This is a genomic window from Arenibacter echinorum (assembly GCF_003259375.1).
Lineage (GTDB): Bacteria > Bacteroidota > Bacteroidia > Flavobacteriales > Flavobacteriaceae > Arenibacter > Arenibacter echinorum.
The window spans coordinates 605181-689701 of the sequence record NZ_QLLN01000004.1; the positions used below are offsets into that span (position 1 = coordinate 605181).

The 84521-nt window shown below is 37.4% G+C and carries 60 protein-coding genes and 1 tRNA gene; 23 read left to right on the plus strand and 38 right to left on the minus strand.

Annotated elements, in window-relative coordinates; all coding sequences use genetic code 11:
• The first annotated feature begins 62 nt into the window (after window positions 1-62).
• The 3 genes from LV92_RS12950 (at window position 63) to rhaM (ending at window position 3159) form a co-directional block, all read left to right on the plus strand.
• A complete protein-coding gene (locus LV92_RS12950; RefSeq protein ID WP_111624048.1) occupies window positions 63-1346 on the plus strand; it encodes a DUF4861 domain-containing protein in 1284 nt (427 codons plus the stop codon).
• 18 nt (window positions 1347-1364) lie between these two features.
• Window positions 1365-2732, plus strand: coding sequence for a glycoside hydrolase family 88/105 protein (locus tag LV92_RS12955; RefSeq protein WP_111624049.1), 1368 nt, complete (start codon window positions 1365-1367; stop codon window positions 2730-2732).
• Window positions 2733-2844: 112 nt separating this feature from the next.
• Complete coding sequence (rhaM, locus tag LV92_RS12960) at window positions 2845-3159, plus strand: L-rhamnose mutarotase (protein WP_111624050.1); 315 nt, start codon at window positions 2845-2847, stop codon at window positions 3157-3159.
• A gap of 211 nt (window positions 3160-3370) precedes the next feature.
• On the opposite strand, the gene LV92_RS12965 is transcribed toward rhaM, so the two are convergent.
• The 5 genes from LV92_RS12965 to LV92_RS12985 form a co-directional block, all read right to left on the minus strand.
• Window positions 3371-4618, minus strand: coding sequence for a glycoside hydrolase family 88/105 protein (locus LV92_RS12965; protein WP_111624051.1), 1248 nt, complete (start codon window positions 4616-4618; stop codon window positions 3371-3373).
• 3 nt (window positions 4619-4621) lie between these two features.
• Window positions 4622-5635 (minus strand): DUF4861 family protein, encoded by a 1014-nt coding sequence (locus LV92_RS12970; protein ID WP_111624052.1) that lies wholly within the window; start codon window positions 5633-5635, stop codon window positions 4622-4624.
• A 27-nt stretch (window positions 5636-5662) separates the two neighbouring features.
• Window positions 5663-7093 carry a glycoside hydrolase family 28 protein gene (locus tag LV92_RS12975; protein WP_111624053.1) on the minus strand — a complete coding sequence of 477 codons (1431 nt, stop codon included), beginning with the start codon at window positions 7091-7093 and terminating at the stop codon, window positions 5663-5665.
• A gap of 317 nt (window positions 7094-7410) precedes the next feature.
• A complete protein-coding gene (locus LV92_RS12980) occupies window positions 7411-8118 on the minus strand; it encodes a LytR/AlgR family response regulator transcription factor (protein WP_111624054.1) in 708 nt (235 codons plus the stop codon).
• Window positions 8115-9131, minus strand: coding sequence for a sensor histidine kinase (locus tag LV92_RS12985; protein WP_111624055.1), 1017 nt, complete (start codon window positions 9129-9131; stop codon window positions 8115-8117). Before LV92_RS12985 ends, LV92_RS12980 begins: the two co-directional genes overlap by 4 nt.
• A gap of 212 nt (window positions 9132-9343) precedes the next feature.
• Here LV92_RS12985 and LV92_RS12990 point away from each other — a divergent pair, with 212 nt between their 5' ends.
• Window positions 9344-11716, plus strand: coding sequence for an outer membrane beta-barrel family protein (locus LV92_RS12990; protein WP_111624056.1), 2373 nt, complete (start codon window positions 9344-9346; stop codon window positions 11714-11716).
• A 146-nt stretch (window positions 11717-11862) separates the two neighbouring features.
• Here LV92_RS12990 and LV92_RS12995 read toward each other — a convergent pair whose 3' ends face one another.
• The 10 genes from LV92_RS12995 to LV92_RS13040 all read right to left on the minus strand — a co-directional run bounded on the left by LV92_RS12995 (window position 11863) and on the right by LV92_RS13040 (window position 25279).
• Complete coding sequence (locus tag LV92_RS12995; RefSeq protein ID WP_111624057.1) at window positions 11863-12903, minus strand: family 43 glycosylhydrolase; 1041 nt, start codon at window positions 12901-12903, stop codon at window positions 11863-11865.
• Between the two features lie 24 nt (window positions 12904-12927).
• On the minus strand, window positions 12928-14454 hold the full coding sequence (locus LV92_RS13000; RefSeq protein WP_111624058.1) for a sulfatase: 1527 nt from the start codon (window positions 14452-14454) through the stop codon (window positions 12928-12930).
• Window positions 14455-14741: 287 nt separating this feature from the next.
• Window positions 14742-16691, minus strand: coding sequence for a glycoside hydrolase family 97 protein (locus LV92_RS13005; RefSeq protein ID WP_211322974.1), 1950 nt, complete (start codon window positions 16689-16691; stop codon window positions 14742-14744).
• 29 nt (window positions 16692-16720) lie between these two features.
• A complete protein-coding gene (locus LV92_RS13010) occupies window positions 16721-18310 on the minus strand; it encodes a sulfatase (RefSeq protein ID WP_111624060.1) in 1590 nt (529 codons plus the stop codon).
• Between the two features lie 133 nt (window positions 18311-18443).
• Complete coding sequence (locus tag LV92_RS13015; RefSeq protein ID WP_111624061.1) at window positions 18444-20024, minus strand: sulfatase family protein; 1581 nt, start codon at window positions 20022-20024, stop codon at window positions 18444-18446.
• 381 nt (window positions 20025-20405) lie between these two features.
• Window positions 20406-21116: a c-type cytochrome gene (locus tag LV92_RS13020; protein ID WP_111624062.1), complete on the minus strand. Its 711-nt coding sequence runs from the start codon at window positions 21114-21116 to the stop codon at window positions 20406-20408.
• A 9-nt stretch (window positions 21117-21125) separates the two neighbouring features.
• Window positions 21126-22592, minus strand: a complete 1467-nt coding sequence (locus LV92_RS13025; protein WP_111624063.1) for a flavin monoamine oxidase family protein — start codon at window positions 22590-22592, stop codon at window positions 21126-21128.
• A 161-nt stretch (window positions 22593-22753) separates the two neighbouring features.
• Window positions 22754-23467 carry a LytR/AlgR family response regulator transcription factor gene (locus LV92_RS13030; protein WP_111624064.1) on the minus strand — a complete coding sequence of 238 codons (714 nt, stop codon included), beginning with the start codon at window positions 23465-23467 and terminating at the stop codon, window positions 22754-22756.
• Complete coding sequence (locus LV92_RS13035) at window positions 23464-24504, minus strand: sensor histidine kinase (protein WP_111624065.1); 1041 nt, start codon at window positions 24502-24504, stop codon at window positions 23464-23466. Before LV92_RS13035 ends, LV92_RS13030 begins: the two co-directional genes overlap by 4 nt.
• 187 nt (window positions 24505-24691) lie before the next feature.
• Entirely contained in the window at window positions 24692-25279 is a 588-nt protein-coding gene (locus LV92_RS13040; protein ID WP_111624066.1) for a hypothetical protein, read from the minus strand.
• A gap of 762 nt (window positions 25280-26041) precedes the next feature.
• Here LV92_RS13040 and LV92_RS13045 point away from each other — a divergent pair.
• The 3 genes from LV92_RS13045 (at window position 26042) to LV92_RS13055 (ending at window position 30630) form a co-directional block, all read left to right on the plus strand.
• Window positions 26042-27259: a site-specific integrase gene (locus LV92_RS13045; RefSeq protein WP_111624067.1), complete on the plus strand. Its 1218-nt coding sequence runs from the start codon at window positions 26042-26044 to the stop codon at window positions 27257-27259.
• Between the two features lie 739 nt (window positions 27260-27998).
• A complete protein-coding gene (locus LV92_RS13050; RefSeq protein ID WP_111624068.1) occupies window positions 27999-29615 on the plus strand; it encodes a hypothetical protein in 1617 nt (538 codons plus the stop codon).
• 154 nt (window positions 29616-29769) lie between these two features.
• Window positions 29770-30630: a hypothetical protein gene (locus LV92_RS13055; protein ID WP_111624069.1), complete on the plus strand. Its 861-nt coding sequence runs from the start codon at window positions 29770-29772 to the stop codon at window positions 30628-30630.
• A 69-nt stretch (window positions 30631-30699) separates the two neighbouring features.
• On the opposite strand, the gene LV92_RS13060 is transcribed toward LV92_RS13055, so the two are convergent.
• The 9 genes from LV92_RS13060 to hsdR all read right to left on the minus strand — a co-directional run bounded on the left by LV92_RS13060 (window position 30700) and on the right by hsdR (window position 44509).
• Window positions 30700-31542 carry a GIY-YIG nuclease family protein gene (locus LV92_RS13060; protein ID WP_111624070.1) on the minus strand — a complete coding sequence of 281 codons (843 nt, stop codon included), beginning with the start codon at window positions 31540-31542 and terminating at the stop codon, window positions 30700-30702.
• A 1-nt stretch (window position 31543) separates the two neighbouring features.
• Entirely contained in the window at window positions 31544-32524 is a 981-nt protein-coding gene (locus tag LV92_RS13065; protein WP_111624071.1) for a hypothetical protein, read from the minus strand.
• Complete coding sequence (locus LV92_RS13070; RefSeq protein ID WP_111624072.1) at window positions 32524-34806, minus strand: ATP-binding cassette domain-containing protein; 2283 nt, start codon at window positions 34804-34806, stop codon at window positions 32524-32526. Before LV92_RS13070 ends, LV92_RS13065 begins: the two co-directional genes overlap by 1 nt.
• Window positions 34807-35095: 289 nt before the next feature.
• Complete coding sequence (locus tag LV92_RS13080; RefSeq protein ID WP_111624073.1) at window positions 35096-36259, minus strand: hypothetical protein; 1164 nt, start codon at window positions 36257-36259, stop codon at window positions 35096-35098.
• A gap of 25 nt (window positions 36260-36284) precedes the next feature.
• The gene (locus tag LV92_RS13085) at window positions 36285-38150 is read right to left on the minus strand and encodes an ATP-dependent nuclease (protein ID WP_111624074.1); all 1866 of its coding nucleotides are present in this window, start codon (window positions 38148-38150) and stop codon (window positions 36285-36287) included.
• 1 nt (window position 38151) lies between these two features.
• The gene (locus tag LV92_RS13090; protein ID WP_111624075.1) at window positions 38152-39471 is read right to left on the minus strand and encodes a restriction endonuclease subunit S; all 1320 of its coding nucleotides are present in this window, start codon (window positions 39469-39471) and stop codon (window positions 38152-38154) included.
• Window position 39472: 1 nt separating this feature from the next.
• Entirely contained in the window at window positions 39473-40894 is a 1422-nt protein-coding gene (locus LV92_RS13095) for a class I SAM-dependent DNA methyltransferase (RefSeq protein WP_111624076.1), read from the minus strand.
• 5 nt (window positions 40895-40899) lie between these two features.
• Window positions 40900-42243, minus strand: coding sequence for a hypothetical protein (locus LV92_RS13100; protein ID WP_146613545.1), 1344 nt, complete (start codon window positions 42241-42243; stop codon window positions 40900-40902).
• Complete coding sequence (gene hsdR, locus LV92_RS13105) at window positions 42137-44509, minus strand: EcoAI/FtnUII family type I restriction enzme subunit R (RefSeq protein WP_111624078.1); 2373 nt, start codon at window positions 44507-44509, stop codon at window positions 42137-42139. The genes LV92_RS13100 and hsdR overlap by 107 nt, the downstream gene beginning before the upstream one ends.
• 449 nt (window positions 44510-44958) lie before the next feature.
• Between hsdR and LV92_RS13110 the strand changes: the two genes are divergently transcribed.
• Window positions 44959-49833, plus strand: a complete 4875-nt coding sequence (locus LV92_RS13110) for a RecQ family ATP-dependent DNA helicase (RefSeq protein ID WP_245946378.1) — start codon at window positions 44959-44961, stop codon at window positions 49831-49833.
• 360 nt (window positions 49834-50193) lie between these two features.
• Here LV92_RS13110 and LV92_RS13115 read toward each other — a convergent pair whose 3' ends face one another.
• Window positions 50194-50904, minus strand: a complete 711-nt coding sequence (locus LV92_RS13115; RefSeq protein ID WP_111624079.1) for a DUF975 family protein — start codon at window positions 50902-50904, stop codon at window positions 50194-50196.
• 320 nt (window positions 50905-51224) lie between these two features.
• On the opposite strand from LV92_RS13115, the gene LV92_RS13120 reads away from it, so the two are divergent.
• Window positions 51225-51992 (plus strand): helix-turn-helix transcriptional regulator, encoded by a 768-nt coding sequence (locus tag LV92_RS13120; RefSeq protein ID WP_146613546.1) that lies wholly within the window; start codon window positions 51225-51227, stop codon window positions 51990-51992.
• Window positions 51993-52531: 539 nt separating this feature from the next.
• Here the strand turns inward: LV92_RS13120 and LV92_RS13130 are convergent.
• The 7 genes from LV92_RS13130 to rseP all read right to left on the minus strand — a co-directional run bounded on the left by LV92_RS13130 (window position 52532) and on the right by rseP (window position 59675).
• The gene (locus LV92_RS13130) at window positions 52532-53050 is read right to left on the minus strand and encodes a hypothetical protein (RefSeq protein WP_146613547.1); all 519 of its coding nucleotides are present in this window, start codon (window positions 53048-53050) and stop codon (window positions 52532-52534) included.
• Between the two features lie 193 nt (window positions 53051-53243).
• Window positions 53244-55178, minus strand: coding sequence for a helix-turn-helix domain-containing protein (locus LV92_RS13135; protein WP_111624083.1), 1935 nt, complete (start codon window positions 55176-55178; stop codon window positions 53244-53246).
• Window positions 55179-55819: 641 nt separating this feature from the next.
• Window positions 55820-56380 (minus strand): BfmA/BtgA family mobilization protein, encoded by a 561-nt coding sequence (locus tag LV92_RS22120; RefSeq protein ID WP_317046767.1) that lies wholly within the window; start codon window positions 56378-56380, stop codon window positions 55820-55822.
• An 829-nt stretch (window positions 56381-57209) separates the two neighbouring features.
• Window positions 57210-57539 (minus strand): helix-turn-helix domain-containing protein, encoded by a 330-nt coding sequence (locus tag LV92_RS13145; protein ID WP_111624084.1) that lies wholly within the window; start codon window positions 57537-57539, stop codon window positions 57210-57212.
• Window positions 57536-57832 carry a helix-turn-helix transcriptional regulator gene (locus LV92_RS13150; protein ID WP_111624085.1) on the minus strand — a complete coding sequence of 99 codons (297 nt, stop codon included), beginning with the start codon at window positions 57830-57832 and terminating at the stop codon, window positions 57536-57538. The genes LV92_RS13145 and LV92_RS13150 overlap by 4 nt, the downstream gene beginning before the upstream one ends.
• Window positions 57833-58180: 348 nt before the next feature.
• Window positions 58181-58254: transfer RNA gene (locus LV92_RS13155), tRNA-Asn, on the minus strand.
• A 104-nt stretch (window positions 58255-58358) separates the two neighbouring features.
• On the minus strand, window positions 58359-59675 hold the full coding sequence (gene rseP, locus LV92_RS13160; RefSeq protein ID WP_111624086.1) for an RIP metalloprotease RseP: 1317 nt from the start codon (window positions 59673-59675) through the stop codon (window positions 58359-58361).
• Window positions 59676-59837: 162 nt separating this feature from the next.
• Between rseP and LV92_RS13165 the strand changes: the two genes are divergently transcribed.
• The 5 genes from LV92_RS13165 (at window position 59838) to LV92_RS13180 (ending at window position 65850) form a co-directional block, all read left to right on the plus strand.
• Entirely contained in the window at window positions 59838-60512 is a 675-nt protein-coding gene (locus LV92_RS13165; RefSeq protein WP_111624087.1) for an SCO family protein, read from the plus strand.
• Between the two features lie 219 nt (window positions 60513-60731).
• Window positions 60732-60974: a FeoA family protein gene (locus LV92_RS13170; RefSeq protein WP_111624088.1), complete on the plus strand. Its 243-nt coding sequence runs from the start codon at window positions 60732-60734 to the stop codon at window positions 60972-60974.
• Window positions 60971-63208 (plus strand): ferrous iron transport protein B, encoded by a 2238-nt coding sequence (feoB, locus tag LV92_RS13175; RefSeq protein ID WP_111624089.1) that lies wholly within the window; start codon window positions 60971-60973, stop codon window positions 63206-63208. The genes LV92_RS13170 and feoB overlap by 4 nt, the downstream gene beginning before the upstream one ends.
• 113 nt (window positions 63209-63321) lie before the next feature.
• A complete protein-coding gene (locus LV92_RS21795) occupies window positions 63322-63471 on the plus strand; it encodes a hypothetical protein (protein WP_170126321.1) in 150 nt (49 codons plus the stop codon).
• A gap of 846 nt (window positions 63472-64317) precedes the next feature.
• A complete protein-coding gene (locus tag LV92_RS13180; RefSeq protein WP_111624090.1) occupies window positions 64318-65850 on the plus strand; it encodes a carboxypeptidase-like regulatory domain-containing protein in 1533 nt (510 codons plus the stop codon).
• Window positions 65851-65853: 3 nt separating this feature from the next.
• On the opposite strand, the gene LV92_RS13185 is transcribed toward LV92_RS13180, so the two are convergent.
• From LV92_RS13185 to LV92_RS13205, 5 genes are read right to left on the minus strand one after another with little or no spacing between them, the layout of a single operon-like run.
• Window positions 65854-66240 carry a DUF423 domain-containing protein gene (locus tag LV92_RS13185; RefSeq protein WP_111624091.1) on the minus strand — a complete coding sequence of 129 codons (387 nt, stop codon included), beginning with the start codon at window positions 66238-66240 and terminating at the stop codon, window positions 65854-65856.
• A 36-nt stretch (window positions 66241-66276) separates the two neighbouring features.
• Window positions 66277-66690 carry a DUF2141 domain-containing protein gene (locus LV92_RS13190; protein ID WP_111624092.1) on the minus strand — a complete coding sequence of 138 codons (414 nt, stop codon included), beginning with the start codon at window positions 66688-66690 and terminating at the stop codon, window positions 66277-66279.
• A gap of 33 nt (window positions 66691-66723) precedes the next feature.
• Entirely contained in the window at window positions 66724-67155 is a 432-nt protein-coding gene (locus LV92_RS13195; RefSeq protein ID WP_111624093.1) for a PH domain-containing protein, read from the minus strand.
• 45 nt (window positions 67156-67200) lie between these two features.
• Window positions 67201-68022: a ZIP family metal transporter gene (locus tag LV92_RS13200; protein ID WP_111624094.1), complete on the minus strand. Its 822-nt coding sequence runs from the start codon at window positions 68020-68022 to the stop codon at window positions 67201-67203.
• Window positions 68019-68681 carry a metal-dependent transcriptional regulator gene (locus LV92_RS13205; RefSeq protein WP_111624095.1) on the minus strand — a complete coding sequence of 221 codons (663 nt, stop codon included), beginning with the start codon at window positions 68679-68681 and terminating at the stop codon, window positions 68019-68021. Before LV92_RS13205 ends, LV92_RS13200 begins: the two co-directional genes overlap by 4 nt.
• Window positions 68682-68760: 79 nt before the next feature.
• On the opposite strand from LV92_RS13205, the gene LV92_RS13210 reads away from it, so the two are divergent.
• The 4 genes from LV92_RS13210 (at window position 68761) to LV92_RS13225 (ending at window position 76318) form a co-directional block, all read left to right on the plus strand.
• Entirely contained in the window at window positions 68761-71064 is a 2304-nt protein-coding gene (locus LV92_RS13210) for a TonB-dependent receptor (RefSeq protein WP_111624096.1), read from the plus strand.
• Between the two features lie 5 nt (window positions 71065-71069).
• On the plus strand, window positions 71070-71558 hold the full coding sequence (locus tag LV92_RS13215; RefSeq protein ID WP_111624097.1) for a thioredoxin family protein: 489 nt from the start codon (window positions 71070-71072) through the stop codon (window positions 71556-71558).
• Between the two features lie 133 nt (window positions 71559-71691).
• On the plus strand, window positions 71692-72840 hold the full coding sequence (locus LV92_RS13220; protein WP_111624098.1) for a lycopene cyclase family protein: 1149 nt from the start codon (window positions 71692-71694) through the stop codon (window positions 72838-72840).
• Window positions 72841-72907: 67 nt separating this feature from the next.
• Window positions 72908-76318, plus strand: coding sequence for a HEAT repeat domain-containing protein (locus tag LV92_RS13225; RefSeq protein WP_111624099.1), 3411 nt, complete (start codon window positions 72908-72910; stop codon window positions 76316-76318).
• A gap of 40 nt (window positions 76319-76358) precedes the next feature.
• On the opposite strand, the gene LV92_RS13230 is transcribed toward LV92_RS13225, so the two are convergent.
• Window positions 76359-77333 carry a polyprenyl synthetase family protein gene (locus LV92_RS13230; RefSeq protein ID WP_111624100.1) on the minus strand — a complete coding sequence of 325 codons (975 nt, stop codon included), beginning with the start codon at window positions 77331-77333 and terminating at the stop codon, window positions 76359-76361.
• A gap of 159 nt (window positions 77334-77492) precedes the next feature.
• Between LV92_RS13230 and LV92_RS13235 the strand changes: the two genes are divergently transcribed.
• The 5 genes from LV92_RS13235 to LV92_RS13255 all read left to right on the plus strand — a co-directional run.
• Window positions 77493-78098, plus strand: a complete 606-nt coding sequence (locus tag LV92_RS13235) for a TetR/AcrR family transcriptional regulator (RefSeq protein WP_111624101.1) — start codon at window positions 77493-77495, stop codon at window positions 78096-78098.
• Between the two features lie 43 nt (window positions 78099-78141).
• Window positions 78142-79482 carry a TolC family protein gene (locus tag LV92_RS13240; RefSeq protein WP_111624144.1) on the plus strand — a complete coding sequence of 447 codons (1341 nt, stop codon included), beginning with the start codon at window positions 78142-78144 and terminating at the stop codon, window positions 79480-79482.
• Between the two features lie 22 nt (window positions 79483-79504).
• Window positions 79505-80674: an efflux RND transporter periplasmic adaptor subunit gene (locus tag LV92_RS13245; RefSeq protein ID WP_111624102.1), complete on the plus strand. Its 1170-nt coding sequence runs from the start codon at window positions 79505-79507 to the stop codon at window positions 80672-80674.
• Window positions 80675-80681: 7 nt separating this feature from the next.
• Window positions 80682-84170 (plus strand): efflux RND transporter permease subunit, encoded by a 3489-nt coding sequence (locus LV92_RS13250; protein ID WP_111624103.1) that lies wholly within the window; start codon window positions 80682-80684, stop codon window positions 84168-84170.
• A gap of 104 nt (window positions 84171-84274) precedes the next feature.
• Window positions 84275-84521: transposase (locus LV92_RS13255; protein ID WP_146613548.1), on the plus strand; the 247-nt coding region annotated here is incomplete at its 3' end.

Consider the following 84521-nt stretch of genomic DNA (forward strand, 5'->3'; position numbering starts at 1 on the left):
ATAAATGATGGAAACAACACCATAATAGCACTAATAAATCCAATTAACTAAAAAACAACCTTATGAAAGCAACACTATATTGCCTATCGTTTGTTTTGCTAATCGCCTTTCCATCCTGTAAAAAAGAAGTGGAAAAGGGCCAAATAATACAATTGACCAATACTTCGGAGGTGGATTTATTAGATAAGCCCATTTCTGTTGATAAAAAATTACTGAGTCAGAAAGACAGCCTTGCCAAATATCCTCTTGTAGTTTTTGATCTGGATACGCTTCCTTCACAACTAAATGATACGGATAATGATGGGCAGTGGGACGAGCTTTTTTTTGTTGCTGATTTTAACCCGAAAGAATCAAAGGCTATTGAGCTGAATTGGACAGACCAAAAACCAATTTATAGGGCAAGAACCAGTGTTAGGTTTGGTAAACGAAGCTCAGCGGATACCCCGGTACAGCCAACCACCAGTGAAACCATGATGGCCAATGAACTTCCCAAAAGTCTGGGCTACCAACAATACCAGACCGATGGGCCTTCCTGGGAAAATGACAAGGTGGGGTTTAGACATTATTTGGACGGTAGAAATGCAAAAGACCTTTTCGGAAAAAAGACTTCTGGCATCTCTCCTGAGGATGTTGGTCTTAACGCAAATGGTGCCGTAGAGGACAACTATCATGTAATGGAAGACTGGGGCAGGGATATTCTTGCCGTTGGCAATTCTGTTGGCTTGGGGGGCTATGCCCTTATTACCGAGACTGAATTTATGCGATTGGGGGTAACTGTAGAAGATTCTATAAACAATGTAGAAAAAACGTCTTTTCAAATTGTTGCAGAAGGACCTGTAAATTCTATATTATCTTATACATATGACCATTGGATGCCCAATGACAGGACTTATTCGGTCAACGAAATCACTACTATTTGGCCAGGGATGTATGGCTATAAAAATAAGGTTTCGGTATCTGGCTTAAAGGGAGACGAATATTTGGCCGTTGGTCTTGTAAACATTCATACGGATAAAGAATTGGGCATTTTTGATGATAACAGTAAATATGTGATTTTGTACACTCATGACATGCAGACCTATGACAAGGAATGGTGGCTGGGAATGGCACTAATTGTACCCAAGGATAAATATTTAGGGCATACGGAAGCTCCTAAAACCGGCAATCTTTCCAACAGTTATTTGGCCAAACTTAAAATCAGTAACAACGAGCCTATAAGCTACTATGCCATTGCTGGCTGGGAGCTAAGTGACGAAAAGTTTACGGACGAAACCTATTTTATAAATTATTTGAAAAGGCTTACCCGTCAACTTTCAGCTGAAATCGATATAGAAATAAAAAATTAATTGAAAAGCCCTAAAAAAATGGATATATCTAAATATATAAGTATCAAAAAATTATCAATATTGTCATTGGCCATAACTGTTCAAACAGAAATAATGGCACAAGAGCCCGCCAATGATGTAACAACCCCATTACATTTGTTGCAGCCCGACTATCCTACTCCCTACGGAGCCAAAACCGTAGAGGAAATCACAGCTACCCTAGACAGGGTATATAACTTTTTGGATGCTACTACCCCAGCCAAATTGGTAGACAGCAAATCCAATCAGGAAGTAACCAATCTAAAAAAGCTGGACGAAAACACCATTTTTGCACCTGGTGCATTCCGACTTACCAGTTACGAATGGGGAGTTACCTATGCTGGAATGCTATTGGCCACGGAAGCTACCGGCAACCCAAAATATGCCAATTATACCAATGATAGAATTAAACTCATAGCTGATATTGCCCCCGTTTACAAAGAACAACATAAGAAAAACAAAGATTTCCCTTCTCCCATATCATCCGTTCTTAATCCGCATGCCCTAGATGATGCAGGTGCAGTTTGTGCAGCAATGATAAAAGTGGAAAGATCAGGTCTTAAAGCCGACCTAAGACCGCTGATAGATAATTTTATAGATTATATAAGCAATAGGGAATTTAGGTTTTCAGACGGAACACTAGCCAGAAACAGACCTCAACCCAACACTTTATGGCTAGATGATCTTTTTATGAGCGTCCCGGCCTTGGCCCAAATGGGGAAATTAACAGGAGAGGTTGAATATTTTGATGATGCTGTAAAGCAGGTTGCCCAATTTTCCGAAAGAATGTTCAATAAAGGGAATGGGCTATACATGCACGGCTGGGTGATGGCTATGGACGATCACCCCCAATATCATTGGGCAAGAGCCAACGGTTGGGCTGTAATGACCATGGTTGAATTGTTGGAAGTATTGCCAAAGAACCACCCAGGCTATAATATGGTCTTAACACAATTACAGGATCATATCAATGGATTGGCCCGCTATCAAAACGGAACAGGATTTTGGCACCAGTTAATTGACCGCAATGATACCTATCTCGAAACTTCTGCAACGGCAATCTACACCTATGCCATAGCAAGGGCCATCAATAGGGGATATATTGATAAATTGGCCTATTCACCAATGGCATTGTTGGGATGGAATGCCGTTGCCACCAAGGTAAACGCCAAAGGGCAAGTTGAAGGTACCTGCGTAGGAACCGGAATGGGTTTTGACCCAGCCTTTTATTACTACAGGCCCATAAATGTGTTTGCGGCACACGGCTATGGTCCGGTAATGCTTGCAGGAGCTGAAATAATACTATTGCTTAAGAATAATGATTTTGAGATAAATGATAGCTCCCTGCAGTTGAAAGTAAATAAATAACAAGCATTTAACAGCAATGTACTATAACCATTCCTATTAACTAGAGGTTCAATCTGAAGCAAAATGCACGAAAAACAACCTCAAAAGTACCGTGGAAATTAAATAATCAACCATGTATAGAAATGCTTTTAAGATGAAATTAAAGTCCGGTTTCGAAGCCGAATATAAAAAGCGCCATGTTGAAATATGGCCAGAACTTTCCGATTTACTTTCCAAGGAAGGTATCTCGGAATATTCCATTTTTTTGGATGAAGAAACCCTAACCCTTTTCGCATTCCAGAAGTTGTCGGATAATTTTAATGACTTGGCAATTCAGAATCATCCCATGGTAAAAAAGTGGTGGACATATATGGCGGATATTATGGAAACCAACCCCGACAATTCTCCACAATCAAGTACGCTGAAAGAAGTATTCTTTATGGAGTAATAAGTTTTAGAAAATCTTATGTCACCGTTGCTCCAAAATAGAAGCATTTCCTAACGAACTCCTAAGCAATTTCCATGCCCTTCCCCTATTTAAAACAGTTTATGGTCATGGATGACAAGTGGTGCATGCCATAGGAGTCCTGATCACTATTTAAATTTTCTTTCCGTGTAAGGGAAAATCAAATTAAGGTTCGGACTCTTACCCGCAAAGACTACCTATTTAGTTCTATACTCGCCAATATAAACGGACCTGTTCCTTTTGGGTCGTTGGGGCGAATAATTTCATTTACATAATATTCATAGGATCCATCCCTGTATGGGTCGCCTCCCAAACCGGCAACTCCACATACTTGGTTAAGATTAACAATACCACTCTCTTCAATTGAAATTAAATTATCCAATATTCCAGCATAGGCCTTTTCTGCAATCTCCAAATATTTTTCGGGCAAATATCCATTATGGGCACCTTTGGCAAAAGTATAGGTAAACATTGCACTTCCGGATGCCTCCAAATAGTTACCTTCCCGATCACCCTGATCCAACACTTGGTACCATAGGCCTGTTTTATGCTGATATTTGGTAACTGCATCGGCAAATTGATTCAGGTACCTAATAATCCTCTCTCTTCCCGGGTGGCTTTCAGGCAAAAAATCCAAAACATCTACCATTGCCATACCGTACCATCCCATAGCCCTAGACCAAAAATGCGGGGAGGTCCCAGTTTTCTTATTTGCCCATTTTTGTTCCTTGCTTTCATCCCACCCGTGATAAAGCAGTCCCGTTTTATCATCAAGACTATGCTTTTGTATCAAATCAAATTGATGCACTATATCATCGTACACCTTTTTCACCTCAGCCTCATCCTTTTCAAAAATTTTGGTGTACTGTGCATGAAAGGGTTCTGCCATATACAATCCGTCCAACCACATTTGATAGGGATACCTCTTCTTGTGCCAAAAACCTCCATCCGATGTTCTTGGTTGGGAATCCATTTGGCTACTTAAGGTCTGCATGGCCTTTAAAAAACGTTCCTCCTTAGTTTTCTCATATAGGTATAACAAAACGTCCCCAGATTTGATCATATCCAAATTCTGGTCCTCCAAAGAGTATGTTTTTATGGTTCCTGTACTATCTATTAGATCATCGGCGTAGGCATAGATATAATCGTAGTATTTTTGCTTCTTGGTTTCTTCATATACCTTTATGGCGGCAGATAATACCAAGCCATTGGTATAGCTCCATCGAGGTTTATCTACAAAGTCAAGTTTGGTTGCGTCCGGAAAACGTTCAATTTCTGAAGTCAGCATTCTTTCGGACCATTTTAGATTTTCGGGAACAATTATGGCCGCTGTGGATTCCTCCTTTACCTCATCGGATTTCCCTTTGGCCTCCTTACATGAAGTTACAGATAAACCAATAATCAATACACAAAGAGAAATACAAGTTCTTAAATTATTCATGCTTTATAAGTTTAATGAATTAGTAGTGTTGAGCCTTTCCAATTTTTTATCCAAATCCAATATAAATGAAGCCTCATCCTTAATGCCATTGGGCTCTTGTTCCCATGCCCCAAGAAAATAGTATGTTATTTTATCTGTGGTTGGCTTAAATATAACGAGATGATCATTGACTCCTTCCTTCTGTTCGGCTACCTCATCGATCTCATAAAAAAGAGCCATCCCCAGTTTATCGGTTTCATTTACCAATGTCTGAGTACCATATGTTGCTATATAAGCCCACTTTGCTCCTTCTTTTTTTCTCAAAGGAATATCTTTGAATTTTACAACCCCAGCACATAAGCCTGAAATGGCTTTGGACGGCGTCAATGTTGCAAGTGTATATCTATCCTGCTTGAAGATAGTTAAAACTACATCCAAATCAATGCGCTGATCAACAGTTTCCCAACCGTCATATTCTATTTTTACGGAAGAGCTATTTTCTGAGTTTTCAATTTTAACAGAGGTGTTGGCCACCTTCCTAAAATGGGCCACAGTATCGTTAACAAGTCTGCCATAACCACCTATTCCCATAGATTTTCCGGCCTTTAAAATATCCTGTCCCCAGTCTGCTGGTTCATGGTAGGAATCAAATCCATCTTGCCCTACATAGGGCAAGATCAAAGAATCTACTTTCTTGCCATAGATGTCGATGGCGTTTCTCCAATCCAAATATATCCTGTAACCAATTTGATTATTTTCCCATCCCGGTCCCTCGTAGCGAATAAAAAAAGAATGGTCTGTATGATTTTTTGGAACTTGTAGTTCTTGTACATTTTTAAAGGTATCTCCGCCCTCATACTTTCTTCCGTTCCATTCCCCGCCCTCCTTTATGGATATTTCCGCGTAAGTTTTTTGTGGCGTAGTGACTTCAATCGCACTACTTTTCTCGCCATCTGTAGTAGCGTCTATTTTTGATGCTTTCTCTTTGCAGGCCAAAACACCTAAAAAAGCAAGACATATTATGGCGATTTTTTTCATAATTTCTCCTTAGTGGTTAGTTATAGATTAATATTCTACTCCGTTTATGGTGGTATTCTTAAATATTATAGGTTGCGAATTTTCAACAGACAATGGAGTTTTTGCTCCTTTAATATGAACGTTGGTAAAGCTTACGTTTTCAACTGGGCTTTCCGCCCTCCCTTTTATTAATATTCCATATTCCCCACCGTTTTCCACCTCAACATCCTCTAAATGGATATTTTTGATCGTAGGAATAAAATTTCCTTCCTGATTGGCATAAATTGCATAGTAGGTATTAATTTTTAACACCGCCTCTTTCACTTGTCCTACCTTAATATTCTTCACAAATACATTCTCAACAAAGCCTCCCCTTAGGGTATTGGTCTTTATGCGAATTGCTCTTTCCAAGTTAGGGCTATCCATATTACAGTTCCTAACATATACATTCCTAACCCCAGCTGAAATTTCACTGCCTATAACTACACCTCCATGACCGTCTTTCATTTCACAGTTCTCTACAACAATATTCTCACTTGGAATATTTACCCTTCTTCCTTCATCGTTTCTGCCCGATTTTATTGCAATACAATCATCACCCGTGTCAAAAACACAATTGGTAATGTGCACATTTTTAGAGTACTCGGGATCGCATCCATCATTGTTGGGACCGTGACTCTGTACCGTTACCCCATCAATGGTAATACTGTTGCATTTTATAGGATGTATAACCCAAAATGGAGCATTGGTGAAAGTGACGCCCTTGATCAGGATATTTTCACATTCGAAAGGTTCAAAAAAGCTAGGCCGTAATTGATAACCTTCCCCGAACAAGCGCTCTGAAACCGGCGTTGCTTCCTCATTCATTTTACGTAACCTTGGTAGGTTATGGTCGTCTTTTTGTTGCGGTTCCCCATCAACATAACCATATCTTTCCGCTCCACACCAAGGCCACCAATTAGTTTCACTTGCTTGTCCATCAAAAATTCCCTTCCCCGTAACAGCTATATTCTTTTGTTTATAGGCGTATATGAGCGGAGAGTAATTCATAAGCTCAACGCCTTCATAAGAGGTATGGACAACGGGTAGATAAGCTTTGGAATCCTTAGTGAACAGAACCACCGCACCTTCCTCCAAATGAAGGTTCACATTACTTCTTAAGTGAATTGGACCGGTTAAAAAATTTCCTGCTGGAACAATTACTTTGCCACCACCCTCGTTGTGACAACTTTCAATGGCCAATTTAATGGCTTGGGTATTATCGGAGACACCATCTGCCACTGCACCAAAGTCCATAATATTATAATTTTTATCGGGAAATTGAGGCACTATTATATCCTTGATGATCTTATCGGCAGTTGCGAACACGTCCACAACCTCCTTTTGATCTTTCGGTGTTTCCTTGCAGGCGTTGAGTGCAAGACCTGCTATTAGAAAAAACAGAAATGTATATATGCGAAAGCGAAGTCTGGTTTTCATGACGTTATGTTCAATGTAATCGATTACGCTAATGTAATAAAGTTGAGGCTGTCAACATAATTATATACGTTAAATTTAACTTGCCCAACTTCTTAGGCATTAAACAAAATAGAAATCTGCTATAGTAAATACATCCTATGTCCAGGACAATATACCCTATGGTTTTTTGATTGTAAATCCGAGGCTTTTCAACATCAATAAAAAGGAATAACCTATTTTTAAATCCTCTCCGCATTATGTGGAATGAATTGAATAAAATGACATTAACCGAAGTTTGCCAATAAAAACAGATTCCGGGAAAAATATGCAACTTATAATTACTTCAAGTACTTTTCCACAAACTCCTCCTTAAAGGCACGCCCGATAGGCACATAGGTTTCTTTGTCAAAGATGATACGCTTGCCAGACACCTTCACAATTTGCCGTGTGTTCACAATGAAGGATTTATGTACCTGCGCAAACTGGTCTAATGGTAGGGTCTGCAACCAATACCTTAAGGAATGGGAGGTAAGATGTTTTTTCTTGGCAGTGTAAATTTCGGTATAGTCCGCCTCGGATTGGATATAAAAAATATCTGCAACGGCAATTTTAAGATGCTCGTAACCCGACTTTATAAATATTACTTCAGACACTGTCTTCTTTTCCACATCATTTTCCCCAGACGATCTTTGTAGATTGGGCATCGGGATTTTGGAAACGGCCATTACAAATCGTTCAAAGGAAAATGGTTTTAAAAGGTAATCCATCACATGATACTCATAACTCTCAAGTGCGTATTCAGAAAAGGCTGTTGTCAATATTACATGAGGTTTCTTGTTCAATGCCCTTAAAAAGTCCATCCCTGAAATCTTAGGCAAATGGATATCCAAAAAAATCAGGTCTACCTCTTCGGTTTTTAAATAATCCATAGCCTTGAGGGCATCCGCAAAAGTAGCCTTGAGCTCCAAACTCTTCATTTCACCAATATACTTTTGAAGTACCCGCTGTGCCGGCGGTTGGTCCTCTATAATAATGCAGCGAATCATGAACTACCTTTTTTAAGATCAATGTCTAAAATAACGGAATAGGTGGTCTCAGATTCATCAATGGACAAACTATAAGCTCCTGGATAAATTAAACCTAAACGCTTTTTTACGTTTTGTAGACCAATTCCATGGGCAAGGTCATCCGTATTGGTTTCACGCCTAAAAGAATTGGTGCATTCAAATTTTAATAGGCCTTCTTCGGTTACCTTTATGTCGACACTAATAAATATATCTTCGGATTGGCTTGCAGTACTATGTTTGAAGGCATTTTCCACGAATACGGTCAATATTAGGGGTGCAATTCGGTATCCGGAACCTGTAATATCCGTTTTAAAATCTACTGTTCCCCTATTTTCAATTTGCAATTCACTTAATTGTGTATAGTTCTTCAAATGTTCTATTTCCTTGGATAGGGGCACATACTTTTCCTTACAGTCATACAACATATACCTCAATACCGAGGATAGTTCCAAAATAATGGTAGGGGTCTTAGGGGAATTATCAATGGCGTATGAATATAGATTGTTCAAATTATTGAACAAAAAATGGGGGTTGATCTGGGATTTTAAAAATTGCAGTTCATTTTCCTGCGCCGACATTTTCAACTTTTCCACTTCACTTTGGGAACTTATTGCATCCCAAGCAAATTTAAATCCCGACAATATTCCAATTACTGGCAAAACATCGAAGACAGCATAATATATCCCAGGAACGATTCTTGCCCTTTTAGTGCCTGGATAAAAAACCAGTTCCAAAAGTTCCTCGGCCCAAATAACACCAAACAACACCAACACTACCATGCCTAAAAACTTCCAATATTTCTTTCGATATAACAATCTTGGCATCAGAAAGTACGTAATAAAAGCGGCAAAAATGGTATAGACCAAAAAGAAAACCAGTTGGGCGAAGGTAATACCCGGATTGTACTTATCAAAGGAATAGAAAAGCAGCACCAGGATATGGAGCACGATTTGAAAGAACAGTTCCTTCCTGGAAATCAAGGCTATTTTCATTTTTCAAAACTAAGCTATTGCCGTGGTTTCATAAAATAGAGGCATCCCAACGGCATAATTAAGCCCCTAAACAGCGCAGGCTTTACTTAAAAACCACTGTCTGTCGTTCAATGGAATACTTTTGTCGTTCACAGAAAATACCCCACCCATCTGAATAAAAAAATGAATCTTTGTAATTCTTACAATTCCAATTTAAACTAATTAAAGAAGCCATGAAAAAAATATTGGTACAAATGTTAATCGCCAGCTCATTAATGCTCTATGGCCCTGATGCCTTTGCGCAGGTAACCATAAAGGGAACTGTGGTGGAGGAATCCAGCGGACAGCCCATTGCCTATGCAACGGTAATGGTCGGCGATAACGAAACCAAGAAACCCATAGATGGTACTACCACTATGGATGATGGCAGTTTTAGCTTGGAGACCGATGCTTCCGACTATTATATAGAAGTAAGTTTTCTAGGTTTCAGTACCAAAACATTTGGACCGCCACCAACACAAGGTAAAACTATAGATTTAGGAAAGGTTGCCCTTTCAGAGGATGCAGAACAATTACAAGAAGTAGTGGTACAGGGCGAAGTTTCACGTACCGAATTTAAATTGGATAAACGTGTATTCAACGTAGGCAAAGATCTTAGTACTACTGGGGCAAGTGCCTTGGAAGTTTTAAATAACGTTCCTTCCGTTAACGTTAACATAGAAGGACGCATTAGTCTTAGAGGGAGTCAGGGAGTGCAGATTCTCATCAATGGCAAACCCTCCATCATCGCCAGTGAGGAAGGAAATGCCTTGGGAACCATAACGGCAGATATGATAGAAAAGATCGAGGTAATGACCAATCCTTCAGCCAAATATGATGCCGAAGGTACTTCGGGCATTATCAATATTGTCTTAAAAAAGGAAGAACGAAAAGGCCTCAATGGTTCCATCTCGGTGAATACCGGGGCCCCCGATAGCCACAGTGTTGGGGTTAGTCTAAATAGAAGAACCGAAAATTTCAACCTGTTCACCCAACTAGGGGTAGGACTTAGAGATATGCCAAATGACCTTGAGACGAGAAACGTAGATTTGGTAAATAACACCACCATTCTTAGTAATGGTACCGAGTACCGCAATGAAACCTACTATAATTTTATCTTGGGAACTGACTATCATATTAATGATAATAACGTATTGACCCTATCCGGAAACTTTGCCATGGAAATAGAGGACCAACCTTCCAACACCAGTTTTGTGGCCTTAGACTCCAACAATGCCATTAGCTCGGAATGGGACCGCACCGAAGTTACAGAAGCAAAAAATCCAAAATTTCAGTACGAATTACAATACAAAAAGGATTTTGAAAACCATGAGGACCATACCCTGCTTTTTAGTGGGTTGGGGAATTTCTTTGGGAAGGACCAATCCTCCGAATTCTTTAACAGCACAATTTCCGGAGAGGACAATGATGCCCGACAGCAAACCAGAACCGATTTTAAAGAAGCTATATTCACCTTTAAACTGGATTATACCAATCCTATTACTGAAGAATTGACCTTGGAAACAGGGGCACAATATGTCATGAACGACGTAAGTAATGATTATGAAGTAAATAATTTCACGAACGGCGCCTTTGTAAACGACCCAGGTTTGACCAATGTCTTTGAGTTCGACCAAAAGGTACTAGGTCTTTATGGAACCGGTTCTTATGAAGGTAAAAAATGGGGCATAAAGGGAGGCCTGCGCTTGGAACAGACCGATCAGAACACCTTGCTGGTTACTACAAGTTCGGCCAACGATCAAAAGTATGGCAACTTTTTTCCAAGTCTTCACAGCTCCTATAAATTTAGTGACAAGGTTTCCCTGCAAGCTGGATACTCCAAACGTATTTACCGACCAAGGATGTGGGATTTGAATCCCTTTTTCAATATCCGAAACAATTATAGCGTACGCCAAGGTAATCCCGAATTACAGCCCGAATTTACCGATTCTTATGAGATAACCAGTATATACATTTTAGGTCCTGCCAGCATAAATTTTGGGGTGTATCATCGCTATACCACAGAGGTTATAGAGCGCATTACCACCTTCGAAGACAACATTAGCACCACCAAGCCAGAGAATATTGGAACCAATAAAGCTACTGGAATAGAATTCAATGCAAAATATAGCCCTGCCAAATGGCTTACATTGAACGGGGATTTTAATTATAATCAATTTAAAAGGGATGGTATCTTCGAAACAACCGTTTTCGATTTTAACAATGACCAATGGACTTCCAAATTAATGACAAAAGTTAAACTTCCATCCGATTTCGATTTGGAAATGACAGGTAACTATCAATCTAGTTACCAAACAGTACAAAGTGACGTTAGTGATATGCTCTTTATGGATATGGGGCTGCGAAAAAATATAATGAAAGGCAAGGCAGTCCTCAATTTAAGTGTCAGGGACCTGTTCGCCTCTAGGGTAGACGAGAGCCAAATTGCCCAGGCCAATTATGAGGTATACAATCGTCGTCAACGGGGCACATTTGTTGCCCTTGGCTTTAGCTATGGCTTCGGTAAGGGAGAGGCCATGCAGTATTCCGGGCAGCGTAGGAGATAATATACCCCCCCGTATGGGCCAATAAAAAAGTCCAAAGTAGTTGATAGGTTGGATTTTTTTGTTTAGATCATCTAAAACTTTTTTTGGTATAATACCCCAGTTCTTAATGGGAGCCGACTATTTTTAAGTGGAAACCCACTACCCTATTAATTCATTTCAAAACGAACCAGATACACAACTCCCTTTTTACCTTTCATTGAAATACCCCAGCCTGGAATTTCATTGGCAGTGTTACCATCCTCCAAATGTGGACGATATAGGCCTGGAGCCATTGGTATATTCGTTAAATTTTCTTCTGTTGGAGAAAAATTTATTCCATCCTTGGCCCAATGAATAGATTTGCTTAGCGATGCCAGGGAGGCAACTCCTCCGTTTTCGTTCCAAATCAATACTTCATGTCCCTTATCTATCAAGGGTTCTGGATGCTTTTCATATGGTCCCTCAGCTTGATCAGCTATAGCAACTCCCATTTTTGTGAGCCTAGGCCCTTCCTTTCCATGGATAATCGATCTCCCCTTATAGTAAAGCCATATTTTTTCATCTTTTAGCAACAAACTGGCATCATCGATCCTATAGCTATCAAAATCTTCATCCACCTGACTAATTTTCAAAACCGGATTGTTTTTGACCCTTACAAAAGGACCTGCAGGACTATCCGCTACCGCCAATCCTATCGCGGTAAAATCGGTTTCCGAATTGTTCTCGAACTTATTTTTGGCATTGCCTGGAGTGGGCTTCACCCCTGTATAGTACAAATAGTATTTCCCTTTATGTGCTAAGATATTTGGGGTAAATACAGAGTGGCTGTCAAACTCACCTTCCTCGCCTAGACCAATGGCCATGCCCTGTTCTTGCCAGGTGTAGCCTTCATCTTTCGAGGTAGCATACCAAATGGTAGCCCAATAGCCCGGAGTTATGGGCCTGTCCATTCTAGAATACCAAACATAATAGGTATCCCCTACTTTTATAATATCGCTGTTGTCGCGCCTGTTGTACAGACTATCAATTCCAATACCCGATATGTCCTGATATGTAAAAGTGCTGGCCGGTCCACTTGATTGGCTCGTAAAATCTGCTATTTCCTTGGGTTTTTCTTCATTTTTGGATTTACAGCTAGCCAAAAAAAGTATTGCCAATACTATACATGCGTTTAATACACTCAGTGGTTTTTTAATTGATATTTGCATAAGTATTCTCGTTTTTAATTTTGTTTAAAATGCCAGAACGGACGCCGGTGGAAGCGGCACATTATTGTTTTTTCGCCAAGTTATGAGTTCATGCATTAATTGAGAAACTATTTCCGGATTTTCATCAACTAAATTATGCGCTTCCTTTAAATCCTTTTCTAGGTTGTACAATTCAACTTTTCCATCATTTAAAAACTGGATCAGCTTCCATTCGTCCTTTCTGATAATGGAACAGGGAGGGTTTTTATAGGTGCTGGCCACATGCCAGAACAGTGCCCGTTCTTTAAATGCCGTGTTTTTTAATAAAGGAACCAAACTTTCCCCATCCAGTTCTCCCTTATAATCCTTCACTTGGGCCAAGTCCAAAAATGTTGGGAAATAGTCCATTCCGCAAATGGGCGTTTCCGAATTTCCGGGAGCAACCTGCCCCTTCCAATTTACAAAAGCGGGTACTCGTATGCCCCCTTCGTAAATGGTCCCTTTTGCTCCACGTAGTATATTCGTGCCGCTTTGCAAACCATTAAAGCCGTTGTCGGAAGTGAAAATAACGATCGTATTTTCCCTCAAACCTTCCTGATCCAGATAGTCAAAAATGCGTTTTACATTTTCATCAATGGAGGCTATCATGGTGGCGTAACCGGTAATTTCTTCCCGGTCATTTTCTCCTTGACCTGTTATGGAATCAGCAACTTTCCTCATAAATTTCTCAAATGACTCCCTGTTTCTTGGAACTGTAGGACGATGCGGTGCATAATAATGAAGGTTTACAAAAAACGGCTCTTTTTTATTGCGCTTTATAAAATGGATGGCATCATCGGTTAACCTATCCGTTAACCATTCATCATCTTCCTTATCTTCTATAAAAGGATTTTTGAAAGGCGCTTTATAGCCACCGCTTCCGGACTTATAGCCATCCCGATAACCGCGGGCAGGATCGCCCCACCAAGTACCTCCTACGTTTTCATGAAAGCCTTTTCCAATAGGATAGTATTTTTGGATATCGGCCGTTAGATGGTCTGGCAACCAATCCAAATTTCCGTTTGGGGGTTGCTTTAAGGGGTTGTCCAAAGGAAAGTTTATTTCTTTTTCCGGGTTTGGCCCAACCACATGCCATTTCCCTAAATGAATGGATCGATAACCCGCTTTTTTTAAGGGTTCCGCATACATAGTGTGTTCCAAGCCTACCGTCCAACGAGAAAATATATTGTTTTCATTATCCCCTTTTTCCAGTACGGGCACATTATAGATTCCCGTTCTAAAAGACTGTTTCCCTGTTAACAAAGCCGCTCTTGATGGGGAGCAGGTTGGGTACATATAGGCATTGTTAAAAACAAGGCTTTCCCCGGCCAACTTATCCAGGTTGGGTGTTTCAAACCATTTGCTCCCCATAAAGCCAACATCTTGCCAACCTAGGTCATCTGCCATAATAAAGATGATATTAGGCCGGTTTCCCCTGTCAGTTTTGGGGTTGAATGTACATGATACAATTAATAAAATAGAGAACAAAGCACCAGCAAGGCTCCCTATAATAGGCGATTGTTTCTTAATCATACATCAAAATTATTCTTGGGGCATATAAGTTTCAAAAACAGCTTCCATTTTTTTACCACTTCCGATACTGATTGTACACGTTACTGGTTTGATATTTATCCGCTTCCAAGTAATATAGTTGTGCCGAAGGCGCATTTTCTTTTTTTACCCATTCTCCATATCGCTATTGAAAGCCCCTACAAAAGCAATTCATTGCAAATAGGCATTTCCTGATTACATATCAATGAATCGGACATACTTTCTGCTATAATTTTACCAGGCTATTTACTACCTGTAACCAATGCGGCTTACTCAAGGAGTTGGGAATCGGAATCCTCTCCATTATTAGCAGGCCTTATCCACATACAATGTCCCCCACCGGGAGCCAATATAGCCTTTATTACATCATCTTTTTTTACTTTACCACTTCGAACTTGGTAAGCTTCCGGATTAGTTTTGCAATGGGTTTCCGGAGTATCCTCATAATAGGTTACCTCATATTCTGTATCCGTTTCCAGAAAGTTGAGTTCAATATTCAATTCTCCCCCTTGTTGGTTGTACACACTTCCAATAAACCATTCCTTATCGTGTCGCCTTGCTGTGCTAATATATTCTCCTATTTGAGAATGGAGGATCTGGCTTTCGTCCCATTTACCCACTGGCATTTTTTGAATAAATTCGAACAGATCAGCCTTGGCTTCATACGCTTCCGGTGCATCGGGGATGCAGACCAACCCACTAAAAATAACCAATGTACGGGCAGCTTCAGAGGCTACAGTTGAAAAATAAGTATTTGTTTCGCGTGGGCCTTTTTGCCGCAAGCCACTGTTGATCCCCGTTAAATCAAAGTTGCCGTTGTTCATATCCAATGGCCCCGTAATGGCATTTATCAGTGCCATTTTAATGAATGATTCTGGGGTAAAGGCCCGACGTGAATCTTGCTGGGCATGACAATATTCGCGGGTAATGGCATTAGGGTAGGTGCGCCGTATACCTGTAAAAGGTACAGGACTATCATGGAAGTCGATCAGCAATTGACTTGCGGCACTTTTCTGAATGGCCTCTCTGGTAAAATAAACATTGCTGCCCATAAAACCGTATTTAATGCCTTTCATTCCCAAAGACTGGTAATAAGGAAAAAGTTCTTCATCCCCATATTCCCCATGCCTCCTGTCATAATACAACATCAGATCTACTTCCTTTTCCGCGGCATAATCGATCACCTTTTTCAAGTCCAGTTTATCCGAGAGTTCAAAATGCCCTTTGGTAACTTCCTTATACCATGAATCATCAATAAGGAAATATTCAATTCCCTTTTCAGCGGCAAAGTCGATATAACGGAAATAGCTTTCGGTATTGATGCCATACTCAAAACCATCAGGAGCGGTGTAACCGTGAACACGCCAATCCCACAACGTTTTTCCCGGCTTTATCCAATCCGTATTTTCAAGTTTCGACGGAGTTGCCAAATTAATGGGTACTGTGTTAACCACTAGGTCCCCGGCCGATTTCCCAAAAAGAATTACCCGCCAGGGACTGGTCCATTGCTTTTCGTTTAATTGCACATTGTTTACGGACAGTAATTTCCCTTCCGTCCCCGCTATATCCAGCTGCATGGGATCAATGCCATTGGATGCATAGAGGTCAGACTCCAATAGTGCCATATAGGATCGGTCGGGCGATTCAACCACCAGCGGCACGCTTATATTTCTTTTATTGGAATTATTCTCCTGTAAATAATCGGTCAATCCTTTATAATCAACGGGGCCCAAGGGCTCACTTTCACCTGCTGGTGCAAAATAATTACTCCCTTTATGCAAATTGTATGTACATTTAAAATTGGCTTCCTTTGGTTTTTCGCCCTCATCAAGGACAAAACGGAAAGCGACTCCTTCGTTATACGCCCTGGCCAGCAATTTCCCTCCTACTCCATCGATATTAATATCCAATTGAAGTTCTTTAAAATTATTCCTGATGCTACTTTGTTGCCCCCAAACTGGATCCCAGGTGTCGTCGTTTTCACTTTCAGAAGCCTTCAAGATGGCCACTGAGGCGTTTGGCAATATTTCCAGTTCTGAAATGCCGATACTTTCCATGTCTCCCGAGTGTACGCGGTAATTCAACTTATTATCAATAAGTTCTATACCAATGGACAGCTTACCATCTGGAGAAGCTAGGTTGAAATTATCATGAGGTTTTTCGCAGGACACCAATCCTGACAACAGGGCAAAAAAATAGAACATTCTCCACATTATCATTTTAATTTCAATTTTTGCTTATACACTTTTTAGTCCTTGGTCACCGTGCTGCCCCACCAATTGTTATTGGGGTCAAATTCAGTGGATAACATCTCCATCCGTTGTTTTTCCAGAGCTGGCATTTTTTCGTATTCCATTTTATTCAAAAACTCCCTGGCCTTCTCTTCGGAATATTCGGGGTCAGGTTTTGCGTATTTGGCCCCGACCTTTGTTAGATAGTCGAATAATTCCTTGTTAAGTTCTTGCACCTTATCGGGGTGGGCTGATGCAAGATCGGTCGTCTCACCTAGGTCTTGTGATAGGTTATAGAGTTCTTTTCTACCGTCCTCATAGTAATGAATAAGCTTCCACTGACCCCGACGAATAATCGAGGAAGGTTCGCCCCCTTGGTTACCGTAATGGGGAAAATGCCAGATAAGGGCCCGTTCGTCCAGGGTTTCCCCTTTAAACAAAGGGAGCAGACTAATGCCATCGTTATGTTCCTGGGGAAGTTGTTGGCCACCTGCCAACTCCAAGAATGTGGGATAGAAATCTGTTCCCGAAACAGGAAAATCAATTTTTTCACCTCCTTTGGAAAGGCCGGGTATTTTGATAAAATAGGGTTCCCTTATACCGCCCTCGAACTGGTACCCTTTACCAGCGCGTAAGGGTTTGTTGCTAGTCGAAAAATTATCCCCGGCAGCTACCCCGCCATTGTCGGAAGTAAATACAACAATAGTATTTTCCTCAAGCCCCAACTCATCGAGCGCTGAAAGCACTTGGCCAACAGCTTCATCCATCTGCTCTACCAGGCCCGCATAAATTGGATTATCCTGGACCTGGCGAATGGGCAAAAATTTTCCCATGCTAAAGGCAGTTTCCGCTACTCCTTGTTGTTCTGCTTTATCGCGATACTTCCTCCATTTTTTCTCTGTGGTCTGAATGGGCGAATGCACCGCGTAAAAGGAGAGATAGGCCAAAAATGGTTTTCCAGTTTTCTGTGGATTATTTTCTTTAATGAAATTCACTGTTTCCTTGGCAAGGCGATGCGATAGGTTCTCCCCATCCTTTCCGTTTTCCAAATTTGGATTTTCATAGGGTGAAAAATAACCTCCCCTTGGCCCCCCTGATGTCCAGCCGCCAACGTTGATATCAAATCCGTGATCCTCGGGCCAAGAGCCCTTATCCCCCAAATGCCACTTGCCTGCAAAAAACGTTTTATACCCTTGCTGTTTCAGGGCTTCGGGCATGGTGATATACTCTTTGGGCAGATTGTGGGTATATTCGGCAGGAAGCAATTTTGTAAAGCGATTCCTTTTTCGCCACTCCTCACCGGATGGAGACCCAATATGAACCGTGATGTCGTGTCTAGCAGTAAATTTCCCGGACATTATACTTGCCCGTGAGGGACTACAGACCCTACTGGCAGCATATCCATTGGTGAAAATAGTTCCTTGATCAGCAATCCGGTCAATGTTGGGTGTTTCATAGTAGGTACTGCCCATACAACTCAGATCGGTATAGCCCAGATCATCTGCCAGGATGAAAACAATATTGGGCTGGGTGTTACTTTCCTTTTTTTGACAAGAAACAGTGAATATCAAAAAAAGGAATAGGATGGATATGTAGGGCCTTAGCATGGACTTGTGTTTTTTTGATTTGTGGAAAATTTAATTAGCGTGTATTCGATTTAAAATAAGGTCTCGACTGCGCTCGACCCGACAACATTAAACCAAACAAATCATTAAAAATAAAAATTCAACCGAACTTACATTAATTAACAATTTCCTCAATTTGTTTCCAACCTTCCATCCCGTCATTTTTCTGTATTGCCCCGGCAGTACTTCTGCCGTCGAGTATGATTTTTTTAAGGGCCGCCTTCAGCTCCGCTGCCTTTTCTGGATATTCGGAGATCAGATTTTTTGTTTCCCCAATATCCTCCTTTAAATTGTATAGCTGCATGGAAGGCAAATCCAGATTCTCCTGCTCTATATCCTGTGGCCTTGGGTAGCTCCAACCGCCCGAACCCGGACAAACACTTAATTTCCAAGTACCCTGCCTAATCGCAAAAGACCCATTTATGGAATGATGTACGGTATATTCACGTATTTCCTCATCTTTTTCCCCTTGTATAAGAGACAGCATACTATAACTGTCCTCCGCCTCGGTATCTTTAATTTTATACCCTGTTAATTCGGCGCAGGTGGCAAAAAAATCGGTGGTACAGATAATTTTGTCGGAACTTGCATTTTTGGGAGCATTATTGGGCCATTCTACTATAAATGGCACATGGTGCCCACCCTCAAAGATATCTGCCTTTGTTCCCCTAAAAGTGTAGCTAGGATCATGATCTACTTTGGCGAGCTCCTCAAAATCGGCTTTGGGCGAACAACCGTTGTCACTGGTAAAAACCAACAAAGTATTATCTGAAATCCCCTGCTTTTTTAGAACCTCCCTAATTTGACGCACCACATCATCTACCTGCATCACAAAATCGCCATACATATTGGTATTGCTCCTGCCCAAAAATTCTGTAGTGGGTAAAATTGGAGTATGTGGAGCAGGCAAAGGGAAATAAAGAAAGAACGGGGATTTTCCTTTGGCTTTAGTATTGATGTAATCAACAGCCTTATCCGTCAGATCCTGGAGCACGGTAGCATGAACAAAATCGTCAGATGTAGGTCCTTTTCTCCAAATGCCTTTTTCGTCAACAGATACCGTATTCTTTGTCGGCACCATGGTAGGCATATCGTTCTCTACATACACATAGGGTGCCATGTCCAGTGAACCACAAAAACCAAAGGAGTAATCGAACCCATGGGTAGCCGGACCATTTTTTACGGGGGAGGCAAAGTTTACCTTGGGGTTTACATTCATTTTATCATGCTCTAAGTTAGCATCCGTACCCTCTATATCCCAGTCCCATCCCAGGTGCCATTTCCCAATATAGGCGGTGTTATAACCCTGAGTTTTTAGCATTTCGGCAATAGTGGTACGTTCTTGTTTAATCAAGGATTTGGAATAACCACTTAACACAAAACTCTTTAAGGAAGTTCTCCAATTATATCGCCCGGTCAAAATACCATAACGGGTGGGAGAACATACCGCTGATGAGGTATGGGCTTCGGTAAACTTAACTCCATTGGCTGCCATTGCGTCCATATTAGGGGTGGCAATTTTTCCTTCGGGGTTAAAAGCTTTAACATCGCCATATCCAAGGTCATCAGCAAGGATGTAGATAATATTTGGGGATTGGGCTACCCTTTTTTCCGTCGTAGACTTATTCCTTTGCGCAAGGCAAGAGAGCTGGGAGAAAATGAACAGTAGCGTAATAACTTTGGTAAAACTTGTCATTTGACTAACATTTAGATGGTGATTAAATCAATTCGCTGGAGTGCTTTCATTCTTAGATTTCCAGGAAAAATCAATTTTTAAAAATAGCATATGAATACTGATGTTACCACTAGTAAAACAACCATTTACAATACTTTTTTTGCCTTTACTATAGTCAAATAAGTCATGTCAGTAAAATAATGCATTAAATTCGATTGAATCCTCGAAAATGGAGAATATGGGCAATAATTATATAGCCCGCTATTTACTGGTTACCCAACCTGAAGTAATAAAGGTTCAACTGAAAGGTACCGATAGTTTAGAAACCTCGTTTAATATTCGGTTACACTTCATAAAAATTTATGCAAATTAGGTATCAGGAACACCCTAATACATCGGCTTTCATTTTTTCTGTAATTGTATGGTATGCAAACCTGTCTTCGAACCTTCGGTATTCCCATTTAGGCCTTTATCGGTATAGAAGGCATTTAATAAATATATTGCTGTTTCTTTTCCATCAGGAGCATTGCGTGTTCTGAAAGCTCCGCTCGTTCCTGAAAAAAAGTTGAAATCCGAGTCGGAACTATTCTCCAGAATCCATTTGACAACCTGATTAGCCTCCTCTTGGGTTATATTGGGGTGTGGAGGCATAATCTGATCTCCCCAACTACCTTGTGTGCCCTTAAGGATTTTTTTTGCAATAAGTTCAACAGACTCTGTACCATTGGCATATCGCTCAGCAATATCAGCAAAAGAGGGACCGATAAGATTTCCCTTGGCATTATGACATGTGAAACAACCTGAAGTACCCATGAAGGAGAGTATTTCAATTGTGCGATTGAAATCTTCGTTCGAGCCTTTTGCAGCTTTTTGACTTTCGGATAAATATTGTACTGTTAAAATTACTTTATTAGGTGAGATTTCTGAGTATTCAGTGTATCCATCTTCCTTGTCCTTTACTCCAATCTCAAAAGGTATCAATGTACCCCACGAAAATTTTTCATTTTCTATAGGAGTAATAATTCTGACCTCTGGTGGTTCATTTTCTTGACCGGAAATCGTTACACAATAAATAGTACATGCGATAAAAACAAAAAGCCTAAAGTAGTACATAGTTAATGATTAAGCCTGATCGATTTCTTTCGCAACGCGGTTTGCAGATCGTGTTGCTGCTTCAGTACCCCAATTCAGGTTGTCGGCATAGGCTCCTGCAAAGTGAATACGCCCTTCCGGCTGTAAAAGTATAGGCCAGAACTTTTCCAATTCTCCAATTGGAAAAGCCAGCCTCTCGCAGGTAGGAGCATATTTTTGCTTGGTCCAGTCCCTTCCCAAAGCCAATTCAATGGTATCTTTTTTTCCCGGATAAACTTCCCTAAAAGCAGCGAGTGCTCTTTCAGGGCTGACACCGCCAGGACCTGTCCCTAATATAATTACGCGATGGGTATCTACTTCCTCGGCCGACTGCCAAACGCTCCAAAGATCCGGATGTCCCAATTCCATATTGATGGTCTCTAAACCATCTTCCAACCAAAACTTTGAACTGGCTTGAAAAATAAAGCGTTGGTAAGAATCGTAAGTTATATTATCGAGTGCGTACTGTTTTTCTTTCGAAAAGCCAGGTTCGACAGGTAATTTATTAAAAGCCGGTGGCGGTATGCAATTCACATAGAAGTCTGCTTCTATAATTTTGGCCTCTTTGTTTTCATTATAGTGAACAACAACCTTATTTGATAGATTCTGAATAGATGTGATTTGGCGATTTAACCAAACACGAGCACCCAAATGTCTAGCAAAGGCGTTAGGAAGCATTTGGTTACCCCCTTTAAGGTGATAAACATCAATGGGAAACTCAGCCACGCCCCTATTCTTTAAAATAAATGAATGCCATAGCTCATGTAAAGCGGAAGCGTTATCTCCGCCTAAACGTTCTAAGGCTCTTTGCGATGCACCTTCCTTTTTATAGATATTGGACATAGGAATGGTATCCATAGCATCATATCCAACTGCAAATGGTTGGTATTCGTCTTCAAATTTGTCAAGATAGGAATCTATATAAAGTCTTTTTAACTCCCCCCACGGATGCGTAGCAAGAAAGTCGACTTCCTTTTTGTTGTATCCCATTCCTGTCAAAACAGAAGGGTCGTTTAGCTCTTTTTGATTATAAAACTTACCGTTGATGTTTATGAGTAAATTTTTTCTTCTTTCGTACGGAAGTGCGGTTAGCCCGAACTCTTCAATATAGTGCCAGTACAATTCGTAACCTGGTTTGGTGATATGCTCTTGGCCTCCATCGCCATACAAGCCATCGGAAAGCTCATCGTGTACCGTAAACACATGCCCGCCATGCCTTCCTGATGCTTCCAAAACAGTAACGTCATGACCGAGCTTCATAAGTTCATAGGCACAGCACAGCCCACCCATGCCAGCTCCACCAACCACTACTTTTTTCGGATTTATGTTCTTTTTTATTTTTAGTGGCCGTGCTACCTTGGCTTCTGAAGCGTTGGCATTTTCGATACTGAGCAATGAAAGGCCCACTCCTGCCTGAATGGTGTTCTTTATAAAACCCCTTCGTTTGTTTTTTTCCATGGTTAGATTGTTTTCGCTTCTTAAAGCTAGATAAATTAAAATCGATTTCAAAATCGATTGCGAAAGCCCGTAAAATATTGATAATAATACTTTTACACTTCTGTATTCATCAAAATTTCTCCAAAAGTTCGAAGCAATTTCCTTTTTTTCAGCAGATAGATCTAGTTTTCCCTGCGGAGCAATTTTTCCAAATCTTCCTTATAAGTCTCCCCTACAGAAAGTTCCCTGTCTCCCAAAAAGACACTGTTTTTGCGAATTGCAGTAATCGCATCAATAGCTACCGAATAGGATTTATGGATCCTAATGAATTTGTTTGGCGGCAATTCCCTATCCAATTCCTTGAAACTTGTACGCACTACCAAAGGATGTTCGGCATTCTTTAAATGAAACTTGATATAATCTCCATAGCCCTTCATCCAAATAATATCATTGAAGGTTATTTTTAGCTGACTGTAATCGACATTTACAAAAAAGTGATCTTTTACTGTCTTTTTGGGCGTAGTTTTTTTTGCGGATTTCAGGTCATAAAGTTCCTTGGCACGATGGCAGGCTTTTATAAAACGTTCCAAGGCCACAGGTTTTACCAGATAATCCACAACGTCCAGATCATAGCTTTCCACCGCATATTGTTTGTAAGCCGTGATAAATATTACGAGTGGCCTTTTTTCCAGACTGCCTATAAATTGGAGCCCGGTAAGGCCGGGCATTTGAATATCGATAAACACAAGGTCCACAGGGTGTTTTTCCATGGTTTCCATAGCCATAAAAGCATTGTTGCAAGTAGCCACCAAATTCAAGAAAGGCACTTTGCTTATGTTGTCCTTAAGCAACTCCAGCGCCAGTGGCTCGTCATCTATAGCGATACAGTTTATCATGGTTCAAATGTTAATTCCAGGGTAACGGTAAACCAATCATTGGTCTTGTCAAAATTGAGACTATGTTTCTTCCCGTATAAAAGTTGTAACCTTCGTTGCACATTGACAAGGCCGATACCCGACACCTTATCCTTTGCATTATCTTTTTCGATGTATTTATTTTTTACCCTAAAAGTAAGCCTGTTGTTCAAGGTCTGTAAGGAAATATCTATTTCAGGGTCCTTTATTAATCCCGTACCATGTTTAAATGCATTTTCCACAAAGGGAATCAGGAGCATGGGTTCTATTGCGTGCCAATCTTCCTTAAGTTTCAAATCGACATTTAAGGCAAGTCGATCGCCAAAACGGAGTTTTTGTAGGTCTATATAGCTATGTAGGTAATCTACCTCGCTTCTCAACAATACTTTGTCATCATCTGTTTCATATAGCATATATTGCATCAAGGAGGAGAGTTTTAGGATGGTAGGCTCCAGTTCTTCACTTTTAAGTCGCACCAAGGCAACAATATTGTTGAGCACGTTGAACAAAAAATGGGGACTGATCTGGGAACGCAAAAAAGAGAGTTCCGTTTTTAAGTTCTCACTTTCTCGCTCTTGGGCAATACTTTCCATTCTGACCCTGTCCGAAACCGACTTGAAAACAGTGCCGATCAAGGCAAAAAACAAGAAAAAAAGCGCATTAAATGTTATCCCATTGAAAAGAGAATAAGGCTGTTCTATTATTAGAACCCCATATAGCCATCTGTTGAACAACACTACTCCCGCAAAAAAAATGATATTGCCGATAATAAAGAGAAAAATCTTTTTCTGGAAGAGAAATCTGGGAACAAAAATTAGGGTGTTCAAGTAGAACGTCGCCGCCCACAAAATATTCATAATACTGTTCAACTGAAGAATTTTTCTTGTCAATTCAGAACGGGTGCCTCCATCTTCTACCTGTAGTGCTAAAATATAGGGTAAAAGAAAAAGTGCCGTCCAAACTAAAATGTGTACGATGACTTTCTGATATTTTTTTAAGAATTTAAAATCTAGTTTCATTAAATATTTTTGATGATGATTTACAAGATAATCAAAAGGTAGATACACGCATAGCAGAAAGTTGTATTGACTTTTATATGCTTGGGCCAATGAGATAAGTTAAGTAAATAGGAAAACGGTCCCTAGTTTAATCCAGGGACCGCTTTTAAATTACAAACTGGGCTTTTATTTGAACTTATTTTATGGCCTAACCAATGACGATATTCTGATAATAAGTTTCTTTACCGTTTGTTACTATAATGGTATAGTTGCCTTTTATTGCTTTTTCAAAATTTATTACCTTTCCAATAATCAATTCACCTTTTGTGGATTCCTGGAAAACAATATCGCTACTGCTATTCAATATTTCAATATCCACTTTTTGCTGATTGCCATTGAACAGGTTTATAGAAATTTTGTTGCCGGCTATTCTGAAAATTGGTTTGGCGGTGTATTCTTCCTTGTTCTCGATCTTAATTTCATTATTATCAATAACAAAAGTATAGACCAAGGATGAAATGGGATTCTCAATGATAAAATTATAGGTTCCGATTTCAAGGTCTTTTAGGTTGAACCTTTTGGAATAATTGGCATTAAGAATATTCTCGGAATATATAGTCTGAGAATTCTGATCGGTCATTCTGATTTTGGATTCCATTGATAGGGCATCCATTTCAAATATTAGGCTTTTTGAATCGATACCAGATGTCAAACTTATTTTAGGATTGTTGGCCATACTTGTCATAGTTATTAACATTAGGGCCATTACTGCTATACTCTTTAAAAACTTTTTCATGATATTATTGTTTTAAGTCTGCTTTATTACAGACGGTTACTACTTATTTACAGGACAAACTTACGCCGCCAAATCAGGCATTTTTTAAAAATGAGATGAACCCGGAAAAGTTTGCGATGAACCTGGAAAGTTCAGCGATTATCGAAGCAGTACTGTTCTCTTAAAATAATGTGGGTTATGTTCGGGGAGCGTTTTTCATGGAATGATAATGGTGACTATCAGGGAATTTTTGATACAATGGACCAGACTTTGATTTAAATGGTATCATAAATCATCATTTCCCATAAACTAAACCTTTTATGGAACAAAATACCAATCCTTTATAGAATGCCCGCTACTCCACTAATTGGATAAAAAAGTTTATTAAAATAAAAAAACCAGTAAAACTAAAGTCTTAACTGGCTTATCTGATCCCTCTTTTGGGAACACCTCGGCTAGCGCTCGGCACAGCCTTCCCGTCCAAAATTTGCAAAATAAAAAAATCCATCATTTCTGATGGCTTTCAGTCGCAATTGCTCCCCCTCTTGGGCTCGAACCAAGGACCCTCTGATTAACAGCCTCAAAAGTGGTGTTTTCATGTAACGTCATTTACCTTCTTATGGTCTGATTACCAATTGTTTATGAATATTTATTTTGTATTTAGCAATACAATTTTTACATTTAATAGTCTATTTGTTGTCCCTATGTTGTCCCCAATTCTACCATATGCAACTAGAGATGTCAGGGTATATAGTTTAAATGTTGTCCCAAAATATATAAAATATGATTACACTCAAAATAGTTCTCAAAAAAAAGTTGTTGTCGGATGGAACCTATCCCGTTTGTTTACGTGTTACAAAAGAAAGACAATGCAGACATTATAAAACACCGTTCAGTGCAAAGTTGAGTGAATGGGTAGAAGCAACTGGAAATTTCAATAAAAGGAATTTGAACTCTGTGCAATATAACCGCCTACTTGTAAAGTTCAAGGAAAGAGCCTATCAAATTATAACGGATTTAGAAATTGAAAATCCAGACTACACTATCCAGGAATTTGATACTAGATATAGGGTTACATTCAACCCAGTAAAAAATGATGTATTTGCCTTTTTTGATGAGATTATTGGAGAAATGACCTATGCAGGACGTATAGGAAACGCTAAATCCTATAAAGATGCTAAAACTTCAATTCAAATTTTTCATAAAATCAAGAAGTTAAATTTTAGAGAGGTAAATTCTGCTTTTTTAAGTAAGTATGATGCCTTCCTTCGATCTAGAGGCGGCACTGATGGTGGCGTTGGTGTAAAAATGCGTGCCATAAGGGCATTATTTAATAAGGCTATAGCGAGAGGAGTCATCAAGGAGAGTCTTTATCCATTTAAAACCTATAAGATATCGGGCCTAAGAGGTAAAGGTTTTAAACGCGCATTAGACTTTGAAGAGATTATGCGCATTATCAATTTAGATCTGACTAACCACCCGCATTTGATCAATACCAGAAATTACTTTGTTTTTAGCTTCTATACCAGGGGAATGAACTTCGCGGATATGATGTGCTTGGAATGGAGAGATGTTGAGGCTAATGTCATCTATTACACCAGAGCGAAGACCAAAGGAAACTTCTCCATAGCCATTATGCCTCCTGTTCAGAAAATATTGGACTATTACCGAGAACATGGTTATAGTAACAAGTATGTATTTCCCTTGCTGTTTCGCGAAGACTATACCCCTACCCAACTTGCCGATCGGAAACATAAAATGTTGGGGATTTATAATATAGAACTCAAGGAAGTAGCCAAATTATGCAATATCACAAAAAACGTCAGCAGTTATGTGGCCCGGCATAGTTTTGCCAATTGCCTCAAACAAAAAGGTGTAGCTACCGATGTAATTAGTGAATCTTTGGGCCACCAGAATCTGGGCGTTACCCAAGCCTACTTGAAGGAATTAGATACGGAGATTGTGGACAAAGCCCTTGAAGTGCTGTTGCAACCCGAATAAAAATAGTAGATTAAATAAGTGGATATGGCGGACACAGTAACTACATATATAAAATCATTATTACGACAAATTGTATTATATGTTAATTATTTTAAAGTGTTCAGTGACAATGAACATTCAAAATCATTGAACGGTATGTTTTTCCTGAATAAAGGACTATCTTATAATGTGTAAATAGAAGAATTATTTCAGATGGAACAACTTCAGTTTCTAGAGAGCTATAGGTTACTTTTTTATCTTCTTTACAAGACAGAGTTATAAAGAAACACGCTAGCGCTATAAAAATTCTATTTAGTGCATTCATGTTTTCTATTTTTGATATACTTAGGGCGTGAGTTATTAATAATCGTTTTATTAAACTTTATACTATAATGCTTACAAGAGCACCTTTAGCTTCCTTAAATTAAGAAATGTCAATACTTTTGATTTTTCAGAAGAATTAACTAATTCCACCGATGGTGATTTTAACTACAATTGAATTTTGAATTTAGAATAACCGCCACATAATAGTTGGGTGATTCTTAAATGAAAGTATTGATATTTCTAATCTCTTTTGAATATATCAACGTATTTTGTGACTATATTTAAACAGGGCTAAATAACTTTAATCGTTTTTCTATATTTCAATTTTATTTAAATATCTGATTTTCAGTTATTTAAAATTATTTTTATTAACTACGCAAAAAAATACGGGGACGATAAAGGTTAAAAATATAATTTATAAGGGCAGTGTGACAATATGAGTAAATATAAAAGTACAACTCAAGAAAAATACAACTCGTTTTTAAACAAGTTACTCAAAGAAAAATTGTTTGAAACTGCTATAAATTTGAATAGTGGTCTTGTTGAAGAGTTTGGTGTAACTAGCTCTAATGCTCGACAAATTCTTAAGAGAGCAGTTTCTAAAAAAGCTATTAAATCTTCAGCACCTTATACTTTTGGAAAGAAACAATATGTTTACATATTTAATGATTTCGAATTAGACAAGGATAGTGTAAAGAGTATTGTAAAAAAAAACAGACCTCCCATATTCAGGTTGCTGGAGTTAATGGATATTAATGAAGGAATTATATCATATTATGAAGGGCTAAAAGTAACAGCATCCACAGTAGAAAATAGCTCTACCAAGGTCTCTTCTCTTGATGATATCTTGAATATATTATTGAAACTAAATATCGTTTACACAAAAAGGGATTCAAACAATGTAGTATATATTATTTACAAGAATGAAAAGGAATCTGTCCAAAATAGTATTGAAGGTGCTTTAATGTTTAATCACTTTTCGAAAATGGTAATGGATTGTTCCGTATTACCAGACATTTTAAGCTGGCTAGGCAAAACCAATTTAATAAAAAAATCAAACGTAATATATCGAAATAAAAAAACACCATCATTAGGAGCTATTCATAATAATCTAATTTGGGATGCATTTGGCTATACCAGTGCAACTGGAATAAATCATATTCTTAGTTCAAAGGCTGATAGTGCTGATAAGCAAACTTTGGTAGTATTAGATGTTGTTTTATCAAATGATTATACTCAAGTTCACCTAGATGCTTTTTATAATAGAATTCAAATTAATAGAAATTCTGTTGTTGATAGTAAGAGAAAAATTCTTCCCATAATAGTTTACAATTCATCTTCAGAATTAATTATTAATAAAATAAGCAAACTTGGAATCATAGCTTTTGATATTGGTGCCATTTTTGGAACAAGAATATATGATATTCTGAATAAAACAAGAGAATTATCAGTAATTTTCAAAGACACAAGTAGAATCGATAATACAATTGAAAACATTTTAAAATCAATTAGTAATGCAGGTCAAGAAGAAGCTTTGAAGGAGTTAAGGGGCACATTGTTCGAATTTCTTATGTATCCACTTTTGTCTAGCCTATACCCAGTGTCTTCAATACAAAGAGGCAAAACTATTTCGCGTATGAATAGTGAGGGAGATAAAAATAGTTATGAATATGATTACATCATAAATTCCACAAACCCACCCGAGATAGTATTTGTTGAACTCAAAGGATATCATGAAGGAGCCATCATTCCATTGGGAGATTCAGGCACTAAAGCATCCTTAAAATGGTTTTTTCGTAGGACAATGCCATTTGCAGCCAAAGAGTATAAGAATGACATAAACCAGGGTAAATCAGCGAAAGGTGTTTTTATAACTTCAGCTAATTTTTGGAACGATGGGAAAGAATTTTTGAAACAATTAGATAAGAGTAAGCTTAAATCAGTGGCTATGAATACCGGATATGACAGAGCCTCCCTTTTAAGTCTTTTGAAAGAGCGTGGTTTTAGCAATGAAATAAGAATAATTGAGAAGTTTTATGTTAAAAAAGATTAGAGTATTGCCTTATAAATGAAATTAATTGGTTGGATGCTATCCTATTTACGAAAATACAAACGGAATTTTTATTTGGTTTGTATTTGCTAAATTTGGGACTAAAACAACGGAACTAACCTTAGAAATGACCGTTAACCAAAATCGAATATAAAACTTGAAAGAAAGAATAGTAATAAAAGGCACCATATTGACTTATGGAGAAAAATGGTACGTTGGAGAAGAAATATTTTCCTCAATTCTTCTTTCCGCTGTGAACAGTTGGATTGCCAATCACTATACTCCTCAAGGGCAATTAAATGTTGATTTAGATTTATGGAAATCAAGGGAGTATGGAAAAATAAAAGCATCGATTTATGGATTTACTAGCGACTTACATAATCTTGCCATAAACTATTGTCTATTAAATGAAACTATCGAAAATCTTGAAGTTAACAAACACAAAACGAGATTGTATGTTGGTCTACTTTTAGAAAACTACTTTACTAATATTAGGAGTTTGTATGATTTTTTATTCCACCTCATAAAAATCTGTTTAACGGACACGCAGCTGAAATCTTTCCCAGGTAAAGACTCGTTGAATAATTTAATTTCTTTTTCAAAAAAGGCTAATAACGAGGATAAACTGCCCTTAAGAGTAAGACAATTTCTTTTTGATATTCAACCATATTTGGAGGAAATCAGAACAATTAGAGATGCTATAATTCATAAAGGCAAAGAAATTGTAATAACAAAAAAGGGTGACGAAATTCTAATAAGAATTCCGAAGTCAGGGTTATATAGTAATGATACTATTTTTCCCAATATATTGAATTGCAAGGAGACCGATTATAATATGAAAGATTATTTAAGAGAAATGACCATCAGCCTTTTCAAAAATTCAGAAGACCTTGGACTGGTTATTTTATCCGAGTTATTTGAAAAAGGTAAATTCAATTGGAATATCCACTCAATTACAAACTATTGTATGGAAGATTTTACAAAATTTATGCTGAAACAGGAAAAAACCTTTGGCTAATAATGCCTCCTATGACAAGCCTAAGGACTATCTCATAAAGTGTTTAATTAAAAAATTATTTGACTCCCCTTATTTTCTTTTCAATTCATCCAAGGTTTTTCCGGATAAATCCTTCCAAGAAGTCCAACCATTTGCCGCCCTAGCTAACACGGTAGCTGCAGCTGCGCTAGGCGAGTTAAATACATGATCTGATTGAAAAACAAACACTCCATTTTCCTCCTTTAAAATTAAATCCTCTAAAAGTTGTTTTCTTAATCTTGAAACCCAAGTTCCAATTGATTGTGCTTCTATAATAGTACTTTTACCACCTTTATACACTAAAAAACCATCGTCAGTTAACTCACCTGCTGCTGATGCATCTTTGCTCTTACAATAGAATAACTCTTTAGCGATTTGCGCTTTACGTTTCTCTTCAAAAATAGGGTAACCCAATGTAGCCAATAATATTTTTGCAGTATCAAAATTATCCAATAAATCATGTTCCCTGCTCTCTGAAATGGATTGTTTTTTAGAACCTGTATCATTATCCAGTTTATATCTTCCTACTTCTATCGCTTTCTCTAAACAATAATGCTCCAAGAATTTTACATCCGTTTTTGTGTATTCATCTGTTTTAGTGGATACTATTACACAGTGGGTCCAAAAATCCTTAAGGCGATTATGAGATTGGATACGTTTAAAACAATCTTCTCCTTCTCCAATATAAACTAATGGCTTTGCACCATCTTCTGTAATACCAAATAAAAAATAGACTCCTGTAAAATGAACCAGTTCTCTTTTTACTATTTCTTGCATTTTATTACGTGGAAACAAAATGGCTTTAACTAACCTATTGGTTATTTCTGCTTCACGAATGCTTGTTGGAGAACCATCTGGAAGAAATATTTGTATTGGTTGTGGTCTGTTAATCATATTATTTTCTAATAATCCCTAATTCAATTAAAAGATCTCTTTTCATTCTACTTAAAGGTCTCCTGTCAAACTTTAACTCATTAATTTCAGTACCAAATGCAAGTCTGTAAATTTCCTCATTACTTAGTTGATTAGATTCCATAAACAAATCTTTCAAATTCTTTAAGTAAGTAACAGAATATGCTTTTTTAATTTTAACTAAATCATCTATTTCATCTAAGTGAGTTTCATAAATTTCTTTTAACTTAAAAAAATCAGAAGTATTTTTAGACCTTGAATTTAAATCATCTCCAATATTTGTTATCGTGAATTCATTTTGATCAATTGCTTTCAATTTATAACTAAATTGAAAATTAATGTCGCAATCTATATAAGGGTGTAAATATTGATCCAATGTCATATCTACTGAACCTTTTAAAGAACTGTTACAAACAGTGCAAGAAGGTATTAAATTATAAAAAGAAAGGCCCAATAAAGGATTCTTACTTTGCGGAAACCAATGATCGAAAGTTGGTCTGGTTAATTTAACAACCTTCCCTTTATCAATTGTATTAACGACTGTTTTGGTGTATAATCTATTACAATATGTACAGGTATTTATATTTAAATTTTGAGCTAATCTGTATGTATCATAATCACTATTCTTTTTTTTATTAGAAAAAGTATCATAGTCTATTATTCTCAATAATTCAGTCAAATATTTTGAATATACTCTCCTTATACTTTTACAATAATTCTTGGTATTTCTTTTTTCTTTCAAATAAACCTTAAACTTAGGTAGTTGCTTAAATAAAGTGTCTTGTAGTTTAATTAAATCCGAAGGTGAGCCTATTAATATCTGTTCAATATTCTTTTTTAGAAAAGGTTTTAAAACGACATGTTTACTTTCATTAATTCTAGCGTTTAAAATGGGTAATAACTTATCCTTATGCACCTCCAATGCTTTTTTAATATGTGCTTGCTCTGGATTTATAAACTGCATTAATCTTTAATTAAATTATTTAATCTTTCGATTTCATTTTTAATCATTTCCTCGAACTCAGTTTTATCATCATTTAATTCAGATATCATTTGGATAAGCTTAACTTTCAATACACGCTCGCCTATCAATTCAATTATCTTTTTATAATATTTATAGCTTTGATAAAAGGCCTCATTTTTGACTAAGTCCTTAGTTTTTTTTAATTCTATATGTTCATTTATCCATCCTATTGTTTCATTAATTCTCCCTTTAGCAAATTCGCCCATAAATCCCTTATCCAAAAAGAAATCATTAGCTAATAAATCATGAATATTTGCACCAAAAGTATGAACCTCCTTTACCTCCTTTTCATCAAAGGATAATCTCAATACATTTTGATGTGGAATATCAGACAAGATAAATGGAGAATGTGTTGCGAAAAGAATATTTAATCCCTTAATATTATCAATATTGATGCTGTTTATTTTATCAATGTAATTTATTAAATCATTAACAAATGTGCGTTGCATCTCCGGGTGATAATATTGTTCTACCTCGTCAAATAGAATATTAACATACTTGTACTTTATTAATTCCTTTTCACTATTATTAAATACAGAATTTAGATTGATTAAATGATATACAATACTACTAATAGTATATATCTTTTGCTTCTCTCCAGAACTCATGCGGTCAAAGAGACTTCCATCTTCTAGTTCTATTTTTAAATCAAAAATTGAGGGAGGAAGAAACTCTATGGTTGACCTTAACCTTCCTTCCCTATTTTCGTCATCAATAAGTTCATTTATTCTTTCAGAAAGATTATTGATATCTACTGAAGATTCCATATCAGAATAACAATTGATATGATCAAATTTTATAAAATTTATAGCTTGTTTTATCTTAAATGTAATATGACTCCTGTCATTTATTAACTCATCAACAAGTTTGTCAATATTCTGAATTTCATTTCCTTTCAAAAAAGGTTTATATCTGTCATAAAGCCCACAGATTCTAATTATTTTATTTTGAATTTGATAATGCATTGCAGAAAACATTTTGCTTTCTAGTTTTTTTATTTTACTACCGGTATATGCTTCATACAAATTATTAGTAGTAATTTCTATTCCTTTAATGTTCTCATTTAATTTGTGATTTCTCCTGTATTGCTCAAACTTGTCATCATTAAATTTCAATAACAATCTATTAGCTTTTTTATCTGGAGTTAGGTGTCTTAGTGTTATTGAGTCCTTTTTATCAATTGGTTCTAATAAATTAGAAAGTAATCGTTGGTTAACTAATTCTTTTTCTTTGTTTATATCGACTATACCATTTGTTCTCATCGGATTAATTACAATAGGTGTTTGATAACTATCATTTTTATGGAAAAGATCATTCAACCATTCTCCTTCTTCTAGAGCATTTAACCCATAATGAGAATAGGAAACAGCTATGGTATAAAAAAAATGTTTTGATAGATCATCGATGTCTTTGATTTTGGAGCAATTCTCTTCCACATTTCCCTCAAAAATATTAGGAATTGTTTTTATAGAAATAAACTCATCAAAATTTTCATGAGCTCCAATTTTTAGTGAATAAAAGCAATCATTTAGTTGATAAAATATTTCAATATCAATCGATTTGATTATTTGGTTTGTGTTTCTAGTCCAATCTATATACTCTTCTGTTTTCTTTATAAAGTAGTCCTTATCATACTCTAATTCAGCATACCTCTTATACTCTTCCAGTTGATTTTGCAAATATTCGAGTGACGGAATGAATTTTAAATATTCATCACCAAATACTTCTAACCTTTCTTGAATATCAGATATTAATTCATCAATTTCTGTATGGTTATTTTCTTCTTGTGTTAAAACCGAATCCAGTTTTGTAGCATATTGAACTCTATCTTTAACTAATTCTTTTTCCTTTTCCTGAATTGAAGTAAAATTAAAATCTAAAAGTTCTTTATGTACTGATAATAAATAAATAGAAATATAATACAACTCCAGAAGTGTGCTTTTTCCACTTCCATTTTTGCCAACAATTGCAGAAATATTGATATTAGGGCCATTTTTATTATATAAATTTTCAGGAACAGTAGGTTCATATTTAATAAAGCCTACCTTTTCAATTGCTTCACTAACCTCTACCTTACTTTCATTTAAATAACTATATTCTGAATAAAACTTATAAAAAGTATTACTTTTTAGCACTTTAAAGAAATTTATTTGGTTCTCATTTGGTGTTTCTTTACTTAAATTTTTTCCAGTTCTTATTGCCAACAACTTAAATCCACTCATATAATCCCTACATTTTAATCATTTATTTAAACCTTGCACATAATAAACACAAAGATTGGCCTGAATACCTCAAAATTTACAGCTGCAATTCAAGGAATCATATTTCGAGTAAACTTAATTTTGTCTCCGGTAAATTTCCTAAAACCATCAGTTCTCTTTTTACTGCTTCTTGCATTTTATTGCGTGGAAACAAAATTGCCTTAACTAATGGTTATTTCTGCCTCACGAATGCTTGTAGGATAACCATCTGGAAGGAATATCTGTATTGTTTGTGGTCTGTTAATCATAACTAATAAGTTATCTGGTAAAGCTCTCCCTCTTCGAATATAAACTCTTGTGGTAGTTCTATTTTAGTAATAAAATCTATAAGTATCACCTTTCCTTCTTCAAAATTCTCTTCCACTACCCTTGTAATACTATCAATAGTTAAAAGGTCATTTATAATACTATTTCTAGCTTTGAGTTTTTGTGCTCTACTTCTTTTTAACCAATCAGACCATCCAATTTTATTCTCATCCAAAATTTTATTAATTTGAATACTATTAGCTTTAAATGTTTTTAGATAAATAGACCTTACGTTTTCAAATTCTTTAATGAAATCCATTTGAAGTTCCTTATTATATAAGTTTGCATACACAAAAGCAAGGAGTTTACCGTATAGAAATAAGTCTTGTAATTGAACGAAAATTTTCAGCTGGTCCTCAAAATTATTTATGGAGGTAGCATCATATTTACCTGTTTTATGAATTGATTTTTCATAAAATTTTATAAGTTCAAAAACCTCAATATTTTTAGCCACAATATTGGTAAGAATTGCATTTTTATAATTTTCATTTGTATTGATGTTGTCAAACTCAAAATATGCTTTTTTATAAAAGTAAATTATGGCATCAATTTTTGCTTCTTTCTTAATAAATTCAAGTTCTATTAAATCATTTAATTTCTCACTGATTCTCTCTAGAGATTCGTGTATTTTATTTAAATAATGTTGTCTAATAACCATATTACCTAAACTATAAACAGCAAAAGGAGCAGCAACAACAATGTTTTTAACATAAGATCCGTGAGCAAGTATACTCCCATTTTGCATAATAGCAGTTCCTTGACCATTTCCAATTTGCATAATTTGCCCACTAAACCCTTGTGGAAAAACAAATTTATAGGATTTTGAAATTAAACCTGTAGAAATAAACTCTGGCACACTTCCAAAAAAATTGCGTATTATGGAATCCCCATTTTTTATGAGGATATTATTTTTAGAAATAGATAAATCCTTTTCTATTTCCTTGAATGCAAATAGTTCAACATTCTTATTTAAAGGGTCTACAAGTTTAAAATTAGATGAAATAGAAAATGGTTTTTGTTCTAGCTGAATAGAATTCAATAATTGTTGGATATTTAATAATTGCTCACATTGTTTATCTAAACCGAGTATTTTTTTTAACCATTTCATGAAGCAAAATATTTTAAATGGAATATCAAATTTTACTTTTTATAAACTCAAACATCGGTCTAAACACCTCAAAGTGCGCAGAATAAATTAAAGGAATGATATCTCGAGCAAACTTCACTTTGTCTCCCTTAAATTTCCTAAAACCATCAGTTCTTTGAGTATCGATATTAAAATACTTTTCAAGACCCGGAACTTCAGAAAATAAAAACTCAATTGTCAACAATGAGTTTTTACCATAGTTTCCTCCAATATGTGGATTTAATACCTGTTTTGAAATATCTTCAATTGCTGGCACAGGTAATAACATTGAGTATGACTCAAATGTTTTATATTTTTTTGTCAAACAATTAGTAGGGTTTGTTTCCACATCTGTTCCTAGTTGATTCCAATCACCAAATGCTTCATCAAAGTCAAAAAGAGAGAAAAATTTTCTATCAGGTGCATTATTGTATAAAGTTTCATCTTTGATAAGATTCCTTAAAAACCCACAAGAAAATGCATTTTGAATTTCAAAATTTGGTTTCGTGCCAGGATATAGTTTTTCCCAAGCGGTTTCTACAATCATTTCATCAGTTATACCTTCTGTAAAAAGAACAGCTCCACTTGTGTTGTTTAGGAAATGATTGATATTTAGTTTTGCTTCATTTTCGGTTAATGAAATTAAACCAGATGAAAGCGAATGAATAATATCTGCTTTTATCATCTTATGACAAACCACTTTATTTTCATCATTAATTTCAAAAATATTAAGATGCGTTTCTTTATACGAAGTTAATGTTGATGGACTATGTGTAGTCATTAGTACGTGATTACTAACAGATTGTTGGTCTGTAATCTCTAATATTTGATTCAAAAAATCAAACTGCCATTCTGGATGTAAAAAAGAATCTGGCTCATCTAAAAGTGTGATACAATTTCTATCTTTAAATAGTTCCATTATCGAATAAATGTAAACGGACTGAAACTGACCATCACTAAATTTATCTACTCCAATTATAGAACCATCCAAAAGTTCTAATTCTATTGAAATATCATCAAGCATTTCGATAGTTTTTAAATTATCAAAATCTCTAAATATATCTTGAGGTGAAGTACCCGAAAAATTATTCTGAAAATCTGCAATATCAAGGTATATTATAAATTCATCTTCGTAATCATCGTTATAAATGTAGTCTTCATCACGAACCTTTCCTTTTTCAATATCTCCTTTTTTAACTGCACTTAATTTATCTAAAAATTCAAGAGTAATTCCCTGGGCCTTCCAAAATCTAGTTTTGGGCTCAAGAGAGTCGATGTCGTAACCTTTCTTTTTTGCATAAAAAGGACGCTTTAAAGTTATTTTTACTTGATTATCTATTGATTTAATACCAAGCTTTTTAGCAATGAATTGTTTTGCTTTACATTCATCAGGTTGTAAAAGCAACACACTCAACAATAGTGCTTTATATTCTTTACCAATACCAATAAATTCTCTTGTATCTCCTTCATTAGCTTCTTTTAGGCCTTTCTTAAAAGTACTTTCATAATTTTCAACTAACTCTGTTATTTTATTATTATGACCTGAATAATAAATAAGAATATTATCTGGTAATTGTTCTTTACCTATTTTCTTTACTTCTTTTTCAGTTTCGTCTATCCATATACTCTCAGCCCACTTCCAACTAATAGAAATTTCGTTTCCTTCAAATTCATATATTAATTTAAAATCAAAATTAACTTCATAATCATCTTCAAATAAATGCTTAAATATTTCTATTAAAGCTTCAAATAAATTAGATTTTCCAGTACCATTTTTTCCAACAAAAACATCGATAAAACTATCTCCTTCAAAATCTAAAGTAAATTCTGTTAAGTTTTTGTATTTGCTTATATAAATATGTTTTAACCTCATCCTAATTAGATTTTTCACCTTCAAAAACCTCACGTAACACACTTTGCATTAATTGCTCAATTTGTTCATTACTATCAAATAATTGTTGTTCTAGCCCATCACATAAAACCATTAACTCATTTACTTTTTGAATGATAACTTTTTGTTCTTCTATTGGCGGAATTGATATTAATAAATTAGTAATATCTCCCATCTTCATATTAGGTTGTTGACTTTTTCCATCAAACTTTGATTTGTAATGATTTAATACCATTGGAGATTGAATAAATGAAAATACATATGGATGATAAATGTATTTTGTCATTGATCTAATAGAAGCAACACGTTGATTAAGTAAAGAGTTGTGGTAAGCTGGTGGACAAATTGATATTTTCAAACCATCTTTAATATATGGTCTTGTTAAGGCTAATATTAAATCCCCTTTTTTGATTAAATAATTTGGATATAGTTCTATAAAATTATTTGGCAAATAATCATCCGTCTCAACAAAGTCTCTTACCCCTGCATTCGTGATTTTAATGCATTTCACACCATCAATTTTATTGAAATCACCACTTTTGAAGCTAGCCCCAGCAATTATATCAGTAACTTCACCTACTCGACACCAAACCCAGCCTTCAGGTAGTTCATATGGAATATCTTCTTTGGCAATTGGCGGTAAAGGTTTTTCCTTTTTTATTTTTTCGTCTTTGATAAGTTGTGTTTTCTCATCTCGAATGCGTTTTAATAAAATCGAAGCATTTTCAATATCGTGATTATCAGCCCTCCAGTTTATGGTCAATTTTCCTTGAATTGCTTCTTGTAATATAGACTGTCTTAATGATGCAATATCATCTTTTTGCTTAACAAGTAAATCGGTTGCTTTGTCTTGCTCTATTTTAATTTTAGAATATAATTCAACTATTTTTAATTGTGTTTCTAAAGATATATCTGGAACTTTAGCTGTTTTAAGATTACCTAGTGTAAGCGACACATTAGCACTACCTTTCATAAGTGGCACTAATACATAATCTTTCATTAAATTAAAATAAATATACAAGAACTTTGCAGAATAGTTTTCGTTTTTAGGAGTACAAGCTGCTAAAATACTACCGAAAGCAAATTTGCCTTCTTGATAATGTATTCTTTTAATACTAGCATGACCATGACCTGTAGCTGATACCAATGGGACTAGAACAGCTTTTGTATCTAATTGAAACTTATCGTGACTCTTTCTAAACTCTCCTGTTGTAACCATAGGATAATCACCAGGAATTGCATTAGTAATACCTATTTCACCTTTAATAACATTACAAATATCTCCTAATTGAACGTATGCCATATTAATTAAGAATTTGTTTTATTTTCGACAATAGACCGTCTACTATTTTATTGCTTTCAGAAAGTTTTTTTAGAATAACCTCTGATGATTCAAATTCCTCTTGTTCTTGATCTATTGGATTTTTAATATCTAAATTATAATTCCTATTTTTTATTTCGTCAATAGATACCTTCCAAGCAAAATCATTTTTAACTCTATTATTCCACCAAGTTTTTTCAGCATCAAACTCTTTTATATTAATAGGTTTCGTTTTATTATAATTTTTTACGCCTGCTGGATATTGATGTTGATAATACCAAACATCTTTAGTTGGTTTACCCTTTTCAAAAAACAACACATTGGTGTTAATATTAGTATAAGGGTTGAACACACCTAAAGGCAAACGTACAATTGTATGTAGATTACATTTAGTAAGTAATTCTTCTTTTAGACGTGTTTTCATCCCTTCACCAAACAATGTTCCATCCGGTAATACAATAGCACAACGTCCATTATTTTTTAACAACTTTATTATTAAAGCCAAGAATAAGTCTGCTGTTTCTTTAGTTCTAAATTTTTTAGGGAAGTTGGTTTCAGTACCGTCTTCTTCTACTCCTCCAAATGGTGGGTTGGTTAAAATAATATCTAATTTATCTTTTGCACCCCAATCTGCATAGGGTTTGCTTAATAAATTATCTCTACGTACCGCAGGTAAATCAAAACCGTGCAACATTAAATTGGTAGTACACAGTAAATGTGGTAGCGGTTTTTTCTCTATACCTCTTATAGAGGTTTGTAAAACATGACGGTCCTTTGGCGTTTTTACTTGCTCGCGTAAATGGTCTATGGTGCAGGTTAGAAAACCTCCCGTGCCACATGCAGGATCCAAGATGCTTTCTCCCAATTGTGGATTAATCATATCTACCATAAACTGCGTAACCGCTCTTGGTGTGTAATACTCCCCAGAAGAACCCGCAGATTGCAATTCTTTTAAAATAGTCTCATATAGGTCATTAAACAAATGACTCTCTGTGGTGCTATTAAAATCTATCTCATTAATAACATTTATAACTTGACGGAAGAGTGTTCCGTTTTTCATGTAGTTATACGTATCATCAAATACCGAACGTATAATCTGAGCTTGTGGACTTATGGTTATATCCAAATCTTTAAGCGCAGGAAAGAGTTCATTGTTTATAAACTCCATTAATTCATCACCTGTTTTTCCTTCATCATCTGCAGCCCAGTTTTGCCATTTGAATTCCTTAGGTATAGGGCTTTCGTATCCGTCTATGGTTATCTCCCATTCTTCTTCTTTATCGGCAAAGATTTTCATAAACAGCATCCACACCATTTGCGAGATACGCTGTGCATCTCCGTCCACTCCTGTATCCTTACGCATGATATCGCGTATGCCTTTTATGTTTGTTGTTATGTTGCTCATTTAGTTTATAAGATTATAATATTTTTAGATTCAATAATTGAATAATTCAATCCGGAGGAAGCTTGTGTAATTTTGGAATTGATAACGTTAAATTTAAAATTTCCAATAGGTTTTCTATTTAATTGTTCATAGTAATCACTAAAAAAACTTAGCTCTATAGCTTTGTTAATTGACATTGAACATACTATGGTGTCTTTATATGTCTCAGGATTAACTTTATAGTTTAGAATTTCCGATTGAAATTGCACACTTAACATCTTAAAAATCTTTTTAGGAAAACCGATAAAAAGAAGATGGTTATTAGATATTGGAATTACATTTCCAATAATATTTCTTTTTATATGCGAATGAGAATCAATGAAACTATCACCTATTTTTATAAGGTCATTATTTGTATTCCTTAATATAATGTTGTCAACTTCATCTACATCATTTAAAATTTCAATAACTTTTATTCTGTTTAAGAGTGAAATTGTTAATAATGATTTATCACTTATAGCCATTAAAAAATCAAAATAATAATTAAGTCTTTTTAATAGTTTAATCTTTTTGCGCAAATTATAATTTAAATTACTCTCAGTTGGTGGATCTACAAGTAATAGTTTTAAATGATTTTGAGGGTCAGCAACTGTAATTGTCCCAATAAATAAATCTGCGCCATTTGGGTAATTTTTCTTAAACTCAACGTCTTCTTTCTTTTTTTTAATTTTCGCCTTATGATTAGAAACTCGATTATGCTTTACCAAAGAATTATCAGGAACTATAGAGCCTTTGGCTTCAATAACAATCATTTTATCTAAGCCTTGGACAACAGAACTGTCGAAATCAAAATCTTTATGATTGGATATGTTAATTCTTTTCCAGTCTGCTTCGGTAAGCCCATATACAGAACTCAAAACAGACAACGCACCAGCGCAACCTATTGATTCTGAAATATCATTTTGCTCATTATTATTATCATATTTAGATGTGATTTTTTCATTTGTACTATCATAATTATAATAAAGCTCCATTTTACCGTAAGCGCTAGGAACAATTCGTTTTATTGTGTTGTATGATTTAAAATCAGGAATATCAACGTTTTGTTGATGAAATTGGCTATAAGTTTTAAACTCCTCATAATCAATTGTTATATTTTGGTTCGTAATTGGTTCCAACTTCAAATAGGCAGAAGGATAATTATCTTTAATCTTCTGTCTCTCGTTTTCATCATAAAATTCTACTGTGATTTGAATTTTCATTTCAGGCACCTTCTTTGTAAATCTCTTCTTCCAACTCTTTGATAGCCATTTCAAAATCTTTCCGTTTTCCAAAAGCCCTAACCAATTCAACAGGTGACCCCATTTCATTTAATGGTTTTATTTTAAGTATCGAACCCTGTTCAATAGATACGATGCCCTCTTGTTCATACTTATCTAACAAGCTATTTAAGACCTTTTGTGCTGTTTCTCCATATTTTGTGAAGTAATTACGCTTACGAACGTTATTCGCTCGCTCTTGTCTTGTTAAAGTTGGTTGGTCAAATGCAATATGACAGATTAAATCAAAATCATCTAAATCTAAACCAACATCTTCACGCAATGCTTCTAACAAAACACCATGTTCTGCTAGCTCCTTAATAAGTTCTTCTTTCTTTTCCGCCTCGTTCCATCTTTGTAAAAAATCATCTAGTGAGGTAAATTCCTTCGCTATATTCTTTTTAGAATAGTCTTTTAAAGACTCCGTAATTAACTTTCCGTCCTTGCCATAATACTGAACTCGTTCATGTATAATTGATACGGGAATATCATTAACATAATACTTTTTAATTTTGTCCTCGCCTTCATCAATACCTATGTCCGGAGCTGTTGGCTTAAAATCATGGGGTGGAGTTGGTTCCCCACCATCGGTAGAAATTTGCTCTATTTCATCAGGTGGAGTAATTGGTTGACCCGGTTCTGGCTCGTAAATTTGTACTGGGTCACCATCAAAGTCAGGTCGAGCAAAATTGTTAGTTGCCTTTCTAAAATCCATAATGGTAAAATACACTTTACCCTCTGCTTCCCTAATTCGGGTACCACGACCAATAATTTGTTTAAACTCAGTAACCGATTGAATATTAGATTCCAAAACAATAAACTTCACCATCTTGGTATCAATACCTGTAGTCAACATTTTAGATGTGGTAGCTATTACCGGAAAACGTTCTTCAACATCTGTGAAATTGTCCAACTCCTGCTTTCCTACTTCATCATCGCCAGTTATTTTTACGCAGTAATTCCAGTTTTTAGCAACCAAATCTGCATTCTCATTAATAAGTGCCTGGCGCATTCTATTGGCATGGTCAATGTCTGTACAGAACACAATAGTTTTGGCAAATCTGTCTGTAACTTTTAGATACTCTGTTATTTTTTTTGCAACGATTTCAGTACGTTCATCAATCGCCAAGGTTCTATCATAATCTTTCAGGTTGTAAATGCGGTCTTTTACTTCATTTCCATATTTATCTATTAGACCTGCTGTAGGTCTCCAACCATCATCTACACTAGTCGTAATCCTAACCACTTTATAGGGAGCTAGAAAACCGTCATCAATACCTTGTTTTAAAGAATAGGTATACACCGGTTTACCAAAATAATCCATATTGGACACATCCTTAGTTTCTTTTGGCGTAGCTGTAAGTCCTATTTGTGTGGCAGAGTCAAAATACGTCAAAACATCTCTCCATGCCGAAGCTTCCGCAGCACTTCCTCGATGACACTCATCAATAACAACTAAGTCAAAAAAATCCTTACTAAACTCTTTATAGGCATTTTTATCGTCGTCAGTGCTAGTTAAACCTTGGTAAAGCGCAAAATAAATTTGATATGACTTATCTATTTTTCTATTTTTAATGATATGCATAATATCATTGCCAAAGGGAGAGAAATCACCATTCTTTGTCTGTGTTAGTAATGCATTTCTATCAGCAAGAAATAAAATACGTTTTTTAACCCCTGTTTTCCATAATCGATAGATAATATTGAATGCCGTATAGGTTTTTCCTGTACCAGTAGCCATTACCAAAATAATCTTATTTTGACCTTTAGCAACTGCTTCTAATGTACGGTTAACTGCATTTTGTTGGTAATATCTAGGAGACATACCACTATCATCAACAAAATAGTCCTTTTCAACAATGTCTTGAGCTTCTGGGGTTTCTAGATTATTATGCTTTAAATATTTTTTCCATAATGAATCAGGAGAAGGAAAGTCCTCTAATGATATTTCTTGCTCCAACGCACCTTTATCGGCCGTTTTATCATGAAATACAAACGAATCACCGTTAGATGTAAATACAAATGGAATTTGGAGAATTTCTGAATATTCCAAAGCCTGCTGCATTCCAGACCCAACTGGCTTACGGTTATCCTTGGCTTCTATAATTGCAATGGGAATATTTGATTTGTAGTAAAGTATATAATCAGCTCTTTTACTCTTCCCCCGTGTATATAGCTTTCCTTGAACTATGATACGCCCATCAGTAAAGGACACTTCCTCACGGACTTGCTTTTTGATATTCCAACCAGCCTTTTCAATCGCGGGATTTATAAATTTTGAACAAATGTCACGTTCTGATAAATCTTTTTTATTCATTAAAATTTGGACGAGAAGTCAAAATTAATTAGCAATTAAAATTAGTCGGGGGAACATATTTAAGAACAATTCTTGTTTAAGGAATTTTAAAAATAGTAGTTTTTTTTGATTGAAGGACATATCTATCGGATTAGTATGATTATAAACTATAACATAATTGCAATCTTTTGATAAACACTATTGAAAATTAGGGAATTTTTTAAAAATTAATCCCGTCCTAGTCGAAATTGAAGGACCCGTTACTTGAGACCTAAATAGTAAAGTAATATCCCCTGAAAAGCCAATGTATTAACCATTGTACCAAATAGGTAAAAGAGGACTATCAAATAAAATCATTAATTAACAAATCCCACATGTAACTATAAATATTATAACATTTTTAATACTCCATGCGTTAAGTATTGAGTGCGGTCCTAAAATCTGCACAATTTTGATTGCTGAGTCATATTATGAAAACTATATCCGAAATTTCAAAAGAGGAAATTATCAAAAGAATTAGCTACATGAATGACAACATTCTTTATCTAGATTTAGAGACAACTAATGACGGCAAAATAAAAGATGTTGGAGCCATTTTCAATGAACAAGAACTACATGAAAATCAACTAACAAAACTTGAAAATTGGATAGATCAGTGTAACTATATCTGTGGTCACAATATTGTGGCCCATGATATCCCTCTTTTAAAAAATATACTGGGAAAGGATATTTTTTGCAATAAAAGTATTGTAGATACTTTATTATGGTCTCCCCTTCTATTCAGTGAAAACCCTTATCACAAACTTGTAAAAGGATATAAAATTGTAAATGATCGGGATATAAATAACCCATTATCTGATTGCAAACTAACCAAACAATTATTGCTTGATGAGCTTAATCGATTTAATGATCTAGACCCTGGTATTAGAAAAATTTACTCAAGCCTATTATCAAACTCCATTGACTATTCTGGATTTTTAGAATTAGCCAAATTTCCTAATCCAATAATCAATATTGGGGACGAAATAAACAGAATTTTCAAAAATAAATTTTGCATTAATGCCAACTTAAAGTCCATTTGTGAAAAATACCCTATAGAACTTGCATATGCCCTAGCTTTAATGCACACTGAAGACGACAAATCAATACTACCGCCATACGTCAATAAGACATTCCCCAAAACTCAAACAATAATAGACCATATTAGGTTTAAGTCTTGTGAGCAAACAACTTGCACTTATTGTACATCAAATTTAAATCCTCAAAAAGCATTACAAAAATATTTCGGCTTTGAAGATTTTAGAAAATTTGATGAAGAAAAAGAAATAAGCCTACAAGAAAAAACAGTTCGGGCAGGATTAAGCAATAAATCTATTATTGCAGTTTTCCCCACTGGTGGAGGTAAATCCCTTACTTTTCAACTACCAGCTTTAATGAAAGGATCTTTAACACGACAACTTACTGTCGTTATTTCACCTTTAGTATCCTTAATGAAGGACCAGGTAGAGAACCTTGAAAAGCGATTCGACATTACAAAAGCAGTTGCCATAAATGGTTTACTTTCTCCACTAGAGCGAGAAAATGCCATAGATCGAATTGAAAAAGGAGACATACAACTAGTATACCTATCACCAGAATCGTTACGATCTTCAACTATTCTAAGAATATTAAAACGACGTTCCATTGGCAGGTTTGTGATAGATGAAGCACATTGTTTTTCTTCTTGGGGGCAAGATTTTAGAGTGGACTATTTATATATCGCTGAATTTATTAAAAAACTTGAAGAAGATAAGCCCTCTATTAAAATACCGGTTTCATGTTTTACAGCTACAGCAAACCCACAAGTTATAGCCGATATTAAGGCTTACTTTAAAGACAAACTAAATTTGGATTTAGTTGAGTTTATTACAAGGGCAAGCCGAACAAATTTACATTACGAAGTTTTACCAGTATCGGATGCCGACGACAAAATGAAAACCTTGGTTGCTTTACTTCATCGCTGCCAAAAACCTGCCATCATATATGCGTCTAGAACAAAAAGAGTGGAAGAAATTCATACTGTATTAGAAAAAGCCAGTTTCAATTCCACATTTTTTCATGGCAAATTAGATAAGGAAGTCAAGAAAGAATACATGGAATCCTTCATGAATAATGAAAAAGATATTATTGTCGCAACGTCTGCTTTTGGGATGGGAGTTGACAAGGATGACGTTAAATCCGTAGTACATTATAACATATCCGATTCCTTGGAAAATTATGTTCAGGAAGCTGGACGAGCGGGAAGGGATGAAAAAATTAAAGCTAAATGCTATATCCTATTTAATGAACAAGACCTTAATAAACATTTTAGTCTGCTTCAACAAACAAAAATAAATCAAAAGGAAATTCAGCAAATTTGGCAGGCGATTAAGTATATGTCCAAATTCCGAAAGAATAAAAAAATAAGCAATTCAGCTTTGGAAATAGCTCAAAAAGCCGGTTGGGACACCGAAATTCATGAACTGGAAACTAGGGTAAAAACTTCCATTGCAGCTTTGGAAGACCAAGGTTTTCTAAAAAGGACCCAAAATTCATCTCGCATATTTGCAAATAGTTTGATGGTTCCCAACTTTGATGAGGCTGTTAAAATCATTAATAATAACTCAGAGCTTTCAGAATCCGAAATCAATAATTGTTCTCGAGTTCTAAAAATTATTGTTTCCGACAAAGAGAGTAGAATTGATTATTTAGCGGATAGGACGGCTTTAAAACTTAATGAAATAAGGGAAATCATAGATTTGCTAAGAAGTTTACAAATTCTAGGTGACGCCAAAGATTTAACCGCCTTTATAACTCTTAATCCATCCAAAAATAGTTCAAAAAATATCCTTGCCAAATACCATAAAATTGAATTAGCCATGCAAGATGTGCTATGTAAGGATATTAAGATTTCAATGCGACAATTGAATCAAAGAATAATCGATTCTGGTCTTGATTTATCTTCAATTGAAGCCATTAGAAATATTCTTAATTACTGGGAAATTAGAAAATTAATCCAAAAAAATAGAGTTGATAGAGCCAATGACCTGTACAAAATTAAAATTATAAATTCTTCCAAAATAAAAGAGGATATAATATGGCGACATGAATTATCTCTGGATATATGTGAACTTCTTGAGAAATTTCAAAGTGATGAAAAAGCCATTCTCGATACCAAAAAAGATCTTCCTGTAAGTTTTTCAATGTTACAATTAAGAAATTCCAATCATCTTTTTAGGACAATCAAAGAAGAGGATTTAAGTAAATACGAGAAATCTCTGTTATTCCTAAATCAAATAAAATCCATAAAACTAGAAGGTGGTTTTATGGTTACTTACAACAGGCTAAATATTGAAGAAATAAATCGTTCTGTACCTAGATTTACACAAGATAACTTTAAAAAAATTGGTGACCATTACGACCATAAAATACAACAAATACACATTGTGGGGGAATATGCCAAAAAAAGACTTCAAAACTATGAGTCAGCCTTAATTTATGTAAACGATTATTTTAGTCAGCCATATGAGGAGTTTATATCAAAATATTTCCCAAGACGTAAATCTGAAATAACTAGACCCATTACCCATGAAAGATTTAAAGAAATTACCGGAAATTTAGATATTGATCAAAGAAATATTGTTGATGATCACAGATCTGAAAAAACCCTAGTTCTTGCAGGCCCAGGAAGTGGAAAAACTAAGGTGTTGGTCCATAAAATAGCAAGCTTGTTGTTATTGGAAGACATAAAACCTGAGCAATTTTTAATGCTTACATTTTCAAAGGCTGCCTCTTTAGAATTTCGATCAAGAGTTAAACAGCTTGTGCCGGAATTTGCTCAACTAATTAATATTACTACATTTCATGGTTTCTGTTTTCAATTATTGGGACAAATGGGAGACCTGCACAAATCAACCAAAATTATACAAGACTGCATTACCGCAATAAAGGAAAATGAGGTAGACATTTCTTCCGTAATAAATAAAAGTGTACTTGTATTAGATGAATTTCAGGATGTTAATAGTTTAGAATGGGAACTTGTTCAAATAATTATTAAAAAGGCCAAAAACATACGTGTGGTTGCAGTTGGCGATGATGATCAAAATATTTATCGTTTTAGAGGCGCATCTAACCAAAATATGCTCGAATTTCAGCGGACATATAATGCTGTGGAATATCAGCTACTAAAAAACTATAGAAGCACATCTAACATTGTTGAATTTAGCAATGAATTACTTAGCCGTATTCCAAATAGACTGAAAGAAAATCAAATTTTGGAACCTGCCAATAAGCATAATGGTCAAAGAATAAACATAATTAAGTATTCTTCTTCTCATTTGGAAAAGGCACTTGCCGAAAAGTTAATTGAAGATAACAATTCTGGCACAAGGGCAGTTTTAGTCCGAACCAATGAACAAGCGTTACTTATAAGAACGTATTTATCAGAATTAGGTCAAAAAACAAAACTAATTACTGGTTTGGAAGGTTTTAGTCTTGATCATTTACACGAATTAAGAATCTTTTCTTCTTATTTAACACAAAATAAAAATGATGCGGGGATTATTTACAATACTACATGGGAAGAAGCTAAAGTGAATTTTTCACATTCCTTTGAAAATAAATTGCACTTTGATGTTTGCTGGGCTATCATCTTAAAATTTGAGGCAAATTATGACTCCATAAAACAGCTAGTTGATTGGTACGATTATCTGCGCGAGATAAAAATGGAAGATGCTATATATGGAGATTCAGATGCCATAATTATATCAACAATGCATAAATCTAAAGGGAAAGAATTTGATCATGTTTATCTTCTATTAGAAAACTATAATTTTATTGATGCCGAATCCAAACGCTTAGTATATGTAGGATGTTCGCGAGCAAAGCATAGTTTACAAATTCATTGCAACTCCGCTTTTTTTGATAGTTTTCAAACAGATAAAATTCAAAAAATAAGTTATGAAGGTAAAACAACGCAACCCAACCACATAGAATTAGTATTAGGACATAAGGATATAAATTTAGGATCCCAGAAGTATTCAGGAACGGCAATTAACATAAAGAAATTACAATCTGGTGACCAATTAAAAAAAATTAGTGTAAAATTCAAGGATAATGAAGCCTTAGGGTTATCCAATTTAAATGAAGATAATGTCCTTTTATTCTCGAAACATTTTATTAACACCAAGTACCGTAAGCTTGTTAAAGAAGGTTATGAACTATCTTCAGGTACTGTCGAATATTTGGTGTATTGGTACGACAATGAAGAAGAAAAAGAGTATAAGGTTGTGCTACCAAAATTGAAATTTATCAAATCAATTGACTGATGGATTCCGAATTATGAATCCATTGCATACCTAAAACCAACCTCCTTAGATTGTTTTGTTATTATCGGAAAGTCAACATAAAAACTTTGACATTGTAATGGGAAATATCAAGTAACGACTTGTTCCAGGCCGTTAGAGTAATTTGCTCCTAACAATATAAGATCCATGGTTTCCTCTTTCCTTTGTGAAGCTACAGAACTAGCTAATTAAAATGACTCCCTCATAAAATTCATTCTCCCATACTAAGACTTAGAGGACTTTCTAATGTCCATTCAACAACCTGATAAGCGAAACAGTCGGTTCGATTAAAATATATCAGAAACAACTTAAAAGCACCTAAATACTGACCTCCAAGACTTTTTATTTCCCTTCCGGTTGGGCAGGCTTTTTCTCATCGACAAATTCATCGTTCAGTTGTTCTTTTTCCTCAAGGTCAACCGCATGGTACATTGAGGCAAAAGCAGCGCAAATCCATATAATGGAGAATACAATACCAACAATAAAACATAAGAGTCCACCAATTACTATAGGAATTACGAGCAACCCCATTCCAAAAATCTGCCAACCGTGCCCCTTGGTCATTTCCCAGCTTTTTTCAACAGCAGCAATGGGTTCCATATTTTTATCCATAACCAGGTAGGAAACGAATGCCAACCTACATGCCAGAATAATACCGGGTACAATTAGAAAAACAAACCCTAAACCTACTATGGCAAAGGTGAGCAAATTAGCAAGGATGATATTGATGTAATTCTTTCTAAAGCCATCGAACATCTCACTGATTTCAACTTTTTGATTACGAATGGCACGTAGATACATTAAATCGCCACCGTATTTCACAACGGAAAAAACAAACACCCAATAGGCGGCGGCCAAAATCTGTAAAACTATCGTTCCAGGGGAAATATCGGTATCGGAATCCCGAACAATGGAAGCAGGAGATTCAGCAATACCCACAATGATCATCACTAAAAATAAATACAAAAAGTGTTTCCACATTTGCTGCCATCCATAACCATAACTACCAGTAATAGTAGCTTCGGGTCTTCTTTCTTCTTTTATTATTTCCATGAGCTTAAAATTTATATTCACACAAATTTAAGTGAGTCCTATTAAAATACATTCCAACTTAAGTAGTGAATTTAAAATCACTACTAAGGTAGGGGTAGGTATTACCTACATTTTTATACTTTTAACCTATAACAAACAAAAACTTGCTCAGTTTAATCTTCATTGTCGTATTTATATTTTGTGCCGCCATAGCATCGGCATGTATATTAGTGGGCCACCAATTCATCACCACCTACAACACCGAATTTCATCGCAACTACTTTTATTTTTTGGTCACCTTTTTTTCATTTGCTTTTTATGGCATTTGGGCACCGATAATTATGAGGGTTATACTGACTTCAATTGAGGTTGATGGCAAAACCGTGGAAACGGTAACCAATTTTTTACCTGTACTTGGCGTGCCCTTTTTACTTATTTCTTGGTTCATGTTGGTTAAAATGGGGTTTTCGCTGAATGACGTGAAGTCAGAGAACAGAGCGTTTCGTATTTATCTAATTTTTTTGACAATTGTAATCGTCATATCAGGAATTTATTTTTTAACCGATAACTTTCTAGCTTTTATAACAGAAGATCTCATTTATACTGAAATGGGAATATTCATTAGTTTGGAACTTGGTTATATGCTCATATTTGCTGGAATTGTCTGGCACTATTCAAAAAGACAGAAACGAGCTGATAAAAAAATAGTGCCCCGCTTCATGATTTTGATGCTTTTGGCCCTTGTATTAAGACTGGCGGTATTGCCCTTTGCCTTTTCCAGCCCATGGATTGTTGCCCCATTGATATTGGTGTATTTTATTTCAAACTTGGTACCCTTGTTTTATCTTAAAATCCATTCCCATTTGGTATTTGCACCATTGCATTCCGAAAACCCGAATCAAGAGAAAAGGGAATTAATATATAGCAAATATGAAATCTCGAAGCGTGAAAAAGAGATTGTTGAGCAAATCTGTCTTGGCAAGACCAACCAACAAATAGCGGACGAATTGTTCATTAGCCTACAGACCGTAAAAGACCATACACATCGGATTTATACCAAAATCGGCATAAAAAGTCGTATGAAATTGGTACAAATGGTGAATGAGTAGCACTGGGATTCATCAACGTTATTATCCTGAAATGGTTAAAGAAGATAATACGATAAAAGGATGCGCTTATAAAATTCGGGAAATCACAATTGATCTTCGACATGCAAAACAGTTTAGATCCTTTTCATCGACAAGTCAAAAATGGAAACATTATTGAACAAATTGTTGTCTTTATAATTATTCCTGTATTTCTGTTTTACATCAATTTCGCACTACTCATTCTTGTTATAATTACTTCCTATTCTATTGTTATCTGGGCATTTGGAATATGTTCTAACTCTGAAAATTTCAAAAAAGAAAAAACTGAAAGCGCAGTTTACCGCACAACAAAACTTTTAAGTCTTGATCGGTAATCCTTAAAGTTGAAGTTTTATCTATGTGAAACAATGTTTTCCACCAATTTTCATCTCTTTATTTTACTACTGTCCACCTTTTGTCCACCGCGGTTTTTTTATCCATGGAAACAGAGGTTTAGGTTTGTAGTTTCATTAAGTTGACAAAGCATGTAAGAGGTTAAAATTAACAGGGGCGCTATAACACTATTCCTCTTCGATCAAATTAATGATAAGTGTTTTTGTATGGGCTCCCTGAACCAAATGAATCTTGTATAGTTTTTTTATAAGCCTATCATCCTGATAGGTACTTAGGTATTTGTTACGACTTATTTTCCATCCGGAATTGACTTCAAAAACTTTTTTTCTTATTGTCAGAGGTAATACCACATCTTTGAAATTTTCCATGGAGGATACTATTTGGCCGTTCCTTGCGTAAAAAGCAATCAAGCTTCCATTTGTGGCCTTGAATACGGTTTCGAACGTTTCTTTCTCCCTTTTATCATATTCGAGCAAAGCTGTAACATCCAAAAGCGCGGCCCTGTTCTGTAACTGCTGTACTACTTCTGGGGTATCCTGGTCTTGCACATTAGCCAGGTAATCTGAGTTAGGTGCTGATACAGTTACTGCGGCCAGTTCTACTGCCGTAATTTCTTCGTTATTTTCCTGTGAAAAGCCAAGGCCAGTAAGGCCTAAAAGCATAATACTTAATACTACTTTTTCCATGACATTTATATTTAAAGGTTTATAAATAATTGATGTCACAAACATATAGGGAAAGAGATAGCACAACTAAGCAGCTATGTTTCGTAATATTATAAGATTTTTAGAAGTCCATTAAAAAAAAATTATAGGTGTTTCAGCTATGTTGTGAATAGTATGGATATGTCATAAAAAAATATTCAGTGTTTCATTGAAATCATAAATCTACCTTAGAAAACCCAACTTTTTTATACAATTCCCAATATCTTTGGTCTTCCCTTAGGAATTCTAGTACCGGCTCTTCTTTTAGCCAGACCATTTCAACTTCATGATGATCATATGAATTTTGCAGCCATAGCAGGGCCTTATCATAATCCTTAATATGTGCATAATAAAGAGCAAGAAACCATGCAGGGCTACCAGAGACCTTTTCTTCATATTTTTTATGTAGTAGCTTCAAGGTTTCTTTGACGCCTGCAGTGTTTCCATCCATCTCCTGGTAAACTACCTCAAGCCATAGTACTATAGGTGGGCGTCCCTGAAATTTATCCAATATTAATTGAAGGTGTATTTTTGCTTTTTCATGTTCCCCAAGATTGTAGTAAAGACGTGCTGTCTGTATCAAATAGTAGAAATTGTCTATGAAATAGGAATTATAAGTTTCCAATATGGCAGAACTTTCCTCCATATTACCTAGAAAAAAAAGCGCTTCAGCCTTTGCGACATATAGGAAGCGGTCTGAGGGATCCAAGTCAATGCTGTTTTCAATTGCTATTAGTGCTTCATCCGGTCTTCCAGTATTTATGGCATAATAAAAACCAAAATTTTTTCTGTCCCCAAACAATTTTCCCTGGTAATAGGCTTCTGACAGATCAAAGTTCCAATCATAATAGTAGGAACCTGCGAATAATTGCTCATGTACTTGAATGTTCATACTATCAATTGCGAGCGCTTTTTGTAATAAGGGTTTCCCCTTACGCCAGGCTTCCTGTTCGTTAAATACCCCCCAAAAAAGACCTCCATATATAAAAGTGTTCGCCAAACCAACATAGGCCTCCAAAAATTTAGGATCCAAGGCAATGGCATTTTCATATAAGCGAATCGCATTTTCGTAGGTATAGGCATCATGTTTACTTTTTAGATATTCTGCCTGTAGGTATAAATTGTAGGCCTCTTTGTTTTTGGTAGGGAATTTTTGTATGACCGCAATTTCTTGGTCTGTTATCTCTACTTGCATATTTCGTGCGACATTTTCTGCCACCTCGGCCTGCATCACAAAGATTTCGTCACTATTCCAGATACTGTTGTATTCGTTTTCCCAAAATTGATTTTCAGAGGTTGCGTCTATCATCTGTAATTTAATACTGACATCTTCACCTGATAATTGAAAACTACCCTGGAGAACATTTTTCACCCCTAATTCTTGAGCGATTTGTGAAATTGATTTATCAGTATTCTTATACGATAACATTGAGGTGAACGAAACTACTTTTCTTATAGATTCAATTTTAGCCAATCTTATTATTATAGCGTCCGTCATACCATCACTGATATATTCCAGTTCAGGATCTCCACTCCAATTTTTAAGAGGGAGCACTGCAATGGTCTTCTCTTGCGACATGGAATCTGTCGCTAAGGGTTCATCTAAAGTTGAATTCCCTTTGGAAGATGTTCTGTTGATTGTTAAAAAGGATAGTGTAAATAAGATTAAGAGTGCAACAGATACTATCAAAAAAACAGTTTTTCTCTTTTTAAATTTTGAAAAAAAAGGTACACTTCTTCTTTTCTCAGGGGTTAAACCCTTATCCAAATGTTTCCTGAATTTTACTTCCCCAGGAGGATATCCATAAGTTTCTTTAAAACAGGTGTTAAAATAGGCTGGGCTGCTAAAACCCACCTGATAGGCAATCTCTGAAACCGTTAATCTGTCTTGTTTAAGCATTTTCATCGCCTCTTCAAGCCTTATTTCACGAATAAACTGGCTTACAGATTTTCCCAAAGCCTTTTTTAATTTTTTATGTAGTTGGGAACGACTTATCCCATAAATTTCGGCAAGCTTTTCTACACTGAATTGCTCATTGGTAAGGTTATTCAGAATAATTTGATTCAGCTTTAATATAAAAAGTTCTTCACGATTAGCTGATTTAGTCATTATAAGAGTATTTATACAATAAATTTAAAGGGAACCATACTTATAAAGGTAACAATATTAATTAGAGCCTATAATCTCAGGTAAATCGTGCTTTCATAAATCTTTATTTGCTATTTTATTTACTTCCTTGGTGAGCAACGTGAATAAAAATCTACTCTCAGGTAATACCATTAGAACTATTTATTGGGACCAAACTCAATTTATGTTATCTGTGTTCGGACATATAAGTTAAGGCGAGTGTCCTAGGTTATAATTTCCATAACACCAAATATAATTTTCAATAAAAATTAGTGAAATCCCTTATAACGAAAAAGTTAAAAAACGGACACAACCCCAAATCTTACCATAACTTACCTGCGCCTGGATCCTGATTCGATTTTATAGCATTCGGGAAGATACGTGTTTAGTAAAATCGAATTAGGGCGCACTTGCTTAGGTAAATTTGGAACATCATTTTTTTTGATTCGTGGCAATCGTGCGTTGGCAAAGATAAAGGCATGGGGCGTTTTTTCTACGCCCTAGGCTTTTATGAGCGGTTCCGAGGGGGTTGGAAAATCCAGAGGTTTTTCAACTTCCGCAGGGATTGGATTTATTTTGTCCAATTGCCCCGTCCAAAATGCAATATTGCCATACTGATGAACCTAGTTCAATTCCTTTTCCAACTTAATTTTGAGCTTTTCAAAATCCTCCAGGGCCATGTCCAATTGTAACCTGGGCTTTCCAAAACTACTCTTCACCATTTGTACCTTGTTCAATAGGGCTATAAACTCCGCCCTGTTCTGTCTTAAGTCGCGTTTAAGATTGGTATGTTTCCTTTCTATGACAATGGCCTGCTCCACCTTTTTAAAGAACATATCCCTTTCCGGATCGTCTTGACGAACCTCCATCAACAAGGGAGCTTGTTTCCGTTTCTTTTGGGGGGTGTGTTCAAATAAAAGTTCTATCATGGCCTTGGTCGGAAGTACCCCATTCTTTTCCATATTTTTCATAATGGCGACCATCGCATCAAACCGTTTCTTGATCAGGTTCGCAATGGTCCTTCCATTAGGTCCAAAAGATTCCTTTGGAGAAATTTCGTTATAGAAAAAGAAATCCAACATCGTTTGCAGTGCCTCCGTATGGGTCTTGAAAAACCGCCTCGAAAACGTCTGGAACTGCTTTGCTGTATCTTTCTTAAAACGAATACCTATAAATGGTTTCATAATTTTCTGTTTTGTCGCAAATTCTCCCCTAAAAATGGGCGTTTACAGGCCGTTTGTCGCAAATTTCGCAAAGTCTAGGAGTAAATTGATTTTCAATCAATTGAAAATCAACAACTTAATTTTCGTAACGTGGCCTTGGCCCGTTACCCTCTTGCTATTCCTTTGCTCCGTTTTACTTCGCAGCGGAAGACCCTCTTTTAAACTTCTAAAAAGCTTCTCCCTAGTTATGATTTTTTTAATGCCCTTTCCAATCGGTCCGTTCGTTCCAAAAGGTCATTTTTTTTCTTTCACCAGCTGTTTTCTTCGGCTTGGGCCGTCCAACTTTAACCGGTTGAACATTCTAATGAACCTATCCGATATCTGTGTTCCATACCGGTCCCCTATCTGGGAAAGGCTCAAATTGTTTGTGTTATGTGTTTTTTTCCTAGGCTTTAGGAATTCCAATAACATTTGAGTGAAATTCAAAAACCCGCAACCTTTTTTAAGCTATAGGCACGACACATTTTGAAATTCGAATACACCATTCCAATACCTGTCAAAATGCTCCAAGAAGCTCTTATTCGCAGCCATCACCTCGAAATGGAGTTCGGCATAGGGATAACATTCTTTACCTCCTTGAAAAAAAATTAAAAAATTCTGGGGCGCGAAGCGGTTTACGCCTTGTTTGCTTTTTTAAAACTGATTTGATCATCCTTTTCTATATCAACTATTCCGATATCAGATTTGAATTTTCTTTCTCTCTAGTTTATAGATAAATTATTTTTTCTTCTTCTTTTTTTACTTGTTTATTATGTTAGACACATTTGTCCATTCCGCCCGGTCAATAATGTCAACGCTTCCATGCTAATAATGTCATGTCTGGGTCGCCAGTGTCATATCCAAAATATAACAGACTTCTCAGGAAGCGCTTTCTTCCATTAAAGGATGTTTCCTCTATCCAGCCCAAGGACTTTAGTTGGGAAATGTACCTGCTAACCTGTCGTTCGGAAATATGAAGAAAGGAAGCGATGTACTTATTGGACATGTAGCATTCCATACCGTTTTCGGTAAAGCTGTGTATCTCCAAAAACAAGATCTTTGCGTACCAGTTCACCTCCGTGTTCAGATAGATCGATCTTGGTATCCAGATCCCCTGAAAATTTCTTTCTTCAGGTTTCATAATTTTCTTCTGTTATTCGCTAAGGACTCGTTGAACCTATGTTCCAAGGTCTCATCGGAAAGGTCGGGTTCCCCCAACAACCAGGCATCTATGGTGTCCTTGTCAAAAAATTTCTGGCGGATATGGGGATTGTTCCCCATGGGAATCAGCTTTAGCTGGGTCAGTTTGTAGATTTTGCTTTTGGAGAGTCCGGTGTATGCGGCCAGATCCTCCACGTTCATTACTTTCTTGGTGTGGGCCAGTAAACCTTTGATATCGGATAACAGCTCCACTACGTTTTCATTTTCTTCCATGATATTTGCTTTAAGTTTCTATTCAAATTAGAGAACCAAAAACCACAGAAAGTAGTTCGAGAAAATTTTAACTTAAAAAAACGATAGTTATTGAGGGATTGTCAACGATTCCTAAAAAAAGGTTCGAATTGCGCAACACGCCATTATCATGTGATTGTATTTGAAAGTGGAAGCTGAATCCGATTTGAGATGTAGCACTAACTAGTTTCTTCTGTTGAAAGTGCCTAACTAAGAATAATATTTGGAGTCTTTGAGGTAATATTATGCAGAAAAAAAATGTTGTCCCTATGTTGTCCCCATGAAAAGAAAAAGGCCTCACGATTTCTCGTAAGGCCTATTCTCATTAAGCTCCCCCTCTTGGGCTCGAACCAAGGACCCTCTGATTAACAGTCAGATGCTCTAACCAACTGAGCTAAGGAGGAGTGTATTTTTATCGCCTAAGCGGGTGCAAATATAAATGTTTTTTCAAATACGCCAAACAAAAAATGGCTGTTTTGCACCTAAATTTTAAAAATATTTATTTCCCCTATAAAAACTTCTTGATGATATTCCAAATATCGTTACCGAACACCACTGCCATAAGCCCCATAAGTATAACAAAACCAATTATTTGGCCTGTTTCCAGTACCTTTTCACTAGGCTTTCTGCCAGAAATCATCTCGTACAACAAAAACATTACATGGCCCCCATCCAAAGCAGGTATAGGAAGAATATTCAAAAATGCCAACCAAACCGAGAACATGGCCATAAAATTCAAGAAGTATACCCAATCCCAGGTGGGCGACATCAATTCCACAATTCCTATAGGACCCTTAACTTGTTTATAGGCCCCTGTTTTGGTATTAAAGATTACCTTGAACTGTCGTATCTGATCGGTCAACACCTGAATGGTACGTTTATAACCTGCCGGGATAGCTTCAAGAAAACTGTAATTATCGGTAACCCTAAGATCGGTCAGGTCTAACTCTATCCCTATTATTCCTTCATCGGGAACAGTCAATCCCAAATGTTTGGTAGTACCGTTCCTCAAAACGCTGATGTCTAATTCTTGATTGGCCGAAGCACCAATTTTACTTCTAAATTCATCCCAATATTGGGTATCAACTCCATTGACCCCTTTAATTTCATCACCGGGCATTAAACCCGCCTTTTCGGCTACCGAATTGGGCTGTACCTTGGCAATGATAGCCTTAGATCTATATCCCAAGAAATTTTTACCTTGAGTAGCAAAAACGGTCTCCTTGCCTTCATCTGATAAAGGAACTGTTATTTCCCGTCCGTCCCTATTCACCGTCACCTCATCTCCAAGAATAATATCCAAAACCGCCTCGTTAAATTTTCTGGTCTTCTTATCATCTACCATTAAAATTTGATCCCCAGTCTTCAATCCCAACTGTTCCCCAATGGAATCTACTACAATACCATATTTAAGGCTGTCCGAAGGAATATAGGTATCGCCATTGCTAAACAACAACATGGTATAAATAACCCATGCCAATAAAAAGTTGACAATTACCCCACCGGTCATAATAATAAGACGTTGCCAAGCCGGCTTGGATCGGAATTCCCATGGTTGCGGCTCCTGCTTCATTTGCTCGGTATCCATACTCTCATCAATCATCCCGGCTATCTTTACATAACCGCCCAAAGGCAACCAGCCAATTCCGTACTCCGTATCCCCAATTTTCTTCTTGAAAAGGGAAAACTTCACATCAAAAAACAAATAGAACTTTTCTACTTTGGTCTTAAAATATTTTGCGGGAAAAAAATGGCCCATTTCATGAAGGATCACCAAAATGGATATGATGAGTACAAACTGTACAATCTGTAGTGTTAAGGTCATTAAGTATTTTTTTAAACTTTAAAAACGCACAAAAGTACATTATTACGTGGTCTTAAAAAAAAAACTATTCCCCCCACGGGTCTTTTTAAGAAAGATTTAGTAGCGAACCATGTTTAGTTACTTGAAATATTTAACCATCTACCCTACCTTTACCAAAAAAAAATGCGCTCGTTTTTTGCCAAATTTAAATTCTTCGGCATTGTGCTACTGATAATTTCGGCAGTAATTATTTCCCTTTTTTACAATGCCTTGCAGCCCAAAGAAATTTTGCCCGTCTACCAGCCTGCCATGGTAAATTTCGAATTGGTGGACAGCACCTTACAGCACGTAAAAAAATACCACACCATTGCCGATTTTGCATTGACCAATCAGAACGGGAAATTAGTGACCCAAAAAGACTACGCCGACAAAATTTATATTGCCGATTTTTTCTTTACTACCTGTCCCACTATTTGTCCCATTATGACAAAAAATATGGCCGGCATTCAGGATAAAGTTTTAAATGATGATGACGTAATGTTGCTTTCACATTCCGTAACCCCGGACATTGACTCCGTTCCCCAACTAAAAAAATACGCCCTGGAAAAAGGCGTAAAGGATAGCAAATGGAATCTGGTTACCGGCAACAAACAGCAGATCTATGAACTGGCCAGAAAATCCTATATGGCCGTTAAAACCGATGGTGATGGCGGCCCATACGATATGATCCATACCGAAAACTTTATTCTGGTAGATAAGGAACGTAGAATTAGAGGGTTCTATGACGGTACAGACTCTGAAGAAATAGAGAAGCTGCTGAGCGACCTTGAAATATTGAAATCTTCTTATAAAGACTGATAATATAGGCCCTACTCTGACAAACAAATTTTAAAATAATAACGGAATACCCTCTTTGCCTAATCATCACATCATACATTGTCCAAACCAAAAATTGGACATCCAATCTTCAAACCATAGCAGACCGCTTTTATTACAGCCAACTTTTTATGGTTTTAGCTGTTTACTTCATCTTTTTCTTTTATTTTTGTGCTTAATTAAAATCAATCTAAATAAAAATTGATTACAACGGTAGCACAATTAAGGCGAGGGCAAAAGGGAATCATCAAGGAATTTGCCGATGGAATTCTTCCGATAAAACTATTGGAACTGGGTTGTCTACCGGGCAACGAAATAGAATTGGTACAGGTAGCCCCCCTTAAAGACCCAATATACATTAACGTTAACGGTACCCATATTGCCATTAGGCGATCCATGGCTGCCCTAATAGAGTTAGAAATTATTGAAGATTCCCCATTATGAGCAAACAGATTAAGGTTGCGCTTATAGGCAATCCCAATACTGGTAAAACTTCGGTCTTTAACCAACTTACCGGATTAAAACAAAAAGTAGGGAACTACCCCGGGATTACTGTTGAAAAAAAAGAAGGGGTCTGTAAATTGCCAAGGGGTGTAAAGGCCCATATCCTGGATTTACCAGGCACCTATAGCCTTAATACCACTTCCTTGGACGAAAGTGTGGTTGTAGAACTATTGCTCAACAAAAATGACAAAGATTTTCCGGATGTTGCAGTCGTCATCAGCGATGTAGAAAACCTTAAAAGAAACCTTCTTCTCTTTACACAGATCAAGGATCTTAAAATTCCGGTGATCTTGGTTATCAATATGGCCGATCGTATGTCCAGGACCGGTATCTCCTTGGACATTGAATTGTTGGAAGAAAAATTGGATACCAAAATTGCCTTGGTAAGCACCAGAAAGGGAACGGGCATAGACCGGATCAAGGAATTGATCGCCGATTATAAAAATCTGTCCATATCCCCCAATGTCGACACCACGGTAATTGCGCCCGATTATTTTGACAAACTGAAGGCCACTTTTCCTAAAGAAGATCTTTATAAACTATGGTTGGTAATTACACAGGATGTAAATTTTATGCCCATAGAAAAGAATCCGATCACCATTGCCGCCTCTTTTGCTACCAAATCGAAATCCGAATTAAAGCGACTTCAACAAAAGGAAACCATTCTTAGATATCAATTTATAAATGGTATCCTAAAACAGGCCTATAAGGTGGATATAAATGCCGCCAAGGGACTCAGAGCCACGCTTGACAAGGTTTTGACCCATAAAATATTCGGATACCTTATCTTTTTCGTCATCCTACTGACTATTTTTCAAGCTATCTACGACTGGAGTAGTTATCCAATGGATTTTATTGATGAATCCTTTGCGTCTGCCAGTGAATGGGTCAAGGACACTTTGCCCCCTGGCGTATTTACCAATTTGATAGCGGAAGGAATTCTCGCTGGAATAGGTGGGATAGTCATTTTTATTCCCCAAATAGCATTCTTGTTCCTTTTTATAGCCCTTTTGGAAGAATCTGGCTATATGAGCCGGGTTGTTTTTCTAATGGATAAATTAATGCGTCCCTTTGGTTTAAGCGGTAAAAGTGTTGTGCCTTTAATTTCGGGGACGGCCTGTGCAATTCCCGCCATCATGGCCACAAGGACCATTGAAAATTGGAAGGAGCGACTTATTACCATTTTGGTTACCCCCTTTACCACTTGTTCTGCCCGCTTACCGGTATATCTGATCATTATTGCCCTGGTAATCCCAGAAGGAAGATTTTTGGGCTTAAGCTATCAAGCACTGACCTTAATGCTCCTTTATCTTATGGGGTTTGGGGCAGCCATACTTTCCGCTATGATCTTGAACAAGATTATGAAGATCAAGAGCAAGACCTTTTTTGTCATGGAAATGCCCAATTACAAGTTACCACTCATCAAGAATGTAGTGTACACGGTTTGGGAAAAGACTAAAAGTTTTGTGCTGGGTGCGGGTAAAATTATATTGGCTATCTCTATTATACTATGGTTTTTGGGCTCCAATGGCTTTTCCGATGATTTTGAAAATGCAGAGTCGATTGTTACCGAACAGATAAAAACCCAAGGATTTTCAGACTTTAACAAATCCAATATAGAAAGCTCAATGGCCAGCTATAAATTAGAATTACAAGATAGTTTAAACCAAAAAGTTTATGCCTTGGACCAGGCAGCAATAAGTGACTCGCTAAAAACAAAGGAAATGGCTCTAAACGAAAAGGCCACCAACCAGGAAATTGCAAGTTATAAACTGGAAAATTCCTATATGGGATATATGGGAAAGGCTATAGAACCTGTTGTACGCCCGTTGGGATATGATTGGAAAATTGGCATAGCCGTACTTACTTCCTTTGCCGCAAGAGAGGTCTTTGTAGGTACCTTGGCTACCATCTATAGTGTGGGCAGTGATGAAGAGGACACCATAAAGAACAGAATGGCCGCCGAAATGGATCCCAAAACAAAAAAACCATTATTTAATCTAGCCTCAGGGATATCCTTATTGCTTTTCTATGCCTTTGCCATGCAATGTATGAGCACATTGGCCATTGTAAAGAGGGAGACCAATACTTGGAAATGGCCTGCTGCCCAGCTAGTTTTTATGAGTCTTTTTGCGTATATTGTGGCATTGATTGCTTATCAGATCTTAAAGTAATTGTCCTAATTGATGGAAGGGTTTAGTGAAAGAAAAACACAATAGACTTTAGATCCAATTTTCCATAGGACCGGGTTAAAATTTTATCTGGTAAACACCCAAAACAAGTAAAAATGAGTATTCTTCAAAACATTCTGGTCTATATCACAGTGGCATTGGCCTTGGCGTATCTGGTAAAGAAATTCCTACTGCCCAAATCTTTGTTTGCTGGAAAAAAACGCAGCTCCAAAAGTTGTGGTGATGGCGATTGTGGTTGTCATTAATATTGCAAAAGCTCCTAATTACTGGCCTTAATACTTATTGCTATTAGCTTAAAAAGAGATCACTGTCGAAAATTGTGGGTGGATAGAACTGATAGTCGCAATAGAACACTGGAACCTACCCAACTATTATGATTTAATACTTTTTTCCATCGATGAAATGCTCTGCATTCATGAATACCTTTAAAAAGGAATAGATAAGCCTATGAATAAAAAAGTATCCAAAAAAATCTAGGCTTATTTTTCTTTTCTTGAAATCTACGGGCTTTCCACTGCCGCAGCGCCCAGACCGCTTTCACTAAGGTGATATGCTATTTGGACGCCTGCCTATCCGTCAGACAGGCCTTCCTAAGCCCAATGTGAAAACTCTTTGATTTACTACTAAAATAAAAATTGGCCGAAAACCATAACGAGAAGCTTATCGTTAGCCATCCTTATCCGCAGAATAGGGTTTAAAAGCTCCGAGATCCAGCTTTTTTCTTTTTAAAAAAAGCGCGGAGTTTTGAAACCGGTTTTTAGACATGGTCTAAAAAATTCATCGGAGAAGGTGTCTTTTCTTTTGTTTCGTTTTCTTTGGACAAGCAAAGAAAATGAAAAAGAACGTATTCATCAACTTAGTTAACCTGTTGCATTGTACAGCAAAGAAATCGAAGATTCACGAAAACCTATTAAAAAAAATAAAAACGAATTGAGTAAAATGAAAGAATAATTTTACTATGGTTAAATGATTTAAATAAACACAAAAGTTATACCTGGGCCTTAAAAAGAATGTTTCTGTCTTAAAATAATCACAAGACCATTGCTATCAGTTATCCAATTCCTTAATTTGGTCTTCTTTAGACCTCTTCTATGCCGTTAAATAGAACCTTAATTACTGCACTACTAATTGTTTTTGGTTTTTTCTACAATCAGGCCCAAATGATTACCTCTGTTGTAAAAGATTCCGCTACCCAACAACCTATCCCCTACGTCACCGTACAATTATCCAACAAAAAAGGGGTAATTACCAATGAGGAAGGACGTTTTAGTTTACTCCTGGATTCAAACACCAAGGAAACCGACTCTCTTTTTATTTCATGCATGGGATATGAAGCCTTGGGCAAGCCATTGAACGAATTTAAAGAAAGTGTCATTCTTTTAAGCGCAAAACCTATTGAGCTGAATCCTGTTATTGTAAGCAACAAGCAATATACCGCGGAAGAACTCATTGAACAGGTGAAAATCAATATCGACAGAAATTACAGTTCCAGCCTCACTAAAAAACGAGTGTTCTTTCGGGATTCCTACCATCAAATCCTTACAAAAAGGGACTATACGTTCAAGGAATCTACCATAGAGGCCCTCAACAAGAAATTTTTGGACAGTATACTAAGTTCCATCCCAAACAAATCCAGTCGTTACACTGAGATCCTTGGCGACTTTTATGGCAATTTTGAAAAGGACAACCAAAAACTGACCCTGATAAAGGCTTCAGACCTTTATGATAAGCAAAGTGAATTGGACCTGACTTCCTTGGAGGAAAAGTTCAATGACATTCTAAAGAAAAATATAAAGCCCGATTCCTATTTCAAAATTAAATCGGGCCTATTTGGCACCAAAGTGGACGCGGACGAATTTATGACCTTCGCAACCGATTCCACGGATGCCGAGGCCCTGAAAAAGGAACTGGCGGAAAAGAAAAAAAAGGAAGAAGAGCGCAAGAAGAATTTTGCTTCCTTTAAAAAGGGAAGTTTGGGAAAAATTATGGAAAAACAATTTTTTCTTGAAGACTCCGACCTCAACTTCATCCATAAAAATAATCGCTATGATTTTACTATGATAGATTTTACTTATTGGGGCGATGATGCCGTGTATATCATGGATTTTGAGCCCAAAAGGGGTGAAGACTACAAGGGTAGGCTATATATAAACGCCGATGATTTTGCCATTATCCGTTTGGACTATAACAATGTTAAATCTTTGAGAACCTTTAAGCTTTTAGGGATTTCCTTGGACCAATATTTGGACAGGGGCAAAATGATCTTCTCGAAAAATGAAGTTGGATTTTATTATTTGCGCTACTTAGAAGAAGAAATGGGTGCAAAGGTGGGAATAAAAAGACCTTTAAAGATAATTGAACTTAACAAACGCGTAAAAGGAAGGAACAAGCAAAATGAGCTTTACTTAAAATTGGATATGGCCAGCAGTGGTATAAATAAACATGAACTTATCCTTTTTGATACCGAGGACATAACCCAACAAGAATTCAATTCCGTTAAGGAAAATAATACGGTACTCCCCACCTATATGCCCAACTATGATCCAGAATTTTGGAAGGGCTATAACATTTTGGAGCCCAACCAGGCCATTAAGGATTTTACAGCCCAAGTGGAGATCGATTAATTACTACACGAAATTTTGTATAAAGGAATAGAGCAATAATGCCCAGCCTATGACCAATAACAATCCGCCCAATGGCGTAATTGGCCCTAAAAACCTAATTTTCTTCCCCTTCGCCGCACTAATGGAAAGACCATAAATACTAAAGGAAAAAAGAAATATCCCAATAATAAAACTATAAATCATATATCGTTCCAAGGCGGTTTCCAGATTAAAATTAAACCCTAAAACCAGCAACAAAATAGCATGGTACATTTGATACTTTACCCCTGTCTCAAAACTTTTTAACTGTTGTTCATTCAATGTCTTTTTTAAGGCGTGCGCCCCAAAGGCACCAAAAACCACCGCTAAAAGACCGTAAAGGGAACCCATTACATGAGCTATAAGTACCATAAGACTATTTTTTACAAGAATTAAAAACCATATATCCTAATTGAACTGCATCTTTAAATCCAAATCCCGATTCAAATTAAAGGCACACTCCTTATAGCTGGGAGGCCCAAATGTTTTGATTTTGGCGTTGGAGAAAGCCACAGATTCCTTGGGGATTCCCAACCAATTTGTATCCAACTTATCGTTTCCGTTTTCATCATGAAAAATGGCCACGGCGTATTCCCCGTTGGGAAGGTCCATAATCTTGAAGTTGGTGGTTGCCTCTTTAGCGGCAATCCGGTCTACCTTGAAAACTTCCTCGAATTTTAAAAATCCCTGGGAGCGATTGTAAATGGCAATATTAATATTGCCAATAGAGGATTTCACGCCCTGAACTTCTACAGAAACGCTGTATTGGGACATCCCTAAAAAAGGAAAAACAAACAATAATAGCCAACTATATTTCTTCATGGTTGTAGCGAAATCTAAAGCCAAAGGCTACATCTATTCCTTAGGCGGATTAATTTTATTGGACAAAAACTGATACATAAGCTCGGTTTCGGTACTATCCGGCATGTTTAAAAATAATTTCATTGAATCCTGATAGACCAACCGAATCTTTTGTTGGGATAGTTTATCTACATAAACATACACCTTGTTTGTACTTAGACTATCCTCTTTAAAAACTCCTTTTTCCCTTTCCTTAACAGAGAAACCGTTGAGGCGCTCCATGGAAGGTATCTTTTCCACCTTAGTAACACTATCCATATCGGCATATGGAATTTTTACGAAATATATTCCGGATAATATTTCCAGCTCCTCCTTTTCTGTCTTTACCCAATTTTTGTAATGTGCCGTAAAAGCCATGGCCACAACAATTATTGTGACTACAATAAGCAAGTTGAGCAACCAATGCCTTTTTTCAGTTTTTCCCATATTATTAGTGAAGATAGACGATTAATTTTTATAAAATAGAACATTTCAACTTAGTCCCACATCCAGTGCCATCATAATTATAAAACCTCCTATAAATCCCATGGTGGCGATGTCCGTAAACTTATCTTGTTGGGTCTCCGGAATTACCTCCTCCACGACCACAAATATCATTGCACCGGCCGCAAAGGAGAGAGCATAGGGCAAAATGGGCTGAAACGTAAGAACTGCCCAAGCCCCCAAAACTGCGGCAATGGGTTCTACCAGAGCGGAAGCCTGACCAAACATAAAGCTCTTTCTTCGGCTTAGCCCTTGCCTTCTTAATGGCATGGCAACAGCAAAGCCCTCGGGGAAATTTTGAAGCCCTATCCCTAAAGCTAAAGCCACAGCCCCACCAATAGTGGCCCCGTCAAATCCTGCGGCCACACCACCGAATAATACCCCAACGGCAAGTCCCTCCGGAATATTGTGCAAGGTAATCGCCAAAGTTAGCAAGGTGGTTTTATGCCATGGTGTTTTTATACCTTCCTTTTCATTTTCCTTAAAGTTGATATGCAAATGCGGCAAGACCTTATCCAAAGCAAAAAGAAATAATGCCCCCAATAAAAACCCAACTGCCGCCGGAATTACTTTTACAAATCCCTCCCCGGGACTCATTTCTATTCCTGGTGCCAAAAGACTCCAGAAGCTGGCGGCTACCATAACACCTCCGGTAAAACCCAACATCCCGTCCAGCACCGCGCGGTTCATGGTCTTGAAGAAAAATACCAGGGCAGCTCCCAGAGCTGTTAATCCCCAGGTAAATAAAGTGGCATAAAATGCTGCCAAAATGGGGTCTATTGCTTCAAAATAATCAATAATCTCCTTCATATTTCATCTTTGGCTTTAATATACAAATTAGAAGCAATGACATGTGAAATTTGCATTTTTCTGCCGTCAATCTCAATATTTAACGAACCATCGAACTCCTCTATCTCCATTACCTTTATCTGGTTCCCTAAAGCTATGCCGTTCTTATCCAAAAATTTTAAAAAGGTTGCGGATGAGTCTTTAACGCCAACACATACGCCTCCTGTATTTATTGCGACTTCACTCAATAACTCCCTGTCCCTTTCCTTAAATCCGCCATTCTTGTCGGGTATGGGATCTCCGTGAGGATCAAACTTTGGAAATGCCAACAACCTATCAAGACTATCTATTAGTTTGTCACTCTTAATATGCTCCAACTGTTCCGCCACTTCGTGAACCTCATCCCAGGAAAAATCCAACTTCTCCACCAAGAATACCTCCCAAAGCCTATGTTTTCTAATAATACCCAAGGCAGTTTTGTTACCCAAGGCAGTCAATGAAACCCCTTGGTAACGTTTGTAGTTTACCAGGTCCTTTTCGGACAGTCTCTTGATCATATCCGTAACCGAAGAAGGTTTGGTTTCCATTAGTTCAGCTATAGCATTGGTGGCAACTTCCTGGGTCCCTTTTCTTCCTAAATGAAAAATGGTCTTAATATAGTTTTCTTCCGAACGTGTCATTAAATACTTATTTACACAAAAATACATTTTTATTTATAAAAACAAATTTTTAGATTTGCCTAAAATTTAATTTAAATTAATGAAAAATATATTGCTGGCAAGTCTTTTTTTACCGCTTTTAAACCTTTATTCACAAACTGGAACCTTGGCGGGTACGGTTGTGTCCCAAGGGGAGGTTTTGCCCTGGGCTACCATACAACTTAAGGATACCCGGCTAGGCACCACTACGGATGAAGCAGGAAAGTATCTGCTCGAGGTCCCACTTGGAACCTATACCGTGGTTTGTAAGAGCATAGGATACAAATCCGTGGAAAAAGTGGTTACGCTAAATAGCTCCCTTCCCCTGCAACTAAATTTTCAATTGAATGAAGATGTTATGGGGCTGGAACAGGTGGTGGTAACGGGTACCCGGACAGACAAAAGACGAACCGACTCTCCCGTAATCGTAAATTTGATCAACAGCAAAACACTGGATAATGTAGTAGCAACCAATCTTTCCGAGGGTCTGCGGTTTCAACCTGGCCTCCGCATTGAAACCGATTGCCAAACCTGCAATTATACCCAATTGCGTATAAATGGACTCCAAGGAGGTTATTCCCAAATCCTTATCAATGGGAGACCCATATTTAGCCCGCTTACCGGCTTATATGGTATGGAACAAATTCCTGCCAATATGATAGAACGTATAGAAATAGTCCGCGGTGGCGTCTCCGCCCTATATGGATCCAGTGCTATTGGGGGAACAGTAAATGTAATGACCAAGATTCCAAGACAAAATGATTATGCGATTACCTACACCTATCAAAATATGGGCAATAGGAGCAACGATCACCTTCTTGTTGGAAATGCAACTGTAGTCAACACCAAGAAAAATGCCGGCGCTACATTTTTCGTCAGTAAGCGGGACCGTGACACCTATGATGACAACGGTGATAATTTTTCCGAGCTTCCACAGCTAAAAAACAATTCTTTTGGAACCAACTTCTTTTATATCCCACAGGAAAACCAAAAACTGGAAGCGAGCATAAGTAGTATTAATGAATACCGCTACGGGGGAGAAATGGTAGACAAACCTGCCCATTTGGCACAACAGTCGGAACAAAGGACCCATAACGTGCTTATGGGCAGTTTGGATTATCAGATTAATTTTAATGAAGAAAAAAGTGCTTTGATACTTTATTATGGCAGTCAATATACCGATCGCGATCATTATACCGGCATCATCCCGGACGAGGAACCCCAATTGGGCCAGTTTTATGCGGACCCTCCCTATGGCATATCCAATGTTACCACCCATCAAGGGGGGGCACAGTACAATCATAGATTCAACTCCTTTTTAGGGAGCAAGACCGTATTTACACTTGGTTCCGAGTATGTATATGACGAGGTGTTGGATATAATTGAAGCCTATAATTACAAAATAGATCAGACCACAAGAAATCTTGGAGGTTTTGTACAGAATGATTGGGACCTAACTTCAGATTTAAATTTTCTTTCAGGATTTAGAATAGACCAACACAACCTCTTGGACAAGGCCATTATAAGCCCTAGGCTTTCCTTGCTATACAAATGGAAGAAAGAGACACAATTAAGGCTAGGCTGGGGAACAGGTTTCAGGGCTCCGCAAGCCTTTGATACCGATCTGCACATTGCCTTTGCCGGAGGTGGCATTTCACGCATATCCCTTTCAGATAATCTAAAAGAAGAACGCTCCAACAGTTTTACAGCATCAGTGAATTATGACAAGGCAAGCGAACACTTTATTGCAGGGTTCACCCTGGAGGGATTTTATACTCATTTAAATGATGCCTTTTATCTTTTCCCATTGGGGGAAGACCAATTTGGTGAACGTTTCGAAAAGAGAAATGGCAGCGGTGCCACCGTAAAAGGCATTACCCTGGAAACAAGGGCTAATTTTGATTATTTGCTACAGATCGATGCCGGCCTGACCCTACAATCTAGCCTCTTCGATGATGCCGTGGAGAATATTAAAGGCTTGGAAGCCAAAAGGGAATTTCTAAGAACCCCTGATAAATACGGTTACGCTACCTTTACGTATACACCTACCAAAAAATTGAGCGCCAGTGCCAATATAGTGTATACAGGCCCTATGGAACTGGTCCATTTTAGCGGGGAAGGAACTGGGCAGGCTCTGGATGAATATACTAAGTCCACTTCATTCACGGAACTTAGCCTCAGACTGGGGTACAGTTTTGAATTTCCCAATATTGATACGGGAATGGAAGTTTTCGGTGGGCTAAAAAACTTGACCAACGCCTACCAGGACGATTTCGACCTGGGCAAAAACAGGGATAGTAATTACGTTTATGGCCCAGGGGCACCCAGAACCGTTTTTGTTGGATTAAGAATAAAATCATTGTAATTGACATGAAAAATAAGCTGACCTTTTTAACACTCCTTTACCTATTTAACTTTGGCTCAAATAAAATATATGCCCAAGCCAAGAGTGGAGTACAATGGATCAGTTTTGAGCAATTGCACGATTCCCTTAAGGTACATCCTAAAAAGGTATTTATCGATTTTTATGCGGATTGGTGCGCCCCATGCCTAAAAATGGATGAAGTAGCTTTCAAAGACCCTGAGGTAGTCCGTATACTCAACAATGGCTTTTATGCCGTTAAGATGAATGTGGAAACAACCGACACCATAGTTTTCGGGCAACAAAGTTTTACCAATAAGAAGGCCAACAGACGTAATTCCGTGCACGAAATTCCGCTTCTTTTAGCCAGCAGAAAAGACACTCCCTTTACCCTACCCGCTATGGTTTTCATGGATTCCAATTTTAATGCCCTAGCACGTTATTTCCAATATCTGGATGCAGGACAATTGCTCTCAATCCTCGAAAATATGCCCTAAGCCGAGCTAAATTTTTAGCTTTCTAGAAAATATAAGTACTATAAATAGAATTTGTACTTTTGGAAATATCCTTTATTTGGATATTGGATCAGTACTTAACCCAACATATTCCAGGTCAATAGAGACCACGTCCATGGCCACATACGATTATATTATTATTGGTGCCGGAGCCTCCGGTCTGCTGTTGGCCAACGCCCTGGGAAAAGATAGTTTCTTTTCGAAAAAATCAATTCTTTTATTGGACAAGGATTTGGACAAACCCAATGATCGTACCTGGTGTTTTTGGGAGAAGGGTAAGGGTGAATTTGATACCATTCTACATAAAACCTGGGATCATATTTTGGTAGCAGATGACACCTATTCCAAACTTATGCCCATTGACCCCTACACATACAAGATGATCAGGGCAAAAGATTTTTACCAAGCCTACAGGACAAAAATAAATAGGCATGCCAACATTACTTTTTTGAAAGGGAATGTTGTCCATATTGAAGAGAGGGATAACCAAGTAATTGTCGCCACAGATTCCCTTACTTATATCGGCAAAAAGGTTTTCAATAGCATATTCGACTACAAACCCCTGTTACAACAAAAAAAATACCCCGTCCTACAGCAACATTTTATAGGATGGTTTATAAAATGTGACAAAGCCGTTTTTGACAGTCAACAGGCCACTTTTATGGATTTTTCCATCCCTCAGAATGGAAACACGAGATTTATGTATGTGCTGCCATTTTCTAATACGGAGGCCCTGGTGGAGTACACCTTATTCTCCAAAAATCTGCTCCCTACCCAAGAATATGAAGAAGCTATAAAGAAATATCTAAAGGATAATCTGGATTGCCACCATTACGAAATATTGGAAACGGAAAAGGGAAATATCCCTATGAGCTGTTATAATTTCAACATTCACAACAGTAAGAACCTTATACATATAGGGGTTGCTGGCGGATGGGCCAAGCCAAGTTCCGGCTACACTTTTATGCGGACACACCAAAAAACAAAGAACCTCATACCCTTTCTAAAAGAGAATAGACCCCTAAATATCTTCTTTAAAAAGGACCGGTTTTGGTTTTATGACCTTCTTTTGTTGGATATACTATCTAAGGATAACGACATGGGGCGATTAATTTTTGGACAATTGTTTAAAAATCGCACCCCACAAAAAATCTTTGCCTTTTTGGATGAAAAATCCACAATTTGGCAAGACCTAAGCATTATTTTGGCATGCCCCAAAAAAGAGTTTATCCAAGCCTTTTTCCGTAGGCTATTTCTAATTTAACAAGCAATATTTTATAATATTGATTTATACACGTATATTTTATTCTTTTTAAGACCAATTTAAACCCATGCGAAACAATATCTCCCTCAGAATTGCCCTAATAGTTTCTCTTTTTGGCATTTTCACCATTTCCTGCGATAAAAAACCCAAGCAACCAAAGGAACCTTTGTTGGTCATAAAAGAGGATACGGCAACCGCCCGGATCAGATTTAAGGAAATAAGGGAAAGCGTTCCCGCACAGGTTGCCGAAGGCTTAACCCTTACCTTATGGGCTTCGGATTCTTTGGCTCCAGATCCAGTGGCCATGTCCGTTGATGATGAAGGACATATTTATCTAACTCGAACCAACCGTCAAAAAAACTCAGAATTTGATATTAGGGGATTTAGGCATTGGATGACACCGTCCATAGCCCTGCAATCTGTGGAAGATCGAAAAAATTTCTTGCACGAAACCTTCGCTACCGAAAAAAGTTCGGAAAACGAATGGCTAAAGGACCTTAATAGTGATAGTGTACATGATTGGAGGGATCTTACGGTTCAAAAGGAGGAAATTTGGAAGCTGGAAGACCAAAATGGCAGTGGTATGGCCAATGTTGCTACAAGAATCCTTAATGATTTTCACGAAGAAACATCCGACGTAGCAGGAGCATTATTGGTTCGGAAAAATGACATGTTCGTAGGTATTGCCCCGGATATGTGGAGAATTACCGATGAGGATGGAGATGGTATTATGAGTGATAAAACTTCCATTTCCCATGGTTATGGGGTTCATATAGGTTTTGGAGGTCATGGAATGTCGGGCGCCATTGAAGGTCCTGACGGAAGAATATATTGGGGTATAGGCGATATAGGCGCCAATATTACTACCGCAGACGGAACACACCATAAATACCCCAATCAAGGAGTTATTGTTAGATCCAATCCCGACGGCAGTGATTTTGAGGTTTTTGCCGCAGGGGTCCGTAACACCCACGAATTTGTATTTGATGAATACGGTAATATTATTACGGCGGACAATGATGGGGATCACCGCGGGGAGAGTGAGCGATTGGTTTATATTGTAGAAGGCTCCGACGCGGGATGGCGCTCCAATTGGCAATATGGCAAGTACACCGACCCCAAAAACAATGGCTATAATGTTTGGATGGATGAAAAACTATTCGTCCCACATTGGGAGGGTCAGGCCGCCTATATTATTCCTCCAATAATGAACTTTCACAATGGTCCCACAGGAATGGCATACAACCCCGGAACAGCATTGGGCAAGGAGTGGAAAAACAAATTTTTTCTAGTGGAGTTTGTAGGAAACCCCAGTAGATCCCATATATGGAGCTTTGACCTAAAACCAAAAGGCGCCTCTTTTGAATTGAATAACGAACAGGATATCCTAAGCGGAATTTTACCAACGGGAATCCGTTTCGCCCCCGATGGCGCCCTGTATATTGCCGATTGGATGAATGGCTGGGACACCAAAAATTACGGCCGGGTCTGGAAGTTGGATGTGGCCCCTAACAAAAACGACTTGGAGGCCGAAAGAAAGGAAACAGAGCGACTAATGACCCTGGATTATACGGATCAAAGCGTGGATAAATTGACCCAATTCCTATCCTATCCGGATATGCGTATTCGGCAAAAAGCACAGTTAGAATTGGCCGATAGGGACAACAAAGGATTAAAAGCTTTGACGGCAGCTATTGCGCAAAAGCAAAATCAATTGGCCCGCGTACATGGCATATGGGGCATTGGCCAGTTGGCGAGAAAAAATTTGGAAAGGGCCGAATCACTAATGGGGCTTTTGAAGGACAGTGATGCCGAAATAGCGGCACAGGCTGCCAAAACCTTGGGGGATGTAAAATATAATAATGCAGGGAAGGATTTAATTCCCTTACTGGGACACGAAAATGCCAGGGTCCGTTTCTTTGCCGCCCAAGCCTTGGGCAGGATAAAGGACAAAAATGCAATTGAGCCACTTCTGAAAATGTTGGAATTCAACAATGACGATGACCTCTATCTAAGACATGCCGGGGTACTGGCATTGTCGAGAATTGGGGAAGTTGCCCCTATAGTTGCCTTGGCCAAAAGCGAAAACAGAAGTTTGCGCATAGCAGCGGTCTTGGTATTGAGACGGCTACAGAGTGAACAATTGGCTTTGTTTTTAAAAGACCAGGAAGAATATATAGTAACCGAAGCTGCTAGGGCCATCAATGACGATTGGTCCATTGAATCCGCCCTGCCTGCATTGGCTTCTTTGTTGGAAGTTGAAAAATATACTGCAGAGCCTTTATTGCGCAGGAGTATAAATGCCGCTCTTAGGGTTGGTGGAGAGAAAGAACTGGACCTGCTAATCAACTTTGCAAAAAGAGAATCCGTTTCAAGCAATCTTAGAGGCGAGGCATTGGCAGCCATTGGTACTTGGGCCTCCCCATCCGTGTTGGATAGGGTAGATGGCCGCTACAGAGGCGAGATAAACAGGGATGCCATAGTAGTAAAACAGAAGATAGAAAAATATATTCCAGACTTCTTAAAAGATAAAAATCCCGACATTTTGGTGGCTGCAGCCAAGGCTATTAGCTCCTTGAAGATTGAGGGATATAATGCCCAATTGGCACAGATTATGAAAAGCCATGCTTCCCCGGAGGTACGTTCGGCCATGTTAGCGGCGCTAGGAGATTTGAATTACAGCAAAATAGAGGAGGCTATGAAGATAGGCATGGCGGATAAAGATCGGGGTGTCCGTACCGTTGCAGTAGGGTTGGTAACCCAGCTGGATCTCCCCAAAGAAAAGCTGCCCACCATTGTGGAACCTATATTTAAAAGTGGATCCATTGTGGAACAACAAAAGATGTTGAGTGTCCTGGGAGAAATGCCCCTAGAAAAAAGTAAGGACGTTTTAATCTCCCTTATAAAACAGGGAAATGACAAAAAACTTTCCAACGGGGTTATTTTGGATTTAACAGAGGCTGTAGAGGCAACAAAATCCGAGGAGCTAATTTCCCAATTGGGCATTTTAAAAGCACATGGGGATGGTTTGGAAGCCTATTCAGAAACCCTAAATGGAGGGGATAGAAGGGCAGGTTATCAATATTTCAACACCAATTCCGCCGGGCAGTGTGTTAGATGCCATGCCCTTGGTGGTGCAGGGGGAGCTGTGGGCCCTGCCTTGGACAATATAGGCAATATTTTAAGCAGGGAACAACTACTTGAATCCTTGATCAATCCTAGCGCACGATTATCGCCAGGATATGGCATGGTTACCGTTACACTAAAGGACGGACAAACAGTTACAGGAATATTGGAAGAGGAAACCCAGGATGAGCTAATATTAAAAACTTCGGATGCGGAACCCATGGAAATTGCTTTGTCCCGAATAGACAAAAGACAAAATATGGCTTCAGGGATGCCTCCCATGGGGACAATAATGTCTAAAAGGGAAATTAGGGATGTAATAGAGTTTTTGGCCAATTTGAAAAAGGATTAACCCAATACCAAAGTAAATCCCATATGGTCTCTATGGCACCTTAAACCTCGCGGTTCATTAAGGCAGTACCGAACTGCCTTAATCTTTCCTTTTTCCCAGGTTCCAGGTTCAGCATATCCAAGGTTGTGAAGGCCCTATCGGTATAACTTTTTATTTCTTCAATAGTTCTAGATACCGCTCCAGCTTCTTCAAACAATTGCTTTACTGTGGATATTTTGTCTGTGGGATCTTTTGGTTTAATGGAAAACAAGTGTTCCAACTCCTGCGCTTGGGTCGAGGTTCCCATTTCCAAGGCTTTCAAATACAAATAGGTCTTTTTATTTTCAATAATATCGCCCCCAACCTGTTTGCCAAAGCTCTTGGGATCCCCAAAGGCATCCAAATAATCGTCCTGCAACTGAAACGCAATTCCCAGATTCTTTCCAAAATCATATATTAAATCTTGTACATCGTTCGGCTTATCTGCAATTATGGCTCCCATTTTCATAGCAGCTGCCACCAATACCGCAGTTTTATTTTGTATCATGATCAGGTATTCTGGAATAGTAACATCTTCCCTGCTCTCAAAATCCACATCATACTGCTGCCCTTCACAAACTTCCAAAGCGGTTTTGCTAAACACCTTCAATAATTTCTTAAAACTCTTGGCAGGATAACTTTCCAAAAGTTGATAACTGTATATCAACATGGCATCCCCCGAAAGAATTCCGGTATTTAAGTCCCATTTTTTATGCAAGGTCTGTTTCCCTCTCCTTAAAGGGGCCTCATCCATAATATCATCATGAACCAAGGAAAAATTGTGAAATACCTCCACGGCCAATGCAGCATCCAAAGCTTTTTTATAGTCGCCTCCAAAAATATCAGTGGTCATCAATGTCAATACTGGCCTTAATCGTTTCCCCCCTAGATTTAGTATATAGGAAATGGGCTCATAAAGATTTACAGGTTCCTTAATTTTCACTTTCTGCTCCATATGGGCCAAAAACTGGGACCTATACTGTTCAATACTGTGCATAACGGCAATTTTCCTCAAAAATACATTAAAAGAAATCACTTTTCATAGGGAAACAAATTCAGATGCGAAAAGAAGTGTTGCGCTAAAATGTTAAGAAAACGTAAAACTTAGGAAACTTTTTTTGTTTTATAAGTTTCCGCGATTATCTTTGCCGACTCTATGAAGGAAAAAATTTTAGAAAAGGCAACGGATATGTTTTTGAACCTCGGGTTCAAAAGTGTTACCATGGATGATTTGGCGAATGAAATGGGGATATCAAAAAAAACGATCTACACCCATTTTGAAAACAAGACCAGATTGGTACAGGAGTGTACTTTTAGTCTATTTAACCAAATTAATTCTGGGATAGATTGTATATGTACAACAGGCAAGAATCCTATTGAGGAATTGTACGAAATAAAAAAGTTTGTCATTTCACATTTGAAGGATGAAAAATCTTCCCCCCAATACCAATTGCAGAAATACTATCCCAAAATCTTTTCAAACCTAAGGAAAAAGCAATATGAGCTTATGCAGGAATGCACTATTAATAATATCAAAAGAGGTTTGGAACTGGGGATTTACAGGGAAAATTTAAATGTGGAGTTTGTATCTCGAATCTATATTTCGGGCGTAGCCAGTATTAAGGACGAGCGCTTCTTTCCGGAGGGAAATTTCGCGGCCAAAGATTTACAGGATTATTTTCTTGAATATCATTTGCGCGGAATTGTAACACCAAAGGGCAGAAAGATACTAAATGATATAATCAATTCAACTTATGAATAAAATACAGCTAAATAACCTTATCAAAAAACTTAAAGCCAATTTTATGAAAAACAGTTTTTTAGCACTATTGATGCTATTTACAGCTACTTGGTCCTACGCCCAGGAACAAACTAATAGTTTCACCCTGGAGGAAGCCATTAATTTCGCCATAGAAAATAATTATGGGGCCATTAATGCGGACAGAGATCTGTTGGATGCTCAAAAACAAAAATGGGAAACCATAGCCACCGGACTACCACAAATAAATGGTGCCGTGAGTTATCAAAACCAATTAAAGCAGCCCGTTTCGCTACTGCCAGGAGAATTCGTGGGCCAAGAGCCCGGAACCTATGTTCCTATTGTATTTGGACAGCCACAAACTGCCAGTGCCACCGCTACACTAAAACAACAGATTTTTGATGGATCCTATATCGTGGGCATTCAAGCCACTAAAGCCTTTATTGCCTACAGCGACAACAATAAGGAAAAGACAGAATTGGACGTACGCAAATCTGTAGTAGAAGCATATGGCAATGTATTGTTATCCCAGGAAAGTATCGCCATACTGGAAAAGAACAAGGCCAATTTGGAGAAAAATTTATTTGAAACCCAGAAGCTTTTCGAAAATGGTCTTGGTGATGAGGAAAGCGTGGAGCAATTGCAGATTACCCTATCCTCGGTAGAAAATCAATTAAAAAACTCCTTACGCCTCCAGACCATTACCCTACAAATGTTAAATCTAATAATGGGGCTGGATATAGATGCTCCTACCCAACTAAAGGAAAATCTGTCCGATTTGGCTCAGGCACAAATTCGTTTGGAGCTTCTGGATGAAGATCTGGTCATGGACAACAACATAGATTTTAAAATGGTGGACAATCTTAACCAGCAAAGGGAATTGGAGCTTAAGCTGCAAAAAAGTTTGGCCTTGCCAACCTTGAATGCCTTTATAAATTACGGTAGCACATCTTATAGTGATAAGTTTAACTTTTTCAAGAACGAAACGGAATGGTTTGATTCCTCCATACTTGGATTTGACCTCAGTATCCCTATTTTCAGTTCCCTTGGTAGAAGTGCCAAGACCGCTAGGGCAAAAATTGCGCTTGAAAAGGCAAGAACACAGAAATCCGAGACGGAACAAAGTATTCGCCTACAACACCAAACCGCCAAGAGCAATTACCTCTTTTCTATTGAGCAGTACAATACGGCAAGTGAAAATTTGGCCTTGGCCGAGCGTATTGAAAAGAAAAACGAAATAAAATACTCCGAAGGACTTGCCACCAGCTTTGAGCTGAGGCAGGCTCAAACACAACTCTATAATGCACAACAGGGATACCTTCAATCCATGGTAGAGGTAATAAACAATAAAACGGCCTTGGAGACGGTACTTAACAGCAAACTATAACATCAACCTAGAATTTATAACTATGAACAAAATACTTCAAATATTCGTATTGGGAACCCTAATGGTTTCTTGTGGAAGCGATAATCAAAAAACTGTAGACGACCTTATCTCAGGAGGAGATCTTAACGCATTGCGCACCAAAAAAAGTGAACTCTTCGAGAAACAAAAAGCATTGGAATCCGAAATGAAAAAATTGGATTCGGTAATTGGATCAATGAGCGGGAATGAAAACCTTCCCCTAGTTACCACAATTATAGCCGAGCCCAAAAAATTCGACCATTTCTTGGATTTACAGGGAGATGTAAAAACTAAACAAAATGTGCTCATTTATCCTGAGATGCAAGGTGTACTACACAAAGTATATGTAAAAGAGGGACAAGAAGTAACAAAGGGTCAAATATTGGCCAGCATAGATGATGGTGGTATGGGCAGCCAACTGGAGCAATTAAAAACCCAGGCGGAATTGGCAAAGACCACCTTTGAACGTCAAAAAAGATTGTGGGATCAAAAGATAGGTTCCGAAATTCAGTATTTACAGGCAAAGACCAACTATGAAGCATCCGAAAATACGGTTAAACAAATGGAAAGTCAATTAGGAAAGTCCACCATTAGGGCTCCTTTTTCCGGAATTATAGACGATGTTATCAAAGACCAAGGAACAGTGGTTGCCCCCGGTCCGGGATCCGAAGTTTTCCGAATAGTAAACCTCTCGGACATGTACATTGTGGTGGAGGTACCGGAAACCTATTTGGGAAGCATCAAAAACGGCAAGGAAGCCAAGGTATATTTCCCTGTTTTAGGCGATAGTATTATGACCAACATTAGACAAACAGGAAACTTTATTAACCCTGGCAACAGGTCCTTTACTGTAGAAATACCTGTGCCCAACAAGACAGGCACAATTAAACCCAACTTGAGCGCCAAGGTACAATTGAACGATTACACCAGTGAAAACGCCATTCTTATTCCACAAAGTATTGTTTCCGAAAATGCCGATGGTGAGCAGTATGCCTACGTGGCAGAAGAACTAAATGACGAAAACGAAGCCATCGTAACCAAGAAAATCATCACTACAGGTAAGACCCAAAATGGTTTCGTGGAAGTCCTATCCGGAATCAGTAATGGAAATCATATCATTAAAGAAGGCGCTAGAAGCGTAAAGGATGGTCAAAAAGTGAAAGTTTTAAACTAAGGAGTCCATGAGCAAACTACAAAAAAACGCAGACAAAGAATTTAGTTTATCGTCCTGGGCAATAGATAACCCATCGGTTATTTATGTAATGATCGGTATCTTCCTATGGATAGGTTTTTCCTCCTATCTGGCCATGCCAAGGGAAGACTTCCCAGAGATCATAGAAACCAAGATTTATATAAGTACCCCCTATCCCGGAAATACGGCGGAGGATATAGAAAGGTTGATAACCGATCCTTTGGAGGATGAATTAAAGAATATTAGCAATGTGGTGGAAATTATTTCTACCTCACAGGAAGATTATTCCATTATCACCGTTGAGTTCGACGAAGAAATTACCGTAGAAGCGGCAAAGCAAAAGGTAAAGGATGAGGTTGATGGTGAAAAAGCAAGTGAAGACTGGCCCACCTTTAACGGAGCTAAGGTAGAACCCAATGTGTTCGACCTAAATTTTTCTGAAGAAGTTCCTATTATGAACATCAATTTTACCGGGGATTATCCGGTAGAAAAATTAAAGGAATATGCAGAATACCTGCAGGACGAAATTGAAAATCTCCCTGAAGTAAAAAAGGCCGACATCCGCGGAGCTCAGCAAAAAGAAGTGGAGGTTGCGGTAGATGTCTATAAAATGATGGCTGCCAAGGTTAGTTTTGACGATGTAATGCAGACCATTGGCAATGGCAACATGACCATGTCAGCAGGAAATTTAAAGATTGGTGGCCAACGCCGTACTATACGCATATTGGGCGAGATAGAAAATCCGGTGCAGCTTAACGATTTTGTTGTAAAATCGGAAAACGGGGCCGTCTATTTAAAAGATATTGCCACCGTTCATTTTGATGAAAAGGATAAAACTACCTATGCACGGGAATTTGGGGAAAGCGTTGTAATGTTGGATGTAAAAAAACGAGCAGGCCAAAATTCCATTTCGGCATCCGATCAGATTAAGGAAATAGTGAAGACCACAAAGGCCAACTATTTTCCTCCAGATCTTCACATTTCCATTGCCAACGATTCCTCTACAAGAACGCTTAACCAGGTAGATGACCTAGTAAACAATATTATTTTCGGAATTATTTTGGTGGTAGGGGTCCTAATGTTCTTCTTAGGCTTCCGCAACGCCCTTTTCGTTGGCTTTGCAATACCTATGTCCATGTTTATGTCCTTTATGATCCTGTCCTGGTTGGGTTACACGCTTAATACCATGATTTTATTTGGAATGATCATGGGATTGGGAATGTTGGTAGATAATGGTATCGTTGTGGTCGAAAACGTGTATCGCTTAATGGATGAGGGAATGCCACGTATTGAAGCAGCAAAAAAGGGAATTGGTGAAATTGCCTTTCCCATTATTATTTCCACGGCTACCACTGTCGCAGCCTTTGTTCCCCTGGGGCTTTGGCCTGGGATATTTGGACAGTTTATGATCTATTTTCCAATTACCTTGTCGGTAGTATTGGGATCCTCACTGTTTGTCGCCATATTTATGAACTCCATGTTGGTATCCAACTTTATGGATACGGATGAAAAGGAACTGACCAGAAAACAGCTGATTCGTATCAGTATTGTTATGGGCGGTCTTGGCCTATTGATCCTGTTGTTCGGTGGAGCAATGAGAGGGCTTGGCTCTGTATTGATCATAACGGCAGCAATGTTTTGGATTTACAAATATGTACTTAAAAAATGGGCCCTTCGCTTTCAAAAAAACACGATGACCCGTTTTGAAAACTGGTATGAACAAAGATTGGTACATGCCTTAAGAGGAAAGAATGTATACTGGTATTTTGGAATAACGGCAATGCTCTTGGTGGCCGTGTTTATGCTGTTCGGTATGTCCGTAGGCAGCGGAAGAACCAAAATAGAATTCTTCCCGGACAATATCCCCAATGAAATATATGTCTATATAGAATACCCCGAGGGTACTGCCATAGAAAAGACCAATGAAATTACCCTTGATATTGAAAAAAGAGTCTATGGTATTGTCAATGACCAGGCTAATTTTTACGATGGGAAAAACTTTATTGTGACTACAGCCGTTTCCCAAGTTGGTGAAGGCGCCGGTAACCCATTGGCCGATGGAGGTTCTGCAGCCGAAATGCCCCATAAGGGCAAAATCACGGTCAACTTCAGCGAATTTAAATATAGAAGGGGAGTAAACACGGAGGACATCCGTGCCAAAGTTCAGGCCGGACTAAGCGGTGTTTATCCCGGCGTAGCCATCTCCGTGGAAAAAGAGGCCAATGGCCCACCAGCTGGTTATCCTATTAACATTGAATTGGAAGGGAAAGATTACGACCAATTGATCAATACCGCGGAGGATATTAGAAACTTTATCAATACCAAAAATATCGCTGGTATTGAAGAAATAAAAATCGATGTAAACAAAAGCAAGCCCTCTATGCAGGTTGCCGTAGACCGTAAGAAAGCGGGTGAGCTAGGGGTTTCTGTGGGGCAAGTGGGGAACCAGTTGCGAAGGGCTCTATTTGGTGAAAAAGCTGGGGTCTATAAGGAAGATGGGGATGATTACGATATCAATGTCCGCTTTAGCGAAGATTTAAGATATAATAAAAGCGCCTTATTCAACCAAAATATTATTTTTAGGGACCAATCTACGGGCAAAATCAAAGAAATTCCTATTTCTGCCGTGGCCACCGAAAGAAATACTTCGGCCTTTAGTGCCATTAAGCACAGGGACAATAAACGTGTGGTTACCGTATATTCCGGACTACAACCTGGTTTTACGGATGCGGCGGCCATTGTAGCGGAGATCCAAAAGGAAATGGAAGAATTTAAAAACCTTCCTGCTGATATTAAAATAGACTACACCGGACAGATAGAGGAGCAAAACAAACAGATGATGTTCCTTGTTGGTGCATTTTTCACCGGTTTAGGTTTGATTATGTTGATTTTGATATTTCAGTTTGGAGGCATTTCCAAGCCACTGATTATTATGATTGCTATTTTCCTAAGTTTTATTGGGGTATTTGGAGGTCTAATGATTACGGGATGGTCTTTTGTGATCATGATGACGATGATGGGAATAATATCCTTGGCCGGTATTGTGGTAAACAATGGTGTGGTTCTTTTGGACTACACCCAGATTCTCATAGACCGTAGGAAGGTAAAGCTAGGTATGGATGATAAATCCCTATTAACGAGGGAAGATGTTACTGAAGCTATCATTAAGGGAGGAAAAGCCAGGCTGAGACCAGTTCTGCTAACAGCTATCACCACTGTTTTAGGATTGATCCCCTTGGCAATCGGATTAAATATCGACTTCTTCGCCTTATTTTCAGAATTTAACCCACATATCTACGTGGGAGGGGACAACGTGGTATTCTGGGGACCTTTGGCCTGGACGGTAATCTTTGGGTTGATAGTAGCCACCTTCCTAACTCTGATCATTGTTCCTGTACTATTTAATATTACCTACAGGATGAAAATAGCCCTAAGGGGCAGTGGCAAACCAAAAACTAAGAAAGTAGCAGCTGCCTAGGCTATATGCCACCAAATAAAAAAGAGCCTGTTTTAATAAAACAGGCTCTTTTTTATTATTGTATGTCCCGTCCTGAAATAGTGATACACTAAAAACTTAGTGTAATGAAAACATCAGAAAATATGGGGTATACCAGGCGTACCCAAAAAGATTACTCCATTTCTTTTAAGCTTCAATTAGTTGAAGAAATTGAACAAGGACTTCTTACGAAAGCTCAAGCAAAGGCCAAATATGGTATTCAAGGAGACTCAACGGTGACCAAATGGTTGAAGAAATATGGTAACTTTGATTGGGAACATCGACCTTATTATGCTATGGCCAAAACACCTGAACAAAAAATACTTGAGTTAG

Excerpts from the sequence above, each read along its gene's own strand:
- LV92_RS12950 (WP_111624048.1), top strand. The coding sequence starts at position 63 with ATGAAAGCAACACTATATTGCCTATCGTTTGTTTTGCTAATCGCCTTT.
- LV92_RS12955 (WP_111624049.1), top strand. The coding sequence starts at position 1,365 with ATGGATATATCTAAATATATAAGTATCAAAAAATTATCAATATTGTCA.
- rhaM (WP_111624050.1), top strand. The coding sequence starts at position 2,845 with ATGTATAGAAATGCTTTTAAGATGAAATTAAAGTCCGGTTTCGAAGCC.
- LV92_RS12965 (WP_111624051.1), bottom strand. The coding sequence starts at position 4,618 with ATGAATAATTTAAGAACTTGTATTTCTCTTTGTGTATTGATTATTGGT.
- LV92_RS12970 (WP_111624052.1), bottom strand. The coding sequence starts at position 5,635 with ATGAAAAAAATCGCCATAATATGTCTTGCTTTTTTAGGTGTTTTGGCC.
- LV92_RS12975 (WP_111624053.1), bottom strand. The coding sequence starts at position 7,093 with ATGAAAACCAGACTTCGCTTTCGCATATATACATTTCTGTTTTTTCTA.
- LV92_RS12980 (WP_111624054.1), bottom strand. The coding sequence starts at position 8,118 with ATGATTCGCTGCATTATTATAGAGGACCAACCGCCGGCACAGCGGGTA.
- LV92_RS12985 (WP_111624055.1), bottom strand. The coding sequence starts at position 9,131 with ATGAAAATAGCCTTGATTTCCAGGAAGGAACTGTTCTTTCAAATCGTG.
- LV92_RS12990 (WP_111624056.1), top strand. The coding sequence starts at position 9,344 with ATGAAAAAAATATTGGTACAAATGTTAATCGCCAGCTCATTAATGCTC.
- LV92_RS12995 (WP_111624057.1), bottom strand. The coding sequence starts at position 12,903 with ATGCAAATATCAATTAAAAAACCACTGAGTGTATTAAACGCATGTATA.
- LV92_RS13000 (WP_111624058.1), bottom strand. The coding sequence starts at position 14,454 with ATGATTAAGAAACAATCGCCTATTATAGGGAGCCTTGCTGGTGCTTTG.
- LV92_RS13005 (WP_211322974.1), bottom strand. The coding sequence starts at position 16,691 with ATGATAATGTGGAGAATGTTCTATTTTTTTGCCCTGTTGTCAGGATTG.
- LV92_RS13010 (WP_111624060.1), bottom strand. The coding sequence starts at position 18,310 with ATGCTAAGGCCCTACATATCCATCCTATTCCTTTTTTTGATATTCACT.
- LV92_RS13015 (WP_111624061.1), bottom strand. The coding sequence starts at position 20,024 with ATGACAAGTTTTACCAAAGTTATTACGCTACTGTTCATTTTCTCCCAG.
- LV92_RS13020 (WP_111624062.1), bottom strand. The coding sequence starts at position 21,116 with ATGTACTACTTTAGGCTTTTTGTTTTTATCGCATGTACTATTTATTGT.
- LV92_RS13025 (WP_111624063.1), bottom strand. The coding sequence starts at position 22,592 with ATGGAAAAAAACAAACGAAGGGGTTTTATAAAGAACACCATTCAGGCA.
- LV92_RS13030 (WP_111624064.1), bottom strand. The coding sequence starts at position 23,467 with ATGATAAACTGTATCGCTATAGATGACGAGCCACTGGCGCTGGAGTTG.
- LV92_RS13035 (WP_111624065.1), bottom strand. The coding sequence starts at position 24,504 with ATGAAACTAGATTTTAAATTCTTAAAAAAATATCAGAAAGTCATCGTA.
- LV92_RS13040 (WP_111624066.1), bottom strand. The coding sequence starts at position 25,279 with ATGAAAAAGTTTTTAAAGAGTATAGCAGTAATGGCCCTAATGTTAATA.
- LV92_RS13045 (WP_111624067.1), top strand. The coding sequence starts at position 26,042 with ATGATTACACTCAAAATAGTTCTCAAAAAAAAGTTGTTGTCGGATGGA.
- LV92_RS13050 (WP_111624068.1), top strand. The coding sequence starts at position 27,999 with ATGAGTAAATATAAAAGTACAACTCAAGAAAAATACAACTCGTTTTTA.
- LV92_RS13060 (WP_111624070.1), bottom strand. The coding sequence starts at position 31,542 with ATGATTAACAGACCACAACCAATACAAATATTTCTTCCAGATGGTTCT.
- LV92_RS13065 (WP_111624071.1), bottom strand. The coding sequence starts at position 32,524 with ATGCAGTTTATAAATCCAGAGCAAGCACATATTAAAAAAGCATTGGAG.
- LV92_RS13070 (WP_111624072.1), bottom strand. The coding sequence starts at position 34,806 with ATGAGTGGATTTAAGTTGTTGGCAATAAGAACTGGAAAAAATTTAAGT.
- LV92_RS13080 (WP_111624073.1), bottom strand. The coding sequence starts at position 36,259 with ATGAAATGGTTAAAAAAAATACTCGGTTTAGATAAACAATGTGAGCAA.
- LV92_RS13085 (WP_111624074.1), bottom strand. The coding sequence starts at position 38,150 with ATGAGGTTAAAACATATTTATATAAGCAAATACAAAAACTTAACAGAA.
- LV92_RS13090 (WP_111624075.1), bottom strand. The coding sequence starts at position 39,471 with ATGGCATACGTTCAATTAGGAGATATTTGTAATGTTATTAAAGGTGAA.
- LV92_RS13095 (WP_111624076.1), bottom strand. The coding sequence starts at position 40,894 with ATGAGCAACATAACAACAAACATAAAAGGCATACGCGATATCATGCGT.
- LV92_RS13100 (WP_146613545.1), bottom strand. The coding sequence starts at position 42,243 with ATGAAATGGGGTCACCTGTTGAATTGGTTAGGGCTTTTGGAAAACGGA.
- hsdR (WP_111624078.1), bottom strand. The coding sequence starts at position 44,509 with ATGAATAAAAAAGATTTATCAGAACGTGACATTTGTTCAAAATTTATA.
- LV92_RS13110 (WP_245946378.1), top strand. The coding sequence starts at position 44,959 with ATGAAAACTATATCCGAAATTTCAAAAGAGGAAATTATCAAAAGAATT.
- LV92_RS13115 (WP_111624079.1), bottom strand. The coding sequence starts at position 50,904 with ATGGAAATAATAAAAGAAGAAAGAAGACCCGAAGCTACTATTACTGGT.
- LV92_RS13120 (WP_146613546.1), top strand. The coding sequence starts at position 51,225 with ATGAGGGTTATACTGACTTCAATTGAGGTTGATGGCAAAACCGTGGAA.
- LV92_RS13130 (WP_146613547.1), bottom strand. The coding sequence starts at position 53,050 with ATGGAAAAAGTAGTATTAAGTATTATGCTTTTAGGCCTTACTGGCCTT.
- LV92_RS13135 (WP_111624083.1), bottom strand. The coding sequence starts at position 55,178 with ATGACTAAATCAGCTAATCGTGAAGAACTTTTTATATTAAAGCTGAAT.
- LV92_RS22120 (WP_317046767.1), bottom strand. The coding sequence starts at position 56,380 with ATGAAACCATTTATAGGTATTCGTTTTAAGAAAGATACAGCAAAGCAG.
- LV92_RS13145 (WP_111624084.1), bottom strand. The coding sequence starts at position 57,539 with ATGAAACCTGAAGAAAGAAATTTTCAGGGGATCTGGATACCAAGATCG.
- LV92_RS13150 (WP_111624085.1), bottom strand. The coding sequence starts at position 57,832 with ATGGAAGAAAATGAAAACGTAGTGGAGCTGTTATCCGATATCAAAGGT.
- rseP (WP_111624086.1), bottom strand. The coding sequence starts at position 59,675 with ATGACCTTAACACTACAGATTGTACAGTTTGTACTCATCATATCCATT.
- LV92_RS13165 (WP_111624087.1), top strand. The coding sequence starts at position 59,838 with ATGCGCTCGTTTTTTGCCAAATTTAAATTCTTCGGCATTGTGCTACTG.
- feoB (WP_111624089.1), top strand. The coding sequence starts at position 60,971 with ATGAGCAAACAGATTAAGGTTGCGCTTATAGGCAATCCCAATACTGGT.
- LV92_RS21795 (WP_170126321.1), top strand. The coding sequence starts at position 63,322 with ATGAGTATTCTTCAAAACATTCTGGTCTATATCACAGTGGCATTGGCC.
- LV92_RS13180 (WP_111624090.1), top strand. The coding sequence starts at position 64,318 with ATGCCGTTAAATAGAACCTTAATTACTGCACTACTAATTGTTTTTGGT.
- LV92_RS13185 (WP_111624091.1), bottom strand. The coding sequence starts at position 66,240 with ATGGTACTTATAGCTCATGTAATGGGTTCCCTTTACGGTCTTTTAGCG.
- LV92_RS13190 (WP_111624092.1), bottom strand. The coding sequence starts at position 66,690 with ATGAAGAAATATAGTTGGCTATTATTGTTTGTTTTTCCTTTTTTAGGG.
- LV92_RS13195 (WP_111624093.1), bottom strand. The coding sequence starts at position 67,155 with ATGGGAAAAACTGAAAAAAGGCATTGGTTGCTCAACTTGCTTATTGTA.
- LV92_RS13200 (WP_111624094.1), bottom strand. The coding sequence starts at position 68,022 with ATGAAGGAGATTATTGATTATTTTGAAGCAATAGACCCCATTTTGGCA.
- LV92_RS13205 (WP_111624095.1), bottom strand. The coding sequence starts at position 68,681 with ATGACACGTTCGGAAGAAAACTATATTAAGACCATTTTTCATTTAGGA.
- LV92_RS13210 (WP_111624096.1), top strand. The coding sequence starts at position 68,761 with ATGAAAAATATATTGCTGGCAAGTCTTTTTTTACCGCTTTTAAACCTT.
- LV92_RS13215 (WP_111624097.1), top strand. The coding sequence starts at position 71,070 with ATGAAAAATAAGCTGACCTTTTTAACACTCCTTTACCTATTTAACTTT.
- LV92_RS13220 (WP_111624098.1), top strand. The coding sequence starts at position 71,692 with ATGGCCACATACGATTATATTATTATTGGTGCCGGAGCCTCCGGTCTG.
- LV92_RS13225 (WP_111624099.1), top strand. The coding sequence starts at position 72,908 with ATGCGAAACAATATCTCCCTCAGAATTGCCCTAATAGTTTCTCTTTTT.
- LV92_RS13230 (WP_111624100.1), bottom strand. The coding sequence starts at position 77,333 with ATGCACAGTATTGAACAGTATAGGTCCCAGTTTTTGGCCCATATGGAG.
- LV92_RS13235 (WP_111624101.1), top strand. The coding sequence starts at position 77,493 with ATGAAGGAAAAAATTTTAGAAAAGGCAACGGATATGTTTTTGAACCTC.
- LV92_RS13240 (WP_111624144.1), top strand. The coding sequence starts at position 78,142 with ATGAAAAACAGTTTTTTAGCACTATTGATGCTATTTACAGCTACTTGG.
- LV92_RS13245 (WP_111624102.1), top strand. The coding sequence starts at position 79,505 with ATGAACAAAATACTTCAAATATTCGTATTGGGAACCCTAATGGTTTCT.
- LV92_RS13250 (WP_111624103.1), top strand. The coding sequence starts at position 80,682 with ATGAGCAAACTACAAAAAAACGCAGACAAAGAATTTAGTTTATCGTCC.